This is a genomic window from Mycolicibacterium aichiense (assembly GCF_010726245.1).
GTDB classification, from domain to species: Bacteria; Actinomycetota; Actinomycetes; order Mycobacteriales; family Mycobacteriaceae; genus Mycobacterium; species Mycobacterium aichiense.
This window is the reverse complement of sequence record NZ_AP022561.1, coordinates 1,370,172-1,484,079: the sequence shown is the minus strand read 5'-3', so window position 1 is coordinate 1,484,079 and position 113,908 is coordinate 1,370,172. Positions and strand designations below refer to the sequence as shown.

Genomic DNA, 113,908 nt, shown 5'->3' with positions numbered 1-113,908 from the left:
ACCCGGGCGATGTGCGCCGAATTCACCGACGCGGTGGGTCTCTATCCCGGCAACAAGGTCGCGCTGCTGGGTATCGAGGTCGGCTCGACGACAGCGATCGTCAACAAGCCCGACCATGTCGAGGTGGACTTCACCGTGCCCGCGGACCTGGTCCTGCCTGCCGATGTCGGCGCGGTCACCTACTCGCAATCCATCGTCACCGATCGCCACGTCGAGCTGACCAAGCCCTACACCGGCGGTCCCAAGTTCACCGGTCCGGGCTGCATCAAACTCAAGTCCACCAAGACGCCGATCAGCGTCAGCGAAACGTTCTCCGCCATCGGCAGTCTCACCGATGCGATCCTGGGATCCCAACCGGGCCAGGATCCGTCCAATGCCCCCGGCGTGCAGGCGATCAACGACAGTCTCAGCGCGGCAAGTAATTCACTGCAGGGCACCGGGCCCGGGATCAACAAGACAATGCGCAACCTGCGCACCATGCTCGCCGACCCGTACAAGGCCGATGCCGACTACCGTCAGCTATTCGAGAACGGCGAGATTCTCAGCTCCGACTTCCTCAAGAACTGGGACAGCTTCGCCTCGGTGATCCAAACGCTGCCGGTCACCGCCCAATTGATGGAAGGCCTTTCGGACAATTTCGGTGCCGCGATGGCCAATGTGTCCCACCTGCTGCCGACGCTGATCGAGGCGCTCAACCGGTTCGGCCCGCGGTTCTACGACAAGTTCGACAAGCGGTTCGGTGGGCTGCGCGATCTGTTGAACCGGCACATCCCGGCGATCACCGCGATGATCAACTCCTGGCCGCAGTTCAGCAATTGGCTCGCCGACATCTACGAGCCGGCGTGGGGCACCCACAACGTCACCTACATCCCGCCGCAGGTGTCGATCGCCCCGACGCAGGCCGGCGCCATCTGCCAAGGCCTCACGGAGCGCAACATTCCCGGCGCCGCGGCGGCGTGCGCGTCGGGCACCCCGACCGACCCGGTGACGCTCGGCCTCACCAATCTCGTTCTGGGGGCGGCGCTGCCATGACCCGACCCTCGCTGCGCGCGTTCTGCGCATTGATGTTCACCCTCGCCGTCGGTCTCACTGCGGCCTGTTCGCTGGATCCGACCCGGCTGCCGGTGCCGGGCGCCTACAGTCCGCGGCACTCCTACGACGTCAACATCGAGTTCGCCAGCGTGCTCAATCTGCCGGCACGGGCCAAAGTGGACTCCGGCGGCGTGCAGGTCGGCGTGCTCGACAGCGTCCGGCTCGAGGGGACCACGGCGGTCACCACCGTCGAAATAGCCGGTGACACCAGGCTTCCCGTCGCGACCCGCGCTGAGCTTCGTCAGGCCACCCCGCTCGGCGACATCTACATCGCCCTGTTGCCGCCGGAAGACAAGTCCGGGCCGGTCCTGCGTGACGGCGACACCATTCCGCTGCGCAACACCTCACCGGCCGACAACGTCGAGGACCTCCTGCGGTCGATGTCGAACCTCGTAGCCGGTGGCGCGATCGGCACACTGCAGACCACCGTGGTCAACGTCAACAAAGCGTTCCCGCAAGATCCGCACGAGCTCACCCGCATGCAGCACACGGTCGCCGGGGTGCTCAACGACCTCGCCACCAATCAGGACACCATCGACTCGATGCTCGACGGCATGGAGAACATCACCTCCGGCTTCGCCGCCAACACCCAGGTGTTCAACCGGCTGGTCACCGAAGGCCCGGCGAAACTCCAAGGGCTCTCGGCGGTCACGATGGCCATCCTCAATGTCGTCGGCGCATCGAAGGACGTCGGCAAGCTCGGCGGCGATCTGATCAATCCCATCGCCGGTGATCTCATGCAGATCCTGTCCTACATCACGCCGATGATCCACACGATGGCCACGGTGGACACCACGATCCCGGTGATCGCCGACAAGTTCGTGGCACTGTTGCGCTACAAGCTGCTCGGGTGGTTCCGCGATGGCGGCCCGAAGTACACCATCACCGAACTGCACGCGCCCACCGGGCGCGAAGGGGTGGATCCCGCCGACAAGGCCAACCAGGCCGTCGAGGCGATGCAGACGATGGGGCTGGTGCCATGAAGTTCAGTGCGCGCACCACGCTGGTGATCCTGGTGGTGATGACTCTGGCCGGCGCGGCCTACATGTCGTTCGGCGTGCTCGACATGGGCCCGACCAAACAGGTCACGCGACTCACGTTGCTGCTCAACTCTTCCGGTGGCTTGATGCCCACCTCGGAAGTGACGATGCGCGGTATCAAGGTCGGCCGGGTAACCGCTATTCAGACCACCGCAACCGGACTTGCTGTCTCGATGGACGTCGACCGCAAATACCAGGTCCCTGCCGACAGCGCCATCAGCGTGGAGAACCTGTCGGCGGCCGGTGAACAGTACATCGACTTCCGCCCCACAGTGATCGCGCCGCCCTACTTCGCCGACGGCGCGGTGATCCCGCCAGACCGGGTCGCCCCGATCGTGACCGCCAGCGACCTGCTCACCAGGGCCAATGTTCTTTTCACGGCACTGAACCTCGACCAGATCCACAGCATCATCAACGACATGTCCGCGGCGTTCAAGGGCAACGACGAGACCATCGACTCGCTGGCCGTCACTGCCGGGTTGACCGCGAAGGTCATCCGTGACGACAAGGAACTGTTGAACACGTTGTTCAGCAATGTGTCGACGTTCACCACCAACCTCGGCGATATTCATGCCGGCGAAATCATCAGCGAGACAGGCAAACTACTGCCGAAATCGGTGCCTGCCTTCTTGCAGCTGGTCCACCAGATCGAGATCCTGTCACACACCGGCATCGGTGTGATCGGCCCGCAGGACCCGGCTGGGATCCTGGTCGCCAAGTTCGGCGAATGGCTCGACATGCTCGCCGGCCCGCTGGGTACTTTCGCCACCATCCTGCAGCCCGCGATGGCACCATTACACGACATCAAGATTGACGCCGGGCACTGGCTGGACTTCTGGGAATCGACGTTCAACGACACCGGCGGCGTTCGGGTGCAGCTCAACGTACCCGAGTGGCACCAATGACCAACAGCGAGGACAGCTCTGACATGACCGATACACCTGTCGGCGAGGACGACAAGGTCGACGACGCCGTGAGCGAGCCTCCCGAGGCGGAGGAGTCCTCGGCCGGGCCGCGGAAGGGGTCGCGGGGCCGCAGCTTCTGGGTGGCGATCGTGTTGGCGGTGCTGCTTGTCGGGGGCGGCGCGTTCGGTTTCGTCAAGTACCGCGAGGTGAACGGCGAACTCGCCCAGGCACGTCAGGCGCAGGCCGATCGTGAGGCCGCCGCGCAGCTGGCCCGCGACTACGCGATGAAGTCGCTCACCTACAGCTTCGAAGACCCGGACGCGTTCTTCCGCTCGGTCGAAGACGGTGTGTCACAGCAACTCAAGGACAAGTACGTCAACGCCACAGACCTGCTCAAAGCGGTCATGCTGCAGGCACAGGTCAGCTCCACCGGCGAAGTGCTGGCCACCGACCCGGTTCTCACCCCGGACGGATCGTACGAGGTGGTGGTGTCGGCCCATCAGACGACCCGCAATCTGCAGAACCCGACCCCCAAGGTGTCGATCATCCTGTTGCGGGTCACCGTCACCAAGGTCGGAAACGGCTGGCAGGTCACCGATATCGGACCGAAAACCGGAACCAAGGCACCTGAGGAGCAACAGCTTCCGGGTGCTGCGCCCCCTCCCCCCGCGCCACCGGCCGGCCCTGCACCGGCCGCTCCGGCCCCGGCGAAACCGGCCCCGGCACCGCGTCCGTGAAACGACTGTCGCTCCTGGCCGCCGTCGTGACGGTGGCGGCCGCGAGCGTCGTGTCTCCGCACGCAGCCGCGGACACGTCATTGCCGCCGTGTCCGCAGTCGAACCCGGTGATCACGCCGTCGGGCACGTCTCCGCAAGTCGATTGTGCCTTGCACTCAGGCGATCTCGATTTCGCCGTGAACTACTGGCGGGTGCCGGAGCTGCCGAAGCCCGGGGCGGTCAAAGTCACCGTCACCGACCCGTCGGGCGCAGTCGTGCAGACGATCGACGAACTCCTGGAGCCGTCCACCCCGGGCGGTGTCGGGCTGCAGGACATCGACGGCGACGGGCGTGCGGAACTGATCATCCCGATCTCGCGGAATCTGCTCAACGGCGGCAATCCGAACACCCGGTTCGCGGTGTGGCGCGCCCACGACGACAGCCGGCATTACGAGCGCACCCAGATGGTCGGGCAGGCTGTGTATCCCAGCGGGAACGGCTATCTGGTCAGCAATGGCGGCGGTCCGGCCAGTCGGGACCTGACCTTCTACCTGCCGACCGGCGCCGGTTACACGCTCGTGGTGGTGTTGACCATCGAAGTGCTGGAAGCCGAGCCGGCCACCAATCGGGTGTTGACGGTCAACTGCCGCGCCCACCAGGAGGACGGCCTGCACGCGGTCGATATGAGCATCCGCCAGGCTGAGGACTACTTCTGCAATTCACCTGCCGCCAAAGCGATTTGGCCGGACGCCGAGCGCGTCCAGATCAAGCGCTGGGGTGTGTTCGGTAACTGAGCGCTATCGATTGGTCCACACGGTGATATCGCGGGCCGCTCGACGGTCGGTCGGAGGCAGCGGCTCGGCATCGTCCAACGGGAGTCCGACACGGATCAGGGCTTGCGGATACGTCGCACCGTCGAACACCTCGCATGCCAGCGCAAGTCGGCTTTTGGTGTCGTTCAACGGCTCGGTCAGCGGGCAGCTCGCGAAACCCATCGCGGTGGCCGTCAGCGTCACGAGGCTGAGCGCTTCCCCGGCTCGCAAGCGCATGTCGTCATCATCGCGGCGAGTGCCCAGGACCAGGAGCACTGCGCCATCGGGTGTTTCTCCGGACTGCTCGGCGGCCGTTGGGTACCGAAGCTCGACGGTGCCGTCGCCGATCCGAGTCCACCGCGACGTCGGGACAACCCGCACATCCACATCCAGCCGCCTGGCCCGGATGTACAGCAACTCCAGCGTGCCGGGCGCTATCGGCCGAGAGCCGTATGGGCGGCGGTCGGCGCGGCGCCGCGGTATGGCCGAGGCCAGCTCGCGCCACCCACCCTGAGGCGGCTGCTCGACCACTTCCAGGATCGCCAGATGGCTGGTGTCTGCACGGTCGGGGAACCGCCGGACACTCGGGTGCCAGCCCGCGGCGGCCATCGCGACGACGCAGTGGTCGAGAACCGCCCCGCAGCCGAGGAGGACGTCGCGCCGGTCCGCCGGGGCGTCACCGGCCCGCCGACTCCAGTCCGCGTACAGGTGGACGGCCTCGCTGTCGACCTGCCAGCGCCACGGCTGCAGGTTGCGCAGGGACGGGGCGCGGGCAGCGACGTCCAGCACTGTTTCCAGCGTCGCCGCGTCGGGCAAGGAGCTCACCTGCCGTGTCACCTCCGTCCATCGCGTCGTTCCCGATTATCCTCGGGGCCAAGGCTAGGGCGCGCACCAGTGGCGGACTGCGACCAGTAGGTCCCGGGCCTTGGCCAGATCGCTCGCGAGCCGCTCCGGGGTGGCCGGCCGGTACGGGTCGCCGTTGTCGACCTGCGACGCCACCATGTTGGACCGGATCCGCAGATCGATACCCGGCGGACTGGTCAGGTTGTGCAGCGGGCTCAGCGGCGCGCGAACCTGGGCTGCGACCCACGGCGGCGTCCCCGTCGGTGCGATCTCGTTGAATACCGCTTCCAGCTGGTCTGCCGCGGGCAGCAACAGGGCGCAGTCGTTGTCGCCGGCCGCCGCCGTTGGCGCACCGATCAGGCCGATCAGCACCGTTGTGGCCAGGAGCGGCACACCGAACATTCCTGCACGCATCGGCTCCACCTTCGCATCACGGCTGCGCTCCCGGGATGACTTTACGAATCGCCGTGCGTTCTCCGCAGTCGAAGGGTAATTCCCGAACCGATCAGGAGAGCAAACATGAGTGTGGACAACATTTCCCGAGCCGGCGAGCTGGTTCCGTCGCGCTACGCGGTGCCGGTCGGTGATATCGAGGTGCTGGTGATCAGCGACGGGGTGCTGCCGATTACCGCGTCGACGCTGGCGACCACGACGCCCCCGGCCGAACTGGCGGGTTGGCTGGACGACCAGTTCCTACCCCGCGACGTCGTCGACTGGCCGCTCAACGTCGTAGTGGTGCGTACCGGTGACCGAACGATTCTCGTCGACGCCGGTCTCGGGGTGGAGTTCCCAGACTTTCCGCGGGCCGGGCAGACGGTTGCGCGCCTCGAGGCCGCCGGCATCGACCCCGGCGCAGTGACCGACGTCGTGCTCACCCACCTGCACATGGACCACATCGGCGGACTGCTCACCGAAGGTCTCAAGGCGCGGCTTCGCTCGGACCTGCAGGTGCACGTGGCCAGCCGGGAGGCAGAGTTCTGGGAGAAGCCCGACTTCACCCACACCGTCATGCCGCAACCGATCCCGGATGTGCTGCGCAGGACCGCAACCCGGTTCCTGAACGACTACCGCGGGCAACTGCGGCCGTTCGAGACGGAATACGAAGTGGCGCCGGGCGTGCTCGTCACTCGCACCGGCGGTCACACTCCCGGGCACAGCGTCGTTCGGTTGGAGTCCCGCGGTGAACGGCTGACATTCGCCGGCGACGCGGTGTTCGCACCCGGCTTCGACAATCCGGAGTGGCAGAACGGCTTTGAGCACGATCCGGAGGAAGCCGCCCGCGTCCGGGTGAATCTGCTGCGTGAGGTCGCCGCGACCGGTGAGGCGCTGGTGGCCACTCACCTGCCATTCCCGTCGGTCTGCCATGTGGCGACCGCCGGCGATGTGTTCCGCTGTGTGCCTGCCGTCTGGGACTACTGACGCGTCGCTTACCCGTCCCGCAGCATCAGGGCCGCAAGCGATCCCGCGATGCCGGCCAGCACCAGGATGGTGACCGCGACCGCCGTCCACCCGTACTCATCAAAGGCCACACCGCCCAGCCAGCCGACGGCGCTGGAGCCGCCGTAGTAGAACAGGTTGTAGAGCGACGACGCCTGGGCTTTGCCGACGGGTGCGGCCTGCCCGGTCCACCCCGCGGCGGTGGAATGCGCACCAAAGAACCCGGCCGTGGCCACCACCAACCCGATCAGGATCGCGATCACGTTGGCACTCAACGTGATCGCGACTCCTGTCATCATGATCGCGACCGAGACGAGCAGCACCCGCCTGCGCCCGAAGCGGGCTGCCTCGGCACCGGCGCGCGACGACGCCCACGTTCCGGCCAGGTACGCCAGGAATACCAGGCTCACCACCGACGCAGGCAGTCCGAACGGCGCGGCCGTCAACCGGTAGCCGAGGAAGTTGTAGAGGGCCACGAACCCGCCCATCAACAGAAAGCCCTGTGCGAACAGCACGAGCTGACGCGGTGTGCGCAGGTTCACGGCGAGCCGGTGCGCGAGACTGCCCTCAGGATTGGTGCCGCGGTGCGACGCCGGAGTGAAACCCCGCGGCTCGGGGGCCAATTTGACGAACCCCATCGCCGCCATCCCGCAGATGACCGCGACGGTGAAGACCCCCATGCGCCAACCGGCGAACTCGGCCACCGGGCTCGACACCAAACGTCCGAGCAGACCGCCGATCGTCGTTCCGGCCACGAACGTGCCGGCGGCGCGGGCGGCATGCGCACGGTCGACTTCTTCGGTCAGGTAGGCCACCGCGATTGCCGGCACCCCGCCGACCAACAGTCCCTCGAGGAACCGCCCTGCCATCAGCAGCCCGAACGTCGGGGCGAAGGGCACCAGCATCCCGACCAGCGTGGCACCGGAAACGGACACCGTGATGGCCTTGACCCTGCCGATCCGGTCGGCCAGCGCCGACCAGGGGATCACGCCGATCGCCAAACCGACGGTGGACGCCGAAATGAGAAGTGCGGCATGGGCAGCACCGACGCCGAGGTCCGCGGAGATCAGGGGCAGGACGGCCTGCGGCGAGTACAGCTGCGCGAATGTGGCCACGCCCGCGCAGAACAGCGCCGCCAGCAGTCGCGTGTAGGCGGTCGAGCCTCGGGTGTGCCCCGTCCAGGCGCGTTCCAGGGATTGGTCAATGGTCACTGAGTGCACGGTAGGAACACGCTACTGATGTGTCCAATGCATGATCTGTTCATTACTCATGCTCCAGGCGCATGACGCCAGGTGGGCGACCCCTATGGGCTCAGCCGTCGGCGAGGAAATCTACAAAGCGCTCGCTGGGCGGCGCGAGCGGACGGCTTCGCGCCCAGGCCAATCCGACCTCGCGTTTGGCCCGGCTGTTCGACAAGGGCACATGGACCACCCTCGCCTCGGTACCGTCCCGCGGCACCGGCACCACCGCCACTCCGAACCCCGCCGCGACCAAGCCCTCCATCGTTGGGATCTCGGAGGCCTCGAACACGATCTGTGGATCGATGCCGGCCTCGACCCACAGCTCATCGGTCAACTGCCGCAACCCGAACGGTTTCTCGAGCGCGACGAACGGTTCGTCGGCCGCCACCGACAGGCTGACCCGGCTGCGCATCGCGAGCCGGTGCCCCACAGGAACGGCCAAACACAGTCGCTCGACATAGAGACGGCGCCAGGAGAAGTCCGCCGGGTCCGGCCGGGGTGAGGTGATGGCGATGTCGGACCCGCCGTCGAGAATGCTGCGGGCAATCTCGTGCGCGGCACCCTGAAAAAGGTCGAATTGGACCTTCGGCGCGGTCTCTCGGAAGCGCCGAAGCTGTTCGGGCACATACCAGTTGGCCAGTGAATGCAGGAACGCCAGACGCACCCGGCCGGTGTCGGGATCCCGCAGGGCCGCAATGCGATCCAGAGCCGCCTGCACTTCGGCCAGACTGCGGCGGGCATGCTCGAGCATGATTCGCCCATACTCGTTGAGGTGCAGTCGACGACCGACCCGGTCGAACAGCGGGACACCCGCGTCCTGCTCGAGTCTGCTCAGCGCGCGCGACAGCGTAGGTTGACTGACCCCCAGTTCGGCCGCGGCCTCGGTGACATGTTCGGTCTCGGCCAGCACCACGAACCACTGCAGTTCCTCGAGATGCACGTGAACGACCCTAGGCCGAGCCGACACCGCTCAACAGGGCATCCACCAGAGCCCCGTACCGGCCCGCCGCGTCGTCGCTGCGCACCGGGCTGCTCATGACCTGCAGAAGCAGGGTGCCCATCAGTGCGTTGGCGATGGCGTCGGGGTCGACGTCGGGGCGCACGGCACCGCTGTCCACCGCGCGGCGCACCCTGTCCACGAGCCCGCTGCGCTGCGGAACGCTGAGTTGTTCGTACAGCGCTTCGGTATCACCGGAATTCGCGGCGGCCGCAGCGACGAGCGCACGGATCAGCTTGGCGTTGGCGGGTTCTGCGATGAACTCGCCGTGCTCGATCAGCCAACACTGGAGGTCCGCGCCGAGATCACCGGTGTCGGGCACGTCGAACGAACCGCCACGGCCGTAGGCGTCCAGTACCGCCTCGGCGACCAGCGGCGCCTTCGACGCCCACCGCCGGTAAAGCGTCTTCTTGCCGACCTGCGCGCGCGCCGCGACGCCGTCCATCGAGAGATCGGCGTAGCTGGACTCCATCAGCACCTCGCGCACGGCACCGAGGATCGCCGCGTGCAGCGATGCGTCTCGAGGCCGGCCGGGCGGTTGCGACATGTCGCGAGCTTAACTTCGCCGATTTCCGACAGTCGTGCACCACGGTGCGGTACCTTTCCGACTATTACGACACGTTTCGTGTCGTAATAGTGCAGACCAGTCGCACCCGAGGAGTGCCCGCCGACATGAGCTCACCCGCATTGTCAGTGCCCGCCGATTTCGCCGAGGTGTCGCCGAGCTGGATGACGGACGCCCTGGCCGCCCACTACCCCGGTGCCACGGTCAGCGACGTCGCGATAGACCTTCGCGACGACGGCACCAATCGTCGTGCGCGCCTTCGGTTGTGCTACTCCGAGGGCACGGGACCGACAACCGTCTTCGTCAAGGCCGCCGACCCGGACCACAAGGAGCTCATCCGGATGACCAGCGGCATGTTCCATGAGCCGCGGCTGTTCAGCTCGGGCGTCGCACTCCCGCTGGAGCATCCCGTCGTCTACGCCGCACTCATCGACGAAGATGCCTACGACTTCTGCCTCGTCATGGAGGACCTCACCGCGCGGGGTGCCGATCCCCGGGATTCCCTGCGGCCGCTGACGTTCGAGGAGGCCCGCTCCGGGATGCGCGGGCTCGGGCGCCTGCACGGACGGTACTGGGGAGACCGCGTGCTGCAGGAACCGGCCCTGGGCTGGCTGGAGCCCTTCGAGCCGTTCGACGGGTTGCAGTACGCGCCGCTGCCGAGCGCGCTGGAACAGCTCGACGACAGCACTCCACCCGAGGTGCTGTCGCTGTCGATCGACCAGCTGGTCGAAGGGGTGTGGAAGCCCTACATCCGGACGTTGACCACCTCGCCGCAGACGCTGCTGCACGGCGATCCGCACATCGGCAACACCTACGTCACGCCCGACGGTGAGGTCGGGTTCCTGGACTGGCAGGTCGCCCGTCGCGGCAACTGGTCACTGGATGTCGGGTACTTCCTGCAGGGCGCGCTGACCGTCGAGGACCGGCGCGAGCACGAGCGGGCGCTGCTGGAGGAATACCGCGACGCGCTCGGCCTGCCCGCCGACGAACTGCCCACCTCGGCCGAGGTGTGGCTGCGCTACCGAGCGTCGGTCGCACATGGACTGGCGCTGTGGCTGGCGACAGCCAGCAGCGGCGGCGGGCTCTGGCAGCGCCTCGAAGTTGCCGTCGCCCTGGCCCAGCGCTACGCCAATGCCTATGGCGATCTGGATACTCCGTCGGCGATCGCGGAGATCGCCTCGTAACGTAGTGCGCCACTCAGGACAACGTGACGCGCTCCACCCGGCCCTTGGTGTCCTTGGTCGTGGTGGTGTCGCGGCACTCGCCGAACAGTTCGATGTCGCGGTTAGGGTTGCTGACATTCTGCGGCCCGAAGACGGCCACGACGTTGCCCTTGCTCAACGCGGTGCCGTGGGTGTGGAACTCGGGATCGGACGTCCACCCGGTGTTGCGGAGTTGCTGGACCATCTGGGCGATCTCGGTGTCGGACGCCGCGAATGACGCGGCGGGTGGATAGGCGATGCGCATCTGCCCGCGAAAAGGCGGGTCGCCCTGGTCATTACACGACGCGTGCCAAAACGCCGCCTCGACGACATTGATGTTCAATGTCGTGACGATGTCGTGCGCGGCATCCATGACCTGAGCTTTGGACTGCTCGGGGGTCAGCGGGTTGGAGACTCGGTCAGCATCGGATTGCATGATTCCACATCCTGATAGTGCGGCGGCGACCATCACAGTCACTGCGAGCGGGATTCTCTTGCGCGGCAAGATCACTGGGTTCCGTCCTAGTGGTAGTGGCCTGATGTCGGGGCACGAAACAGTTCGGGATCCGACGGCAGCACACCGATGTCGGTGAGGATGTTGTCGCTGCGATGCGGTGCGGTCATACCGTCGAGGGCAAGGGCGTCGCCGTGGCCGGACACGATGTCGGCCATGCTGAACAAGGACTCGGTGCCACGCTGGAAGTAGTGGCTGTGGTCGTTGATGGTCCAGCCGGGCACTTCGGCTTTGAAGCGCGTCGAGCCGAACCCGTCCACAGCGGGGTCGGTGCCCAGCGCCAGATTCACTCCGGTACCCGGGATGTGCACCTGAGGAAGACCGCCGAGCTGGGTCACCGGGTCGGTCGAGGCGGCGCCGACGAAAACATGCCCACCCGGGGCGAGGTGAAAGTCGGCGGCACTCTTGGCCATATCGGTACCCGGTGAACCGATGAGGATGGCGTCGTTGGTGTGCATTCCGTAGCCCGCTGCGGCGTCGGCCACCGTCGTCGAGCCGTAGGAGTGCCCCATGACGGTCATGTGCGACGGGCCTGGACCGTGAGTGACGTTCAGGCCGTTGACATCCGCGGCGAGCAGCGCGCCGCCCTGGTGCGCCAGCGAGGTCTGTGCGACTTGCGGATCGGTCAGGCTGTTCGGCGCGTCGTAACCCATCCAGGCGACCACGGACGCCGATCGGCTGGGGTCGGCTTTCACGGCTTCGTTGTACAGGTTGGTGGCATCGCTGGCGCTGAGCCAGCCCTCGGTGACGCTGTGACTGGTGCCCGGCACCACCACCGTGGTGTTGGCGGCCTTGTCGGGGTTGCCGATCGCGATCGCCGCGCGGCCCTGACCATCGAACTTCGTCGGCTGATACACCTGAAGGAATGTCTGGGCGCCGGTTGCCAGCTGATCGTCTTCGAGTGCCTGTTCGACTTTGACCGCGTTGGTGTAGCGCGTGACGTCGTCCGGGGTGCAGCCGTAGCGGAATGGGTCGTTGATCACGTCTTGGGCAGAGACCCCGTGCCGGCTGGCGGCTTCCTCGATGTTCTCGATGTCAGTCCGCATGGCAGTCTGGTTCGCCACGTCACGGGCCTCGACGGGAATCCCGTTGAGGTTGCCCATATACGGTGGGTTGTCCCGCAATTCGGCCTGCTGCTGTTCGGGCGTCAGCGAGTCCCACCACTTCTTGACGTCCTCGGGTGGGGTCGACTCCGGCGGTGGCGGCGGGGTGGGCTGCGCGTCCGGGATCGGCAGCGTGCCGTCCGCCATGTTGATCGCCGCGGCCAGTTCGGCGTCAACACCGTTGGCTTCGGCCAGGATTGCGTTCAGCCGGCTCTGGCAGTCAGCGATCTTCGACGCCAGATCCGCGGCCGTGCCCTTGAAGCCCGGACCCTTCACCACCGAGTTGGTGGCAGGGTCGACGTCGAGCCCTTCGCCTCTTGCATCGTCCTTGAGCTCGCGCAGTTCGATCTTCACCTTCTCGATGTCCTGTGCGGCCTTCTGCGCGGCTTGGGCCACCGCAAGCGCTTCGCGGGCATGGGCATCCAGGTCTACCCGCGTCTTGTGTATCGCATCGCGGGCGGCGTCCGCGGACACCCCGCCCCAGGACTCAAACGCCGGCAGCTGTTCGGAGGCGCGCGCCGCGTCGGTCGAGGCTCCGCTGCGCGCGGACGCTGCGTGAAAAACTTCCCGGACGGCTTCGGGATCCCATCGCTCGATGTCTGCGACGCTAAGCGTCACGCGCCTGACCGTTCGGCCGATAGACGTCGGCGAGTTCCTCGGCGTCGCGCTGATCCATCGCAGCGAACGTCATACCACTGACCCGCAGGCCTTCGGCATGCTCGTACAAGCGCGTAGTCAGGGTCGTCGTCACCGTGGACCAGGTGGCAGCTTTCGCCGCCAGGGCGGACTGCGATTGCCCCACCCAGCTGAACAGTGACGACTCGATGGTCTGATCCGCCTGGGTGTGGGTGGCGAACACGTTCTGCGAATGCTGATCCAACACTCCGCCCGAAGTGACCAGCGACTCCGGATCGACCTTCAGCGGCTCGGCCATGGCCCGCCTCCTCGCCCCGTGCAGCAAACTGTCCGAACGGCCAACTTACCACCAAGCAAGCATCGAGCGTGTTCACCCGGCTATATCGCGCAGGCCCTCCGGGGGATCCGTAGCAGCACCGAATGAGCGCAAAAAATGACCAAAGCACGACGACGTCCGGACGATGCGAAAACTGCGCGCCATCTGCGATCACGGCAATTATCATCAAGGGGGTCAGTAACAAGTTCTAGGTCGAGTTTGACATTTATTTCATCAGGGGCAGTGCACATGTCGGGGCGGCACGATGATCGACGGGATGAGTCCCGCCGCCGGAGCGACGCGCGTCCGCCCCAAGCCGGCGACCTGTCCCGGATCGGATGGGTGAGATACTTTTTCGCCGACGACCGCTGGGAGTGGTCCGACGAGGTGGCCCGCATGCATGGCTACGAGCCCGGCACCGTCACCCCGACCACCGAATTGGTGCTCTCCCACAAGCATCCGGACGACCGCGACGAACTGAGCGAGCTGCTGCAGCGCATACGCCGCACCCGTGAGCCGTTCAGCACCCGACACCGTATCCGCGACAAGCACGGACGAATCCACCACGTCGTCGTGGTGGGCAACCAGCTGCGCGACGACGCCGGCGAGATCATCGGCAGTGACGGCTTCTACATCGACATGTCCGGCGACCTCCGCAGCGCTCAGGAGCAGGTGAGCAACGAGGTCGAGGACATCGCCGCCCGTCGCTCGCCCATCGATCAGGCCAAAGGGATGCTGATGATGGTCTACAGCATCAGTGCCGATGCGGCCTTCGACCTACTGCGCTGGCGCTCGCAAGAGACCAATGTGAAGCTGCGCGACCTCGCTCAACAGGTCACTACCGATTTTCAGAGCGTGCCTCACGACGGCGCCATGCCTGCCAGGTCGGTGTACGACGAACTGCTGATGACCGCGCATCTGCGCGTCGGCGGCATCGACTAGCGCAGGCTGTCAGACCGGCAGCAGGTCGTAGGGCGGCGCGCCGACACCGCTGACCATCAGTTGACCGGACGGGACTCGCTCGACGAGTTTCACTGCGACGCTTCGGCTTCCGATGACCAGCTGGGCGGGAGCGCCCGCTGTCACGGCGTCGGGAGCGCCGTATGCGAGACCCTGCCAGTGGTAGCGCCCGTCGATCGGGTTGAGGTGCCCGGCGAGGCGCACCCGGACGGGACAGCGCACGCCGTCCACCTCCAGTTCGGCCTCGCCGTCGAAAATACCGCTGTCGTCGGCCGTCACAGGAAGTTGCTCCGCGTCCACATGCGCCGGCTGATCCGGTTCATCAGCCCGATCTCCTCCAGAAACGCCGCCAGCGGCGCGAATCCGGTTCGCGTGGTGTCGTGGAAATACGGATTGGCGCGGGCCTGCCGTCGGCCTTCATGCCCGTCGAGCCCGACACGGCGGTACACGGCGCGGTTGGTGAACAGGTAGCGGTAGAACGGGCCGCCGGCGCCGTGGATCGTGGCGAGCAGGAAGCGGTTTCGCCGCTTCATGGTCGGGACGTCTCGGCGGGCGCCGTCGCGGGCGAACTGAATGTGGCGCGCTTCCTCGGTGACGTGAATTCGCATGACCCGGCGGACAATTGGCTGGATGTCCGGATCGTCGAGGATCTCCCGCTGCAGTGCGTCGAAGATCTCCTCCCCTACCAGCGCGGCGATCCACAGCACGGTCTTCTGGAACACCAGCGGCAGCAGGTTGATGGTCATCCGCTGGATCCGGCTGGGCTGGAACGGTTTACCGTGGACGGCCGCGATGGCCCGGCCGAACATGACCATGTGGCGGGTCTCGTCGCCGAGTTCGGTGAGCGAGTAGTGGGTGGACGCTGCGGTGACATCGGCGTGCATGAGGCCGCGCAGCAGCGCCTGGTTGAGGATGTTCTCGAACCACACGCCGGCCGAGAGCAGGTTGATGAACTCCTGCCGGGACAGCTCGATCTGCTGTTCGCGGCTCATCTCCTGCCACATCTGGGTGCCGTAGAGCGACACCATGCGGGGCGGGAGAAAGAACGTGTCGGGCACGACGGGGCTGTCCCAGTCGATGTCGACGACGGGGGCGTAGGACTTGCGGGCCGAGCCGTTGAGCAGCCGGGCGGAGAACTCCTCTCGACTCGGTGGCGGTGCCGTCCTGGTCGAAGCAGCCATGTCGAGCCTCCTACATCGCGGTTGAGCCGGTGAGACCGAAGATACATTCTTGGTTTGTTTGTATCAATAGCGTGTGAGCAGGCCTTACACTGCAGCAATGAAGTACAGCGGCCTGCTCGCCAAAGCGGTGCAGCGTTTCGGGTCGCCGACGGTGGAAGGCAACGCCGAAAAGATCCTGGACGCGGCTTTGCGGCAGTTCGAACTGTTCGGAATTCGGCGGTCCACGGTGGAAGACATCACCAAGCGTTCCGGGCTGGCGCGGGTGACGCTGTACCGGACGTTCGCGAACAAGGACGCGATCGTCGAGGCGGTGCTGCTGCGGGAACTCGAGCGGTTCCTGTCCGAGTTGGCGGCCGAGGCCGGCGGTTACGACGAGGCCGAAGACAAGCTGGTCGAGGGATTCGTCTTCACGCTGAACACCATGCGGGGGCACGCACTACTGCAGCGCCTGCTCGCCACCGAGCCGGAGACGGTGTTGCCGTTCCTGACCACCGAGGGCGACAGCGTCGTGCGGACGGCATCGTCATTCCTGGCTCATCAGCTCGCCGTCGCGCTACCTGACGACACACGCACGCAACTCGAGCTCCTCGAAGTCGCCGAGGTGACCGTTCGGGTCATCGTGTCGTTCGTGCTGACGCCGTCGCAGAACGTCGCCCTCGGTGACGACGACGCTCTGCGCTCGTTCGCGCGGCGGTATCTGGTACCGCCGCTGCTCGGGTTGGCGGGTGAGCGGTAGCCAGCGCCCGTCGCCGGGTTACCGTACCGGCGCGACTGCCGAGGCCATCACGTCGACGGCGCGTTCCCACACCCGATGCAGACCGACCGCCTCGCCCAGTGCGGTCGTGAAGGACCTGTCGACCGAATCGGCGGTCAGTACGCCGGCAGAACCGAGATCGATTCCGGCCGCAGTCAGGGCGTCGGCGCCGTCACCCCAGGCCGCCACCGCCTTGCAGTGCCGAAATGCCTCCTGCAGCAACAGAACCAGCTTGATGTCGTGGGCGGGCTTCGTTCCGGCGGCGACGACGACAGCATCGAACTCGATCGACCTCGCGGTCAGCAAGGTTCGTTCGACCACCACGCTGCGACGCCCGGACTTGAGCACACCGCCCAGCGGCGCGGTCACCAGCGGGGTCGCGCCCAGACGTTGAATCGCTGCCGCCAGCTTGGCGACACCGGCCAAGTCGGAGTCGGCTCCGGCGATGATGGCGATCTTGCGGCCGTCGATCGGACCCGGCGTGTCGATCACCTGCGATAGCGCCGGTGATTCGACAACATCTTGCGGCGGTGTGCCTTTCGGCGCGGGCAGACCGAGGCCGATCGCCACCTGCTTGCACAGGTCGGTGTCGACGTTGGCCAGCACCTCGAGCTGCCGCTCTTTGATCGCCTGCTCGTAGCACTTGCCGAGTTCGAAGGTGAACGCCTCGATGATGTGCAGCTGCTCGATGTAGGTCAAGCTGCGGTAGAACATCGCCGCCTGACTGAAGTGGTCGTCGAACGACGCCGGCGCAGCGCGCACCGTCGGACCATCGACCTGCCGGGGCGTCTGCACGTATCCGCCTTCGGCGTCGGCGACCAGAGGCTCTCCGCCGTCGATGCTGTTGGGGCGGTACGGCGCCTGTCCGGTGTGAATTGCCGTCTGGTGCATGCCATCACGGAGCATGTCGTTCACCGGACAATGCGGCCGGTTGATCGGCAGCTGCGAGAAATTGGGTCCACCTAGACGGGTCAGTTGGGTGTCGAGGTAGGAGAACAGACGCGCCTGCATCAGCGGGTCGTTGGTCGGCTCGATACCGGGCACGAGGTTGCCGGTGTGGAAAGCCACCTGTTCGGTCTCGGCGAAGTAGTTCGTCGGATTCCGGTTGAGGGTCATCTTGCCGATGAGTTGCACCGGCACCATCTCCTCGGGCACGAGCTTGGTCGGGTCGAGCAGGTCGATGCCCGCAAAGCTGTCGGTGCCGTCATCGGGCATGACCTGGATACCGAGCTCGTACTCCAGGTAGGCGCCGGCCTCGATGCCGTCGGCCATGTCGCGGCGGTGGAAGTCGGGGTCGAATCCGGCTGCGAGTTGCGCCTCTTCCCACACCAGTGAGTGCACCCCGGCCACGGGCTTCCAGTGGAACTTCACCAGGCTGGTCCCGCCTTTGCGATTGACCAGGCGGAAGGTGTGGACGCCGAACCCCTCCATGGTCCGGAATGAGCGCGGGATGCCGCGATCGCTCATGTTCCAGAAGACGTGGTGGGTGGCCTCGGTGTGCAGCGACGCGAAGTCCCAGAACGTGTCGTGAGCCGACTGCGCCTGGGGAATCTCGCGGTCCGGGTGGGGTTTTGCCGCGTGAATGATGTCGGGGAACTTGATGCCGTCCTGGATGAAGAACACCGGCATGTTGTTGCCGACGAGGTCGAAATTGCCCTCGTCGGTGTAGAACTTGACCGCGAAGCCGCGGGTGTCACGCACCGTGTCGGCCGATCCACGCGAACCCAACACGGTCGAGAAGCGACAGAACACGTCGGTCTTCTTGCCCTTGCTCCCGAGGAAGCCGGCCTTGGTGACCGATCGGGCGACGCCATAGGACTCGAAGACGCCGTGGGCTGCGGCGCCGCGAGCGTGCACGACGCGCTCGGGAATGCGCTCATGATCGAAATGGGTGATCTTCTCCCGCAAGTGGAAGTCTTCGAGCAGCGACGGACCCCGGGGGCCGGCCTTGAGCGAGTGGTCGGTGTCGGGCAGTCGCAGGCCTTGCGCAGTGGTCAGGTATTTCCCCGACTGGGCCCGCGCGTCGAGATCACCCGCTTCACCGGTGGTGTTGCCGGTCGGGCTCGTCGGCTTGGGGGCGGTTTGATCAGGCTTGCGGCGGGGCGGCATGGGTTCTCCTGGGTGGTGACGAGGGCTGGACTGGCCGTGATAGGCGAGTAGTACCCGGGCTGCGGCGACATACACGGTCAACCGGCACCGGGTTTGATCGGCGACCAAATCGATTGGCCCCGCCACCGCACACGGCGATGACGGGGACAATCGTCAAACGGGAAACCTGTTGGGATTAGCCGTCGTTGTGGTGGCGGCTACCGGACTTGGCCAGGCCGCGGCTCACCATGTAGCCGATGCTCAGCAGCACGACCAGGAACCATGCCCGATCGGCGCGGAATCGTGCGATTGGCCACGCGGATGCCCAGCGGAGACGCGATGATCGCTCTCGCAGAGTTGCTTGGCTTGGATGATGTCCGGTATGGAGCGAAGGCTCACGGCATATCGGGGAAGACCGCTCCGGACGTACGTTGATGCCAAACTGCTTCAGTACCAACGGCGCTAACAGTACTTGCGAATAGGGCGATCGCCTAATCGCGCTGAATTACTCACCATAATCTGTTGTTCTACAGCGATTTTCGATCTCTCGGGCCACTTAGAGGCCTGTTTCATAACGGCCGCTCTTTACTACAGACATTGATTCACGGAGCGATTCGATCAAGGTGGACTAGCTCGGAGACTCGGTGGCGGCATTCTCGTCGGCCTGCTCAGTGCCGGCGGGGTGATCGGTATCGCGGGGATCGACGATGTCCGATCGGTTGTCCCGGTCCGGACCCAGGTCGGATTCACTAATATCTCTGGATTTGGTCGTCATATCGGCCCTTTCCTGCTCGATTGCAGCAGCCGTACCCGGCTATGACATAGACAAACGTCTTTGTAAGAAGCAAAGTTTCGCTGATGACCCGGTCACAGTGGCGGTACTCAGGAGCTGCAGGGGGTAGTCGGTAATTGCGGCGCGTATCGCGCCAACACAATGACGTCAACGCCGAAAGGGCGAATTTCTATGGCTTTCAACGACACCACCACACTGGTGGCCCAACTGCGCACTGTGCTTGATCTGACGAACACCGAAATCCAGGTCGCGGAGACCCGGGTGGCGCAGTCCCGTACTGAAGCTGTGCGCACCGAGCTGACGCAGAATGCGGAAAACGGCCGCGACCGGGCCGAAGCCATCGAGGCTGCGATCCGCGAACTCGGTGGGCTGCCGGATGTCGTCGGCCCGTTGCTGGGGCGTGCTGCCGCCGCGGTCAAGGCGCTGACCGAGCAGGCGCAGCCGTTCGGCGAGGCGCTGTTGGGCGATCTCGCGCTGGAGCACCAACTGCTCGACCGGTCGCGCTACATCAAGGCACTCGCGGTCGCGTTGGGCAAGTCCGACATCGAGAAGCTGGCCGATCGCCTCATGACGGCGCATTCGGCAACTGTCGAGTGGTTGACCACGGTGCTGGCTGAAGATGCGCTCGGCGGGCCGGCCGCGCTGCGCCGCACACCGGTGCAGGTCGCCACTGGCGTGGCAGTAAAGATGGTGAGTGCGCCGATGCAGTGGTCAGCGCGCGGAGTCGATCGCGCGGTGGACACTGTGCGTGCGGCTCCCCCGGCGCTCGGCGAGCTGTTGAGCCGCGGTGCCCATGCAGGCGACGTCGCCGCCAAGGCACTGTCCGCATCACGCGATGCAGCGCTGGCCACAGCGGAGCGAGTGACCCGCCGTGAGGGTGCGGGCCAGGCCGCCGATGCTTTGCATTCGATGCGAACCGCCGCCGGTGTGCTCGAGGTTGCCGAGCTGCCGATCGCCGACTACGACACGCTGAACGTCTCTGACGCGGTGGCGGAGATCAAGGAGCTCACCACTCCGTCCGACGTCCGCGCGATCCTGGCCTACGAGGAGGCGCACAAGGACCGTCACGGTGTCGTGTCCGCCGCTCAGACCCGAGTAGCCGCGATCGCCCAAGAGGTCGTCGGCATCAACTGAGCGACCCCCGAATCCAATGTCCCCGCGGTAAGCAGCACCGCGGGGACATTTTTGTCGCCCCCTGGGGGGCTCAATGTCGTATTGACCACCGCGGGTGAGGAATTGGTCGGTAATGTCGAGGACGTACTCGTGGCCAGCGGCTTCGGCCAGCGCGATGGTTTGGACACACGCACAGCCGGGAAGGATCAGAGCATGAATCCACTACGTCGTCGCGCGACGGTCGCCGCCGTCGCCAGTGTTTGCATCGCCGCAGCAGCGCCGCTGAGTGTGGGCATCAGTGCTGCCGAACCGTTGAACTGTGTGAACGGGCAGTTTTGGGACCCGATCACGAATACCTGCCAGACGCCCCGCCAAGCGGAGAACTGCGCGCCGGGTCAGTACTGGAATGCCCTGTCCAACGTCTGCCGTCCGCTCGGTCAGCTATAGCCTCTGCCCGGCTCAGCCGGGAAGCTGAGTCAGCCAGTCTGAATCCTCGTCGACCGGCTGGCCGTTGATGACAACGAGCGGAACTCCTGGCTCAGGAAATTGGTGTAGGACATCAAGATTGTTGTTCGCGATCACGTGCGGGTCGAAACCGATGGGCAAACCGACTCGAATGAGGTCTTGGGCAAGTTGAGGCGCGCCGACCTGGTTGGCGATATCAGCCAGCTGGTCGTTGCTCAGGTCGGTGTCCCCACCTTCTTTCGGCTGGGTGCCCTTGGCGTAGATCGCTTCAATGAAGCGCCACGCAACGTCGCTCGATCGTGATTGATCGGCCACCACGTACGCGGCGTAGATCGCGCGGATATCGTAGGTGCCGCTGGCCGAGTACTTGTCGAGGAAGCTCACGAACCGCACGTTGACGCGCAGCGCGCCACTGTCGATGCGCTTGCTGATCTGCTCGCCATGAGTCCGCACGAACTTGCCGCTGAACGGGCACAGCGGATCGACATAAAGGTCGATCTGACCTAGTGCGTCCGGGTCGCCGATCGACAGCGCATCGCCTGCCGGTGCCGCCTCCGCCGCCTGCGCGACTCCGGTCGGTGCGGCGACGAGCAGCGACACCAGCAGGGCCAGGACCGCGCCGAGGGCTCGGAGCGGCCGGTTTCCAGGTCGTGCGTCCATGTGACCATCATGCCGTCACGCGCGCCACCTCGGCCTCGCTATTATCTCGCCGGCACCAATTGTCGTCGCGTCGAACGGATTCACCATGACTGAACGTGTAGAGCAGCTGGAGTTCCAGGCCGAGGCCCGCCAGTTGCTGGATCTGATGATCCACTCCGTGTACTCCAACAAGGACTCATTCCTGCGGGAGTTGATCTCGAACGCCTCCGACGCACTGGACAAGCTGCGCCTGGAGGCGTTCCGGAACAAGGACCTCGACGTCGACACCTCCGATTTGCACATCGAGATCGACATCGACAAGGCCGCGCGGACGCTGACGATCCGCGACAACGGGATCGGGATGACCCGAGACGAGGTGGTGGGCCTGATCGGCACCCTGGCCAAGTCCGGCACCGCAGAACTGCGCCAGCAACTCAAGGACGCCCAGAATGCTGCCGCCTCGGAGGAGCTGATCGGCCAGTTCGGGATCGGCTTCTACTCGTCGTTCATGGTGGCGGACACCGTCACCCTGCTCACCCGCAAGGCGGGCGAGAGCTCGGCGACCCGTTGGGAGTCCAGCGGCGAGGGAACGTACACCGTGGCCGACGTCGACGATGCGCCGCAGGGCACCGCGGTCACCTTGCACCTCAAGCCCGAAGACACCGAGGACGAGCTGCACGACTACACCTCGGAATGGAAGATCCGGTCACTGGTCAAGCAGTACTCGGACTTCATCTCCTGGCCCATCCGGATGCAGGTCGAGCGCCGCAGCCCGGCCACCGAGGAGGGCGGCGAGGAGCAGGTCACCATCGAGACCGAGACAGTCAACTCGATGAAAGCGTTGTGGACTCGCCCGAAAGACGAAGTCTCCCAGGAGGAATACACCGAGTTCTACAAGCACATTGCGCACGCCTGGGACGACCCGCTGGAGGTCATCCCGATGAAGGCGGAAGGCACCTTCGAGTACCAGGCGTTGTTGTTCATCCCGTCGCATGCGCCGTTCGATCTGTTCCAGCAGGACGCGCGGGTGGGTGTGCAGCTGTACGTGCGGCGGGTGTTCATCATGGCCGACTGCGAGGAGCTGCTGCCGCCGTACTTGCGCTTCGTCAAGGGTGTCGTCGACGCGGCGGACATGTCGCTCAATGTTTCTCGCGAGATTCTCCAGCAGGATCGACAGATCAAGGCGATCCGCCGACGGCTCACCAAGCGGGTGCTGTCGACGATTGCCGAAATGCAGAAAGAGCGGCCGGCGGAGTACCGCACGTTCTGGGTGCAGTTCGGCAGAGTCCTCAAGGAAGGCTTGCTGTCCGACGCCGACAATAAGGACACGCTGCTGGCGGTGTCGTCGTTCGCCTCGACGCACAGCGACGAGGAACCCACCACGCTGGCCGAGTATGTCGAACGCATGAAGGACGGTCAGGAACAGATCTTCTACGCCACCGGCGAATCCCGTCAGCAGCTGCTGAATTCACCGCACCTCGAGGCGTTCAAAGCCAAGGGTTATGAGGTGCTGCTGCTCACCGACCCGGTCGACGAAGTCTGGGTGGACATGGTGCCCGAATTCGACGGCAAGCCACTGCAGTCGGTCGCCAAGGGCGAGGTGGACCTGTCCGCCGAGGAGGAGACCAGTGAGGCCGAGCGTTCGCAGCTGGAGCAGGAGTTCGCCGGTCTGCTCGAGTGGCTGAAAGACACCCTCTCTGACCACGTGAAAGAGGTGCGGCTGTCGAGCCGGCTCACTGAGTCGCCGGCGTGTCTGATCACCGACAGTTTCGGTATCACGCCTGCGCTCGCGCGCATGTTGCAGGCCTCTGGGCAGGCAGTTCCCACCGAAAAACGCATCCTGGAGCTCAACCCGAGCCATCGACTGGTGGTGGGTTTACGCGATGCGTTCGCCGGCCGTGGCGGCGGTTCCGAGCTGACCGAGACGGCTGAACTGCTCTACGGCACAGCGCTTCTGGCTGAAGGCGGCACGCTCGACGATCCGGCGAAGTTTGCCGGGCTGCTGGCGGAGCGGTTGGCGCGGACCATCTGAGGGTGTTGCGCGACGGTCACCGCCGTGCAGTCCGGAGGGCCAGCGCAGCTACCGTGCGACGTAGACCGTGTTGGTGGAGTATCCGCCCGTCACCGGGTTGGGGAATCGGATGACGGATGCCTCGGACTGGCTGAACACTTCGGCGAGAACAGCCTCGAACTGCGCGTCGGGTGGATCATCGGACCACAGCGCGAAGACCCCGCCGGGATGCAGGTGCCCGACCAGCTTCTGCAACCCCGCGGGCGTGTAGAACGCGGAGTGGCTCGGGTGCAGGACGTGTCGCGGAGTGTGGTCGATATCGAGGAGCACGGCGTGAAATCGCCGGCCCGGTGCCTGCGGATCGAAACCGGCTTCGCTGTCGGCCATGGCGAAGAAGTCGCCCCGCTGCAGGCACACCCGCGGATCCGATACCAGCTCGGCCGTGTTCGGAAGCAAGCCGCGCTGATGCCATCCGATGACCTCTTCGAGTGCCTCCACCACGACGAGCGAACGAATGCGGGGATCCTCCATCGCCGTCTGTGCGGTGTAGCCAAGGCCCAATCCCCCGACGACGACATCGAGGTCGCCCTCCACCGCCTCGGCCAGGCCGAGGCGCGCGAGCGCTACCTCCGCTGCAGTGAACAGGCTCGACATCAGAAACTCGTCGCCGAGTTTGACCTCGTACACACCGACATTCAGGGACGGCTCGATCCGTCTGCGCAGGCTGACTACCCCCATGGGGGTCTCGGACCAGTCGAGTTCCTCGAAACGTGCACTCATGACGCACCACCGGCCCGCCCGCAATATCGCTCACCGAGAGCATCTCGGCGAACTCAGCCTACAGACAACCAGCGGATCGGCAGCAGCCGCAGTCCCGCTACTGCTGCGGAGCCTGCTGAATGATGGCCGACTTAGAGACGTTGCTGCTCTTCAACTTTCCGGAGGAACACGGCAAGGACCCCACCAGCGACTGCGCGAAAAAAAGCTCTCCCCCGCAGGGCTTTCTCGATTGAGTCGAGACGGTTCTCTTCTCGCAGCTTCCCCTCTGCCGGGTGCCATCGGCCGATCCGTTCGGCCGCCACGACATCGGATGGCGTAAGCGGTCACTGCGCACTAACGACCATCGGAAACCGAAGATCATCGCGCGCTAGAGTGCCCGGAAAGCATGGGGAGATCGCCGTCAGAGTCGGCGGATAGCTTGGCGGGTTGGACATTTCGATCTGCAGCCGGTAGCCATCAGGGCCGTAGCCGAACTGGTTTGGCTTGTTGAAGCCGTCGCGCTCGAACACGTACCAACCCCAGCTTCGCCACGTGTCACCGACTTTGGTGATCAAGGTCTTCGGGTCCATGTCGCCGGGCACCTTGATGTCCCCAATCACCAGCAAGTGCACGGGAACATTTTTCGGATCCTTGGGTTCGTCCTCACACCATGCGGTGTGCCCTGAGCCCGGTTGGCCCTTGGTATCGAGAACGGTTCCCGCCGGCAGGACCGCCAGTGTTCGCTTGAGATAGCCGAGGACGGCGTCCTGAGCTTCCTGTTGACTCTGTGGCACAACCTCTTTCAGTGACCACCCCGGCGGGGGTGGTGGCGCTGATGTCATCGGCGGACCTCCTATATCGATTGCGCCAGTCGGTACGGGCGGGCCAAGCGATTTGCCACACCCTGCGACGAGAACGCTTGCAACGCAGAGCGCTGCGACAACTTGCCACACGGGAATCAATCGCGACGTCATCGGCTGCACAGGTTTCCTATCCATTCGGCACAATCTGCGGTGGCGGCTGACCGGCGATGATCGCTCCCATGTTGCGGAGCGCCACGTTCCCAGGATCCCAATAACTGCTGTGGGCCTCGACCGAGGGCAGGTTGAGGATTTCTGGGCCGGTGGCAGGACCTGGAGCAGCTGCAATCTCGACCGCCCCGAAGCCATCCCATGTCGGGTTTGGCCCCAATGCTGCACCTGCGACGAGGTGGATGATGTCGTGCTGGGCGCGTGCCGCATACACGTTGCCGCCCGGATCAAGACTGAGGTCGTGGGCGTTCCCCACCAGCATGCCCGGACTGCCAACGGCAATGACGTTCTCGGCCGCGAGGTGATGCCCATCAGCACCGGCCGCCCCCACAAGCGTTGAGCCGTAACTGTGGCCGACGACGGTATCGAGTGACGCCGGGCCAACATGAGAAGCCTGGTTGCCGGCCATAAAGCTGTCGAGCGCTGCGGCGCCATTACGTGCGTACGCATCGTCCGCCGCCTGGCCAAGGTCCATCGGCCGGTCGTAGCCCATCCACGTCATGACCGCTAGGTTGCCCTCGAGTGACTTGTCCGCCGCGAGTGCCGCTCGGTACATCGCTTCAGATTTGTTGGTGGCTCCCTGGAATGCGGTGAGATCCTGCCCGGTGCCAGGGACCAGTGTCGCGGTGTTCGAGGCATGGTCGGGATCACCCATCGCGACGACAGCATGGCCTTGATCGTCGATCACGCCGAGGAGACGCGGGATTCCGTCGTCGCGCGAGAGTGTGGAGCCAACGGACTTGAAGCCATCGAGCGCATGATTTGCGTTATTCCACTTCTCTTTCCAGTCTTGCCACTGGCGATAGATACGCATGTCACCTTTGGGATTGGGCACTTGGCCCGCCGCCCAACTCGGGTGGTCGCGGGCCAGCTGATCGATCTGGGCTTGCGCATTCTGCTGCAGCTCCGGAAGGTGCAGCTGGTTGTAGTGGTTCTTTCCACCACCATTCGCGTCATCCGCCCACGGCATCCCAGGGTGGTTGCCGATGTTGTGGTCTCGGCTGTACAACCAGTCCCTTTCCTCTGCGGTCAGCTTCGACCACAGATCGTGGAACTCTTTCGGGTCCTCCGGCAAGGGCTTGTTGAGCGCGTCTTGAATTTCCGGCCGATTGTCGTGGGGTGTCGCCGGGATAGGTGTCTTGCCGCCAGCCATGTTGATGGCGTTAGCCAGTGCTATATCGACCGTATTCGCTTCGGCCACAATCTTGTCCAGCCGCGGTTGCAGCTGCATCTGCTTGAGCTCCGCTTCCATCGGGTTGCGGATCTTCGGGCCGGGCAGCACCGTGCCCGACATCGGATCGATCTCCATGCCAAGCGATTCGGCGTCGGCTTTCAGCGTTGCAAGCTCTGATTTGATGCGCTCGATTTCGTCCGCCGCGCTGCGGGCCGCGTTGGCGACTGCCAACGCTTCGTTTCCGGCAGCGTCCAAGTCCTTGCGCGTTTGACCGATCGCTTCCTTGGCTGCTTCGGCAGCTTGACCACCCCAGGTCTCGAACGCCGGGAGCGTTGCCAACCCGTCCGCGGCATCCTGCGCCGCCTGCGCACGACTACTCGCGGCATGGAACACCTCCCGCACATCGCCGGCATTCCATCGCTCGATGTCCTGGACGGTGAGAGTCACGGCAACTCAGAGGTCCGTCTGGCTGGCAATCACGTTCGCGGCCTGCGCTGGCTGTTCCAACTTCTGGCTATGGCGCTGCTCCATCTCGCCGAACCCCAGAGCACTGGTGTGGAGTGCTTGGGCATGGTCGCTCAGACGGGTCAGCAGCGCACTGGTCGAGGCCAGCCACTGTTCGGAGAGTGCGCTCATGGCCAGCGCGGAGGCACCCTGCCAGCCAGCCCGGGCAGAGTCGATCCGGCTGGCTGCTGCCGCATGCTTCGCGGCCACGTCCTCGCCGTGGCCGGCGATCTGCGTGCCCGAGGTCGCTAACGATTCGATATTGACCCGAAGCGACATCTCATCTCCCTCCAGACCTGCTGACTTATGGATACCAGCAAAGCCGGGAAGGGCGCCAGTGACCCTTCGACTGATGATTGGGGATCGGGACCCAGCCTCTCGCAGTCATCGCACGATATGTCATCGATCGTCCGCGAGGTCGGAGGCGCGGGAGCGCTTCTGGCCGTTCAGCTCGGAGGTGCCGTTGACCGCGCCCGGCGAAGCCGACGACATCTTCGAGCCGTCGTCAGACACCGACAGTGTGCGTGCGAGTGCCGCCCAAGGAAGGCAGCAATGTCTGCGGCGCAGCGGCGCTATCGAGCCCGCTGCAAGAGGCGATAACGCCGATGCGCCAACTGGCCACTGAACAGCGGGAGCTCGGCTTCTCGCCTCTGATGATCGAGGCGGGACCCTGGACCCCACCTGGGACTACCAACCCACCGGAGCGCCCAAAGGCCCCAAACGGAAAAGCCCTGAACCCAAAACAGGCTCAGAGCTATTCCGATGTCTTGCAACATCACATTGGTAGCGGGCACAGGATTCGAACGTGCGACCTCTGGGTTATGAGCTGTCGTCTCAATAGTTTGCTAGGTCCGTTAAGTCTCATTTATGCAGGTAAATGGCTATTGACATTTCGAGCCGTTCCAGGGCGGCTCATTCATTTCGGCCCGTTTCGGAGGGTTTTGTTCCCAAATTTGTTCCCAAATCGGACGTCTTTGCGTTTGCGTGTTAGCTGGCGAGCCCTGGCAAGGTGGTGCGGCGACGGCAAACGCGCCCCATTCTTCGCTGCCGGGCGCGGCTGTCCCAGTACGGCGCTCCCCGGCTGCCCGTGGTGACAGAACTTTGTCATCGTATCGGCTCGCGTCCCGCAACTACGGCGCCACGACCACCGCCTGATTCCTGACAGAAACAGATCTACTTGGGGTGATCCCTAATTGAGGAATGCATACATCTGCCCGCGATCGAGAGTGTTTAGAACACGGATGCGAAACGCCGAACGAGTGTTCGCGGAGGGGCTCCTATGCTGCTCTAAGCAATGTGACGAGCGCGCGATTGTCGGAATCATGAGCAGACCCGCGGCGTCAGACTTGTATGCGAGCAATCGATGAGATCGACCGAATCTGGCATTACTCATCGCGGTGTGCTGGTCGGTCAGGCGGCACAACTACGTTGATTGACCAGTTGCACGGTGAGCGGCTTTCGGAGTCAACAGCAAACGAGTCATTGAGTGCGCAGTTCGCCCAACTACAGATTGGGTGGCCATGGATACCTGTTTTTTTCACAGACCGACTGGAGACGAAGGTAGTCTGGGCGATCTTCCCAATCCTCCGGGAGGGGGACTGGGACCAAAGCCAATGCGTCGATGAGTCGCGTAGGGGTGGTTTTATCGAGGCCGAGCTGACGGACAATGAGGCCCTGATAAATAGTCATTAGGCTGCGCCACACCGGCTTTGCCTTCTCCGCCTCATCGGCAGCATCCCGATAGATCCGCATTCCCTGATCGATGTCGCCATTAGCCAAGTGCGCCAGCCCAAGGGTTGCGTTCAGTACGAAGTCACGTTCGGCTTGTTCCGGAGCAGCTTCAATAATCTCAATCGCTTCCCTGGCACGCCCACCCATCGCTAGCACATAGGCCGAGTGATTAATGATTGAGTGCTGGCCCGGGAAATGCTCAAGCGCGTACTCCGCTATGGCAATTGCCTTGGGCCAATCCCCCTGGAAAATTCCAATTGCGGTCATCGCAGCAGAGGCTGCCATGGGATTGTCGGATTCCAGGTTAAACCATTCCTCGGCGGCAATAGCGGCGGCACCGTTGTCGCCCTCTAACGCCGCAATCTGGTGCCGAAGGTAAGCGAGCCGAGCTGGCGAGGTGCTGTCTTCAATCTCAGACAAAGTTCTACGAAGCACGGAGGCGTCACGGCGCCGTCCGGCAACTTCAGCGAAGTTCACTGCCACGATGTCGTTGCCTGGGAATCGCAAAACCAAGGCCTCTAACTGCTCCGCAGCCTGTGCGTGGTTCAGGCGGCCGTGCATGTGTTTAATGCGAACTAGATTAGACCGCACTCGACCTTCGGTGGCCTCATCGCCTTCGCGTTCAGCCTCATCGCCGGCTGACGCCAACTTGGTGATCGCTTTGGTCCACTCGCCCCTAAGAAGCAACGCCCGCCCTTGGATTTCCAGGAATCTCGCATCTGGAACTACTTTCCGATCTTCAAGCAGTGAAATCTCATGCTTGAGACGATCAACGTCACTCGAATCGAGAAGAAGATCAAGATAGAACAGGGAGGCATCTTTCCTGCCAGGCGCAGAGCGTGTTGCCCGCAGAGCGATGCGGCACGCCTTCTTCGTCGCACCAACACCCCACAAGGAAATAGCCAAATTGAGCAGAGAGTCGGTGTCATTAGGTTCGTCACGAAGTGCTCGCCGCAGTTCACCTATAGCCTTGGGAAACTCTCCAGACGAGGCGTATACATAGCCGCGAAACGCTCTCACCGCCCAGTTGTCATAGGGGGCGAGCGTACTCAGTGCCTCCTCAGGCTTATCTAGTGCGGCCGCGACAGAAGCGAAAGTTAGGCAGAGAGAGGGCGGTACGGGAGCACGTCGCAGTGCCTCATATGCCGACTCAGCGTGGCCGTACCGAGTGAGGATCTCGGTGGCGATACGGACGGATGATGGGTCCACCCAAGCAGCAGCGCAGCCTTCCTCCGTCCTGAAACCCAACTCGAGTGCTTCACGTGCAGCGCTCAGGGCCTCCTCATCGTTGCCAAGCGCTGCGTGAGACTGCGCTAAAGCTGCAAGCGTGTTCGAGCTACGCACCAGATCAACGCGTCGCAGCGCGCGTTCATGGGCACGTGTGGCATCGGCAAGCAGTTTCGCTGCCAGGCTCTTTCGCGTCGTCGTTGGCTGACGTTTGTCGGCTACAGCGGCCAAATCGGGAACGGACACGTCGCCGGGGCGCACAGGATTGGCCTTCCCTGTGACTGCCTCATCCTTGGGACGCACCGCTTCACCAGCTCCGAGAACAGTCATGATGCGTTCATATTCCTTGCCTTACGTGAGTACTTCCATCTACGTCTGTCAACCGTGAGATTGCCGATCAAAATGTCGGCCCTTCTCAGTAACCAATGCAGACCGTCGTCCGGATCTTTCGGAGGTTTACCCATAATCTTGGGCAAGCGTTCCGAGGGAACCGGATCACAAAGTTGTCTAATCAGCTGCACCGCTTCCCGCCGGATCTGCGTTGGAATTTGCAGTGCCACGTGCTCGATGGCGCGGTGGTATTTAGGCCTGAGTGCCGAAAGGTCGCGACGGAAATTGATCCGGTGATCCTGCACGCCCTGCATCTGCGCGGCCTGCCACGAACCAATAGCGATGGCTGTCATCCCATGGCCGGTCGCCAGCTCAACAAGAAGCGAGCCGACGCCGTACAGATCCGCGCATCGGAAGTCCTGTTCGGTGAAACCTCCTTGGCACCAGAGGTACTCAGGGGGTGCGAACTGATTGTCTCCACGCCCAAAGTAGTAATCACCTGGGGGCAGTGATGGCGGCAGGCTGAAGTCTTTGGATCGACCTAGATCGGCGATCCTCACTTCCGTTTTGCCTCCTTTGCCAAGCATCAACAGGCAGTTGCTTAACTTGAGATCTCGGTGTGCAACCTTGCTGAGGTGCATCTGGTGAACACCCATGATTGCGCCTCGCCAGTGATGCAGCCGATCCACCCAGGGCAGGGCGGCGAAGGTGACCGGATTGGCGATCAGTTCATCCACCGAGCCAGACGCTAGAGCCATCACGTGATATTTCAGGGCTAACGGCACTTTTATGCCACGGAGGTCGACCTCGACGTTTTCGCTGCCGGAGTCCAACAGGTTTATCACATGTGAGCGCCTTGCCAGTTTCGCTAGAAGGTCGCCCTCTCCGTCGAACTCGGCGGCATCTTGCGCGTTATGGTTCGGGTCAAGGACTTTGATGGCACAAGGGGCACTCGTTGCCAGATTTGTTGCTTCGAATACCATTCCGAAACCGCCCTTGCTTAGGTACGGCCCGATTTGATATCCGCCGAGCTCTAGACCGACGAGCGCGGGCGCCCAGTTACTCACCGCTGGCTGACGACGCGGGTCCATAGCGTCGACGAAGTTCAGTGATGGCCTCAGGGTTACTCAAGATGATCTCCACAACGTCGGCTGGAACTTCGCCGCGCGCAATGCTTATGACGTCTGCGGGTACGCCGTAGTAGCTCGCGAGCTTGTCCGAGATCTCAGGACCCATCCCTCGCTGCCCTCGTTCCAGCCGAGACAGCTGCGACGGTGCAACTCCAATATCGGCCGCCGCACTTCGCAACGAACGCCCTTCGCGACGACGAAGGTCGCGCAGAAGATTCGCGGTGCTGGGTGTGGACGGCATATAGCGAGCTTACGTACTGTTGCCAGATCTGGCAACAAATTTCCTAAGGTGTTGCCACATCTGGCAACACCTTACACACTCCTCGACCTGGGTAATTGGGGCGTTCGCGGGATGTTCAGCCGCTGGCGCGGCCGATCACGACTCGATGCGCGGCGGTGCTCATGTCGCGGCCTGGGCTTATTCAAATCCGCCCGATTACCAAGCGGGGACTACTCGCAATCCTCCGCAGCATAGACGCATCTTGGGCGATCGTGAGGCTGAATGTGCGCTGGCTGACGCCTACAGATAGCGCGTCTCTTGACCGATGGACCTCGGCTTAAGCCCCTTAATCCTCAGGAAGTGGCGGCGGCCCATTTTGCAGTCCGTGGCGGAATGCCCAAGCGCAGACGTGATGTGCGACGTTCACTCGCGCGCTCGTCGTTCGGGATCGTGCAGGGGGCGTGTGTTCCACTGCCCACTTGCCGCTCAGCGTGCCATCGCGTTGATCAACCCCGAATCACGGGGCATCACCTACCGTTCAGTGTCGGACGTTGTTGGGGCACAGAAGGTGTCGATCTGCGGATCCGACGCACCTTCCATCCCGCTCCTTCGACACGCACGCCAATTGCACGTGTTACGCGCTGAGCTTGCCGCCGGCGGTCGACATCAGGGTTCGTTCGGCTCCAGACAAATCGATTGGCGCCGCGGGGTGAAATGGCCACCATCGGCGGCGTGTCAAGCCGCGAGAGGATCGGAGGAGGTACGCACATCTACTAGAGCAGAAGCGCCGCGCCACGATCGACGCGGTCGGTAGAGACGAAGTCGCGGATCAGCGGGAGTGAAGGCAACATCGACGTTTGTTCACGAGCGACGGCAACACTCTGTTGTTCTGGTCGAAGTTGCACCCAGGTCGTAGCCGGCGATCCTTCCGGCAGACCATTCCCAATGCACTGCGCGAGCTGAATCGTCTCAAGTTTGGCTCTTCAGCTTGCAGCGTCTTCCTCGGCGATGAAACTGATGTCCGATGAAAGCTAGCGCTTTGCTTGCCTGACCAACCTTCTGTAGCAAACCCTCGGCACTTCTCTCCACGTCCTGAACTCCGGAACGCTCGGATGCCAGATCTGCTGACAGCAATACCCTCATCAGCTCCGGCGTACTCCGGATGACATCGTGAGCCTCGATCTTCAGCGCGATTTCCGACTCCACCAAGTCAGCTTCGGCTTCTCTCTTGCGAGCCTCGGCTGCCTGGATGCGAGCCTCAGCCTCGGCTATCCGGCTCTGAAATACCTGGGATCGTGCTGCTTCAACTGCGCTACTGAGTTCGACGACGGCCTTATCTGCCTCCGTGTGTCGCAGTCGAGCACCCGAGATCCGCTGCCACAAGCTGATCATTCGATTCACTACCAGAATCGCGCTACCGGTCCCTCCGAAGGCGGCGAACGCAAGACCAATCGGGTCCTCGGCGAACCCGAGGATTATCTCAACGGGTGAGCGATACGTCACGCGCGCTACGCGAATTTGCCGGGATAGACGCAGCGCCTCGGCCACGGCTTGCGCGGCGAGTGGTGGAGAGTGACCGCCGAATAGTCCAGCGAGTTCCAAGGTCAGCTCGCCTGCGCGCGGTGTTTCCTCAGACGCGCCTCGAGATCCTGCTGGTAGAGCCTTTTGACGGTCGATGACCTCGAGCACGGCACTCACAAACAGCAGGCTGTCGAGGTTGTGGAACTGAGCACCAAAAGTTCCAGGCGTAGGACGTGTCTGGAAGTCCCGCATCGTCACCTGTACCCGGCCAAAGCCGGTGTTTACAGCGGCGGACGTGGTTGTCATTCATTGACCCTTTACGTACCTGTGAATGTTCCGGGCAGTAAATCAGACTTAAGCGCGCCGATCAGTGATCTCGACGATGGGCACGCTAGCGCCTGCCGACGGGCACCACCAACTGCGCAGAACGCGTTGCGCGCCGTGACTCATATATCCAATACCAATTTGTCGCATGCGGCGAATGGCCTGCATGCCATCGAGGCAACACGTTTGACGCGGTCCCGCCGCCAGCTTGCACGGAAACACCGTGCACGGTAACTCCCATGGTTGGTTGGACTGCCTGCTCGACGCGACGCATGTGAAGGCGTGGACGAAATTCATACCAACCGGCGCAGGGATATCCGCGTGAAGCTCGTCGGGCAGCAGGGGATGCCCGCTCTTACGGGGCAATGCTGCATGGCCTTCGGTCCAACCGTGCACTATGAGCGAATGACAACGACGGAGCCCGACTTGGACCCTCGTCCGCTCATCGGGGCGCTCACACACTCCCCGGTGCAAGTCGGGTCACCGGAACGCTGGACGATGTATGTATCGCATTACGACGGACATGTGCGAAGGCTTGTGGTGTTCATCCACGGGTTCATCGGGCAAACAGTGAAAACCTGGCTCGATTTTCCTAGCATCGATCCGACGCGCCCCGAGAATGTCTGGTGGCTTGAATCCGACCTGCTCTTCGCTGGATACGAGTCCACGAAAGACACAATTACGGGTGTGGCTCACCGGGTTAGAGAACATCTCGAAGAGTTCTATCCCAATCCTGCTCGCCAGCTGCTTGTAGTCAACGGACACCAAGCGAGGGCGGACGTCGCCTCCCGCTACGACGATCTAGTTCTGGTAGGCCATTCCCTTGGTGGTGTCATCCTCCGCCGGGCGCTTAGCGATGCTGCGCAAGTCTGGGTGGACGAAGGCCGGCCGCCTTCGCGCCCCATCTTGCTCGACGCCCGAAACTGCATGTTCAGCCCAGCCAGTGCAGGATTTCGCGCAGGCGGATTTCTCGGATTGTTGCGGGCAGTGCCGTTGTGGAGTGGCATTGAGATGGTCCTCAGGCGGTCGTCCGCGTACACCGATCTGCAACCTGGTTCGGTGGTACTAGATGAGATCAAGCGTCGCACAATAAGTTTCGCCCCTAATCAGGACCCGGACTTCGCGGCCCTCAGGGCCAATATCGCGTGGGCCAGCCCCGACAACGTGGTCTACTCAGAACGGTACGAGACGGACTTTGTCGACCAGTCATGGGATAACACCGATCACCAATCGGTCTGCAAGCCACGCGCAGTGCTGTACAACCGTCCGTGGGCCTTCGTGCGAACAGGAGGCGACGGTTAAATGGACGTCTCTGACATACTCCGTTTTCGGTTGGCTACGTTTCAGCGCAACTTCGTTGACGATCTGATTCCGCTTGATCTCCTCCGCTCGCAGACTGCAAACGGCGCGATCGGTGAAGCTATCAACGGCGTGGCCGCAACGATGACGGCTGTATACGACTGGTCGCGAATGGGCCTCGAAGCCCCTGCACGGCGGCAGCCGTACGAGTTCCTTGGTTGGCGCCTTCAACACAGACTCCTACGCTTCGCCGACGACGTTCGTCTCTTGCGTCTTGGGATGGTGCAGGGTTACTACCCTCCAAATTCCGGGGAGGTAGTCGCAGAAACCATCCTTCGAAGCAGCTTTGGCTTGTTCGATCTCGAACCGTTGGTCTCGCAGATCTTCACTTTCGCGATGCGCTGGGACGAAGACACCGATCTTAGGTCAGTCCCCGGCGCCGTCCGATCTACACTGCCGGAAGTCTTCGTCGACGTCCTCGCCGCAGCGTGGCAGGATTCGGCCCACAAGGCGTTTTCCGATTGTGTGGAGCTACTGCTATTCGCCGGATCGAAACGCTGGGACGAACGAAGCGGGCGGCTTGCCGACCTGTCACGTAGGTTGGCCGACAACCCCTCGCTGTCGCTGACGCCCAACGAAGCTGACGATCTGGAGTGGGGTCTCTCCGGAGCCGAACCGATATTCGATGACTCAGGCGAAGACATCCAGTGGTCGATCACGTGTCAAGCTGCTCGTGCATCGGTCGCTGCGGAGAGCGGCAGCAGGGCTGAGAATCTAGCCCAGATCCGGGGCGACATCGCCCACGCAGCGAGACTTATCACCACCGATGAACGGGTTGCGGCAGACCGTCGACTGGAACAAGCGCTAGGTAGCACCCTGCGGTTCCGTCGTCAATGAATCGGTGTCGTGGCCCTTTTGAGTGCCCTCATAGGTGTTCGGATTCCCTGCTGCCTCCGAGGGTAAGTGTCGCAGGTGATGTCGGCGGATCGGCTCGACGCAAGGCCCCCCCCCGCAGCCGATGTACTACTACATCGAATTGCCGTGGCGATCTGCCGATGCCGTAGCGAACCGTGCGAGATGGTGCGAGATCGTGCTCATTGCCGCGAATTAGATTCGCAGTTAGTCGGTCTGGTCAAGGTGCGGCGGTGCCATGCCGCGCTTGCGGAGAAACTCGTCGAACATCTCTGTACTGATGTGTGCACGCTTGTCGACAGTCGAGGGTGCGTGTGGATCAGGAGGGCCGCCTTCGACGTTGGCACATTCGACGATCCGGGTTATCTCGGAGCTGAAGAGCTCCAACCAATTCTGATTGCGGCTCGGATCGTGCCATGGATGGTATACGGCGGGTAGCGCTGGTACGAGTTCACTGAGCACGCGAGTGTCTCCCGGCCTGATCGTCGTCCATTTTGATACGTCGGCCCATCGCTCATCTGTAAGACTCGTTTCGCCTGGGTAAATCAACTCCCAAGCGAACGGCGGAAAATAGACCGAAGCAACCGCGTTGATTCCAACGGGCGCGCCAGAGGCATCGCGACGTAGCTGAGGGCCGACAATTGGGAATCCGGCGATAGGACCCGCTACCCGCGCGGTTACGCCCCGTGCCAGGGCGAGAAAGAGCCGCACCCCTGGTGGCATCTCCACTGGGGTTGCGCCAAATAGCTGGCGTGGCCAGTCTGGCCAATTACGGTGGACGACCGGTCCAGTTGCGCACATACCCAACAGGATTGATCGCACTACAGCGCCCGGGTCGAAGGTTATCGAAGGCATCGAGATCATCGGTGGGACGTACATTTGCCGTGATTTGATCCATAACGGCTGCAGCTGTCTGGCGAAATCGCCGTATGAATTATCGAACTGGCCAGCTTGGCTGTTGCAGTCTCCGCATAGGCCATAAAGGTGGATGCCGCCGGGGTCTTGGCGACCCGAGTCGACCTCGTTACCGTTCACGACGAGCCTGTAACGCTTAACAAGCATCTCGTTGCCGGCGCAACGGGGAGGGATATGCGATTGGGTCATACGCTTCTTGATCCCACAGATTCCGCACGGTTTTTTGGTGCGGCGACGGTCGACCAAGCCCAGAACTTGGGGGCCTTTACCCCCTCGTTTTGACTTGGATGACATCTGGGTTTCCGGGTTCACACACACCAAGGACGATATGTCGTTAGTCCGACAGCGCGATTTTTTTGGCCGTAGCGACAAGCCCGAGGCTCCGTGTGACCGTTGCCGGGCCGAGCTGCACACGTCGGCTGGGGGCTTGCGCATTGTGTTGCCGAAGTGGATTTGTCGAACCTGCCGGAGGGTCCCTGGCGCGGAGACGCGGACCCACTTGGCGACGCCCTAGAACTAACTTGATACCGGTTAAGAAAGCTCTCCCAGCGACCCCGAGAAGCCATCGTCGGGTTTGGCGGGAATATCGGCGAAGTCATCGCATAGGCGCCGGGAGCGGCAGCGGACGGACGCCGTGTCGTCATCGGCTGGGGAGCCTTTGGTGCCCCGCCCTGACCGAATGCCGGGTCTAGAGCTCGACCCCGTCGTCGAGTGTCGTTTGCCCACTCTGGCTCTTCCCGCGTTGGACCTCGCTTGTGTCTCCCGAGCGCCTGCGTTGCCAGTCCTGTAGCGCAAACCTGCGGTCAGAGGTCTGCCGAAGCCGTCGAGACTGCAGCGCAGAAACGTGGCCGAGACCCACCGAGTCGCCAGGCGCCTCCGCTGCTATGTCATGCGCAGTGCGGGCTTGATCTCTGTCGTTGGCAACGATTCGGCGAACGAGTTGAGCGGCATGTCGACTCGGGTCACGGGACGCATTGTCGGGCACCGGTTGCGAGTAGGGACCTGCCTTCTGGTCAGTGCCGAGCTGCTCGGTGAAATATGCAGTGTTCGCGTCGCGTCCTCGACTTATCGCGACGTAAAACACTGCGCGGGTGATGTTTTCACTTAGCACGGCGTGGGTGGTGTCGGCAGTGGCGCCTTGTGCAGAGTGGACAGTGACGGCATACCCGTGGGTGATGTGCTCGCGTAAGTAGTCGCCAGTGAAGACAGTGCAAGCGCCGTCGCTGACGCGGCGGGCGGCGATTCGCTGACCGTCAGGGTCGATCGCGTAGACGCGCCAACGGTTTCCGTTACGCACTGGGTCGGCATGCTTCGTCGTGTCCGTGGCATCGAAGACGCCGATTGTTGGGTCGTTGCGGCGGCTGATGACCAGGTCGTCAACCGCGATCTGATGCCCCCGTGCAGCGGCCACGGCTAGTGCGTTCGGGTCAATGGTCTCGATGTGGATGCGTTGGTTCACGGCGTCGGCCATCTCCTTGGTATCGCAGATCAAGAGGCTGTCTTTGCCCGCCGCGATGTCGCATCGGTATGCAGTCAAAGCAGCACTGGCCATAGCGACTTCATCTCCGGCATGGAGACGATGGTTCTTGCGATACCACTCGATCGCGCGGCGCAGTGGGTCCGGGCCGCCGTCGCGCAGTGCGAGTGAGGCGCTCCGTTCCTCGGGGTCGCGCATCCGCCACACTTCGGACAATTTCTGCGTCCACGGCAGGTCGGTGCACAGTTGGGCGAACATGCCGCCGCGGGCCTTGACTGGAGCGAGCTGATGCTGGTCACCGACCAGGACCGTCTTGACTCCGGTGGTCGTGGTGGCGATAAGCAGGCGGCGTAGATCGTCGGTGCCGACCATGCCTGCTTCATCGACGATAACGAGATCCCTCGGGCTCAGAATTAGGCGTTGACTGTCGATGTCGCGAACAGCTTTGGCGATGGTGTAGCCCGTGTCTCCGGCGCCTTCGCGGACCGCGACATCGACTGCGTTGCCTGTCGGCGCCAACACCAGGACCCGGCTACCGCGGCCGCGATGCGCCATCGCGACCAGAGCCCGCATAGACGTGGTCTTCCCGGCTCCGGCAGGCGCGCTCAGTGGTTGCACCAACCACGGTGAAACCGCGATATTCACCACCGCACGTTGCTGATCCGGCGATAACCCGTCAATGTCGTCAGGCAGACCCGACAGAATTGACCGCGGATCGTGTGCGTCGACGAGATCGAGCACCGCGGCTTCCTCGGCCAAAATCAGATCTAGAGTGAACCGCTCATGGCCCTCCCTTTGATGCGCTTCGCGTGGGGCAGTCAGTCGCACTGCAATCTCATCGACGGCTTCCTCGACCAGCTCGCGTGGCGAGCGTGCGGTATCGACAGGAAGTTGGGCGCCGATAACCTCGACAAGGTCGGCGCGGGTGAACGCGGCCTTCTCGATCGTGGCAGCAGCATCGGCGATCCGGTGCCGATCGAACCGCGGTCCGCTCGCTGCCATGCGGTTGCGGCGGGCCCGACGGTGCGCCGCGCCATCGATGCCAAGGCCGCGCTCGTCGGTGCGCCAGCCGGCCCGCAATTCCGTCCAACCGAGTTGTTCAGGCTTCGTTGGACGAGTGGCCTTTTGAGCCGCCGCAAGCTGCGATGAGGTCGGCTCGCGGCTCTCGTTCACCGCAAGATTTCCGGCTGCCCACTCACGCAATTGCGATGAGCGTTGCGACCATGCGGTGATGCTGCTCGGGTCGATGCCGGCGACTTCGGCCATGCCCGTTGACGGGTCGACGGGCAGCCATTCGTAGCCCATTGATCGGTGTAGTTCGCGGCGCAGCGTGGCCTGATAGATGACACCGGCGGCCTTGGCTTCGTGATACAGCGACGTGCCATCGATCGACACCAATCGACCGTCGCCGCGGGCTTGGCGGTTGGGCACGATGACGTGAGTGTGCAGGTGCGGATCACCCGCCCGGGAGGTCTCGTGCTGGTAGGCGATCGCCACCAAGCCGGGGAGTCGAACGAGGTCTTTCTCCCCCGTCGCCGGGTTGTGCACGCGGGTGTATCCGGCATGAGTCGCAAGATATTCCATGGCCTCGGAGATGGCGGTCGCGTGGGCGTCAGCGATCGCTTTATCCGTCACGTCGTCGGCGCGGATTGCGCGGATCAATGACACCGACTTCGGTGCACAGAACGTCAGATCGAAGCCGTGCACGCTCCCGTTGCGGAACCCGCGACCGGATGCGCCGTTGGGCGCTTTACCGCCGACGAGCCAGTTCTTGACGACGTCGGGATCGGCCTCGCCGCCTACCCGTTCCAGATCCGATAAGCCGACGAGTTCGGCCGCGCGGCGAGCGTCGCCGGCGCACAACCAGACTGGGGTGCGGGTGTCGTGTTCGGTGTAGTACTCCCCCAGCCCACCGCTGGCCTTCTGGGCGTCGACGGCCGCGCGGGCGGTGTCGTTGTAGTAGTTGATCGACCAGGCCGACAGCTTGGCAATCGCCAACATGTTGATCACCGCCTGGCCCGAGATCGCCCGGCGCGCAGTGCCGCCGGGCGTCGAACGCAACGTTCGCTACCGCCAATCTCGCACACGCTTGTGCAAATGTGCCATAGGAAGATCAAGTGAGTTTCTTTGACTTGCTCTGTCAGACAACCTGTTTGGAGGCACAGCGGTAACAGGCGGACTGTGCTGAGATCGTTGAGACTATACGGATGTGGTGGTGTTGTTGACGATGGCAGTCGTGGGGGTGCGTGAGGTGGTTCCGCGGCGTCGAACGTCAGCGCACCCGGATGGCGCTAGTCGCGTCGAGCGATTGCAGGGAATTGGCCGAAACCGGTACGAGACCATCGCGTCGAGCTAAGCCTTCGACCGAGCGAGGGCCCACGTGGCGCGCGGAGTGTGCGCGTTACGTTGGAGGCGGCGACCGGCGACGCATCACTGTGCGGTGCGAAGTACGGCCCGACGCCCGCGCGTACGGGAACCGACGAGCGGCCAGGCGGCGGTCGGCGACGTCGCCATCGTCACCGACAGCCCGGCGGCGCCGTAGCACTCCAGCAGAACTCGACGCACCCACAGGATGCGTCGATAGAGGGCCCCTCAACCATCGTCCATCTCCGTTGCAATTGGTGATTGAGCAGATCCGTTATCGGTTTCGCAATGGGTGCCTCGAAGCCGACCGAAAAGGAGCCGGCGCGAGTTCACGCGAGTCGCTTCAAAACCTGTTGCACAGAGTTCCATTGCGTCTCAGGCGAAATTGCACCATGTCGTGAAATGCAAATCGGTTTCATTTGACCGTCGCATAGCGGTGCCGAGCACATTTAGCTGTCAGTTATGCCGGTGACTGCTAGGTCCACTTCACCCCACGGCACGTGGCGCTCCTCAACTCGGCAGGACCAGCCCCGCGACCGTCGACCGCGGCCCGTCACCAACTCGCGCGACATCCACAGTTGCCAGGGTTATTGGTCAATCGATCGACATGGCGAGAGGTGGTGAATTACATTGGAAGATAACGTGTTCAACGATCTACCCCTGCTGCTCGCGGTACCGCACGCGGCGAAGCTTCTGGGGATCAGTCGAGCTGCGGCCTATCGGCTCGTCGCTTCCGGCGAGCTGCCGGTTCGTCGGCTCGGCGGGCGCATCTACTTGGTGACGGCGGGTCTACGGGACGTGGTGGCTTGATGAAGGGTTCGGTGTATCGGCGGGGCGCGAAGTGGTACTACAAGTTTCGGCTGCCACAGCGAGATCCCTCGACCGGCCAGTTCCCGTGGGTGACCAAGGGTGGCTACGACACCGAGCGTGACGCGTGGGAGGCCTGCCGCGAGGCAATGCGCGATGCCGACCGCAATCGGATCGTGCGGCCGTCGCAACAGACAGTCGGCGACTTCGTCACCGACTGGCTGACGGCGGTGCAACCGGCGCTTGACGCCTCCACGTGGCGCAGCTGGAGCGACTATGCCCGGTGGTACGTCATCCCCCACATCGGCGGTGAACGACTTCAGTCGCTCAATGAGCCGGTGCTGCTGCAGTTTTACGCGATGCTGCTGGCCAAGGGCCGGGTGAAACCGAACAACGACGCGGTGATGTACACCCATTGGGCGAAACTGATCGCCAGCGGCAAGCCGCCACCGACGCCCCGCGAGCTGTCCACGGCGTGCGGCACTTCGATCCACGCCGCGCGTGACGCCGTCCGACGCTACAAGGCGGGCCTGACTCCCCGGACCCTCACGCAAGGCCTCGCCCCCAAGACGGTCCGCAACATTCATTCGTTCCTGCACCGGGCACTCGCCGATGCCGTCGCCTGGAAATACATCTCCGAGAACCCGGCGAGCAACGTCAAGCCGCCCCGCAACCCACGAACCCGCCGGCACGTGTGGAAACCCTAGGAGATTCGGACCTTCCTGGCCTCGGTGCGGGAGGACCGCTTCGCTGCAATGTTCCTCTTGGAATTGACCACCGGGATCCGGCGGGGGCAGATCTGCGGACTCAAATGGTCGGCGGTCGATCTGGATGCCGGAAAGGTGACCGTGCACGACAACCGGGTGGTTGTCGGTGGCCAGGTCGTCGAGAAGGCAGGGGGCAAGACCCGCAACGCCGACCAGACCATCTCCATCGACAAGACGACGGTGGGTGCCCTGCGGCAGTGGCGCGCCCAACAGGACACCGAGCGGGAGTTCTTCGGCGCCGCCTACCACCCGGGTGACTTCGTGTTCACCTACCCCGACGGCCGTCCTCCACATCCGGATTCGATCCGCCAGCGCTTCGAACGTTTGACGGCCAGGGCTGGGTTGTCCCGCATCACGTTTCACGGTTTGCGCCACACCTACGCCACCGGCGCGCTGCGGGCCGGGGTAAGTCCGAAGATCGTCAGCGGGCGCATCGGTCACGCGAACATCGGCTTCTTCCTGGAGACCTACGCCCACGTGCTCGACAACGACGACAGCGAAGCGGCTGAGCAAGCCGCCGCCTTCCTGCTCGGTGACAGCTGGACCGGCAGCGACGATGCGCCGGCGAATCTCCCTCCGCACGATATAACGTAGAGGTTATACTGGTGTCGAAGCGTTGGGACGTGATCCTGCTCGACGAGGTCGAACAGTGGTTCTTCTCGCTCGACAGGGAGACGATGGCGGCGGTCACCGGTGCCATCGACCTGTTGGAGCTGGAGGGGCCGACACTGGGTCGGCCGGTCGTCGACAAGGTGAACGGCTCGAAGTTTCACAGCATGAAGGAGCTGCGCCCCGCCGGCACCAGCATCCGCGTCCTGTTCATCTTCGACCCGGCCCGGCAGGCGATCCTGCTCCTGGACGGCGACAAGGCAGGCGACTGGAAGCGCTGGTACGACAGGAACATTCCGATCGCGGATGCACGTTTCGAGAGCTGGCTGGCGACCGAGCACGGAGGGCAATGACCATGGCGCGCAACTGGCGGGACATCCGCGCGGACGCGATCGCGCAGGGTGCCTTGGATGCCGAGCGGGCCGGTGCGGCGCGTGAGGAGATGCGTGAGGCCGTCCAGGCGCACCGCCTGGCCGAGATCCGCAAGGCGCTGGGTCACACCCGCCAGGCAGACGTTGCAGCTCTCATGGGCGTCTCTCAGGCCCGCGTCTCCAAGCTGGAGAGCGGCGACCTGTCGCACACCGAGTTGGGCACGCTTCAGGCGTACGTCGCCGCGCTCGGTGGACAGCTTCGGATCGTGGCCGAATTCGGTGACGACACCGTCGAACTCACCGCCTGACTCAGGGAGCGGCTGGGATAAATCGATCTGGCTACGCCGGGTATTGCGGGATATTGACTGCGTTCAGCCGGACTCTGACGATCCGCATCCATGTCGAATCGTAGGCAGAAGCATTCAGCGTATTTCGCGATAATTGTTATCTCGGGGGGTCGAGTGGCAACCTCGCGTTCTCACGATGCCCGCACTACTTCCGGGCACCCATTTCGCCTTTCCTGTGGTCGTTGCGCACGAGACGACCGATTGATGCTGGCAGGCAGACGTCTCTACGCGCGCAGGCTCGGGCACCGAAACACGTTCGCGCGCGAAATCCCTGCTCGCTGAGGGCTGCTCACGTCTTTGGCTTGCGGAGCAGACCTGAGACCCCAGCGAGGAAAAGCGCGGCCAGTGCCCACAATGCGAGCTTGACGGCGGTCAATTCGATAACCAGCCAGGGTGCGTTGGGAGCAATCTTCCAGTCGGTGTTCTTGCCAGCGGCCGGCGGAAGCACTGTGTTGATTGCGAACGTTAGGGGCTGTAAGCACGGGTAGTCTGAGTGCTCGTCGCAGGCTGTCTGCGCCGTGACCGGCTTCGGCGGCGATGTGCTGGGGTGCGCAATTTGTCTTGCTGCTGCGGCCCGGTCGGTTTCGACGATGTGGGCCTCGCCCATCCACACCATGCCGGTGGCGGCGCCGACAAGAATGACCATGCTAACAATGGCCAACAACGGGTAGTAGCCGTAGCCGGCAACACAGCAGTAGAGCGCTCGCACCATCCGCGTCAACAGCGGAGATTGTCCCGTCACCTTGTTTTCGGCGGCAATTCGCAGTCTGCGCGCGCCAGCGGGGTCGCCGTTGCGCTCGTAGACATCGGCCAACGTGTACCACGGCTGGACGGCGATCGACGGGTTCCTGCGGCGCAGCCATGAAGTCCATCGGACCAACCGACAGGGATGCTTGACGGTCGGATCAAGCCAGCCGCGGGCAGTTTTCCAGTTGCCGCGGAGCGGCCCTCGGAGGTCGTCGATCTCCCAGCCGGTCGCTGTCAACGGAGATGGAGGCGGCCGGTATGCGCCGCCGACGTCGCAGTCGGCTTCAAGGTCGTCAATCCTGGCTCGGTTCAGGCACACTCCTCCGTCGAAAATCGCGGGGGTGAGTACCAAATGCGCAATGGTGGCTGACTCTAGGTCCAACGTCCACTCTTGGTCGTTGTCCAACATGCGCCCTTGGTCGCTGTCCATCGTCTGCTCGCGACCGCTACCTAGAGCAGCACCGCTGAGATCTAGTCGAATACCAACAACCAGGTTGTTCGCGCGGAAAGTACCTGTAATTTCGCACGGCAGAGATTTTTTCGCATACCCCTCGCCACCCAGCACGCTGCCAACCACATGCATACTGTCGAAGTCGATTGCGTATGGTTGCGGGTCCGCCTCGGCGCCATCATTCTTAAGAACCGCACCCTCGAGGTTCAAATCTCCGCCAATACGAGCGCCGCGGGCACGGACCGCACCGATAACTCTGAAACGGGATAGCGGCTCTTCAGCGTCTTCGCGCCTGCAAGCAAAAAAGTCGCCGCCGACCTGCGCGTCATCTAGTTGAAGGGCGCATTGCGTAGGGTTTTCATCTGTGGGCGGGCAAACGAGCGTCGCGCCGGACATGTCCAGGTCCCGCCCGATCGTGATGCCGCGGGCCGAGACCTCGCCGTGGACGGTAAACGGCTTCCTCTCGGCGTTTGCCTGATCGGTTGGCGTCTGATTGGCAGCCGTCGCATCGTGCTCTGTCGTGTTCTCCTCGAATCCAGCGAGCAGATTGCCGGCGATGCTGGCGCCGTCGAGCCAGAGAGCTCGACCGTAGTCGCCTTCCTTGTCACCAAGCTTGGTGAGCTGGGCGCTGCAGAGGTAGATGTCCCGGCCAACGCTGATACCCAAAGCGCGTACCGTGCCCTCTGCGGTGAAATTCCCCTCTGCGAATATGTGCCGGCCGATCTGTGCGTTGTCGAGCGTCAACGCGTCGCCAAGCGCGTTCTTCAACTCGGCCCCGTGAAGATTGAGATCGCCGCCGATCGATACCCGAAGCGCACGAACCTCGCCCACGGCGTCCAAGGGTTTCAGGTCGACACCATCGGAATCCTTATCGACGCTGGCGCATAAGTCGCCGCCGATCTTCGCGCCATCAAGGATCAAAACGCCTAGTTCAACTGGATCCCGGAGGACTGCCCCACCGAGGCTAAGTTGGTCGCCGATCGAGACACCGGTCGCCGAGACGGCGCCGCTCGTCTTGATGCCGGCGAAGACGCTTAGGGCGATCCGAGCATCGTTAAGAACTAGGGCGTATTGGTCGAAGTCGCTGAGACTAGGCGGGAGTGTCACCTTTGCGCCAGTGAGCTTGAGGTAGCCACCGACACTCGATCCCACCGCGCTGACTGTGCCGGTGGCTTCAAATCCCTTTTCAGCGAACAAATCGGTGCCGATACGCGCGTAGTCGAGGGTGAGGGCTGCACAACGGGTAGCGGTCTCAGTTGGGGTGTTGAAGACGTCACCACAGCCCGGTTCGCACTCGCTGGGCGGGTTGACAACTACGACACAGCTGGATTCGCACTCGCTGATAGATTCGCACTCACTGAGCAAGTTTGCCACCTGGCCGTGACGCCGGCTTGGCCTGAATTGGGGCTTGATCTGGGCGCCAGTCATATTGAGTTGACCACCGACAGTTGCACCAACGCCGCGGACTTCACCATATGCGCGGAAGCCTCGCCCGGCAATTACATCGCCGTCGATCTCCGCTCCATCGAAAATCATTGCACACAGACCGGATTCAACCGCGCGGAAATTCTTGAGGTCGGCAGGGGCTGCCAGTACCGCAGTGGTCATTGTGAGATGGCCGCCGATCTTCGCGCCGTCAAGCCGGATGGTTCCGGACGACGAGAAACAGCGAGTGACTTTTCCATCCGCGCCAACACTGCCTTTGACGAGAGCGCTTCCGGTGATTTTTGAGTTATGGAGGTCGAGGGCAACCTTGTCGGGGTGATAGAGGTGTGCCCCAGACAAATCGAGTCGCCCTTTGATAACGACCCCTGGGGCGTGAATCCCCCCGTTGACGTTTACCTTGGTGAGAGTCAGTTCACGGAGTTCGGCGTAGCGCGCGGTGAAACCGCCCTCCAGCACGCACTCAGAAAAGTGCAGGCGGTGGTCAAATCTCAAATAGTCGAGGTCGAGGGGTTCCGCGAACATCGCGGCCCGGATTTCGATGCCGCGGCGCGGAAAGCGAATGTCTGGATCCGTCATCACCGCGCGCACTGCCGCTGCGGGCATCACCCCCCCATCCGGCCACTTGTCAGGCTCACCGAGGTTGGAGTGCTTTCCGGGCGCAAGGTCAAGCGGCGCTCCAGCGGTGACGCAGTTCTTCAGCTTGTCAGTCCACCCGTCGACGTCATCAGGAAGTGTCACAACGACGACCAATCTTGCCCAATAGCGGCCACGCCAAACCCACAACGAGCGGGACGGATCCGCTCATCGCCAGGCCCTCGCAGGTGCGCGCCCTCGACCCATACTTACGCTTCTTGCCGTCGCCGTTCGAACCGGCCCATTCGTCGCTTTGGACCCGCGCCGCGTCCCAGACGCCCGCCGACGTTGCACAGTCACCATTTCGTTCCCCGGAGCCTGAGATTCAAATTGACTTGCTCGACAAATTAGACAGCGGATGCGCCGCCAACGAACGCGTCTTCACAGGAATTATCAGGACACTCACAGTAATCCCGATTACTCAGGAAAATGGCTCTACAACCATGGTCGTGATTTGCTCAAGCTTGCAATGAGTTTCACCGCCGAGCGCGCCCATGGACGGCACGGTTCGATTTGGACCTCGGCCATGTTGCCCTCTGGGATCATTGCTCGTTGGCCGGTCGGTTGTCGCCGTCCGGTCCACCGCGCAAAGGGATTCGCGCGATGACCTTCTGGATATAAAGCGCATCTGCCCCGGCGCACGGTCACGTCCCCGCACTGGCAACCGCCAGCAGTCGAAAGCCGCGCATCGTCGCCGAATCGGTGACGACGCCGTCGCACTGACCGCCTGAGCAAACACCCGACCCGCAGCCCCAGGCCCGAGTTCAACGCGTGCTGACCGCCCTTTTGGACGCTCCGAGCCCGTAGTTAGACAGCCTTATGTTCCCAAATATGTTCCCAAATGGCATGAAAATGGCCCCCGGAGAATCTCCGGGGGCCATTTCCGCTGGTAGCGGGGACAGGATTCGAACCTGCGACCTCTGGGTTATGAGCCCAGCGAGCTACCGAGCTGCTCCACCCCGCGTCGGTGAACGCAACGTTACCCAACGTCGACCAGTGCTTCCAAATCGAGTGCTCAGAGGCATATTCGTTGCCCTGGGAACGATGTCGGGCGCGGCCGCGGCAGCCGTCTCACGAACCCCCAGCACGTCGTCACGAGTTCGTCACACGCCCCCGGTATTCACTTGCGTCCCAGACCAGAAATCGACAGGCTCGACAGAGATGAAACGAAAACACGCCACCCGCTTCGCCGCGGCCACGATGATCACCGCGGCCACCCTCGGGCTCACCAGCTGCGACAACGAATCCGGCCTGGACACAAGCAAACCCGCCGCATCGATTCCCGCACTGCCCGGCGTGAGCGCCACCACCACGACCACGAAGACCAAGCCCGCCTCCGCGCCCGTCGACTACACCCGCCTGCTGCTGCAGGCCCGCGACATCTCCGCCACCGGCGACGCCTACGTCGACCAGCCGCCGACCGCCAACCCCGACAGCCGGCCCGGCGCCGAGGTGCTGTTCGTCAATGAGGAGCAGACCAAGGCCGTCAGCATCCTGCTCGTCGCTCTCGACAACCCCGCCGACGGCCCGTCTGCCCTCGCCGAGGCGCAGGCCGGCCTCAAGAAGGCCGTCACCCCGGGCCCGCCGCAGTCCTCCATCGTCGGCACGGGCGGCACCGTCGTCGCGGGCAACTCCCCCGACGGCACGAAGTCAGTGAGCGTCCTGCTGTTCACCGAAGGCTCCACCCTGGCCCGCATCGAGTTCGATGGCCTGCCCGGCCAGCCCGCCGGGGCCGACTTCGTCACCAACGTCGGCCAGAAGCAGGCCATCGCCCTGCGCGTCGGCCTGCCCACGCCCTAGCGGCGCGCAGGCACCGGCACCCGCATCAGATCCTCGGCCACCACTAGCTCGCCGGAGAACACCCCAGCGGCCTCCTCGGCATACCGCGCAGCGGCGTCTACGTAGCGCTGTGAGAAGTGCGTCAGCACCAGTGTGCGCACCCCGCACTCCGACGCCACTGCGGCCGCCTGGCGCGCCGTCAGGTGCCCGTACCAGTGCGCCAGATCCTCGTCCTCGGTCAGGAACGTCGCTTCGATCACCAACATGTCGGCGCCGTCGGCGAGCGCGTACACCCCGTCGCAGAGCCGGGTGTCCATCACGAACGCGAACCGCTGTCCGGGCCGCGGCTCGCTGACGTCGGCCACAGCTACCACCCGGTCGCCCACCCGCAGCGTTCCGGCGCGTTCCAGTTCACTCACGGCCGGTCCGCTGATCCCGAAGTGGGACAACAACTCCGGGATGAAGCGCCGACCGTCCGGTTCAACCAGCCGGTATCCGAACACGTCGGTCGAGTGCTCCAACGCAGCAGCTTCGAGTACACCGAACGGGCCGGTCGCAACCACACCCGCAACCGAAACCGGCTCCTCCCGCACCTCCACGCGGTCGTAGAACACCGAGGCGTGCCGCAACCGCTCGAAGTACTCGCCACCCGAGGCCGGGAAGTGCGCAACCAGAGGGTGATTCACCTGATCGAGTGACGCCCGCTGGATGATGCCGGGCACCCCGAGACAGTGATCGCCGTGAAAATGCGTGAGGCACAACCGGTTCACCGCACTAACCGACACCCCGGCCAGCATCATCTGCCGCTGGGTGCCCTCGCCGGGATCGAAGAGGATGCCCTCGTCGTCCCAGCGCAGTAGGTAGCCGTTGTGGTTGCGGTAGCGGGTCGGCACCTGACTGGCGGTGCCGAGCACAACCAACTCACGCATACCGCGCCGTCGCTATTTAGCCGACTCGTACTTCTTCATCGCGTCGTCGAGGCGTTGCAGCGCATCACCGTAATCGGCGAAGTTGCCGTTCTTCTGGGCCTCCTGCACCGCGCCCAGCGCCGTCTCGACGTCGGTCAGCGCGGCAGACTTGGCCGGGGACAACGTCGTCGGGACACCCGGCGTGGCCGGCACCCCCGCCACCGGCGTCGGCACCTCAGGCGCACTGCCCGGCACCGGAGCGGGTGCCGCAGGCGGGCGAGAGCCCGGTGGCTGACCACCCGGCGGCGGGGTCGCCGGCGCGGGACCAGTGGCCGTCGCGCCCGCGCCGGCACCGAAGATGCCGTCGAGCGCGGTACTGACCGTCGGGCCGTAGCCGACCTTGTCGTTGTACATCATCGCCACGCGGATCAACCGTGGATAGGACGACGCGGCATCACTGGAGCCCGGCGAGGCGTACACCGGTGACACATAGATCAAGCCGCCCTGCCCGACCGGCAGGGTCAGCAGATTGCCCCACCGTATTCGGTTCTGGTTGTCGCGGCCGATCACACCGAGGTCTTGGCTGACCGCGGTGTCGGTGCTGATGGCGTTGAACGCCAGCTTCGGACCGTTGACCTGACCTGGGATGGTCAACACCGTGATCCGGCCGTAGGTGTCCGGATCGGAGCTGGCACTGATGTAGGCGGCCAGGAAGTCGCGCCGGAACCGGTTCATCGCACTGGTCAGCTGGAACGACGACGAATCGGTATTGCGGGCAAGATCTTTGGCCACGATGTAATACGGCGGCTGGTAGCTGCTGGCCGTCGGGTTGGGATCCAGCGGCACGTCCCAGAAATCCGAGGTGGAGAAGAACGTCACCGGATCGTCGACGTGATACTTGGCCAGCAACATGCGCTGAACCTTGAACAGATCCTCCGGATAGCGAAGGTGCGCAGCCAGATCCGGCGTGATGTCACTCTTCGGCTTGACCGTGCCCGGGAACACCGCCATCCACGCCTTCAGGACCGGATCGCTCTCGTCCTGGGCGTAGAGGGTCACGGTGCCGTCGTAGGCGTCGACGGTGGCCTTGACCGAGTTACGGATGTAGGACACCTGCTTGTCCGGAGCCAACCGGTTGACCGCCACCTCATTGGAGTCCGCGGTGGCCGACGACAGCGACGTCAACTCCGAGTACGGATAGTTGTCCAGGGTGGTGTAGCCGTCGATGACCCACACCATCCGCTTGTTGACGATGGCGGGATACACCGTGCTGTCGGTGGTCAGCCACGGCGCCACCGCCTCCACCCGCTGAGCGGGGTCGCGGTTGAACAGGATCTTGCTGTTGCTGCCGATCACGTTGGAGAACAAGAAGTTCCGCTCGGCGAACTTGGCGGCGAACACGCTGCGCGCCAGCCAGTTGCCGATCGGTACGCCACCGGCGCCGGTGTAGGTGTAGTTCTTGGTGTCGGTGTTGGTCTCGTAGTCGTACTCGCGGTCGGCGCCGTTCTTACCCACGATCGCGTAGTCGGCCGCGGTGTTGGAGATGACCGGACCGAAGTAGACGCGCGGCTGATCCAGCGGTGCCGGGCCGGGCGAGACGACATTGCCGTTGGCGCCGACGACGCTGGCCAGGAACTCCGGATAGCCGCCATTCTGGTTGGGGTCGTTGGCGATTCCGCGCACCGTGTTGGCGGGCGAGGCGATGAAGCCGTTGCCGTGGGTGTAGACGGTGTGGCGGTTGATCCAGTCCCGCTGGTTGTCCTGCAGCCGGTCCGGGTTCAGTTCGCGGGCGGCGACCACGTAGTCACGCAGCTCCCCGTCCGGGCTCTTGTAGCGGTCGATCGACAGCTGGTCGGGGAAGTAGTAGAAGTTCTTGCCCTGCTGGAACTGGGTGAACGCCGGGCTGATGATTGTGGGGTCCAGCACCCGGATGTTCGAGGTGGTCGCCCGGTCGGAAGCCACCTGCTGCGCAGTCGTCGGTGCGGTGCCGCTGTAATCGCGGTAGGTGACATGGTCACCGGTCAGGCCGTACGCCTGCCTTGTCGCGGCGATACTGCGACTGATGTATTCGCTTTCCTTCTGCGCGGCATTGGGTTTGACGCTGATCTGCTCCACGACCAGCGGCCAGCCCGCGCCGACGATCAGCGAGCTCAGCAGCAACAGCACCAAACCGATCGCGGGGATTCGCAGATCGCGCAGCACAAGTGCGGAGAACACCGCGGCCGCGCAGATCAGGGCGATCGCCAGCAGGATGAGCTTGGCCGGCAGCACGGCGTTGATGTCGGTGTAGCCGGCACCGGTGAACGGCTTACCGCCGCGGGTGTGGCTGAGCAGTTCATAGCGGTCGAACCAGTAGGCGACGGCCTTGAGCAACACCAGCGTCCCGATCAGGGCCACAAGTTGAATGCGGGCCGGGCGGCTCAGCACGCCGCTGCGGCCGGCCAACCGGATACCGCCGAAGATGTAGTGACCGATCAGGTTCGCCAGGAACGCCAGGAACAGCGCGACGAACAGGTACGACAGCACCAGCCGGTAGAACGGCAGATCGAAGGCGTAGAACCCGAGGTCCTTGCCGAACTGCGGGTCGGTGATGCCGAAGTCACCACCGTGCAGGAACAGCTGCACCCGTGCCCAATAGCTCTGGGCCACCGCCCCGGACAGCACACCGATGACCGTGGGCACCCCGATGCCGAACAGCCGGAGCCGGGCCATCACCGCGGTCCGGTAGCGCGCCACCGGATCATTCGGTCCGACCGTTGGCACGAACACCGGCCGGGTGCGGTAGGCCAACGCCAGTCCGGCGAAGACGATCGCACCGACCGCCAGGGCGGCCACCAGGAACACCACCAGGCGGGTGACCAGCACGGTGGAGAACACCGAGCGGTAGCCCAGCTCGCCGAACCACAGCCAGTCCACGTAGGTGTCGACCAATCGTGGCCCCACCAACAACAGCGCGACGACCGTGAGCGCAATACCGATCAGAATCCGGCTGCGCCGAGTCAGCTTCGGCATCCTGGCGCCGGGCCGCATACTCACCTGTCAGGCTCCTGAGTTTTGTCGGGCGGCCGCGCCGCGCCGAGGCAGCAGTACGGCCACAACTCTACGCATCCGGGCAGCGGTGCGGTCCTGCAGCAATGCGCTAACAGCTGGGCGGACGCCCGCCGGAGGTCAGCGTGTGCAGCGAATCGACGGCGGTGCTCAACGTGTCGACCTTCACCAACTCCATGTTGTCGTCGCGCATGGACTTGGCCTCGTCGCAGTTTTCGGCAGGCACCAGGAACACACTCGCCCCGGCCTCCTGAGCGGCCAGCATCTTGTGGGTGATGCCGCCGATCGGGCCCACCTTGCCGTCCGCGCTGATCGTTCCGGTGCCGGCGATGAACTTCGATCCGTTCAGATCGCCGGTGGTCAGCTTGTCGATGACGGCGAGGCTGAACATCAAGCCGGCCGACGGGCCGCCGATGTTGGCCAGGTTGAAGTCGATCTTGAACGGTGCCCACGGCGCGTCGAGCACCGCCACCCCGAGATAGCCGTAGTCGCGATCTTGGTTGTTTCCCAAAGTGATTCGCGCGACGCCCGGCGGACCGTTCTTGCGGCGGTAGTCGATGGCGATTTCCTGGCCCGGCTTGGTGGCCTTCAACAGCGTGGTGAACTCCGCGAGATTCGCTACCGGCTTACCGTCGACGGCGTCGATCGCGTCGCCGTCCTGCAGCTTGCCCGCCGACGGCCCCGGATCGTTGACCTTCTCCACCCGCACCGCCGAGGGGTATTTCAGGTACCCCAGCGCCGCGTACTCCGCGCTGTCCTCGGACCGCTTGAAGTCGGCGTCCTGATCCTTCTCGACGTCTTCGCGCGACTTGTCCGGTGGGAACACCAGATCGCGCGGAACCAGCTGTTCGCGACCCGACACCCACAAGGTCAGGGCCTGCCCCAGCGTCAGCCCGTCGCGCTGGGCGACGGTGGTCATGTTGAGGTGACCCGACGTGGGATGCGTTTCGGTGCCGTCGATGGCCACCACCGGCTTGCCGTCGACCTCGCCGAGCGTGTCGAACGTCGGGCCCGGGCCCAGCGACACATAGGGCACCGTCACGACCGCCAGCAGCACGCCGAAGACGACGATCGGCACGAGCGCCGTCAGCAGCGTCAGAATCCGCCTGTTCACGCCGCCAAGACTAGATGCGGCGGGCAGGAGCGAAGCGACCCGGGGAAATAGCCGAAGCCCCCGGCCGCCCCGGTTCACTGACAGCGGATCGCCTCCTTCCGCACCCTCGGCCCAGCATGAGTACGGTTGAGGCATGCCTGACCAGCCCTTCGGCTTCTCCGCGGGAGACGACCCCGACCGCGACAAGCCGAAAAAGGACCCGAACCCCGGCCCCGGTGACCCGTTCGGCTTCGCCGGCGGCGACTTCAACATGGCCGACCTCGGTCAGATCTTCACCAAGCTCGGCCAGATGTTCAGCGGCGCCGGCAACCCGATGGCCGGCGGTTCGGGACCGGTCAACTACGACGTGGCCCGCCAGCTGGCGTCGAGCTCGATCGGCTTCGTCGCTCCCATCCCGTCCGCCACCAGCACCGCCGTCGCCGACGCCGTGCACCTGGCCGACACCTGGCTCGACGGGGCGACCGCGCTGCCCGCCGGGGCGACCAAGGCCGTCGCCTGGACCCCCAACGAGTGGGTCGACGGCACGCTGGACCGCTGGAAGCGTTTGTGCGACCCGATGGCCGAACAGATCTCGTCGGTGTGGGCGCAGTCGCTGCCCGAGGAAGCCAAGGCCATGGCCGGTCCCCTGATGGCGATGATGACCCAGATGGGCGGCATGGCGTTCGGCTCGCAGCTGGGCCAGGCGCTCGGGAAGTTGTCGCGCGAGGTGTTGACGTCGACCGACATCGGCCTGCCGCTGGGACCGACCGGCGTGGCCGCCCTGATGCCGGAGGCCATCGAGACGCTGTCCGAGGGCCTCGAGCAGCCGCGCAGCGAGATCATGACGTTCCTGGCCGCCCGCGAGGCGGCTCATCACCGGCTGTTCAGCCATGTGCCGTGGCTCTCCAGCCAGCTGCTCAACGCCGTCGAGGCCTACGCCAAGGGCATGAAGATCGACATGAGCGGCCTCGAGGAGCTCGCGCAGGGCATCAACCCGGCCGCGCTGACCGACCCGGCCGCCATGGAACAGCTGCTCAGCCAGGGCATGTTCGAACCGAAGGCGACCCCGGAGCAGACCGCGGCGCTCGAGCGGCTCGAGACCCTGCTGGCGCTGATCGAGGGCTGGGTGCAGACCGTGGTGACCGCCGCACTCGGCGAACGCATTCCCGGCACTGCGGCGCTCTCGGAGATGCTGCGACGCCGCCGGGCCACCGCCGGGCCGGCGGAACAGACCTTCGCGACCCTGGTCGGGCTGGAACTGCGGCCCCGCAAGATGCGGGAGGCCGCCGCACTGTGGGAGCGGCTCACCGACGCCGTCGGCATCGACGCGCGCGACGCCGTGTGGCAGCACCCGGATCTGCTGCCCAGCTCGGCCGACCTCGACGAGCCGGCCGGTTTCATCGACCGGATCATCGGCGGCGACACCAGCGGCCTGGACATCGACGCCGCGATCGAGGAATTCCAGAAGGCCACGGAGTCCGGGGAGGACGACAAAAAGCCGGAGTCCGGGGAGGACGACAAAAAGCCGGAGTCCGAGAAGGACGACAAAGACGGGCCTGTGGATAGCTGAGCCGCGCTGCACCCTCCTGGTGCCACAGTCGGCAGGTGCTCTACGCGCTCGACCCGGCGATGCCGGTGCTGTTGCGTCCCGACGATGCGGTGCAGGTCGGCTGGGATCCCCGCCGCGCCGTGCTGGTTCGCCCGCCTGAGGGAGTGACGCCGGCCGCGCTGGCCAGTCTGCTGCGCGGCATGCAGGTTCCACTCGGCAAGACCGAACTGCGGCGACTGGCCGCCACCCACGGGCTGGCCGAGAGCCTCGACCAACTGTTGGATGCACTCGAAACCAGCGGCGTCGTCCGCGGCCGGGCCCGCCCCACCGCCGCGCGCGCGTTGTCGATCCGGGTGCACGGCAGCGGCCCGCTGGCTGAGCTTCTCGTCGAAGCGCTGCGCTGCTCCGGGGCGCGGATCGCCCAGACCAGCCACACCGGCGCCGCGCTGTCGACGGCCCGCGCCGACATGGTCGTACTGACCGACTACCTGGTGGCCGATCCCCGGCTGGTGCGCGACCTACACACCATCGGCGTCCCGCACCTGCCGGTACGGGTGCGCGACGGCGCCGGGCTGGTCGGCCCGCTGGTGATTCCGGGGGTGACGAGCTGCCTGGGCTGTGCCGACCTGCACCGGACCGACCGGGACGGCGCCTGGCCCGCAGTGGCCGCACAGCTACGGGACGTGATCGGGACAGCCGACCGTCCGACCGTTCTAGCAACCGCCGCCGTCGCGCTCGGGCAGTTGCAGCGCATCATCACCGCGGTGCGCGGACAGGAAGCGGCCGGCGCTCCCCCGACGACCCTGAACACCACCCTGCAGGTCGATGTGAGTAACAACACGATCACGGCTCGCCGCTGGTCACGGCATCCACGCTGTGAATGCTGACATCCATGGTTGCCAGGAGACCGCCGTCAGGGATGATGGTCTGGTGGCAGACATCAAGCGAGGCCGCGCGGCCCGCAACGTCAAGCTGGCGACCATCCCGGTCGGCTTCGCCGGCAGGGCGGCGCTGGGCTTGGGCAAACGATTGACCGGCAAGTCGAAAGACGAGGTCCAGGCCGAGCTGTTGGAAAAGGCTGCCAACCAGTTGTTCACCGTGCTCGGTGAGCTCAAGGGCGGAGCCATGAAGGTCGGCCAGGCGCTGTCGGTGATGGAAGCCGCCATCCCCCCGGAGTTCGGCGAGCCGTACCGCGAGGCGCTGACCAAGCTGCAGAAGGATGCTCCGCCGCTACCCGCGGCGAAGGTGCATCGCGTGCTCGACGGCCAGCTCGGCACCAAGTGGCGGGAGCGCTTCCAGTCATTCGATGACACCCCGGTCGCGTCGGCCAGCATCGGCCAGGTGCACAAGGGGGTGTGGTCGGACGGTCGCGAAGTGGCGGTCAAGATCCAGTACCCCGGTGCCGACGAAGCACTGCGCGCCGACCTGAAGACCATGCAACGACTGGTCAGTGTGTTCAAGCAGCTCGCTCCGGGCGCCGACGTCGAGGGCGTGGTCGACGAACTCATCGAACGCACCGAGATGGAGCTGGACTACCGGCTCGAGGCCGACAACCAGCGCGCCTTCGCGAAGGCCTATCAGGGCCATCCGCATTTCGTTGTGCCGCACGTGGTCGCCAGCTCGCCGAAGGTGATGATCTCCGAGTGGATCGACGGCATCCCGATGGCGCAGATCATCAGGGATGGCACACCCGACGAGCGAGACCTGTGTGGCACAAGGCTTATCGAGCTGACCTTCGACGCACCGGCACGGCTCGGCATGATCCACGGCGACGCGCATCCCGGAAACTTCATGATGCTGCCGGACGGCCGGATGGGCGTCATCGACTTCGGCGCGGTCGGCCCGCTGCCGGATGGACTGCCCGTCGAGATCGGTCAGATCATCTGTCTGGCCCGCGACAAGAAGTACGACGAACTGCTGCCCGCGATGGAACGCGTCGGCTTCATCCAGAAGGGCGAGCAGGTCTCGGTCCGCGAGATCGACGACATGCTGCGTCAGTACGTCGAGCCCATCGAGGTCGACGTCTTTCACTACACCCGCCGGTGGCTGCAGAAGATGGCAGCGGCGAACATGAACGTCTCGGCCGAGCAGATCAGGACCGCCCGGGCAATGGATCTGCCTGCCAAACTGGCAATTCCACTACGGGTGATCGCGTCGACCGTCGCGATCTCGTGTCAGCTCGACGCCCACGTGCCGACTCGCGAGCTGGCGGCGAAGTTCGTGCCAGGATTCGTCGAGCCCGAGCCGGCGCACTAGCCGGCTCGGGCCCGACCTCGCTAGGCCGCGATCACGTCCTTGCGCGGACGCCCCCGTGGCCGCTTGCGCTCCACGATGCTGCCGCGTTCGATGATCTCGCCGCCCCAAACTCCCCACGGCTCACCGCGGTCCAGTGCGGCGGCAAGGCACTGCCGCCGGATCGGACAGTCCCCGCAGAGCACCTTCGCGCGCTCCAGTTCCATGGGACTCTCGGCGAACCACAGGTCGGGATTCCCGTCGTGGCACGGCAACACCGGCAGCTTCTCCTGGCGGACTGTCGATGCCGACATGTCTCGCTCACCTGCTTCCTGGTCGAATGGCTGTATCTCTTTCAGGGGATCCGGGCCAGGAATCGGGTGAAAACCAGAAAGGCCACGGATCCTTTGACTTCGGGTCCGTGGCCAGTGGCTGTGTCTGGGAGCTTTCCTAGATGAAGCTCCTGTCCACGGACGCGATCGTCGGGGCGGCGTTGACGCGACGCTTACGCTGCGCCGAAATAGCGGCGGCCGCGCCGGCGGCGTGGGCAGCGAAAGCATGATGCGCGGGCATCGCCATGACGGCACGGAAGGACCACGCACGACGCGCAACTGCGGCTACGCCATAATTCGTAGTGCTGCTGATCATCGTCGGTCCCTCCTTCCTCACGCCGCCCTGTAGCCATCGATCGGCACAGGATTCGTTTTAGAGGCTAATCCCTAACACCGTTTCGCTACAAGCGATTTTCTGACCTGCGGTTTTAGCCCTGTTGACCTTCCCGGCCGGGCAACCGCCGAAGCCGTCGGGCTGACCCGCTCAGCAGCCGCAACGCCGGTGCTGAGAAACTAATTCCCATGGCACAGATAACCCTGCGTGGAAACCCGATCAACACCGTTGGAGACCTGCCCGCCGTCGGCGATCAGGCCCCTGCCTTCACCTTGACCGGCACGGACCTCGGCGACCTGGACAGCAGCCAGTTCGACGGAAAAGCGTTGGTCCTCAACATCTTCCCTTCGGTCGACACCCCGGTGTGCGCCACCAGCGTGCGGACCTTCAACGAACGCGCGGCAGCTACCGGCGCGCCGGTGGTCAACATCTCCAAGGATCTGCCGTTCGCGCTGAAGCGATTCTGTGGCGCCGAGGGCATCGAGAACGCTGTGGCCGCATCCGCATTCCGCAGCAGCTTCGGTGAGGACTTCGGCATCACGATCACCGACGGACCGATGGCGGGCCTGCTGGGCCGCGCGGTCGTGGTCGTCGGCGCCGACGGCAAGGTGGCCTACACCGAGCTCGTCCCCGAAATCGGTCAGGAACCCGACTACGACGCGGCGGTCGCTGCGCTGGGCTGATTCAGCACCCCCCTCTTTCCCTCGTAATCCGCGATACCGCTGACTGCATGCGGTATCGCGGATTACGTGCTTTTGCACCTGCTCCGTAAATCTCACGAAGGGAGTCCTTAGCGGCGTAGCCTCGGGCACTTAGCACATCAATGCGGCTTAAAACCGAACGAAAAGGTGCCCGAAGATGAACAAAAAGCGAACTATTCTGGCTCACGTGGTGGTCTGCGCCGCGATGGCGTCTGTGAGCGGCCTGCCGATCGCCTCTGCCTCGCCCGACTGGACGCCCGCCGACGGCGAATCAGGGGCAGTGACCGGCGCCGGCGGCAGACCGTCACTCGGCGTCGGAGGCACATCGAGTTACACCGGCGGATCGACGTCGAACAGCTTCTGCGGCGACCCGTCGACCTATACCGGTCAACCCACCACCCCCATCTGCACCGGCGCATCGGTCGGGGTCGGAGGCCCATCGAGCTACACCGGCGGATCCACCGCCAACAACCCGCAAAATACGGCCAGCCTGGGAGTTGGCGACGTCAACAGCTACACCGGTCAAGGCACCTCCGGCAACACCCTCAACGGCACCAACACGACTACGCGGACGATCAATTACGGTCCGGGATAACGCAACACGCGCGACGGCCACCGTCGCGCATACATATGTCTTCACTATGAGTCCCGTGACCTGGGCGAACTCCGCAGCCATCCTGGAGACATGGAACTCCTAGCCCGAAATGACCTCAACCACAGTCCGATTCGGCGCCGGCGAAACATTCTGGCCGCCGGCTCCCTGATGCTGTTCGCAGCGATCGCAGTGACCGGGACCCCCGTGGCAGCCGCCGACGCACATGCCGGGGGCGAATCGGGCGCTGTAACCGGCGCAGGGTTCGGACCCAGCGCCGGTGTCGGCGGCCCGTCGAGCTACACCGGCGGTTCGACGTCGAACAACCTGTGCCACCAGCACTGCACCGGAGCCAGCGTCGGAGTGGGCGGCCCGTCCAGCTACACCGGCGGCAGCACCGCCAACAATTATCCGGGCGGCACCGCATCCCAGGGCGTCGGTGACGTCAGCAGCTACACCGGCCAGGGCACCTCCGGCGCACCGCAGAACGGCACCAACGCCACCACCAGGACCGGTAACTACGGCCCCGGCCACTGACCTACTGGCGGGCGCGCACCAGCTCGAGCACGTCGGGTCCGAACTGCTCGAGCTTGCGCGCCCCGATGCCGGGGATCGCCACCAGCGCCGCATCATCGGCGGGCAGCGACTCGGCGATCGCGATCAGCGTGTTGTCGGTGAAGACAACGTAGGCGGGCACTTTCAGCTCCTTGGCGACCCGCAGCCGCCAGTCTTTGAGCTGGCCCAGGAGTTCGTCGTCGATGTCGACCGAGCAGGTTTCGCACCGCCGCAGCATGATTGACGGCGCCGAACTCAGTACCGCGTTGCAGACCCGGCAGCGCGGTGTCGCGCCCTTCTGCTTGCGCGGCCGGGTCGGCGTCGGTTCCGCCTGGGTCTGCGGAGCGATGCCGTTGAGGAACCGGGACGGACGCCGGCCCTGCCTGCCACCGGGGGTCCGGGCGAGCGCCCAGCTGAGCTCCAAATGCATTCGGGCGCGGGTGATTCCGACGTAGAGCAGGCGACGCTCCTCCTCGACAGCCTCACTGTCGGGTCCGTGCGCCAGCGCATGTGAGATCGGCAGCGTGCCGTCGGCAAGTCCGACCAGGAATACCGCGTCCCACTCCAAACCCTTGGCGGCGTGCAGCGAGGCCAGCGTCACGCCCTGCACCACCGGTGGATGCCGGGCGTCGGCGCGCACCCTGAGCTCGGCCACCAGCGCAGGCAGGTCCAACTGCGGGCGGGCGGCGACCTCGTCGTCGACCAGGTCGGCCAGCGCGGTCAGTGCCTCCCAGCGCTCCCTGGCCTTGGTGCCGGCCGGCGGTTCGTCCGTCAGGCCGAGAGGTTCGAGGATGTGGCGCACCACTTCCGGCAGCGGGCCCTCCTCGCCGACGGAGCGTTCGGCCGCGCGCTGCAGCGCCAGCAGTGACTGCCTGATCTCCTGGCGGCTGAAGAAGCCCTCACCGCCGCGCACCTGGAACGGGATACCCGCCTCGGTGAGCGCCTCCTCATACGCCTCGGATTGCGCGTTGATGCGATACAGCACCGCGATTTCGGCTGCGGGCGTTCCGGATTCGACCAGACGCTTGATCGACCGCGCGACAGACGCGGCCTCGGCGACCTCGTCGGGATGCTCGTGGAACGTCGGCGACGGGCCGGGCTCGCGCTGACCGATCAGGTGCAGCTTGCTGCCCGCCACCCGCCCGCGCGCCGCCGCGATCACCCGGTTGGCCAGCGACACCACCTGTGGCGTGGAGCGGTAGTCGCGTTCGAGGCGCACCACCGTCGCGTCGGGGAACTGGCGGGAGAAATCGAGCAGATAGCGCGGCGAGGCACCGGTGAACGAGTAGATGGTCTGGTTCGCGTCGCCAACGACGGTCAGGTCGTCGCGATTGCCCAGCCATGCGTCGAGCACCCGCTGCTGCAGCGGCGTGACGTCCTGGTACTCGTCGACGACGAAGCAGCGGTAGCGGTCCCGGAACTCAGCGGCCACCGCGGCGTCGTTCTCGATCGCGCCTGCGGTGTGCAGCAGCAGGTCGTCGAAATCCAGCAGCGCGATGCCGTCGCGGTTGGCTTTGAGCTTCTCGTAGCCGGCGTAGACGGTCGCGACCTTCGCGGCGTCCAGCGGGATGTCACGCTGGATCTTGGCCACCGCGGCGGCATATCCCTCGGGGCTGATCAATGAGGCCTTGGCCCATTCGATTTCGCCGGCCAGGTCACGGACATCGTCGGTACTGACCTGCAAGCGGGCCCGGCTGGCGGCTTGGGCGACGACGGAGAACTTGGTGTCCAGCAGCTGCCAGCCGGTGTCACCGACCACCCGCGGCCAGAAGTACCGCAGCTGACGCAGCGCGGCGGCATGGAACGTCAGCGCCTGCACCGATCCGACCGGGGCGCCCATGTTCTGCGCGTCCATGGCGCGCAATCGGGAGCGCATCTCCCCCGCGGCGCGCGAGGTGAACGTCACCGCCAGTACCTGGCCGGCGGCGACGTGACCGTTGGCGACCAGGTGCGCGATGCGGTGGGTGATCGTGCGGGTCTTACCGGTACCGGCACCGGCCAGCACACACAACGGCCCCCGGGCGGCCAGCACGGCCTCGCGCTGTTCGTCGTCGAGGCCGGTCAGATGGTCGACGGTCACCGGCATGCGCTCCATCTTGGCAGGGGGTGGGGACATTGCACGTTTTGCGCTGACGATAGGTTCGAGCCCATGAGTGGCAACGATCCCCAGCTCACCATGTACTCCACCGTGTGGTGCGGCTACTGCAAGCGCCTGAAGACCGCGCTGAAATCGGCGGGCATCGCGTTCACCGAAGTCGACATCGAGCACGACCCGGACGCCGCCAAGTTCGTGATGTCGGTCAACAACGGCAACCAGACCGTCCCGACGCTGAAGTTCGCCGACGGTTCAGCACTGACCAACCCCAGCCTCAAAGACGTTCAGGCCAAGCTGGCGTCGTAGTCCTATTCCTGGGCCGCCCAGGATTCGATGATCTCGCGGGCGATCGAAATCGAGCCGGGCAGCAGCAGTTTCGACGACGAGTCGCTGCTCCAGTCGCCGTGCTCGAGCGCCTCGCGGACCTCGGCGCGAGTGAACCAGGCAGCCTCGGCGATCTCGCCGTCGTGGAAGACGAACTCCTGCTCGGGATCGCCGATGGCGTGGAACCCCACCATCAGTGACCGCGGGAACGGCCACGGCTGACTGCCCAGGTACTCGACGTCGCGCACCGACAGGCCGATCTCCTCGTTGACCTCGCGCACCACGCAGCTCTCGAACGACTCCCCCGCCTCGACGAATCCGGCGAGCAGCGAGAACAGCCGCTGCGGCCACACTGTCTGGCGGGCCAGCACCGCCCGGTCATGACCGTCGTGAATCAACACGATGATCGCCGGGTCGATGCGGGGGAACTCTTCGTGGCCGGTGAGCGGATTCAGCCGCGACCAGCCCGCCTTGACCAGTTTGGTCGGCGACCCGTCCACCGCGCTGTATCGGGCGTGCTCGTGCCAGTTCAGCAGGGCCAGCGCGGACGCCAGGAGCTGCGCGCTGACGTCGTCGATCTGCTGACCGCCACGGCGCAGATCCGACACTTCACCCTCGCCGTGCTCGGGGGCCTCCAGCGCGGCGCGCACCGCCCACACGTGCCGGCCGTCTTCGAGGCGGCCCAGAAACACCGCATCCGCCGGCGGTGTGTCGGCATGCTTGGCCGCCGCCGTCAGTGACACCCGGCCGTCGGCGACCATCACCTGGTTGCGGTGGTCGACGCGCAGCAGAGCGGCATCGGCCCAGCCGGCGATGGCGGCGTCGACATCGGTACGCAGATGGTCGGCACGGTCGGCGCCCACCCGGGAGAGCAGCGGAACGTTACGCAGTCGGAAAGCCACGTGGTCAGTCTTCTCCGGTGGCGCGGACGTAGAGCAACCGGTCGGTGGTTTCCAGGGCGTCGACATTCGGATCGTCGACGCGCAGCAGCTTCCCGTCGCGCACCACACCGAGCACGATGTCGGGCAGGTGGCGCGGTGAGCCGCCGACCTCCTTGTGCTCGACCTCGCGCTCGGCGATCGCGAAGCCGGCGTCCGGGGTCAGCAGGTCCTCGATCATCTCGACGACGCTGGGCGTGGTGGTGGCGATGCCGAGCAACCGGCCTGCGGTCTCCGAGGACACCACCACCGAATCGGCGCCGGACTGGCGCAGCAGATGCTGGTTCTCGGCTTCCCGCACCGCGGCGATGATCTTGGCTTTCGGGGCCAATTCGCGCGCGGTCAGCGTGACCAGCACCGCGGTCGGATCGCTGTTGGTGGCCACGATGATCGAATTGGCGTGCTGGGCGCCGGCCAGCCGAAGCACGTCGGACTTGTTGGCGTCGCCGCGCACGGTGACCAGTCCGGCGGCGTTGGCCCGGTCCAGCGACGTCTGGTCGGTGTCGACGACGACGATGTCGGCGGGGGCGACACCGTCACCGATCATCGCGGCCACCGCCGTTCTGCCCTTCGTCCCGTAGCCGATGACGACGGTGTGGTTGCGCACGCTGTTCCTCCAACGCTGGATCTTGAGAGCCTGCCGCGACGCCGTGGTCAGGGTTTCGACGGTGGTACCGACCAAGACGATCAGGAATGCCACCCGAAGCGGGGTGATGACCAAGACGTTCACCAGGCGCGCGGTCTCGGTGTACGGGGTGATGTCGCCGTAGCCGGTGGTCGACAGCGACACCGTGGCGTAGTACAGGCAGTCCAGGAAGGTCAGCGGCCCGTCGCGGACGTCGCGGTAGCCGTCCCGGTCGAGGTAGACGATGAAGACCGCCAGGAACAGCGCGGTCAGGGCGTAGATCAACCGGCGGGCGATGCGGCGACCCGGACTGACGAACTTCTCCGGGATGTGCAGGTAGTCGACGAGTGCGCTGTCGGGCTTGGCTGCCAGGTTCTCGTCGATCGCCTCGAGCCTGCGCCGCAACCTACCCTTGGCCACGCGACTCCGTCATCGTCTGCAACGTCGTCGTCTGCAACCCAGCCGCCTTGGTTGCCAACCCTCTCGTCTTGAGCGCCACCACTCCAGCATTATGTACCTATGCCGACGACGACTACTGAACTCGAACCTTCACGCAGCCCCAGCCAGCTGCCCGCCTACCGCGCCGCGCTGATGCTGATCGGCATCGGCGTCGGGCATTTCGTGGCCCCCAAGCCCTTCGATGAGATCGTGCCCGCGGAGCTGCCGGGTGACGCCCGGTTCTACACCTACGCCTCCGGGGTGGCCGAGGTCGGCATCGGGACCATGCTGCTGGTGCCGCGGACTCGTCGCGCTGCCGCACTGTTCGCGATCGCCTTGTACCTCGCGGTGTTCCCGGCCAACGTCAACATGTGCCGGCTGTGGAAGGACAAGCCATTGCCGATGAAGCTGGTGGCGCTGGCCCGGTTGCCGCTGCAGATTCCGATGATCACCCAGGCGCTGGCCATCAGGCGCAACGCTCCCCGCTACTAACTCCGGCAAGCAGAGCCACCAATTCCTCTGGGCCGGAAAGGTTTTCCGGCGCCACGGTGACCCCTGCACGCACGTAGTGGAACGCTGCCCGGACGTGCGCCTCCGGGCAGTTTCTGATCGCCGCCCACGCCAGGCGGTAGACCGCGAGCTGGACGGCCGCGTGCCTCTTGGCGTCCTCGTCGCCCGGCGGTTCACCGGTCTTCCAGTCCACGACCGTCATTCCGCCATCGGGATCGGCGAACACCGCGTCGATGCGTCCGCGCACCACGGTGTCGCCGATCGCCATTTCGAACGGCACCTCCACGTCGACCGGAGTGCGCGCCGCCCATTGCGACTTCGTGAATGCGTCCTGCAGAACGGCCAGCTCCGCGGTCTCGGTGGCCGCGCCGTCGACGGCGCCGGGCAGGTCGTCGAGGTCGAAGAGTCGCTCGGCGCCGTAGAAGCGCTGCACCCATTCGTGGAATGCGGTGCCCAGGATCGCGTGCGGGTCCGGCCGCGACGGCAGCCTGCGGGTCAGCCTGCGCAGCGCCGCCGGATCACGGTCGAGTTCCACCAGTGCGCTGACCGACAGCTGCCCGGGCAGCTGCACCGGCGGCGGCGCGGCGATCCGCGCCCGTTCGGCCAGCAGCGCGTCGACGTCGGCGGCCCAGTTCTCCGGGTCCTCGACGCTGTCCGGGATCGCACCGGCCAGCGCCGACCGGACCAGCGCGGCGCCCTCTTCGATGTCGGCTCGGGTGCGGCCCAGTGGGTCGGCGGGCCAGACCGCTTCACGGACGCTGTCGCGCAACGGGTTTCGTTCGCCGTCGGCGGGATCCGGGGCCCACTGTTCGACCACGCCGCACGGTTGGCCCGCCACATCGGCGGCGTCGATGATGTCCTTGATCTCACGCAGGAAATCCGACGGCCCGCGCGGCGTGCTCTCCGTGGAACCCCAGTGGTGCCCGGACAGCAGCAGGGTGTCCTCGGCTCGCGTGATCGCGACGTAGAGCAGTCGGCGTTCCTCATCGAGGCGGCGCTGCTCGAGCTGCTTCTTGTGCGCCATGATGCTGTCGGACAATGCTTTTCGATCGGTGACGCGTTCGGTGTCCAGCACCGGCACACCGTGCAGACCGGCGGCGGCCCGATCACCGCGCAGCAGCGGCGGCAGGTCAGCCGGGTCGGACAGCCAGGTGCGCTTGGATGCGGTGGACGGAAACACCCGCGCGGACAGGTGCGGGACCGCCACCACCTGCCATTCGAGTCCCTTGGCGGCGTGCACGGTCAGCACCTGGACGCGCCCGGTGGCCACGCTGACCTCAGCGGGCGCCAGACCGTTCTCCACGACCGCGGCCGCATCGAGGTAGGTCAGCAACCCGTTGATGCATGCGCCGGGCCGGGCCGCGTAATCGGCGACCACGTCGGCGAACCGGTCGAGGTGCTCGGCACCGGCCCAGCCCGCCGCGACAGGCCTGGCGGCCCGCACCTCAACGTCGACACCGAGGACGCGCCGCACCTCCCCGACGAGTTCGGTGACCGGGTGGCCCAATAGTGTTCGCAGTCGGGCTAATTCACCGGCGAGCTCGGTGATGCGACGGTGCCCCTCCGGCGAGTACCCCGCAGCCGGGCCCGGGTCGGCCAGCGCGTCGGCCAGGCTGGCGGTGTCGGCATCGGGGGCGGCGGAGGCGATGATCTCCTCGGCGGTGACGGCCGCCTGCCGAGACCCGTCGATGGCCATGGCGCGCCGCCACAGTGCGGCGAGGTCGGCGGCGCCGAGCTGCCAGCGCGGACCTGTCAGCACCCGCATCGCCGCCCCGCCGGCAGCCGGATCGGCGACCAGCCGCACCATCGCCGCCACATCGGCGACCTCCGGGATCGACAGCAGCCCGGCCAGACCGACGACTTCGACGGGCACACCGCGGGCGCTGAGCGCCCCGGCGATCGGTCCGGCGTCGGCGTTGCGCCGTACCAGCACCGCGGCGGTCGGCGGCTCACTGTTGTCCGCCGCCGCGTCGGCGTAACGCGCCGCGATGTGGTCGGCGACCCACTCTCGCTCGCTGGCCACGTCGGTGAGCAGCGCGCAGCGCACCGTGCCCGCCTCGGCGCCGGGGCGGGCCCGCAGTGCTTGGACCGCGACCGAGCGGCGGCGGGCTTCGGCGGAGATCTCGTTGGCGATGTGCAGCGTGGTCGGTGGGTTGCGCCAGCTGGTCCGCAGTTCGAGTGTGGGCGCCGGCGAGCCGTCGGCCTGCGGGAAATCGGTGGTGAACCGCGGCAGGTTGGTCGCCGAGGCGCCGCGCCACCCGTAGATCGACTGGATGGGATCGCCGACGGCGGTCAAGGCCAAACCTTCGTCGGCACCGGCCCCGAACAGCGACGACAGCGCGATGCGCTGAGCATGGCCGGTGTCCTGGTATTCGTCGAGCAGCACTACGCGGTAGCGGCCGCGAAGCTGCTCCCCCACCTGCGGGCAGGTCGAAGCCAGCCGCGCTGCAGCCGACATCTGCGAGCCGAAGTCCATCACCTTGTCGGCGCGCATCCGCGCGTGCAGCGCGTCGATCAGCGGCACCAGTGCGGTGCGTTCGGTTTGGGTGGCCAGCATGCTCAGCAGGAACTGGCTCGGGCCGCGATCGCGTTGGTACCGCCCGGCAGGCAGGTGATGCACCAGCCGGTCGAGTTCGAGGTGAGTGTCCATCAGCTGCTCGGTGTCGACCAGATGCTCGGCCAGTTCACCGGACAGCTTGAGGACCATCGCGGTGACACCGGCCGGGTCTTTCGCGGTGTCCAACGGCCCCGGATAGCCGCTGACCACCTCGAAAGCCAGCTGCCACAACTCGGTTTCGCTCAGCAGCCGGGCGTCGGGTTCCACCGGAAGCAGGGGCCCGTACTCGCGCAGCAGCGCACCGGCGAAGGCATGGTAGGTGCTCACCGTCGGCGCTCCCTGTGACGCGGCGCCACCGAGGTGACCCGCCAGGCGGGCCAGCCGGGACCGCACCCGGCGCAGCAGCTGCCCGGCCGCCTTGCGGGTGAAGGTCAGGCCGAGCACCTGACCGGGGTCGGCGAATCCGTTGGCCACCAGCCACACCACCCGCGCGGCCATGGTCTCGGTCTTGCCCGCACCGGCACCGGCGATGACGACGAGCGGACCCGGCGGCGCCGCGATGACTGCGGCCTGTTCGTCGGTCGGCGTCGGAAGACCAAGGGCCTGAGCGAGTTCGACGGGGCTGTAGGTCATTGCTGCTCCGTTCGAGGTGCGGTGTGCGCGGGGCAGGACGGGCGCATCGGACAGTGTGCGCAGCCGTCGTTGACCCGGGCGACGAACTGCGGTCCGGCCGTGGCGGCCGCGGCCTGTCGTACGGTCTGGCGCCACTGCGCTGTGCTGTCTGCGGTGAGCGCGGACTGTTCGCGTTCGGTGGCCCCCGATGCACTCGGTTTGGCGACGTAGACCAGCCTGCCGCCGCCGGGAGAGTCGCCGTCGGCCAGCGCACCCTCGGCGATGGCCAGCTGGTACAGCCCGAGTTGGGCGTGCCGCTGCGCGTCGTCCTTCGTGACCGGGCTCTTCCCGGTCTTGACGTCGACGATCACCAGCCGGCCCTCCGCATCGCGCTCGAGCCGGTCCACCCGCCCGCGCACCCGCACCCCCGGTTGACCTTCGCCGGGCTCGGCGATCACACCGTCGACGGCGACCTCGGTGCCGATCTCGGTCAGCTCGTGGCGGGTCGCCGAACGCCACGCCACGAATGCCTCGAGCATGGCCCGGTGCCGATCCAGCTCGTTGTCGGCGTACCACGTCGAGTCGAAGGGGATTGTTTTCCAGAGCTTTTCCAGCTCCACCACGAGCTGCTCCGCGCTGGTCGCCGAGTCGGCGATCAAGGCGTGCACCACCGACCCCAAGGTCGAACGCAGGTCACGGCGTTCGACGCCGCCGTGCCGTTCGGCCAGCCAGCGCAGCGGGCAGTCGGTCAGCGTCTGCACGATCGAGGGGCTCAGGGCGACGGTGTGCTGATCACCGCTCCACAGCGGTTCCACAGTGCTGACCGGCGTCATGCCGTACCACTGCGCCGGGTCCGCACCGGCGACACCGTCTGCGGCCAGCCGTGCCAATTGCTGTGCGGCGGTGGCACGTTCACCGTCGGTGACCGTGCCCGCGGGCGCGCACACCACCGCCCGCAGCCGGCCGACGACGGCTGCCGGCGCCAGCACCGGCGGGGCGACGACCGGTTGGGCGGGCCGAACGTCATCGGCGGATACGTAGGCTTCAAGCTCGGCGACGAACGGCGAGGGTAGCGCCGCATCGTCACCGGCATCACTGTCGACGGCGGTGATCAGCAGCCCCCGCCGGGCGCGGCCCATCGCGGCGATGAGCAGCCTGCGCTCCTCGGCCAGCAGTGGGGCCCGCGCCGACACGTCGTCTCCGAGGCCGTCGAGGACATCCAGGAGCCGCTGCGTGCCCAGTACGCCTCCGCGGGGTGTGGTGTTGGGCCACAGGCCGTCCTGCACTCCGGCGATCACCACGAGGTCCCAGTCACGATCCAGCGCCGCATGCGGACTCAACACCGCGACCGTCTCCGAACCCGTACGCCCGTCGACGCTGACCGGCGGAAGCTGCAGGCCCGCAACATGATCCACGAGCCCACGCAGCGACGCCCCGGTGGTGCGGGTGACGTAGTCGTCGGCGATGTCGAACAATGCGGTGATCGCATGCAGGTTGCGCTCGGCAAGCGCACCGTCGGTTCCGCCGCGCTCGGCCGCTGACAGCCAGCGGCGCTGCAACCCGCTGCGCTCCCACGCCTGCCACAGGGTGTAGCGCGGGTCGCGGTGACCGCGATGTCCGCGGGCCGCCGCCGCCAGCACCGCACGCACCCGGTTCACCGGGCGGGCCAGCGTTGCCGGCAGATCTACCGGGCCGCTGGTGAGTGCCGCGACCAGTTGCTCGCCGAAGTCGCCGTCGCCGCCGCGGCGCAGCGCCCGGCGCAACTGGCGCAGAGTCACCGGGTCCACCCGGCCGATCGGGCCGGTCAGCAGTGCCACCGCCTGCTCGCCGGTCAGACCGTCCGCGGTCGCCGCCAGCACACCCAGCAGTGCTTGTGCCGCAGGCTGTTCGGCGACGGGTCCGGCCAGCTGCGCCGCATCGACCGGAACACCGGCACCGGCCAGCGCACGCGGCAGCGCCGCGGCCGCCGACGGCGACCGGACGATGACGGCGAGCTGCGACCACGGCACCCCGTCGACCAGATGCGCGTGGCGGAGCGTATCGGCGATCAGTGCCGCCTCGGCGTGCGCCGAACCGGCGATGCGCACGCTCACCGATCCGTCGTCACCGGCCTGGCTGGCGTTGCCGTCCAGCACGCGCCACGCACTGTTGCCCGGCAGCCCGGCGGCGATCCCGCTGATCGCGCGGGCCACCGCGGGCGAGCACCGGTGCGAACGGCCGAGTTCGACCACCGGGGTGTCGGCCGCCGTCAGCACGGCCGGATCGGCACCTCTGAAGCCGAAGACCGCCTGATTCGGGTCCCCGGCAAGCAGAGTCAGCTCCGCGCCTGCCGCCAACACCCGAACCAGCCGCGCGGCCTGCGGGTCGAGGTGCTGGGCATCGTCGATGAGCAGCAAGCGAATTCGGGACCGCTCGGCCGCCAGGAGTTCCGGATCGGATGCCAACGCCTCCAAGGCCGCCCCGACCAGTTCCGCCGCGCCGAGCGCAGGCACCGTGGCCTGCGGTGCGGCTGTGCCCACAGCCGCACGCAGCAGCATCACCTGTTCGTACTGCTGGGCGAAGCGACCCGCCGCCGCCCACTCTGGCCGCCCGGACAATCGGCCGAGTCGCTGCAAGTGCTGCGGATCCACACCGCGCTCGGCGCAGCGGGCCAACAGATCCCGAAGCTCGTTGGCAAATCCGCCGGTGGTCAGCGCGGGGCGAAGGACCTGCGGCCACCGCGACGCCGACACGTCGCCATCCTCGAGATCACCGGCCAGCAATTCGCGGATGATGCCGTCCTGCTCAGCCCCGGTGACCAGCCGCGGAGGCGGGTCACCGGCGCGGGCAGCGGCCTGCCGCAGGACCGCGAAGGCGTAACTGTGCACCGACCGGACCAGTGGCTCCCGCACCACCGCGCGGCACGGCTCGGCGGACCGGGCCGCGAGCAGGCGGGCGGTCAGCGCGCTGCGGGTAGCGGCCGCCAATCGGCCCGAACCCGTCAGCAGCAGAACAGATTCCGGCTCGGTGCCGGCCGTGATGTGTGCCGCGGCCGCTGCCACCAGCAGGCTGGTCTTACCGGTGCCCGGACCGCCGACGATACGAACCGTGCCACGCAAATCCGGGCGCAGCACATCGGCAGGTTCGGTCGCCCGGGCCAGCAGTGCGGTGGTCATGCGGAGAATGTCACCACGCACCACCGACAAGTTTTGCCAAGTGGCAGCATGAGGTGCGTGACCCACGATCTTCACGTGCACCGCTTCGGACCGCCCGGCCCGATCCGGATCCTGGCCATCCACGGTCTGACCGGCCACGGCCGGCGCTGGCGAGCGCTCTCGGAGAACCACCTTCCGGAATACGCCATGGCCGCACCCGATCTGATCGGGCATGGCCGGTCGTCGTGGTCGGCCCCGTGGACCATCGACGCCAATGTCGCGGCGCTGGCGAACCTGGTGCACAACGACGCCGACGGCCCGGTGCTGGTGGTCGGCCACTCCTTCGGCGGTGCGATCGCGTTGAATCTCGCGGCGGCATACCCGGACCTGGTGTCCGGGTTGGTGCTGCTGGATCCCGCGATCGGCCTGGACGGCCAGTGGATGCGCGAGATCGCCGACTCGATGTTGTCGTCCCCGGACTACCCCGACCGCGACGAGGCCCGCACCGAGAAGTTCAGCGGCTCATGGGCCGACGTGGACCCGGCCGAACTCGACGAGGACCTCGACGAGCACCTCGTCGCACTGCCGAATGGCCGCGTCGGCTGGCGAATCTGTGTGCCCGCGATGATGTCGTATTGGAGTGAGCTCGCCCGCGATATCGCGCTGCCGCGCACCGGGACTCCGACGACGCTGGTCCGCGCGCAGTGGACGGATCCGCCCTACGTCAGCGCCGAATTGCTCGACGCACTGTCCGACCGGCTCGGCGACGATTTCACCCTCGTCGACTTCGATTGCCAGCACATGGTGCCGCACGCCAAACCTGAGGAGACCGCGAAGGTCATCCGGGATCTGCTGGAGCCGTAGCGATGGCCCCGATCACCGATGCTCACGTCGAGCGGGTGCGTGAGCTGGTCGCGTCCATCCCGGCCGGCCGGGTCGCCACCTACGGTGACATCGCCTCGGCGGCACAGCTTTCCAGCCCGCGCATCGTCGGCTGGATCATGCGTACCGACTCCTCGGACCTGCCGTGGCATCGGGTGATCACCGCGTCCGGTCGCCCGGCCGCACATTTGGTGACCCGCCAACTCGAGCTGCTGCGGGCCGAGGGTGTGCTGGCCGACGACGGCCGGGTGAATCTGGCCCACGCCCGCCACGAGTTCTAGAGCACCAGACCCTCTGGGGTTACACCTGGCTCGTCCGGAGTTCGATATCACCGGTGATATCACGTTGCGGAACAGAGCTATGTCTGCGCGGACCGGCCGGCGCTGATAGAGACGTCAGACTCACTTAGAGCACCAACCGGATCAACGCGGCCGTACGGGCCAACCCGGGGAACGCGGCCGCCGTCGAGCGTGGATGCAGTGCATGCACGGCGAGCCGGAACATCAACGCGCGCAACAACATCTGCGGCCACTCCGGCAACGCGTCCCACCGCTCGATCAGACCGTCGTCGGCCTCACCCCAGGCCAGTGCGTCGACCACGACCACTCCGGCCGCCCACGACGCCGGCCGCCAGTACGGGGTGATGTCGGTGATGCCCGGTGCCGCCGTTCCGGCGAACAACACGGTGCCGTACAGGTCACCGTGCACCAATTGGTTGGGACTCTTGGTGGGCTTACGCAACACGGCCAGCTGATTGATCAACTCCACCGACCGCTCGCCGTCCGCGGACCCGGGCGCCACCAGCGCGCCGGGCGGCAGCGAATGCAGCGGGCGTTCCTCCCACGCAGCCCGGTCGGCTGCGATGAACACGTCGACGTCACTCCACGGAGCCACCGGCGCCTGGGTCAGGAATCTCGGCCGTTCGAGTTTGGCGGTGGCCTCGTGCAGCCGCACCCCGGCCGAGACGACCTCGTCGTGGCGGGGCTCGGGGCTACCGGCGACGAATGTGTCCGCCCGCCAACCCGAGACCACGTAGCGTCCGTCGGTCGACCGCACCGGCCGCGCCAGCCGGACCCCGTCGACGAACAGCGTCTCGCGTGCTTTCGCCGACCAGGCGGCCCTGGCATGGTCGGCGATCACCGACAACACCACCTCGCCGCACTTGAAGCCGCCTTCCCAGCCCGCGCCCAGCGGTTCGGGATCGTGGCCCTTGAGACCGAACGCGGCCAGTACATGCTCAGGCGGGCGCTCGTCACTCACCCCGTCAGCCACCCCGACAGCCTAAATTGTCGCAACGCAAAGTAGTCGTCAGTAGAGCACCATGTCGGGATCGATTTGCTTCGCCCATGCCACGATGCCGCCCTGCAGGTGCATCGCATCGGCGAAACCGGCTTTCTTCACCACCGCCAGCACCTCTGCGGAGCGAACCCCGGTCTTGCAGTACAGCACCGGTGTGCGGTCGTGTGGCAACCTCGACAGGCCCTCGCCGGACTCGATCGCCGACTTCGGGATGAGCTCGGCGCCGGTGATGTGATTGATCTCCCACTCGACCGGCTCGCGGACGTCGATCAACGCCAGGTTCTTTCCGGAATCGAGCAACTCACGGAGTTCGAGGGGGGTGACGGCGGAACCCTGCGCGGCATCGACCGCGGCGTCGGACACCACGCCGCAGAACGATTCGTAGTCGATCAGTTCGGTGATCTTCGGAGTCTCCGGATCCTTGCGGATGGCGATCGTGCGATACGTCATGGCCAGCGCGTCGTACATCATCAGCCGGCCCAGCAGGGTCTCCCCGATGCCGGTGATGAGCTTGATGGCCTCGGTGCCCATGATCGAGGCGATCGACGCGCACAGGATGCCCAGGACGCCGCCCTCGGCGCACGACGGCACCAGGCCCGGCGGTGGCGGCTCGGGATAGAGGTCGCGGTAGTTCAGGCCGCGCTCGTTGCCGGCCTCGTCGGACGGGGCGTCCTCCCAGAACACCGAGACCTGGCCCTCGAAGCGGTAGATCGAACCCCACACGTACGGCTTGTGCGCCAGCACCGAGGCGTCGTTCACCAGATAGCGGGTGGCGAAGTTGTCGGTGCCGTCGAGGATCAGGTCGTACTGCTCGAACAGCTGCACCGCGTTGTCGGGGGCCAGCCGCTGTTCGTGCAGGCGGACGGTCACCAGCGGGTTGACCTCGAGGATGGACTCGCGCGCGCTCTCGGCTTTGGAGCGGCCGATATCGGACTGGCCGTGGATGATCTGGCGCTGCAAGTTGGACTCATCGACCACGTCGAACTCGACGATGCCGATCGTGCCGACACCGGCGGCCGCCAGATATAGCAGCGTCGGCGATCCCAGCCCGCCCGCGCCGATCACCAGCACCTTGGCGTTCTTCAAGCGCTTCTGACCGTCGACACCGAGATCGGGGATGATCAGGTGTCGGCTGTACCGCGCGACCTCGTCGCGAGTGAGCTCGGCGGCTGGCTCGACCAGCGGCGGCAACGAGGACACCGGCACTCCTAGGATCGGCTCGGTTTGGCTTACGCCCGACCGACGTTCACCATCCATCTCAACAGCTGGCCAGAGCAACGGCAAACAGCGGTGGAGGCTTCCCGACTATGCGATCGGATACGGCCAGGGGTTGAACCGGCAGGTCTTGCCGTCGGCCTTGACGTACTCCGGGTCGAAGCGCGACGCGTCGTCGTCGGAGGTCGAGAAGGTCTGCTGCATCATCACCGGCGCCAGGCCCCCACTGTCGGAGCAGGGCTCGTGGTGTTGGTAGCCGATCGCGTGGCCGACCTCATGGTTGATCAGGTATTGCCGGTAGGAGCCGATGTCGCCCTGGAACGGCACCGCGCCGCGCACCCACCGCGACTCGTTGATGAAGACCCGGGGCTGCGCGTCAGGCCCGTAAGCCGGGTTGTAGCAGGACGACTCCAGCGGGATTTCGTAGCCGCAGCCTTCCCGCACCGTCATCGGCGACGTCAGCGACACCCGGAAGTCGGGCTTGACGTCGGGGGCGTCGACGCGCTGAAAAGCGAACTGCGGATTGTGAATCCAGCTCTTGGGATTGCCGAGGGTCTCGGTGACCATCCGGGCGAATCCTTCGTCACCGCCGAACGACGCGGTGTCGACGCCGTCTTCGACCTCCACGGTGTAGGTGAATGTCTTGGCGGTTCCGTCACCGACCTTCGGCGTTGTGCCCGGGACAATGTGCCAGGTCTTGGCACCGGCCTCGGTGAATGCCCCACCCTCCGGCAGGATCCCGGTCGGCAGGTTGGCGTCGAACTCGGTGAGCCCGCGCGGTGGCGCGCCGATGATCGCCGTTCCGCTCGACCCGATCGTCGGCGGGCCTTGCACCGGCCCCTGGGCGGTGGTGTGCACCGCGGGCGCCGCGGTGCCGGTGATCGTTTGATAGAGCACGACTCCGGTGACCACCACCAGAACCGGCAGTGCATACGCGCGCCAGCCGTAGGCGGAGATGAACCGGCCCAACCAGCTCTGCTTACGCCATTGGCGGTGCTGATCCCGGTTGGATCTGGCCCGGCCCGATTCCCCCGCCAACGGGTCGCGCAACGCGCGCAGCGGCTCCCGCCACTCGTCGCGCAGCACCGGCACACGACCGCCGCCGCGGTGCCCCGGGTCGTAGGTCACCGACCCAGGATGGCACAACAGCCGAACACGGGAGTTCCGGCGCGCCCGTGCCCGCCGGACGCAGCTACGGGCGAGTAACCCCAGCCGGGTAGTAATGTCGACCCGACGGGCCGGCAGCGCGGGGGCATGGCGACCGGCCACAGAACCAGATTGAGGACTCGATGAGCGAACTCGCCGACACGGCCGAGCGGAAGTCCGCTCGAACAGCCAGTGGCGACCGTCCCGCCGCCAGCGCCCCGCGGCGCGGAAGCCGCCTGCCGCGCGACGAGCGGCGTGGCCAGCTACTGATCGCCGCCAGCGAGGTCTTCGTCGACCGCGGCTACCACGCCGCCGGAATGGACGAGATCGCCGACCGCGCAGGTGTCAGCAAACCCGTTCTGTACCAACATTTTTCGAGCAAACTCGAGCTCTATCTGGCCGTCCTGAACCGGCACGTCGAGAACCTGGTGTCCGGGGTCCGGCAGGCCCTGCGGACCACCACCGACAACCGCCAGCGACTGCGCGCCGCGGTACAGGCCTTCTTCGATTTCATCGAGCACGACGGCCAGGGCTACCGGCTGATCTTCGAGAACGACTACGTCACCGAGCCGCAGGTCGCCTCGCAGGTCAAGGTGGCCACCGAAGCCTGCACCGACGCGGTGTTCGACTTGATCAGCCGCGACTCCGGGCTGGATCCGCATCGCGCCCGGATGATCGCGGTGGGCCTGGTGGCGATCAGCGTCGACTGCGCCCGGTACTGGCTGGATGCCGACCGCCCGGTCTCCAAGGAGACCGCGGTCGACGGGACGGTGCAGTTCGCCTGGGGCGGACTGTCACACGTCCCGCTGACGCGTTCCTAGCGGCTACGCGCCGGCTGCACCGCCGGCACCGATCCCGAATCCGACCCGCCGTACGTCGGCGACACCGATCTCGACATAGCTGATCTTGGCGGTCTGCACCAGGAAGCGGCGGCCCTTGTCGTCGCTCAGGCTCAGAACATCCGGGCCGTCCTTGGCGAACGCCGAGGTCACCAGCTCTTCGACCTCAGCGGGCGTCTGGGAGCTGGCGAACACGAGCTCACGCGGACTGTCCGTGACACCGATCTTGACCTCCACGCTGGCCCCTTCTCTCTCGTCTGCGTCGTGTGCGCATCTACCCCAGGAAGGCTAGTGGACGCCCCGAAACAAAGACGTTCCGCGGTCGCGGCCAGCCGTTCGCGGTTAGCGAATAGGGCGTCAAGCTGCGATAACAGCATGGCAACGGACAGGCGCGCCGCGCCGTGGCGACGCGCGTGCGTCCATAACCTTTTCCCGTGAGCGACAACAAGCGCCGGCAGCGGCTGGTTCAGTGGCCCCGCGTGGCGCTGACCGTCGGCGGCGTCCTGGTCGCCGCCACCGCGACGACGTTCGTGGTGCGGACCGGGGACGCCGCCAGCACGATCGCGGATTCGAGCACCACCCCCACCCGCACCGTGGTGGCCATTCCCGGTCCCCGGACCTCGACGCCGGCACCGGCGCCGGTCACCGTCACCGTTCCCGGCTTGCCGGTGGAGACGCCCGTCATGGTCACGCCGCCCAGCCCGGCCGCCGCGCCGATGGCCCAGGCGATGGTCGATCCCGCCGAGATCGTCTACACCGTGGCGGGCAATCAGCGGCCCGACGATCCGGTGACGATCACCTACGCCGACGAGGTGGGCGCCCTGCGGACCGTGGAGAACGTCTCACTCCCCTGGCGGCTGACCGTCGTCCCGACCGTGCCCGTCAACTACGTGACCGCCAGCAGCAACGGAAGTCAGCTGAACTGCTGGATCACCGACGCGCGCGGGGCGACCGTGGCCGCCGCGACCGACAACACCATCTCGGCGACCTGTAACCGTTAGGTCAGGCCGAGCTCGCCCATCCGCTCGGCATGCGTGCGCTGCAGCCGGTCGAAGAAATCGGCGACCTGCCCGAGACCACCCGGACCGGCCAGCACCAGGTCGACCAGTTCGTCGCGCTCGGCCAGCACATACTGCGCCTGGGTGATTGCTTCCCCGAGCAGTCGGCGCGACCACAACGCCAACCGGCTGCGCTGGCGTCCGCTGCTGGTCACGGCCTTGCGGACTTCGGCAACCACGAACTGCGAGTGCCCGGTCTCGGAGAGAACCCCGCGCACCACCGCGGCCACCTCGTCGGGCAGCACGTCGGCGATCTCGAGGTAGAAATCCGCTGCCATCGCGTCACCGACATACGTCTTGACCAGCGCCTCGAGCCAGGTGCTCGGCGTCGTCAGCCGGTGGTAGTTCTCCAGCGCCGAGGCATACCGCGTCATTGCCGGGACGACGTCGACACCGCGCGCCTCCAGCGCCTCGCGCAGCATCTCGTAGTGGGCCATCTCGGCGGCGGCCATGCTCGCCATGTTGATTCGGCCGCGCAGGTCCGGAGCCATCCGGGCCTCCTCGGTGAGCCGATAGAAGGCGGCGACCTCGCCGTAAGCCAGCAGCGCGAACAACTCGTTGACGCCGGGGTGGTCGGCGGTGATCCGCGCCGGTGATTCCGAGGCGGGCTGGGGGGCCGTCATGGCCGTCACTGTAGTCCCGGCCGCAGCGTCGATCAGTGCCGGAGAGCGCGACCAGCTATGATGGGGTCTGACGAACGCCGTGAGGCGTGGTCAAGGAAATGTGCGTGCATGCAGTGGGCCCGCTCCCTCAGTGCAGGGCCCGGCGAATCGGGGCATCGAATCGATGGCACCGACTCCATTGTCGAAGTCAGAACTCGTGCGCGCGTGACATCGCATTCGAGGACCGACTACGGAAGGCGCTACGCCACCACATGACCCCACTGACAATTCATCCCCAAATCTCATTCGCCCAGCTCGGAGTCCGTGACGAGATCGTCCGGGCACTGTCCGAAGAAGGCAAGGAATTCGCCTTCGCCATCCAGGAGCAGACCCTGCCGATGGCCTTGGCGGGCGACGATCTGATCGGCCAGGCCCGCACCGGCATGGGCAAGACCCTCGCCTTCGGCGTGCCGCTGCTGCACCGCATCACCACCGACACCACCCGGCCGCTGACCGGTACCCCGCGCGCGCTGGTCGTGGTGCCGACCCGGGAGCTGTGTCTGCAGGTCCACGGCGACCTCGTCGCCGCATCGAAGTACCTGAAGGCGGATGAGTCGCGGAAGCTGACCGTCACCGCCATCTACGGCGGCCGCCCGTACGAACCGCAGATCGAGGCGCTCCAGAAGGGCGTCGACGTCGTCGTCGGCACCCCGGGCCGGTTGCTCGACCTCGCCCAGCAGGGCCACCTGCAGCTCGGCGGTCTGTCGGTCCTGGTCCTCGACGAGGCCGACGAAATGCTGGACCTGGGCTTCCTGCCGGACATCGAGCGGATCCTCAAGCAGATCCCGACCGAGCGGCAGGCCATGCTGTTCTCGGCGACCATGCCGGACCCGATCATCACGCTGGCTCGCACGTTCATGAACCAGCCCACCCACATCCGCGCCGAGGGTGTGCAGGGTGCCGCGACTCACGACACCACCGAACAGTTCGTCTACCGCGCCCACGCGCTGGACAAGGTCGAGATGGTCAGCCGCATCCTGCAGGCGCAGGGCCGCGGCGCGACGATGATCTTCACCCGCACCAAGCGGACCGCACAGAAGGTGTCCGACGAGCTGGCCGAGCGCGGGTTCAAGGTCGGCGCCGTACACGGCGACCTGGGCCAGATCGCCCGCGAGAAGGCGCTCAAGTCGTTCCGCAGCGGCGACATCGACGTGCTGGTCGCTACCGATGTCGCAGCGCGCGGCATCGATATCGACGACATCACGCACGTGATCAACTACCAGATTCCCGAGGACGAGCAGGCCTACGTGCACCGCATCGGGCGCACCGGCCGGGCCGGCAAGACCGGCATCGCCATCACCCTGGTGGACTGGGATGAGCTGGAGCGCTGGTCGATGATCGACAAGGCCCTCAAGCTGGACTGCCCGGACCCCTCGGAGACCTATTCCAACTCTCCGCATCTCTACGAAGAACTGAACATCCCCACCGATGCCGGCGGCACGGTCGGCGCTGCGCGTAAGTCGCAGGGCGCCAAGTCGCAGGGCGCGAAAGCGCAGGACGGTACCCGGATCAGTTCCGCCGACTCCGACCGGCAACGGCCCAGCCGCAACCGCTCTCGCCGGCGCACCCGCGGCGGCGAGGGAGCCACTGGACACGCGGCCACGCAGGCCGACGCCCCCGCAGACGGCGACAAGCCGGCCGAGGGCGGCGACGACAGCCCGGCCCGCAAGCGCCGTCGCCGGCGTCGTCCGCGCAACGCCGCCGAGGCCCCCGCAACCGCAGGCTGACGACCGCTATCGTCGCCTAGATGGTCAGACCCGAGCGCCGCACCAAGGGCGATCTCGTCGCCGCGGCGACGATCGCGCTTGTCGTGGCCGTCATCGCCACGCTGTTTTGGTGGAACAGCTCTGCGCGGGCCACGGTCAGCCGGCCCGCCAGCTCACCGGCGCCCAACCCGGTCCCGGCGCGGGTCGTTCCCGACACGCTGCAGCAGTTGTGGACCGCGAGCAGCCCACGCACGCTGAGCCCGATCGTCGTCGGCGGCACCGTGGTGACCGGCGACGGGCGGACCGTCGACGGGCATGACCCGCAGAGCGGTCAGATCCGGTGGACGTTCGCCCGTGATACGAACCTGTGCGGGGTGTCCTACGTCTACGACCTCGCCGTCGCGGTGTATCCGGATGCGCGTGGCTGCGGACAGGTCAGCAGCATCAACGGTGGCACGGGCCGCCGCGGGCCGACCCGCACCGCCTACGCCGACAAGCAGGTGGTGCTGAGCTCCAACGGCAGCGCCGTGCTGTCCGCCGGTGCCACCCGGCTGGAACTGTGGCGCTCGGATCTGGTGCGCATGCTGTCCTACGGCGAGATCGATGCCCGGGTCAAACCGGTCAACCAGGGCATCGGTGCCGGCTGCACCCTGATGTCGGCGGCGGCCAGTGACGAGGCCGTGTCGGTGATGGAAGCCTGCCGCGACCAGAAGGACCTGCGCCTGACACTGCTCAAGCCGGCGAAGGAAGAAGACGAGCCCGACACCAAGAACGTGCCGCTGCCCGGCGTCGGCGCCGATTCCGAGGCCCGCGTGCTTGCGGTGTCGGGCACCACCACCGCGGTGTACCTGCCGTCCCCGCAACCCCAGATCGCCGTGTACGACGACACCGGCACCAAGATCGCCAGCACGTTGTTGAAAAAGGCTCCGGTGCTTGCCAATCCGGCCCAGGCCGTCACCCGCGCCGGCGATTTGTACACCTGGTGGACCGGCGACAGCGTGGAAGTGTTCGACGCGCGGCTGTCCTATCGCTACACCATCGAGGCATCGGCTGCGGTGGCCCCGCTGGGCCCGGGGACGATGATGGCGGGCCGGCTGCTCATCCCGCTGACCAACGGCATCGGGGTGTACGACCCGGGCAGCGGCGCCAGCGAGCGGATCATCGCCGTCACCCACCCGGCCGGCACGGGACCGGTGGTGCCCGCCGTCACCGGCTCGTCGGTGATCGAGCAGCGCGGTGGCGTGCTGGCCGTGTTCGGGCCGAAGCCCTAAACCTCAGGAGTGAAGGTCGGCAGCGCTTTGCCGGACTTCCAATACTTCAGCAGCGCGGCCGCCAGATCACGATATGCCATGCCGCCCTTGCTCTTTCGGCCCGCCAGCACCGATGAACCGGACGCGCTTGCCTCGGCGAAGCGGACCGTGCGCGGGATCGGCGGCGCCAGCACCGGCAGGTCGTAGCGGTCGGCGACATCGAGCAGCACGTCGCGACTGTGCGTGGTGCGCGAGTCGTACAGCGTGGGCAACGCACCCAACATCTTCAGGTTCGGATTGGTGATCTGCTGTACATCGTCGACGGTCCGCAGGAACTGCCCCACCCCGCGATGTGCCAGCGTCTCGCACTGCAGCGGCACGATCACCTCGTCGGCCGCGGTCAGCCCGTTGAGGGTGAGCACACCCAGCGACGGTGGACAGTCGATGATCACCACGTCGAATTGGTCGAGCTTGTCCAGCGCGCGCTTGAGGGCGTACTCACGTCCGGCGCGCATCAGCAGCATGGCTTCCGCACCGGCAAGGTCGATGTTGGCCGGCAGCAGCGTCATGCCTTCGGCCGTCTCCACCAGCGCCGCGTTGGGCTCGACATCGCCGAGCAGCACCTCGTGCACCGACACCGGCAACTTGTCCGGATCGGTGCCCAGCGAAAACGTCAGGCACCCCTGCGGGTCCAGGTCGACGAGCAAGACACGCTTGCCCGCATCGGTGAAAGCCGCCCCAAGAGACGCGACCGTGGTTGTCTTGGCCACCCCACCCTTCTGGTTGGCCACCGCCAATACTCGGGTCACACCGACCATCCTTGCAGGTTCGCCGCCGTTACGTCCCGGCTGCCACGGCGCGCCTGGTCATCGGGCAGAATCAATGATCGTGAGTGTCGGTACGCATCGGTTGGTCCTGCTGAGGCACGGCGAGACCGAATGGTCCAAGAGCGGCCAGCACACCAGCACCACCGACCTCGATCTCACCGAGCACGGGCGCGAGCAGGCCAAACTGGCCGCGCACACGATCGAGCACCTCGGCCTGGACAACCCGCTGGTGGTCAGCAGCCCTCGCCAGCGCGCCCTGGCGACCGCCGAGCTGGCCGGGCTGACGGTGGACGACGTGTCGCCGCTGCTGTCGGAGTGGAATTACGGCGACTACGAGGGCCTGACGACCCACCAGATCCGCACCGACACCCCGGGCTGGCTGCTGTGGACCTACGGCTGCCCCGGTGGTGAGAGCGTCGACCAGGTCAGCATGCGTGCCGACCAAGCGGTGTCCTACGCGCTGGAGCGGATGGTCGACCGCGACGTGGTGTTCGTCGGACACGGGCACTTCTCCCGCTCGGTGGTGACGCGTTGGGTGGAGCAGCCGCTGCGTGAGGGTGCGCGCTACGGGTTCGGTGCGGCCTCTGTTGCGGTGTGCGGATTCGAGTACGGCCTGCGACAGCTCTCGGCGCTGGGCTTGACCAGCCACCGCGAGCCGGTCACCGGGACGTGATGACCCTTCCGTCCTTTGTGCTGAGCGGCCCCGCCGGGACAGTCGTCGCCGAGGGGATCCGGACGGGGTACGACGACGTCGCGGCAGCGGCGGCCGCGCTGGCCGACGGGTCGGCAGACGTGGTGGTCGGCGCGCTGCCGTTCGACATCCGGAGCAGGGCGGCGCTGATGACGCCGATGACGGTGACGTTCGGCGACGCCCTTCCGTCCTGGTCCACAGCACCACTACCCGCGGTGCGGATCGAGGCGATGGTGCCGGCGCCGGCGGAGCATCGCGCCCGAATCCGCGCCGCGCTGGATCGCCTGAGCGCGCCCGAAAGTGCTTTGCAGAAGGTCGTTTTGGCGCGGGCACTGCGCCTCGTCGCCGACGGTCCACTCGACGCACGAGCGATCCTGGACCGGCTGGTGGCCGCCGACCCCGAAGCATGCGCCTACCTGGCCGACCTGTCCGTGGCGGGTGGTGACCACACCGGTACGGCGCTGGTGGGGGCCAGCCCCGAACTGCTGGTCGCCCGCTCCGGTGAGGTGGTGACCTGCCAGCCGTTCGCCGGGTCCGCTCCGCGATCGCCCGATCCGCAGGCCGACGCGGCCAACGGTGCCGCACTGTCCGAGTCCGGCAAGAACCGCCACGAACACCAGCTGGTCGTCGACACGATGCGCGCCGCGCTCGAACCGCTGTGCGTCGACCTGGAGATCGCGCCGCAACCGCAACTGAGCCGCACCGCCGCGCTGTGGCATCTGTCCACCCCGATCCGCGGCCGGTTGCGTGATACCGCAACCACCGCAATCGATTTGGCGCTGGCACTACATCCCACCCCGGCGGTGGGCGGGGTGCCCACTGCAGCGGCGGTCGATCTGATCGCGCAGCTCGAAGGTGACCGCGGCTTCTACGCAGGGGCGGTGGGCTGGTGCGACGCTCGCGGTGACGGCCGGTGGGTGGTGGCGATCCGCGGCGCGCAACTGTCCGCCGACCGGTGGGGGGCGCTCGCCCAGGCCGGCGGCGGCATCGTCGCCGAATCCGACGCCGATGACGAAGTCGCAGAGACCACAACGAAATTCAGAACCATACTGTCAGCCCTGGGAGTTCAGAAATGACCGAAGTCCGGATGGCCCGTCCCGGCGACGAGCCGGAGATCGTCGCGATGATCCGTGAACTCGCCGAGTTCGAGCACGCTCTGGATCAGTGCACGGTGACCGAAAGTCAGATCACCGCAGCGCTTTTCGGCGACAAACCGGTCGGATCGTGTCACCTGGTCGAGATCGACGGCGAGGCCGCCGCGGTAGCCCTGTGGTTCCGGACGTTCTCCACCTGGGACGGCGTCGCCGGCATCTACCTGGAAGACCTGTTCGTGCGCGACAAATTTCGCCGCCGTGGCTTGGCCCGCACGCTGCTCGCGACGCTGGCCAAGGAGTGTGTCGACAACGGGTACACCCGCCTGGCGTGGGAAGTGCTGGACTGGAACGTCAACGCGATCGCGCTCTACGACGCCGTCGGCGGCAAGCAGATGTCGGAGTGGATCAACTACCGGGTCAGCGGCCCTGAGCTCGACGCGCTGGCCGCTGAGGCCTAGTCCGTCGACTGGGAGGCCCAACGCAGCGCCGGCGGGCTGAACAGCAGCGCCAGCACCGCGATAGCCACCCCACCCATCGCGACCGCGTAGATCGGCTGGTGCGCGGCCACGATGTACCAGGCCACCGGCAGCAGCAGCAGGTTGGCGAACACCGCGATGCCCCGGCCCCAACGCCGTCCGGTGACCAGCCCCCAGCCGGCAGCCGCGACCGCCCCGCCCATCACCGCAAACCAGCCTGCCGTGCCGTACCCGTTGACGATGTGCTGGTCAGCGCCCGCCAAGGCGCGCACCACCAGCACCACGGCCACGACGACCGCCACCACACCTTCGGCGGCCGCCACGAAGCCGGCGTAGCGGACCACGGGCGGGACAACGGATTCGGTCACCCTCGTAAGGTAGCCGGTCACACCGCGCCCACTTGGGCCGTGCGGCCTATGACGATTCCGGGCGCGCGGCGCGAGACCAGCCCAGCGGGCTGAGCCTGCGGTAGGGGTCGGTCTCCCGAAGGCTGAGAAGGTCGTCCAGGATCTGCTCCAGCGCGGTCTTGGTACGGCGCTTCACCTCGTCAGCCCAGCCCGAGGCGTCGATCCCCACCGGGATGGTGGTGTCTATCGGTGTGCCGAACCGTAGGTACATCCGCTCCGGCCGGGGAATGAGGGTCGGCCCTATTCCGCGCATCAACGGCATCGCCATATCTTGTCTGCCGCCGAAGCGACCGCTCACGGCCTGGCTGAACCGACCCCACGCGCTGTCCCGTGTCGTCAGACTCCGGTACACGTCGTCTCCGCCGACGAGTCCCACCGGGACGATGGGATATCCGTTCTCCACCGCGATCCGCGCAAATCCCGACCGCCCCTGCCAGCGCAGGGTGTATTCCTCGCCCTTGAACTTCGGGATCTCCCGACCGCCCCCGGGGAACACCAGGATGGTCTGGTCGTGGCGCATGAGTTCACGCGCGGTTTCCGGCGCTCCGACCACGCCGCCGAATGCCGCCAGCAGGTCGCCGGGCAGACCACGCATCTGGCCGAACTGACGGTCGGCCAACGGCCGCACCCGCACCCCGATCTCCCGGCGCACCGCGTACGGGATCAGGAGGGCCTCAGCGCCGCCCTGAGTGTGGTTGCCCACCAACAGAAATCGGCCGTCAGCGGGCAGGTTGTCCAGCCCGTCGACGTAGGGGCGCCACAGGTCGACCACCGGCTGGATGCCGTCGGCGACGGCCCCGAGTACGTGCTTGATGGCGCGGACCCGTGGCGGGTGGTTCATGACAGCGGTCACGTCGACCGTTGCTTCGCTGCTCTCGGCGACCATCTCGCCCACTCCCATCGTCCAGACGAACTAGTTCGTTCTTTATACTCGATCTTCATGAGAAGCACCTCAGAGCTGCGCGAGGAGATCCTGGCCGCTGCTCGCAGCGAGTTCGCCCGGCATGGTTTCGCCGGCGCCCGCATCGACCGCATCGCGACGGCGGCCAGCGCCAGCAAGGAACGCCTCTACGCCCACTTCGGCGACAAGGAGACGCTGTTCCGCGAGGTGCTCGCCACCAACGTCGCGGAGTTCTTCCAGGCGGTCCGGATGCTGCCCGACAATGTCCCGGAGTTCGTCGGCGGGATGTTCGACTTGAGCGTGCGCCGGCCCGAACACCACCGGATGGTGTCGTGGGCCCACCTCGAGGGGCTGACGCTGGAGCCGCCCAGCGCTGACGGGCTGCCCCTGCCCCAACTGGCGCTCGCCGCGATCGAGGAGGCTCAGACCACGGGTCACGTCGACGCGTCGTGGGATCCCACCGACCTGATCGTCGTCCTGTTGGGGATCGCGTTGGCGTGGGCGCACTGGCCCGATCCCGCGGCCGACACCACGTCGGCGGAGGCACTGGCCGGTCGACGCGCCGCGGCGGTCGAGGCGGCGGCCCGCGTCATCGCCCCTAGCGCCGGAACACCACCCACCGCATCGCGCAGTACATGAAGACCCCCTCGCACGCTCCCGCCGCCATCCGGGCCAGGTGGTACTCCACACCGAGAGCCCGCAACGCGGTGGAGACGCCGAGGATGAACGCCAGATAGTTGATCACCACCACGACGACGTAGACACCCACCTGCGGTCCCACGGCTGCGTGCGACCGGAAATTCACCACCCGGTTGAGCACGTAACTGGCCGCGAAGGCGCACACGTAGGCCACCGTCACCGCGGCCCCGAACGTCACGTGCAGCACCCCGTGCAGCAGCGTGAGCACCAGCAGGTCGAGCGCGAAGGTGCCGGAGTTGATCACCACGAAGCCCAGAAAGGTCGGCGGCACAACCGAATTCAGCCCAAACGGCAAGCGCGCGACCGCCGCCTCGCAGGCCCGGTGAAACCAGCCGACGGCGCTGACCGAACCCGGCTCCGACCCCACGACCACGTCGCGAGCATGCCACCGGCAGCTGTCCGCTTCGTGATGAGCAGACAAACACTTCGAACAGCCCTTCGGCACCCGTCTAGGCTCATGGCTCGTGCGTGCCGTCCTGATCGTCAACCCGAACGCCACTTCCACCACCGCGGCCGGCCGTGACCTCCTGGCCCACGCGCTGGAGAGCCGGGTGGACCTGTCCGTCGTCCACACCGACCACCGCGGCCACGCCATCGAGATCGCCGAAGCAGCCCGCAACGACGGCACCGACGTGATCATCGTCCACGGCGGCGACGGGACGGTGAATGAAGTGGTCAACGGGCTGCTGGGCCGGCCTGGACGGCCGTTGCCGGAGTCGATGCCCGCAGTGGCGGTGGTGCCGGGCGGCTCGGCCAACGTGTTCGCCCGCGCGCTCGGGATCAGCCCGGACCCGATCGTGGCCACCAATCAGCTCGTCGACCTGCTCAGTGCGCGCCGCAACGGCGCAGCCTGGCGCGAGATCGGGCTGATGGACTGCGGCGAGCGCTGGGCGGTGTTCACCGCAGGCATGGGGGTGGACGGTGACGTGGTGGCGGCCGTCGAGGCGCAGCGCGCCAAGGGCCGCAAGGTCACCCCGGGCCGCTACATCCGCGTCGCGGTCCGCGAGATGCTGGCCAGCGCGCGCAACGAGCCGCTGCTCACCCTCGAACTACCCGGCCAGCCTCCGCGAAGCGGCGTCTACTTCGCATTCATCTCGAACTCCAGCCCGTGGACGTACGCCAACACCAGGCCGGTGTGGACCAACCCGGACACCACGTTCGAGACCGGCCTTGGCGTTTTCGCGATCACCAGCATGAACGTCTGGCGGAACCTCATGCTGGTGCGCCGGATGCTGTCGAAGAAGCCGGTGATCAAGGCCAAGCACCTGATCCGCTACGACGACGTGGCGTGGGTGCGGGTCACCGCCGACGAGCCCGTCGCCAGCCAGATCGACGGAGATTTTCTGGGGTTGCGCGCGGAAATGACGTTCCGCGTCGTTCCGGGAGCCCTCTGCGTCGTCGCTCCGCCCGCAACAAACGGCCCTGACCAGCAGTAATGGGATTGCGCCGAAGGATTCAGGGCGCAGATGAGTTGAGTGTAGTACAAACGGGTAGAGGGTTCGGTAACCCACCCCCAGCCAGACCTTGTAGTGACATTGCCCACGTGTTAACTGAGTTCTATTGACATCCGTCGAGGACGTGAAACGATCGGATGCAACAACACAGAAACATTTGTGTGCACCGCATTAACAGCCGAAGAAAAAGTGAGTGCGCTTCGTCGCGCACATAGTAAGGAGTAGCGACAAATGGATTGGCGCCATAAGGCGGTCTGCCGTGACGAGGATCCGGAACTGTTCTTCCCCGTGGGGAACAGTGGCCCGGCGCTCGCCCAGATCGCTGACGCGAAGCTCGTCTGCAACCGTTGTCCCGTGACGACGGAGTGCCTGAGCTGGGCTTTGGAATCCGGCCAGGATGCCGGCGTCTGGGGCGGTATGAGCGAGGACGAGCGCCGTGCGCTCAAGCGGCGCAATGCCCGCACCCGCGCACGCAGCACCGTCTAGCCCGCCCTTTCGACAATTTTGACATCGCGGTCCCGGCAAATGCCGGGGCCGCGATTTCTATTTGCAAATGTCGTGTCGGTCACATTTGCTATTGGGGAAGTCGAGCACTCGAACGCCGGCCGAGTGGTACCCGCAACACAACATCGGTCCCACCGCCGGGAACGTCGTGCATTCCCAGCGAGCCGTCGAGCTCCGCGGTGACCAGCGTTCGCACGATCTGCAGACCCAGCCGGTCGGACTTCTCCAGCGAGAACCCTTGGGGAAGCCCGCGCCCGTCATCGTGCACGACGACGTCCAGCCACCGCGCCGAACGCTCCGCCCGAATCGTCACGCAGCCGCCCTTGGCCGTCGACTCGAAGGCATGCTCGATGGCGTTCTGCACCAACTCGGTCACCACCATCACCAGGGCGGTGGCCCGGTCGGCGTCGAGCACCCCCAATGCCCCGTCCCGGTTGATCCGGATCGGGGTGTCGACCCGGGCGACGTCGTTCATGATCGGCAGGATCCGGTCGATGACCTCGTCGAGGTTGACCTCCTCGTCCACCGACATCGACAGCGCCTCGTGGACCTGGGCGATGGACGCGACCCGTCGAACCGACTCCATCAGGGCCTCGCGGGCCTCCTCGTTACTGGTCCGCCGGGACTGCAGGCGCAGCAGCGCGGCGACGGTCTGCAGGTTGTTCTTCACCCGGTGGTGGATCTCGCGGATGGTCGCGTCCTTGGACAGCAGAGCGCGATCGCGGCGCTTGACCTCGGTGACATCCCGGATGAGCACCGCAGCCCCCGCAGCGGCGCCGTGAACCACCAGTGGCAGCGTGCGCAGCAGCACCGCTGCTCCCCCGGCATCGACCTCGAGCCGCATGCTCGACCCGCCGGACAATGAGTCGCGGACGTGTTCGGCCAACTCCTGGGCCTCGAACGGGTCGGAGATCAGCGGCCGGGTGATGACCACCAGGTTGTGGCCCTCCAGCTCGGCGGCCAGCCCCATCCGGTGATAGGCCGACAGCGCGTTGGGGCTGGCGTAGACGACGACGCCGTCGACGTCGAGGCGGATGAAGCCGTCGCCGACACGTGGGCTCGATCGGGACAGCGCCAGATCGCCCACGTTGGGAAAGGTGCCCTCCGACAGCATGTGCAGCAGGTTGCCCGCACAGTCCAGGTAGGCCCGCTCCAGCGGCGAGGAGGTGCGCCGCTCGGCCAGGGCGGTCTGGTGCGTCAGCACGGCGACGACCTGATTGCTGTAGCGCACCGGGACCGCTTCGACGTTGATCCCTGGTTCGCGCAGCTCCAGATCGCTGTCGCCGCGCCCGATCGCTCCCGAGGTGAAGGCCGAGGTCACCAGCGGCAGATCGCCGTCGGCGACCACGGAGCCGACGGCGTCGCGGATCAGGACCGTCGGGGCGGTGTTGGGCCGGCATTGAGCCACGCAGACCAGCGCACCGTCATCGCGGCGCACCCACATCAGATAGTCGGCGAACGAGAGGTCCGCCAGCAGCTGCCACTCGCCGACCACCGCATGCAGGTGATCCACCGCGCTGCCCGGCAACATGGTGTGCTCGGCGAGCAGGTCACCGAGGGTGGACACCGGAGTTAGTCGATCACGGCAATGAGGTCGCCGGCCTGGATGACGTCGCCCACAGACACGCTGACCTCGGTGATGGTGCCGCCCACTTCGGCGAGTACCGGGATCTCCATCTTCATGGACTCCAGAAGCACCAGGGTGTCTCCCGCGCCGATCTGGTCACCCTTGCTGACCACTACCTCGAGCACACTGGCCACGATCTCGGCGCGAACATCCTCGGCCATCTTCACCTCACTCTTGGTACCGCTCGTCTCTCAATGCCGCTCTATCGAACCACAACACCGGGTGGTCAGAGGTTCGACTGCGCCGTGAGACACTTTATTCAGGGCTCACCCATGCAGAGCAAAATCACTGGAGGTACATCATGGCCAAGCGTGGTCGTAAGAAGCGTGACCGCAAGCACAGCAAAGCCAACCACGGCAAGCGGCCCAACGCCTGATCCACACTCAGGCTAGTCATAAAAGGCCCGGCATCATGCCGGGCCTTTTATGTGTTCGCGCGTCAGCCGCGCCGGATGATCGTGGTCTGGCTGATCTGTAGCCGCACCTTCTCCAGCAGGTGCTGGGGCGCCTTCTCCCCGCTGCACCGCGACGCGACCAGTTTCTTGATCCGCTCCTCGACGCCGTAATGGCGCAGGCACGTCGGGCACTCTTCGAGATGATGACGCAGGCGGTCTCGGGTCTCGTTGGTGCATTCACCGTCGAGCAACGTCCAGACCTCGGCGATCACCGCAGCGCACTCGGGGTGCTCGGGGTCGACCGGGCCGATAGGCGGGCGCCACTCGGCGTCGTTACCCGATACCTGATCGTCGGTCATGACGACACCTCCTCTGGAGCATCCTCCACCTGTCCCCTGGCGAAGCCACGTTCCTTCGCCACGTCGGCCAGCAGGCCACGTAGCTGGCGCCTGCCTCGGTGAAGCCGGGACATCACCGTCCCGATCGGGGTATCCATGATCTCGGCGATCTCCTTATACGGGAAGCCCTCGACGTCCGCGTAGTACACCGCCATCCGAAACTCCTCCGGCAGCGCCTGCAGAGCTTCTTTGATCTCGGTGTCGGGCAGCAGTTCGAGTGCCTCGACCTCAGCCGAACGCAGACCCGTTGAGGTGTGCTCGGCGTTGGCCGCCAACTGCCAGTCGGTGATCTCCTCGGTCGGATACTCAGCCGGCTGGCGCTGCTTCTTGCGGTAACTGTTGATATACGTGTTCGTCAGAATCCGGTACAGCCACGCTTTGAGGTTCGTCCCCTCGCGGAACGAGCGGAAGCCGGCGTAGGCCTTGACCATGGTCTCCTGCAATAGGTCTTCGGCGTCGGCCGGGTTGCGCGTCATGCGCAGCGCACCGCCGTAGAGCTGGTCCAGCAGCGGAATCGCGTCACGCTCGAAGCGTGCCGTCAACTCCGCATCGGACTCTTCGCGCTGGGGAGCCTCGATGTCTATGTCGGTCATTGTGGGTGACACAGTCCCTTCTGCCGCTGCGCCCGTGACGAGCTCCAGTAGCGGTATCGGACGGATGAAAAGTGCGGGTGCCTGCTCATCGGCCATTACGACTGCAGCTGACACCGGACTTCTCTCCTTCCAATCCTAAGGCTGTGACCAACATCTTTTCGGTCGCGGGCCTCGAGAGCTGCGACCAATGTCCACAACAGGATTTCTCGCCACGCTATTTCCCATGGTTATTCTGTGCCCCGTGAGTCGTGCGGCCACCCCGGCGATCGCCGCGCTGATCGCGGCCGAGGCACCCCATGAGGTGCTGCGTTACCACCATGACCCGCGCTCGGATTCCTACGGCGGCGAGGCGGTCGCCGCTCTGGCAGGCGATTCGCTCGTGCCCGAGCAGATCTTCAAAACGCTGGTGATCGCCTCGGGTTCGGCGCTGGCGGTGGCGGTCTTACCGGTGCCGTGGAAGCTGTCGCTGAAGGCGGCGGCCGCCGCGCTGGGCCTCACGAAGGTGGCGATGGCCGACCGCGCCGCCGCCGAACGCGCCACCGGTTACGTGCTCGGCGGCATCTCGCCGCTCGGACAACGCAAGCGACTGCCGACGGTGGTCGACGCGTCGGCGCTCGGTTATGACCGGGTGCTGTGCAGTGCGGGCAAGCGGGGCTGGGATGTCGGTCTGGCACCACAGGATCTGATTCGACTGACCGAGGCGGTGACCGCCGACATCCGCGCCGTCTAGGGTGACGGAATGTCCTTCTCCGGCAAGACCATGTTCATCTCGGGAGCCAGCCGCGGCATCGGCCTGGCCATCGCCAAGCGCGTCGCCGCCGACGGCGCCAATATCGCGCTGGTGGCCAAGACCACCGAGCCGCATCCCAAGCTGCCCGGCACCATCTACACCGCCGCCAAGGAGATCGAAGAGGCCGGCGGCCAGGCTCTGCCGATCGTCGGCGACGTCCGTGACGGCGACTCGGTGGCCGCCGCCGTGGCCAAGGCGGTCGAACAGTTCGGTGCCATCGACATCTGTGTCAACAACGCCTCGGCCATCAACCTCGGCTCCATCGAGGAGGTGCCGCTCAAGCGGTTCGACCTGATGAACGGCATTCAGGTGCGCGGCACCTACGCCGTCTCGCAGGCCTGCATCCCACACATGAAGGGCCGGGAGAACCCGCACATCCTCACCCTCTCCCCGCCGATCCGGCTGGAATCCCAGTGGCTCAAGCCGACGCCTTACATGATGGCGAAGTTCGGAATGACGTTGTGCGCGTTGGGAATCGCCGAAGAGATGCGCGACGCCGGTATCGCGTCCAACACGCTGTGGCCGCGTACCATGGTCGCCACCGCGGCCGTGCAGAACCTGCTCGGCGGTGACGAGGCGATGGCCCGCTCCCGCAAGCCCGAGGTGTATGCCGACGCCGCTTACGCTGTGCTCAGCATGCCGGCCCGCGACTACACCGGACAGACGCTGCTGTGCGAGGACGTGCTGGTGGACTCCGGCGTCAGCGACCTGTCGGTATACGACTGCATCCCGGGATCGGAGCTGGGAGTGGACCTGTGGGTCGACACCCCCAACCCGCCCGGTTACCGCAACCCCTAGGCGCCGAGCACCTGGACGACGGTGTTGCGGCCCGTTTCCTTGGCTCGGTACATCGCCTCGTCCGCGCGCGCCGTCGCGGTGGTGGCAGTTTCACCGGGAACGGCGAGGGTGGCGCCAATGCTCAAGCTGGCGTGGATGATTCCGCCCGGGTGGTAAATCGGTTCAGCCGCGCGATGCCGGATCGATTCCGCGATTTCGATGACGGCATCGAGGTCGCGGACCGCGGGCAACAGGACGAGGATCTCGTCGCCACCGGTTCGCCCGACCGTGTCGCCCTGACGCACGCAGTCACGGATGCGGGTCGCCAGGGCCGCGAGCACGGTGTCCCCGACCGCGTGCCCCCACTGGTCGTTGATGCGCTTGAAACCGTCGACGTCGCAGAACAGCACACCCAGGCAGCCGCCGTCGGAGGCCAGGGCGGCCAGCGCTGATTCGAGACGGGCGATCGCCTCGGCCCGGTTGACCAACCCGGTGAGTTCGTCGAACCGGGCCAGCCGCTCGAGCCGGCGCTCGAACTCGACCTGGTCATCGACGACGCGCAGGGCCGCGATCACGCCGTCGGTCTCCCCGTCGCCGCCCACGTATGGTTTCGAGCGACAGTCGACCCAGTGGTGTCCGCCGTCGGCGCGCATGATCCGGAACCGTTCGACGGCGGGTTCCGCGGCGCCGGTGGGCTGTCGTCCCACGCTGACCAAACCCACATCGTCGGCGTGGATGTGGCGATCGAAGTCCGATCCGATCCACGATCTGTCGCCGAAAGTCGTTCGGACCGAAGGTGAAGCCCACACGACCTGGGTACCTCGCAGATGGATGACGGCGTCCACGGCGTTCTCGGCGAGGATCCGGTAGCGCGCTTCGGCGTCCTCGCGTTCGCGGATCAGCAGTGCCCTGTCGATCAGCAGGCGCTGTTCACGCTGGCTCAGGTAGAACACCGCGACGCCGATCACCGCGGCGCCCGCCGAGATCGACAGCGGCCACACCGCACCCTCCTCGACCCCGAATGCGAGGAACGCCAATCGGGACAGCCCGACGACGAGCGGCAAGGCGACAAACAACGCAGCCATCCGGACCAGTCCCAGACCATCGGGGCGCGCCAGTAGCCACGCCACGGGATTGGCGTCGACGCGCCCGGCGAAGGTCGCGGCGATCAGCAGCAGCAAGCTGACTGCGGTCGCAATTCCCATCCCGGTTGACGGCGTCGTCTCGATGACGGAGAGCGCGTGGAACGTGTAGACCACCGTCACCAGGAACGGCATGATCGCCGCGGACACCAGGCACACCGTTCGCACCGATCTGACCGCCCGATGGTCCAGGCGCATCAGCGCGACCGCGATCCCGAGCAAGAGGACCGTCACCGCCGTCTGGACGGCCGGGCGACCCGGATATGGCCGCTGCATGGCCGCGACGCCGCCGGGGAACCACAGCCTGTCCACCCCGAAGGCCAGGCCGGTTGCGTATTCGGCGATGAATACCGTCGCGATCGCCGCACAGGCCATGGCCAACGCGCGCGCGACCCAAACCCGCCCGGGGGTGGCACGGCCGGACTGCAACAGGATTGCCACACCCAGAGTGGCCATCACCAGCGCGCCCCAGGGCGTCATCTGCGGCCACGACCGAAAGACTCTGGTCAACCGCTCGGTACCGGTCGCCCAGCCGAGCCAGTCCGCAGCGGTGACCACAAAGACCACCGCCAGGGCCGTGCGGCCGGCTCGACGCACCAAAGTTTCGAGCTGCGCGTCGAGTTCGGTCTCGGCCATCGGATCCCCCGTACAACGGTGTACCGGCATTGTGCCGTACCCGGGTGTCACGGCGACGCGCGTTCACCGGGCATTACGTCGGCAAACGCAGGTGACTTAAGTCAATGCCGTGAGTGCCCGCGCGCTGCTAGTTCTTCGGGCGGAGCCCGCGCTGCTAGTTCTTCGGACGAAGTCCACGCTGCTAGTTCTTCGGGCGGAGCCCGAACCGGCGCACACCGTTGCCCGCGAAGGCCCGCATCGCCGCCAACGCGATCCGGCCCTGCCGCCGCGATGACGAGTACCAGACCAGCTCGGACTTCTGCGTGGGAATTCGCGGAGCCGTGATCGCCTGCTGGCGGCAGAACTTGATCAGCCCGCTGGGGCCGCCGGCCCGGTAGCCGATACCGGAGTCCTTCCAGCCGCCCATCGGAAGCGACGGGCAGAAAACGTTGGTCAGGGCGTCGTTGATGTTGACCGCGCCGCACTCCAGGCGCCGGGCCACCCGCTCACCGCGTTCGATGTCGCCGGTCCACACCGTGGCCGACAACCCGTACTTGGAGTCGTTGGCCAACCGGATGGCCTCCTCCTCGTCGGCGACCTTCACCACCGGCAGCGTCGGGCCGAAGGTCTCCTCGGCAATGCAGGACATGGTCGGGGTGACTTCGGCAAGCACGGTCGGCTGGTAGAACGTGCCGACCCCGGTGGGCTTGCCGCCGGTCAGCACCCGAGCGCCGGCGGCGACGGCGTCCTTGACGTGACCGTCGACGATATCGCGTTGGGCCGCGGTGGCCATCGCGCCGGTGTCGTACTTGAAGCCCGAATCTTCTTGCCCCTGAGCGAGATTGCGGACATTCGCGGTGAGCTTGCCGATGAACTCGTCGTACACCGGAGCCTCGACGTACACCCGCTCCACCGAGATGCACACCTGCCCGGAGTTGAACATCCCGCCCCAGGCGATGCCGTTGGCGGCGCGATCGATGTCGGCGTCGGCCAGCACGATCGCCGGATCCTTGCCGCCGAGTTCCAGACTGAACGGGATCAGCCGCTCGGCACAGGCCACCGCGACCTTGCGGCCGGTGGCGGTCGATCCGGTGAAGTGCACGTAATCGGCATTGTTGATCACCGCGGCGCCGGTCTCGCCGTAGCCGGTCGCGAGGCTGAGCACCGGCGGCGCGCCGACCTCGGTCCAGCCCCGGGCGAACTCGACGGCCGAAAGTGGGGTCACCTCAGACGGTTTCAGCAACACCGCCGCACCCGCGGCGAGCGCGGGCACCACGTCGAGGGCCAGCATCGCCAGCGGGAAGTTCCACGGCTCGATGATCCCGACCACCTGGTACGGGCGGTAGCGGGTGGTGAGCTTCTTGATCTTGTACAGCGGGCTGTGCGGCTTGGGGTGGGCATCGGCCAGGAACGCCTCGGCGTTGCCGGCCCAGTACTTGATCGAGTCGGCGATCGCCACCGGCTCGAGGCTGGCGTCGTTGCGCGACTTGCCCGACTCCGACATCAACACCTCGGTGAGGTGATCGGCGTTGTCGAGGATCCAGTCCTGCCACTTGAACATCCACGTCTTGCGTCCGCGCGGGCCGATCTCTTCCCACTCGGTTTGGAACAACCGCAGCTCTCGGGCCTTCGCGGCGACGGCGTCCGGACCGTCGACCGGCACGGAACCGGCGACGCGGCCGTCGGCCGGGTTGTGCACGGTGATCGTGGCCTTGTCGGCTTTGGGCTCGACGGCGGTCATGGCCGCTCCTCTCGCTGGTCAGGTCTTGGCTGTGAGCCTAACCGGCACCGCGTCGCTAGAACAGGCCAACCGGTTGGTTGTGTGGATCGGCCGGCTCGATGAGCTCCGGACCGTTGTTGCGGACGCTGTTCACCAGGGTGGAGACCTCGCGCAGATCGATACCGGCGATGTCGGGCGGTGCCGACAACAGGTCGGCGTCGGCAGGCTGATCGGGGTTCAGCCAGCGGTCCCAGTCCGCCTCGTCGAGCACCAGCGGCATCCGGTCGTGGATCTCGGCAAGCTCCCCCACGGCGTCGGTGGTGATGATCGTGCACGTCAACAGCGGCGACGCCTCGGCCGAATCGTCGCCGGCTCGCCATACCGACCACAGTCCCGCCATGAACAGTGGCTCGCCGTCCGCACGGAACATGAAGTACGGCGTCTTGCGCGCCTTCTTTCCTGCCGGGGCGTCCGGATTGGGCTTCCACTCGTAGTAGCCGTCCATCGGGACCAGGCAACGCTTGCTCTTCGCCGACGCGCGGAACGCCGGCGAACTGGTGACCTTTTCAGCGCGGGCGTTGATCAGCAGTGGGCCCTTGTTGTCGGGTGTTCCGTCGGCGGTCGCCTTCACCCACGGCGGCACCAGACCCCAGCGCATCAACCGGACCCGACGGGTCGGGGTGTCGTCCGGATCGTCGTGCCTGCTGACCACCGTGGCGACGGTGGCGGTGGGCGCGACGTTGTAGTTGGGCCCGCGCGCCTCCTTCGCCGCCTCGGTGGCTTCGTCGATGGCGTGGATCTTCTCGGCCAGCAGTGCCGGGTCGGTGGTCACCGCGAATCGTCCGCACATGACTCCATGGTGGCGCACGATCCCGACAGGGCAGGATGTATGCCGTGAGCACCGAGTTGTGGGCAGCGCCGTCAACGTCGTCGCCGGTGCATGCGCGCGTCACCGTGCCCGGCTCGAAATCGCAGACCAACCGCACCCTGGTCCTCGCGGCGCTGGCCGCCGCTCAGGGCCAGGGCGACTCCACGATCAGCGGCGCACTACGCAGCCGGGACACCGATCTGATGATCGGGGCCATCGCGGCCCTCGGTATCGACGTGTCCGGCGCAGGCGCCGAGCTGGCGGTCGGCGGGACGCTCGACCCGGGCACGCGCGCGCGAATCGACTGCGGATTGGCCGGTACCGTCTTGCGGTTCGTGCCGCCGCTGGCCGCGCTGAGTACCGCGGTCGTGGAATTCGACGGTGACGAACAAGCCAGAACGCGGCCCATCGCTCCCCTGCTGGACGCGCTGCGGGGACTCGGCGTCGACATCGACGGCAGCGGTCTGCCGTTCGAGGTCCACGGCCGCGGCGCAGTCACAGGCGGCACGGTGCACATCGACGCGTCGAGCTCGTCGCAGTTCGTCTCGGGCCTGCTGTTGTCCGGGGCAGCCTTCACCGAGGGCCTGACCGTCGTGCACACCGGCACATCGGTGCCCTCGGCTCCGCACATCGCGATGACGGTGGCGATGCTGCGCGAGGCCGGCGTCGACGTCGACGACGCCACCATCAACGAGTGGCGGGTGGCGCCGGGGCCGATCGCGGCCCGGCACTGGGACGTCGAACCGGACCTGTCCAACTCGGTCCCGTTCTTGGCGGCGGGTGTGGTGACCGGCGGAGCGGTGGGAATCACCGGCTGGCCGTCGGCCAGCGTCCAACCCGCCGAGACCATCCTGAGCATCCTCAAGCTTCTGGGATCGGCTGTGCACCAGTCAGATTCGCATCTGGAGGTGCGAGGGCCCGAATCCTACGGCGGCTTCGAGGTGGACCTGCACGACGTCGGTGAGCTGGCCCCCGCGGTGGCGGCACTGGCCGCTCTGGCCGAACCGGGCTCGGTGTCGCGACTGACCGGCATCGCCCATCTGCGCGGCCACGAGACCGACCGGTTGGCAGCGCTGAGCGCCGAGATCAGCGGGCTCGGCGGCACCTGCACCGAGACCGACGACGGCCTGGTGATCACCGCGACACCGCTGCACGGGGGCACCTGGCGTTCGTATGCCGATCACCGAATGGCGATGGCCGGGGCCATCATCGGGCTGCGGGTGCCCGGTGTCGAGGTCGAGGACATCGGGACGACCGCCAAGACGCTGCCGGAATTCGCGGCACTGTGGACCGAGATGGTGGGGGTCGGTTGAGCCCACGCGAGTACGACGAGTCCGACGTCAAGATCCGGTCGGGCCGTGGCTCGCGTCCGCGCACCAAGACTCGCCCCGAGCACGCCGACGCCGAGGCGGGGATGGTGGTCACCGTCGACCGCGGCCGGTGGGGCTGCGTCCTGGGCGATGATCCGCACCGCCATGTCACCGCGATGCGGGCCCGGGAACTGGGCCGCACCCCGATCGTCGTCGGCGACCAGGTCGATGTCGTCGGCGATCTGAGCGGGCGGCCGGACACGCTGGCCCGGATCGTGCGTCGGGGTGAACGACGAACTGTGTTGCGCCGCACCGCCGATGACACCGATCCGACCGAGCGGGTGGTGGTCGCCAACGCCGACCAGTTGCTGATGGTGGTGGCTCTGGCCGATCCCCCGCCGCGCACCGGCCTGGTGGACCGGGCGCTGATCGCGGCGTACGCCGGCGGGCTGCGGCCGATTCTGTGCCTGACCAAGACCGATCTGATGCCGGCCGAATCGTTCGCCGAGCAGTTCGCCGATCTGGACCTCACCGTGCTGACCGCGGGCCGCGACGACCCGATCGACGACGTCGAGAACCTCCTGGCAGGCAAGGTCACCGTCCTGCTCGGCCACTCCGGGGTCGGAAAGTCCACGTTGGTGAATCGTCTTGTTCCGCAGGCATTTCGAGCCACCGGCGAGGTATCCGGGGTCGGCAAGGGCAAACACACCTCGACGCAGTCGGTGGCGCTGCCGCTGCCGGGAGGCGGCTGGGTGGTCGACACCCCGGGCATCAGATCGTTCGGGCTGGCCCACATCGAGCCCGACGACGTGCTGAAGGCGTTCTCGGATCTGGCTGAGGCGATCGAGGACTGCCCCCGCGGGTGCGGCCACCTGGGCCCGCCGGCCGATCCGGAATGCGCCCTGGACGCGCTCACCGGGGCTCCCGCACGACGGGTCGCCGCAGCCCGACGACTGCTGTCCGCGTTGTCAGACGGCGCGGCGTACTGATAATTGTTTGCAACACCAACTGAGAGGGCACGCCGCACAGATGAGCACCGTTCCGAATCTGACACTCAACGACGGCACCACGATTCCGCAGCTGGGTTTCGGTGTCTTCCAAATCAAGCCCGATGAGACCGCGTCCGCGGTGCGAACCGCGCTCGAAATCGGCTATCGCCACATCGACACCGCCGAGATGTACCAGAACGAAAAGGGTGTCGGGCAGGGCGTCCGGGACTTCGGCATCGACCGCGGCGAGGTGTACATCACCAGCAAGCTCAACAACGGCTATCACAAGCCCGACGACGCGCGGCGCGCGTTCGACGGCACGATCGAGGCACTGGGCTTCGACTACGTCGACCTGTTCCTGATCCACTGGCCGCTGCCGGGACTCTACGACGGCGACTTCGTCTCCACGTGGAAGGTGTTGGAAGAGTTCAAGAACGACGGCCGGGCCCGCAGCATCGGCGTCTCCAACTTCCAGATCCACCATCTGGAGACCCTGGCCCGCGACACCGAGACGGTGCCCGCCGTCAACCAGATCGAGGTGCACCCGTACTTCGCCAACGACGAACTGCGCGCGTACGGCACCGACCACACCATCCTCACCGAGGCCTGGTCACCGATCGCCCAGGGCGCGGTGCTCGGCGATCCGGTGATCGGCAAGATCGCCGAGCGCCTCGGCAAGAGCCCCGCCCAGGTGACGCTGCGCTGGCATATCGAGCGCGGCGACATCGTCTTCCCGAAATCCGTTACCCCCGAGCGGATCAAGGAGAACCTGGAGATCTTCGACTTCGAGCTGAGCGACGACGACATCGACGCCATCACCGCCCTCGACAAGGGTGAGGCCGGCCGGCAGGGTCCGAACCCGGACGACTTCAACTGGATCCCGGACTAGACGCTCAGTCCCGGCCGGCGAACTTCGACAGCTACCAGCCACGCAGGGCGTCTCGGTTGCCGGACAGCGCGCCGAGGATCAGATCGTCGGCACAATTTATTGTTCCGCGCATGCCACGGCGCGCTCACGGGCTCATCGTGCCCCGCGAGCGCGCCGGCTGACTAGGCAGCTTTCGCTGCGCGCTTGACGCGTCGCTTCTGACGAGCAGTGGCGATCGCGGTCTTGAGACCGCGCTTGCGTCCGGTGGCCGGATCGACACCGGCATAACCCGGTTCGAGTTCGGCGAACATCCGCTCACTGCGGGTTTCGGGTGCATCGTCGGCGGTGGCGCGCAGGTACTTGTCCGGCAGCGACAGCTTGGCGATCGTGCGCCAGGTCTTGGCGTACTGCACCAGGAACGGCCCGGTTGTGTAGGGCAGGTCGTACTTGTCGCAGATCTGGCGCACCCGGATCGAAATCTCGCGATACCGGTTGCTGGGCAGGTCAGGGAACAGGTGGTGCTCGATCTGGTACGACAGGTTGCCGCTCATGAAGTCCATGGCACGACTGCCCTCGATATTGGCGCTGCCCAGCATCTGACGCAGATACCACTGACCCTTGCTCTCACCGACCATGTCGGTTTTGGTGAATTTCTCTGCGCCATCAGGAAAGTGGCCGCAGAAGATTATCGCGTTGGCCCACACATTGCGGATCACGTTGGCCACGGCGTTCGCGGTGAGTGTCGAGCGGTAGGTGGCGCGCGGCGACAGCGACGTGATCGCCGGGTAGGCGACGTAGTCCTTGAGCAGTTGTCGCCCGGCCTTGGCGCCGAACTCGCGCACCCGGATCAGGGTGGCCTTGCGATCGTCGCGGCCCTTGGAGATCTTGCCGAGCTCCAGGTGCTGCAGTCCGACTCCCCATTCGAAGCCGATCGCCAGCAGGGTGTTGAACAGCAGGTTGCCGTATAGGTTGAACGGCTTCCACTTCGCGTCCCTGGTCACCCGGATCACGCCGTAACCGACATCGTCGTCCATGCCGAGGATGTTGGTGTACTTGTGGTGCATGAAGTTGTGGGTGAACCGCCAGTGCTTGGACGCGCCGCTCATGTCCCACTCCCACGACGAGGAGTGAATCTCGGGATCGTTCATCCAGTCCCACTGGCCGTGCATGACGTTGTGGCCGATCTCCATGTTCTCGATGATCTTGGCCACGCCGAGGGTGACGGTGCCCGCCCACCAGGCCGATCGTTTGGAGCTCGCAGCCAGCATCAACCGCCCGGCGACCTCGAGACCGCGTTGAGCGGCGATGGTGCGGCGGATATAGCGCGCATCCCGCGCGCCCAGGGAATCCTCGATGTCGCGGCGGACGGCGTCGAGCTCGACCGCCAAACTCTCGATGTCCGCGTCAGTCAGATGCGTAAACGCCTCTACATCGGTAATAGCCATTAGTCACGCCTCCCTTCTTGTTCCTACGCTACCGTAACCTACGTACCCGTAGGTTACTAGTCAGTAAACCTCAGACGTCGACCACACAGTCACCCGAAGCGGCCGAAATACACGTCTGGATCCGGGTGCCCGGCTCGTGCTCCACACCCGTGCGCAAGTCGCGCACATGGCCCTCCACCAGAGGGACCACACACGACTGGCAGATGCCCATCCGGCAGCCGAACGGCATCCGCAACCCGGCCTGCTCGCCGGCTTCCATCAAAGACGTCGCCGCGTCCACCGACACGGACTTGCCACTACGGCCGAACGTCACGGTGCCACCCTCACCATGGGTAGCCGTCCGAGACGCCGCGAACCGCTCCAGATGCAAGCGATCACCGACGCCGGCGGCCTGCCACGTCTTCTCGGCCTCGGTGAGCATCCCCTCCGGACCGCAGGCCCACGTCTGGCGCTCTCGCCAGTCCGGGACCACATCATCGAGCCGGCCCAGGTCCAGCCGCCCCTCGGTGCGGGTGGTACGGACGGTCAGCCGGTATCCGTCGTGCTCGCGGGCCAGCGCTGCGAGCTCACCGGCGAACATCACGTCGGATTCGGTTGGGGCCGAATGAATATGGACGATATGTCCCGGCGCGCCGATCTGATCGCGGCGCTCCAGCGTCCGCAGCATCGACATGACCGGGGTGATTCCGGAGCCGCCCGTCAAGAACAACACCGATGCCGGAGCCGGGTCGGGCATCACGAAGTTGCCCTGCGGCGCCGCCAGGCGCACGATCGTGCCGGGAGTGACCCCGCCGACCAAGTGGGTCGACAAGAAGCCCTCCGGCATCGCCTTCACGGTGATCGTGATGGTGCGCGAGCGACCGGCGCCGTCGGCGTGCGGGCTCGACGTCAGCGAATACGACCGCCACCGCCAGCGGCCGTCCACCAGCAGGCCGATGCCGATGTACTGGCCGGCCTGGTAATCGAAGGTGAACCCCCACCCCGGTTTGATCACCAGGGTCGCCGAATCCTCGGTCTCCCGCCGGACCTCGACCACCCGGCCGCGCAGTTCCCGCGCCGACCACAGCGGGTTGGCCAGCTTCAGATAATCATCGGGCAGCAGGGGCGTGGTGATCCGCCCGAACAGCGCCCGCACCGCGTCGATCGCGGGATTGCGTCCCTCACCGGCCACCTTCGGTCGCACGGTATCGACCACGTTCGCACTGATCTTGACCTGGTTCTTCGCCATTGCGCACCTCCTTCGCCGTCAAACCTACGGTACCGTAACTTACGGTTCCGTATCCAGGCGTCAGAGCAATTCGAGCAGGAACGGCAGCTCCTGGGTCCCGTACCAGGCCAGGGGATGGTCCGCAGCGTCGCCGACGACGAATTCGGCATCCTCGTCGCCCAGATCGGCGTCGTCGATCACCGCGATCGCAGCCTTCACCGCCGGCTCGGCTCCGGAATTGTCGACATAGGCCGCAACCACCTGATCCAGGTTCACCCTGCCGCTGACCCGCACCACCGCATCGTCGAGATCGGGTCGCGGGGTCGCATCCGCGTCGGCGATCAGAACCGCGCGGCGCAGCGGCAACTCTGCGTCGGCGCGTTCGGATTCGGCGGCCAGCAGCCGCAGCGACGCCAGCGCGGCCTCCCCGATCGCGACCTCGGCCAGCTCCTCGTCGTCGCCCTCGGCGTAGGACTCCCGCAACGTCGGCGTCACGGCGAACGCCGTCCCGCTCAACGGCTGCAACGACCCGTCGGCGACCAGCTGTTGCAGCATGGCCAAAGTGGCTGGGATATAGACCCGCATCCCGGCAGATTATCCGCTGCAGTCAGGCGCCGTTCTCGCTGTCCCCGAGCAGGGTGGAGACGTGGTCGTCCACGTACGTCGTCAACTCCCGCGCGGGCCGGTGATAGTTGCCCAGCATCGGGCGTTTGGGCAGTTCCACGCTGGGCTGGTCGACCTGCTCATAGTCGATGCTCGCCAGTAGATGGGCCATCATGTTCAGGCGCGCGTGCTTCTTGTCGTCGGACTCCACCACGAACCACGGACTTGCCGGGATGTCGGTGTGGACCATCATCTCGTCCTTGGCGCGCGAGTAGTCCTCCCAGCGATAGATGGACTCGAGGTCCATCGGGCTGAGCTTCCAGCGGCGCAACGGATCGTTGCGGCGGGACTTGAACCGGCGCAGCTGCTCGTCGTCGGATACCGAGAACCAGTACTTGCGCAGGATGACCCCGTCGTCGATCAGCATCTGCTCGAAGATCGGGCACTGCCGCAGAAACAGCGTGTGCTCCTGCGGCGTGCAGAATCCCATCACCTTCTCGACACCGGCACGGTTGTACCAGGATCGGTCGAACAGCACGATCTCACCGCGGGCGGGCAGGTGCTCGATGTAGCGCTGGAAGTACCACTGGCCGCGCTCACGTTCGGTCGGCGCGGGCAGCGCCGCGATCCGTGCGACTCGCGGGCTCAGATACTCGGTGATCCGCTTGATCGTGCCGCCCTTGCCCGCCGCGTCCCGACCCTCGAACACGACGACGACCCGCTCGCCGGTGGCCTTGACCCACTCCTGCAGTTTCACCAATTCGGTTTGTAACCTGAACAATTCGGCTTCATAAATGTCTTTGGGGATCTTGCGGTTGCGCTTCTTGACGGAGACATCACCGTCGGAGTTGGCCTTACCCATCGCCGAATCCTACGTCTGCCGAGCAGCTTCGAGCAGTTCCTCGAGAGATTCGGCCAACAGCGTCGGCAACACGTCGACATCGCTCATGGCATCGCGGTCGGCGTGGATGCCGAAATAGAGCATGCCGCAATACGACGTGACGCCGATGGCCAGCACCTGGTTGTGCAACAACGGCGGCACCGCGTAGGTCTCCAGCAGCTTCGCCCCCGCCACGTACATCTGCGACTGCGGCCCAGGGACATTGGTGATCAACAGGTTGAACTGGCGGGCCGAGAACTGGGTGGCGACCCGGGTGCCCATGGCATGCAGGGTCGGCGGCGCGAAGCCGGACAGCGTCAGGATCGTGCGGGCATCGACCAGACTGGCTGCCGCCGAATGCGACTCGGTGGTGTGGGCGATCTGGGACAGCCGTACCACCGCGTTGCCCTCGCCCACCGGAAGGTCGACCAGGAACGGGGCGACCTCGCTGATGGCCTGGCCCGGACCGGACGATTCCAGAACCGCCTCGGGGTACACCGACGTCGGCACCATGGCCCGCACAGTGGAGCTGGTGGTGACCGGTTCGCCGCGCGAGAGCAGCCAGTTGCGCAAGGCGCCCGCGATGACCGCCAGGACCACGTCGTTCACGTCGCAGTCGTAGCGCGAACGCACCAGCCGGTAGTCCGCGAGGGAACCGACGGCCACGGTAAAGCGCCGATTGCGCGACACCTTGGTGTTCAGGGGACTACTCGGCGCGGTGCCGCGGGCCACGGTGCGCGCCACGTCGGTCAGCCGCCGCGCCAGATCGGCCACTTCCCCGCTGTTGCGGGCCAGGTCGCCGACAGCGGAGGTGACCGCCTGCATCTGCATCCGGGGCCGGGCCAGCCACTCCCCGACCGCGCCGAGCAGCAGCTGGCCGTTGGTGGGTTCGCGGCCCGGGATCCAGATGTCCTCGCCGAACGTCGGCGGCTTCTGGGTGCGGTCGGCGATGACGTGCCCGATCTCCAGCGCTGCCATCCCATTCACCAGCGCCTGATGCGATTTCGTGTAGATGGCCAGCCGGTTCTTGGACAGCCCCTCGATCAAATACATCTCCCACAGCGGCCGGGACCGATCCAGTGGGCGGGACCCCAACCTGGCGATGAGCTCGTGCAGCTGCGAGTCGCTTCCCGGCGACGGCAGCGCCGAGCGCCGGACGTGATAGGTGATGTCGAAGTCCGGGTCGTCGACCCAGACCGGACGCGCCAGCCCGAAGGTGACCTCGCGGACCTTCTGCCGATAGCGCCGGATCTGCGGCAGCCGGCGTTCGACGGTCTCCAGCAGGGTGTCGTAGCTCAACCCGGCGCGCGGCTTGCGCACGATCGCCAGGGAGCCGACGTACATCGGGGTGGAGGTGTTCTCCAGGTGATAGAACGAGGCGTCCGACGCTGACAGTCGAGTCACCATCGTTGGACATTCCCCTCATCGACAATCCCCGCCCGTCCCGACACGGTAACCGCCAACCCCGGGTCAGCGCATCGCGGGTGCACACACCAACGACAGAACTGTGCCATCATGTCGCCATCGGTTCGCCCCTCTCCGGCAGCCGGTCACCCGTTGACCGATTTCGGAGAGTGCCCATGTCCTGTGTCGTTCCCGTCGTCGACTACGAACCGCCGGTGTTGCACAGCGCACCCGAGCGGGTCCACCTACTGGGCGCACGGCCTCTCGGACCGTCGCCCCGCCCCGCGCCGCAGCCGGTCGCGTCTGCCCCGATGCGTGCGGCGGGCGGATTCGCCGACGCCGCGCTGAGACGGGTCCTCGAAGTGATCGACCGGCGGCGTTCCCTGGCCCAGCTGCGACCATTGCTGGCCGCCGGGCTGGTGGAGTCGCTGCTGCCGGCCGTCAAGCGGCACGAGGGCGACGGCGCCGCGCGCTTGCGGCGGCTACGGGTGCAGCCGGTCGGGACCGATGGCGCGGCAGCCGAAGTGGCGGCCACCTACAGCCGGGACGGCCGCACCCACGCCATCGCCTGCCGCGTCGAACAGGTGATGACGCCGACCGGGGTGCGTTGGCAGGTTGTAGCCCTGCACATCGGCTGACCGGGGTGGCTTCTTAACCGCGGTTAACCCCGACGCAGCCTGCTGCTGCTCTTGGACTGCTTGCGCGCCGCCTCGCGTCGCTCCTTGCGGGTGGTGCCCGCAGTCGCGGCCTGCTTGCCGCCGCCGTTGCGCTTGACCTCCGCCGAGCCGTCCTCGGCGGGACCGCTGTAGGTCAGCTGCCGAGAGTCTTCGTCGTCGATTCCCTTGGCACGCAAGGCCGGTGCCGGCTCCTGCTGCTGGCCGCCCAGATCCGCCAGACCCTGCGGGGTATCGACCGGAGCGACCGCAGGCGACGGCGTTGCCTCCACCTGGACGTTGAACAGGAACCCGACCGACTCCTCCTTCAAGCCGTCCAGCATGCCGACGAACATGTCGTAGCCCTCGCGCTGGTACTCGACCAGCGGATCGCGCTGCGCCATCGCCCGCAGGCCGATGCCTTCCTTGAGGTAGTCCATCTCGTAGAGGTGCTCGCGCCACTTGCGGTCGATCACATTGAGCAGCACGTTGCGCTCCAGCTGGCGCATGGCGCCCTCACCGGCGAGGCCCTCGATCTCGGCTTCCCGTCGCGCGTAAGCCTTTTCAGCGTCCTTGATCAGCGCGTCGAGCAGCTCTTCGCGAGTCAGCTCACCGGGCTCACCGACGGCGTCGTTGTCGAGCAGGTCGTGGTGGTCGATGCCGACCGGGTAGAGCTGCTTGAGCGCGGTCCACAGCTGCTCGAGGTCCCAGTCCTCGGCGTAGCCCTCGGCGGTGGCGCCGTTGACGTAGGCGGTGATGACGTCGACCAGCATGTCGTGGGCCTGCTCCTGCAGGTTCTCCCCCTCGAGGATCCGGCGGCGCTCGGCGTAGATGACCTTGCGCTGCTGGTTCATCACCTCGTCGTACTTGAGGACGTTCTTGCGGATCTCGAAGTTCTGCTGCTCGACCTGGGTCTGCGCGCTCTTGATCGCGCGGGTCACCATCTTGGCCTCGATCGGCACATCGTCGGGCAGGTTGAGCCGCGTCAGCAGGCTTTCCAACGTCGCGCCATTGAATCGCCGCATGAGCTCGTCACCCAGCGACAGGTAGAAGCGGGACTCACCCGGGTCGCCCTGACGACCGGAACGGCCACGAAGCTGGTTGTCGATACGCCGCGACTCGTGGCGCTCGGTGCCCAGCACGTAGAGGCCACCCACCTCGATGACGTGCTCAGCCTCTTCGGCTGCCTGCGCCTTGACCTTGGGCAGTTCCTCCTGCCAGGCGGCCTCGTACTCGTCGGGCGTCTCGACGGGATCCAGGCCCCGCTCGCGCAGCCGGGTGTCGACGAGGAAGTCGACGTTGCCGCCGAGCACGACGTCGGTACCACGGCCGGCCATGTTGGTGGCCACCGTGATCGCGCCGCGGCGGCCGGCCTCGGCGATGATGCCGGCCTCCTGCTCGTGGAACTTGGCGTTGAGCACGTTGTGCGGGACGCGGCGCTTCTGGAACTGGCGCGACAGGTACTCCGAGCGCTCGACGCTGGTGGTACCGATCAGGACCGGCTGGCCCTTCTCGTAGCGCTCGACGACGTCATCGACGACGGCGATGTACTTGGCTTCCTCGGTCTTGTAGATCAGGTCGGTCTGGTCTTTGCGGACCATCGGCCGGTTCGTCGGGATCGGAACCACGCCGAGCTTGTAGATCTCGTGCAGCTCGGCGGCCTCGGTCTCGGCGGTGCCGGTCATGCCGGCGAGCTTGTCGTAGAGCCGGAAGTAGTTCTGCAGCGTGATCGTGGCCAGCGTCTGGTTCTCGGCCTTGATCTCGACGTTTTCCTTGGCCTCGATGGCCTGGTGCATGCCCTCGTTGTAACGCCGGCCGATCAGCACGCGGCCGGTGAACTCGTCGACGATCAGCACTTCGCCGTTGCGGACGATGTATTCCTTGTCGCGCTCGAAGAGCTCCTTCGCCTTCAGGGCGTTGTTGAGGTAGCTGACCAGTGGCGAGTTGGCGGCCTCGTAGAGGTTGTCGATGCCGAGCTGATCCTCGACGAACTCGACACCCAGCTCGTGCACACCGATGGTGCGCTTCTTGATGTCGACCTCGTAGTGGGTGTCCTTCTTCATCATCGGAGCCAGGCGGGCGAACTCGCTGTACCAGTGCGAGGCACCGTCGGCGGGACCGGAGATGATCAGCGGGGTACGGGCCTCGTCGATGAGGATGGAGTCGACCTCGTCGACGATCGCGTAGTTGTGGCCGCGTTGCACCATCTCCTCGACCGAATGCGCCATGTTGTCGCGCAGATAGTCGAAGCCGAACTCGTTGTTGGTGCCGTAGGTGATGTCGGCGGCGTAGGCCGCGCGGCGCTCGTCGGGGGTCAGGCCCGAAAGGATGACGCCGACCTCGAGACCCAGGAAGCGGTGCACGCGGCCCATCCACTCGCTGTCGCGCTTGGCCAGGTAGTCGTTCACGGTGACGACGTGCACGCCATCGCCGCCCAGGGCGTTGAGGTAGGCGGGCAGCACACAGGTCAGGGTCTTGCCCTCACCGGTCTTCATCTCCGCGACGTTGCCGAAGTGCAGCGCCGCGCCGCCCATCACCTGGACGTCGAAGTGGCGCTGCTGCAGCACCCGCCAGGCCGCCTCGCGAGCGACGGCGAAAGCCTCGGGGAGCAGGTCATCGAGGCTTTCGCCGTCAGCAACGCGCTTCTTGAATTCGTCGGTCTTGGCCCGCAGCTCGCCGTCCGACAGCTTCTCTACGTCGTCGGACAAGGTGTTGACGTAGTCAGCCACCCCCTTGAGGCGCTTGACCATGCGACCTTCACCAAGGCGCAGCAACTTCGACAGCACGTTTTCCCCTGAACATATATAGGAGGGGCCCCCTGTGAATCGGAGGCTTAAGCGACCTCCATCCTAGGTGACGCGCTGGTCGGACCCGGGCAGCGGCGATCAGCCCAGCCGGATCAACCCGTAGTCGTAGGCGTGCCGGCGATAGACCACCGACGGCCGATCGGTCTCCTTGTCCTGGAACAGGAAGAAATCGTGGCCGACGAGTTCCATCTCGTAGAGCGCGTCGTCGACCGTCATCGGCTTGGCCGGATGCTCCTTGGTCCGCACGATGCGACCCGGTTCATGGTCGTCGAGCACCTGCTCCTGGGCGGTGGATTGTTCGGGGGTGAACGCCGCGGCCGCATCGATCAGCGGGGTCACCGCGGTGGCCTCGTGCAGCGATACCGGGGTCTTGTCGCCATAGTGAACCTTGCGGCGGTCCTTGGTGCGCCGCAGGCGGTTCTCGAGTTTGTGAACGGCAGCCTCGAAGGCGCCATAGAAACTCTCCGCGCAGGCCTCCCCACGGACGACCGGGCCGCGACCGCGCGCGGTGATCTCGACGTGCTGACAGTTCTTTCGCTGGCGGCGGTTGCGTTCGTGCTCGAGCTCGACGTCGAAGCGGTAGATCGAGCGGTCGAACCGCTCCAGTCGAGCGAGCTTCTGTGCGACATAGACGCGGTAGTGATCGGGGATCTCGACGTTGCGTCCGCACACCTGAACTTCGGCGTTGGCGGATTCGGCAAGGTCTTCATCGTCGGCGAGTAGTTGACCGGTGTTCGCGGAATCGATTGACATGCTTGACAACTCGTTTCTGTTACGGGTTGCACGCACTCTGGCGTGCCGGCCTGTCGTGGGATGCTGCGCCGACAGGATTGGCACGAAACTCACCCGCCGGCGCTAGGGGTCGAGGAACCTCACCTCCTACCGTCACTCGGCGAAGCGGCGGGCCTGTGGACTAGACCGCCCCCGTGATGTGTTCACGGTGTGTTGGCCCCGACGGTAGTCGTTGTTCACGCCGGTGTGCCACCTTTTTGGCCCACCTGTTTCGAAGTCTTTCGACCCCTGTTACACCGATCGTCGCCCGCCCAGGTCAGGCGTGCGCCAGGGCGAGTACGCCCGTTACATTCACGCCGAATTCGCGGAGAGTGCGCACCGCCTCGCGGGCGGTGGCGCCGGTGGTGACGATGTCGTCCACGAGCAGGACGTCACCTGTCACACGCTTGGCCAGCGCGATCCGGCCGGCCAGGTTGCGCTCACGGTCGGCGACCGTGAGGCCCACGGAGTCGCGGACCATCGCCCGGGTCTTCAGGGCCCGGACGACGGCGATGTTGTGGTTCTGCCGGGTGGCCTCGTTGGCGATGCGTAGGACAGGATCGCCACCCCGGCGGCGAGCGGCCAGGGCGCGCGTGGGCGCAGGGACGATGGTGAACGGCGTGTCGAGGATGCCCCAGGTTTCGAGGTGGTGGATGCCGAGCGCGAGGGCGCGGGCGAAGGGAGCGACGAGGTCGCGACGGCCGTGCTCTTTGAGCGCGACGATGGCCTGCCGCCGGGGGCCCACGTAGCGACCGAGAGCAAAGACAGGCACGCCGGGGTCGATGCGCGGGGTGACGAGATGCGGTTCGTCGGTGTGGACGTTGAGGGTGTTGGCGCAGGCGTCGCACCACTTGGTCGAGGGCGCGCCGCAGCCTCCGCATTCCAGCGGGAGGATGAGGTCGAGCATGGCCTGAGTGTGACGCGTCGAAGCCCAGCAGTCGGAGTACTGTCCACAGGTCATGGCCGGCGCGATGGGTTTCGCCAACGCAAATGGACTTCGGTTCGCCTATCTCGAGGAAGGCTCCGGGCCCCTCGTGCTGATGCTGCACGGCTTTCCCGACACCGCACACACCTGGGACGACTTGCGGCCGCGCGTCGCCGATCGCGGCTACCGGGCCGTGAGCCCGTTCATGCGCGGATATCACCCGACCGAGGTGCCGGACGCTGATGCGTCGCAAGAGACATTGGCTCGTGATGTTCTTGCTTTGATCCCTGCGCTGGGAGCTTCCGAGGCCGTGCTCATCGGGCACGATTGGGGCGCTGCAGCCGCGTACGGCGCGGCGGCGCTGCGGCCGGACCTGGCTTCCAAGCTCATGACTGTTGCGATCCCGCACCCGGCGACGCTGAAGCCTTCACTTCGGAAGCTGTGGGGCGCACGACATTTCGCTGCGTACAAGCTGCCCGGAGCCGCGAAACGGTTCGCCCGCAACGATTTCGCGGCATTGCCTGCGATCTACCGGCGATGGTCGCCGACATGGAATCCTCCCGACTCGGAGTTCGACGCCGTGCGGGAGTGCTTCGCCAGCCCGGGCAGCCTCGACGCAGCCTTCGGCTACTACCGCAAGCTGTCACCGCTACCGTCCGCGTCGCTGAGGGCGCGCATCACGGTGCCGACCGTCGTCTTCGCCGGACTCGACGATCCGGTGGCCGGATTACCGGACTATCGCCGGGCTGCGCGGAAGTTCAAAAGCGAGTACATCATTGAGGAAATCTCCGGCGGGCACTTCATGCACCGGGAACATCCGGAGGTGTTCGCGGAGCGGGTCTTGGCCCACCTTTGAGCGGTCCGTTTTTGTCGGACCCTGATGCCATGACGGAGTCATGTCCTCGACCGCCACGCTCAGCCCGAAGGAGCGCCTCGAGGTGGTGTTCGAGGAGCTGGCGGAGCTGGCCGGCCAGCGTAATGCGATCGACGGCCGGATCGTAAAGCTTGTCGCCGAACTGGATCACGACGGCCTCTGCGGTATGACCGGGGCGCGCTCCGTCGCCGCTGTGGTGGCCTGGAAACTGGGCACCTCAGCCTCCACCGCCAACACCATTTCCGCTGTCGCGCACCGACTTGCAGAGTTTCCCCGATGCACCCAAGGCATGTTGGAAGGCCGCCTGTCGCTGGATCAGGTTGGCGTCATCGCCCAACGCGCCGCCGACGGGTCCGATGAGCACTACGCACAGCTGGCCACGGCCGCGACCGTCAGCCAGCTGCGCACAGCCGTCAAGCTCGAACCGCGCCCCGACAAGGCGCCCCGTCCGGAGCCGCAGCGCAAGGTCACCAAGATGTCGGGGGATGACACGACCACGTGGAAGATCACCCTTCCGAACCGGGAAGCAGCGACCTTCGACGCCGCGCTGCAGTCCCATCACGATGCGCTGATCGCCGACTGGAAACGCGATCACGACGCCAACTCCGCCGACATCGCACCGCCGCTGCCGAACACCACCGATGCGTTCATTAGCCTGATCGAGGCTGGCTGGGACACCGACGTGGCCCGACGCCCGCACGGGCAGCGCACCACCGTGGTGGTCCACGTCGACGTCGACAAGCGCATCGGGGAACTTCATCTGGGTCCCCTGCTCTCCGACGCCGATCGCCACTACCTGACCTGCGATGCCACCTGCGAAGCCTGGTTCGAACGCGACGGCCAACCCGTCGGCGCCGGTCGCACCACCCGCACAATCAACCGGCGGCTCCGCCGGGCCCTTGAACACCGCGACACCACCTGCGCAGTCCCCGGCCGCAGCGCCACCCGAGGCCTCCACGCTCACCACATCCAGCACTGGGAAGACGGCGGCCCCACCGAACTACACAACCTCGTGCTGCTCTGCCCCTACCACCACCGAGCACACCACCACGGCGACATCACCATCAGCGGCCCCGCCCACCAGCTCACGGTCACCGACAGCGACGGCGAACTGCTCACATCTGCCTCACTCGCCCGGCCGCCGAACCACCCACCACCCGTTGTCCCACCGTGTCCCGGACCGACCGGCGAACGCGCCCAATGGAAGTGGTACCAACCCTTCCAACCCAAAGCCCCACCAACGGAAAACTAGGTCGGGTGGGCGGCTAATTACTTCACCAAATACGTGTAGTAGTTTCCCAGGTGCAATAGCGCTTCGTCCGACAAGCCAGGGTGGCGCTCCGCCATTATGGCCTGCACCGCCTTGCCGCCGTTGCTCAGCGTGAGGCCCGTCCAATCCAGGTCTATTTTGATTGTCTCCGTGAGGATTTCGAGGACACGCTCGCACAGCTGCTCGGCTCGGTCGCCAAACACGTCGTCGAACTGCTGCGCATTTTGACCTGGGTAGTTCTTGAGGTAGACGCAGATGGCCGCGCTGAGGTCAGGCTGTTCGAAGTCACCTCGGCGTGCCGCGGTTCCAACCAGGCTTCTGAATGAGCAACTCGTCGTGCTCGCGTCGCCGGCACGACTCGACAAAGTCAAGTGCTGCCTCATGGTCGGCCATGAAGTGTTCGTACTGAGCGGGTGTCAGTCGGTAGCACTCCTCGTAGTCGACTATTTGAGCTGACACTGGAAACGAAGCGTAGTAACCGCCCTCTTCCAAATCGACACCCAAGGAGTAGCGGTTCTCCCGGGAGAAGAAGGTGTCTTCAAATCTGTTGGCTGTCAACGTTAATCTCTAACCTTGCTTACGCGCATCCGATCTGGGTTGATCAAGTGTTGAGCTCTGCCAACGTAACCGCAACGTACGGACCGCTGGGATTGATGACGAGACCGCCATAGCCCTGCTCGCGGGCTATTTCGAGCACCTTCTCTGTCGTGCTCGCCATGACAGCGTCCGACACGTTGTGGACTACCACCTCTGGGGCACTGGTAAAGGCGAAGAGCCCGGGCGACCCGTCCGGCATCACCGTCGCCCGAAATTTCATCTCCCCGGGCTGTGATGTCTCGTCGACTCCAAGAAGTAGAGGGCCGTCCTGCTTGAGCAGATCCAGCACCCTCTGCCGGTCGATCCGTCCAGCATTGAAATCTACTGTGGCGGTCTTGAGTGGTTCGTTGTTGGGATTGCGCAACGCGAAGTCGATTTCCGCCGCCGAGATCGCGC

At 65.9% G+C, this 113,908-nt stretch carries 109 protein-coding genes and 1 tRNA gene (2 of these 110 only partly in view); 50 read left to right on the top strand and 60 right to left on the bottom strand.

Translation table 11 applies throughout. From position 1 onward, the window contains the following. The 5 genes in view from G6N32_RS07160 to G6N32_RS07140 are tightly spaced (at most 23 nt apart) and all read left to right on the top strand, a layout consistent with a single transcriptional unit that may run on beyond the window. A protein-coding gene (locus G6N32_RS07160) for an MlaD family protein (protein ID WP_232077548.1) crosses the window boundary here: on the top strand, nt 1-1,032 show its 3' portion. It extends 147 nt beyond the left edge of the window; only the last 1,032 of its 1,179 coding nucleotides appear in the window; its start codon lies off the left edge, out of view; the stop codon is at nt 1,030-1,032. Further along, nucleotides 1,029-2,075, top strand: coding sequence for an MlaD family protein (locus G6N32_RS07155; RefSeq protein WP_115316601.1), 1,047 nt, complete (start codon nt 1,029-1,031; stop codon nt 2,073-2,075). Before G6N32_RS07160 ends, G6N32_RS07155 begins: the two co-directional genes overlap by 4 nt. Next, nucleotides 2,072-3,037 carry an MlaD family protein gene (locus tag G6N32_RS07150; RefSeq protein WP_115316602.1) on the top strand — a complete coding sequence of 322 codons (966 nt, stop codon included), beginning with the start codon at nt 2,072-2,074 and terminating at the stop codon, nt 3,035-3,037. Before G6N32_RS07155 ends, G6N32_RS07150 begins: the two co-directional genes overlap by 4 nt. 23 nt (nt 3,038-3,060) lie before the next feature. Continuing rightward, nucleotides 3,061-3,774: a hypothetical protein gene (locus tag G6N32_RS07145; protein WP_147291939.1), complete on the top strand. Its 714-nt coding sequence runs from the start codon at nt 3,061-3,063 to the stop codon at nt 3,772-3,774. Next, a complete protein-coding gene (locus G6N32_RS07140) occupies nt 3,771-4,547 on the top strand; it encodes a hypothetical protein (RefSeq protein ID WP_115316604.1) in 777 nt (258 codons plus the stop codon). The genes G6N32_RS07145 and G6N32_RS07140 overlap by 4 nt, the downstream gene beginning before the upstream one ends. A gap of 3 nt (nt 4,548-4,550) precedes the next feature. Here the strand turns inward: G6N32_RS07140 and G6N32_RS07135 are convergent, their stop codons facing one another. Together G6N32_RS07135 and G6N32_RS07130 are read right to left on the bottom strand one after the other, a co-directional pair. Then, a complete protein-coding gene (locus G6N32_RS07135) occupies nt 4,551-5,390 on the bottom strand; it encodes a nitroreductase (RefSeq protein WP_115318763.1) in 840 nt (279 codons plus the stop codon). 54 nt (nt 5,391-5,444) lie between these two features. Beyond that, nucleotides 5,445-5,822, bottom strand: coding sequence for a hypothetical protein (locus G6N32_RS07130; RefSeq protein ID WP_115318764.1), 378 nt, complete (start codon nt 5,820-5,822; stop codon nt 5,445-5,447). Nucleotides 5,823-5,927: 105 nt separating this feature from the next. Between G6N32_RS07130 and G6N32_RS07125 the strand changes: the two genes are divergently transcribed. Then, nucleotides 5,928-6,827 (top strand): MBL fold metallo-hydrolase, encoded by a 900-nt coding sequence (locus G6N32_RS07125; RefSeq protein ID WP_115316605.1) that lies wholly within the window; start codon nt 5,928-5,930, stop codon nt 6,825-6,827. Between the two features lie 8 nt (nt 6,828-6,835). Here G6N32_RS07125 and G6N32_RS07120 read toward each other — a convergent pair whose 3' ends face one another. The 3 genes from G6N32_RS07120 to G6N32_RS07110 form a co-directional block, all read right to left on the bottom strand. Further along, on the bottom strand, nt 6,836-8,056 hold the full coding sequence (locus G6N32_RS07120; protein ID WP_115316606.1) for an MFS transporter: 1,221 nt from the start codon (nt 8,054-8,056) through the stop codon (nt 6,836-6,838). A 100-nt stretch (nt 8,057-8,156) separates the two neighbouring features. Further along, nucleotides 8,157-9,026, bottom strand: coding sequence for a LysR family transcriptional regulator (locus G6N32_RS07115; RefSeq protein ID WP_115316607.1), 870 nt, complete (start codon nt 9,024-9,026; stop codon nt 8,157-8,159). Between the two features lie 10 nt (nt 9,027-9,036). Then, nucleotides 9,037-9,630, bottom strand: a complete 594-nt coding sequence (locus G6N32_RS07110; protein ID WP_115316608.1) for a TetR/AcrR family transcriptional regulator — start codon at nt 9,628-9,630, stop codon at nt 9,037-9,039. A gap of 125 nt (nt 9,631-9,755) precedes the next feature. On the opposite strand from G6N32_RS07110, the gene G6N32_RS07105 reads away from it, so the two are divergent. Further along, nucleotides 9,756-10,832 carry a phosphotransferase gene (locus tag G6N32_RS07105; protein ID WP_115318765.1) on the top strand — a complete coding sequence of 359 codons (1,077 nt, stop codon included), beginning with the start codon at nt 9,756-9,758 and terminating at the stop codon, nt 10,830-10,832. 13 nt (nt 10,833-10,845) lie between these two features. Here G6N32_RS07105 and G6N32_RS07100 read toward each other — a convergent pair whose 3' ends face one another. From G6N32_RS07100 to G6N32_RS07090, 3 genes are all read right to left on the bottom strand, one after another. After that, a complete protein-coding gene (locus G6N32_RS07100; protein WP_115316609.1) occupies nt 10,846-11,286 on the bottom strand; it encodes a lipoprotein LppJ family protein in 441 nt (146 codons plus the stop codon). 86 nt (nt 11,287-11,372) lie between these two features. Beyond that, a complete protein-coding gene (locus G6N32_RS07095) occupies nt 11,373-13,085 on the bottom strand; it encodes an alpha/beta hydrolase (protein ID WP_232077547.1) in 1,713 nt (570 codons plus the stop codon). Then, complete coding sequence (locus G6N32_RS07090; protein WP_115316610.1) at nt 13,075-13,401, bottom strand: WXG100 family type VII secretion target; 327 nt, start codon at nt 13,399-13,401, stop codon at nt 13,075-13,077. Before G6N32_RS07090 ends, G6N32_RS07095 begins: the two co-directional genes overlap by 11 nt. A 267-nt stretch (nt 13,402-13,668) precedes the next feature. Here G6N32_RS07090 and G6N32_RS07085 point away from each other — a divergent pair, with 267 nt between their 5' ends. Then, nucleotides 13,669-14,361 (top strand): PAS and ANTAR domain-containing protein, encoded by a 693-nt coding sequence (locus tag G6N32_RS07085; protein ID WP_115316611.1) that lies wholly within the window; start codon nt 13,669-13,671, stop codon nt 14,359-14,361. 9 nt (nt 14,362-14,370) lie between these two features. On the opposite strand, the gene G6N32_RS07080 is transcribed toward G6N32_RS07085, so the two are convergent. Together G6N32_RS07080 and G6N32_RS07075 are read right to left on the bottom strand one after the other, a co-directional pair. Then, nucleotides 14,371-14,658 carry a DUF4873 domain-containing protein gene (locus tag G6N32_RS07080; RefSeq protein ID WP_115316612.1) on the bottom strand — a complete coding sequence of 96 codons (288 nt, stop codon included), beginning with the start codon at nt 14,656-14,658 and terminating at the stop codon, nt 14,371-14,373. After that, nucleotides 14,655-15,560 carry an AurF N-oxygenase family protein gene (locus G6N32_RS07075; protein ID WP_115316613.1) on the bottom strand — a complete coding sequence of 302 codons (906 nt, stop codon included), beginning with the start codon at nt 15,558-15,560 and terminating at the stop codon, nt 14,655-14,657. The genes G6N32_RS07080 and G6N32_RS07075 overlap by 4 nt, the downstream gene beginning before the upstream one ends. Before the next feature lie 97 nt (nt 15,561-15,657). Here G6N32_RS07075 and G6N32_RS07070 point away from each other — a divergent pair, with 97 nt between their 5' ends. Beyond that, complete coding sequence (locus G6N32_RS07070) at nt 15,658-16,296, top strand: TetR/AcrR family transcriptional regulator (protein WP_115316614.1); 639 nt, start codon at nt 15,658-15,660, stop codon at nt 16,294-16,296. A gap of 18 nt (nt 16,297-16,314) precedes the next feature. Here G6N32_RS07070 and G6N32_RS07065 read toward each other — a convergent pair whose 3' ends face one another. Further along, nucleotides 16,315-18,423, bottom strand: coding sequence for a catalase (locus G6N32_RS07065; protein ID WP_115316615.1), 2,109 nt, complete (start codon nt 18,421-18,423; stop codon nt 16,315-16,317). 607 nt (nt 18,424-19,030) lie between these two features. Then, complete coding sequence (locus G6N32_RS07060) at nt 19,031-19,177, bottom strand: hypothetical protein (protein ID WP_163789171.1); 147 nt, start codon at nt 19,175-19,177, stop codon at nt 19,031-19,033. Nucleotides 19,178-19,366: 189 nt separating this feature from the next. On the opposite strand from G6N32_RS07060, the gene G6N32_RS07055 reads away from it, so the two are divergent. Further along, nucleotides 19,367-20,329, top strand: a complete 963-nt coding sequence (locus tag G6N32_RS07055; RefSeq protein ID WP_115316617.1) for a ferritin-like domain-containing protein — start codon at nt 19,367-19,369, stop codon at nt 20,327-20,329. An 81-nt stretch (nt 20,330-20,410) separates the two neighbouring features. Next, nucleotides 20,411-20,755, top strand: a complete 345-nt coding sequence (locus tag G6N32_RS07050) for a hypothetical protein (protein WP_232077545.1) — start codon at nt 20,411-20,413, stop codon at nt 20,753-20,755. 12 nt (nt 20,756-20,767) lie between these two features. Here G6N32_RS07050 and G6N32_RS07045 read toward each other — a convergent pair whose 3' ends face one another. Next, on the bottom strand, nt 20,768-21,433 hold the full coding sequence (locus tag G6N32_RS07045; RefSeq protein WP_115316618.1) for a DsbA family protein: 666 nt from the start codon (nt 21,431-21,433) through the stop codon (nt 20,768-20,770). 85 nt (nt 21,434-21,518) lie between these two features. Here G6N32_RS07045 and htpG point away from each other — a divergent pair, with 85 nt between their 5' ends. Continuing rightward, nucleotides 21,519-23,444 (top strand): molecular chaperone HtpG, encoded by a 1,926-nt coding sequence (gene htpG / locus G6N32_RS07040; protein WP_115316619.1) that lies wholly within the window; start codon nt 21,519-21,521, stop codon nt 23,442-23,444. 48 nt (nt 23,445-23,492) lie between these two features. Here htpG and G6N32_RS07035 read toward each other — a convergent pair whose 3' ends face one another. The 8 genes from G6N32_RS07035 to G6N32_RS07000 all read right to left on the bottom strand — a co-directional run bounded on the left by G6N32_RS07035 (nt 23,493) and on the right by G6N32_RS07000 (nt 33,356). Further along, nucleotides 23,493-24,203, bottom strand: a complete 711-nt coding sequence (locus G6N32_RS07035) for a polyamine aminopropyltransferase (RefSeq protein WP_115316620.1) — start codon at nt 24,201-24,203, stop codon at nt 23,493-23,495. 323 nt (nt 24,204-24,526) lie between these two features. Next, nucleotides 24,527-24,814, bottom strand: a complete 288-nt coding sequence (locus tag G6N32_RS28755) for a hypothetical protein (RefSeq protein ID WP_232077544.1) — start codon at nt 24,812-24,814, stop codon at nt 24,527-24,529. 358 nt (nt 24,815-25,172) lie between these two features. Beyond that, nucleotides 25,173-26,834 carry an Rv0964c family protein gene (locus tag G6N32_RS07025; RefSeq protein ID WP_115316621.1) on the bottom strand — a complete coding sequence of 554 codons (1,662 nt, stop codon included), beginning with the start codon at nt 26,832-26,834 and terminating at the stop codon, nt 25,173-25,175. A 6-nt stretch (nt 26,835-26,840) separates the two neighbouring features. Next, nucleotides 26,841-27,170 (bottom strand): WXG100 family type VII secretion target, encoded by a 330-nt coding sequence (locus tag G6N32_RS07020; protein ID WP_115316622.1) that lies wholly within the window; start codon nt 27,168-27,170, stop codon nt 26,841-26,843. A 1,224-nt stretch (nt 27,171-28,394) separates the two neighbouring features. Beyond that, nucleotides 28,395-30,179 (bottom strand): tetratricopeptide repeat protein, encoded by a 1,785-nt coding sequence (locus G6N32_RS07015; protein WP_115316623.1) that lies wholly within the window; start codon nt 30,177-30,179, stop codon nt 28,395-28,397. Beyond that, nucleotides 30,176-31,246 carry a protein kinase domain-containing protein gene (locus G6N32_RS07010; RefSeq protein ID WP_163789169.1) on the bottom strand — a complete coding sequence of 357 codons (1,071 nt, stop codon included), beginning with the start codon at nt 31,244-31,246 and terminating at the stop codon, nt 30,176-30,178. Before G6N32_RS07010 ends, G6N32_RS07015 begins: the two co-directional genes overlap by 4 nt. Next, nucleotides 31,239-31,550: a helix-turn-helix domain-containing protein gene (locus tag G6N32_RS29285; protein WP_115316625.1), complete on the bottom strand. Its 312-nt coding sequence runs from the start codon at nt 31,548-31,550 to the stop codon at nt 31,239-31,241. The genes G6N32_RS07010 and G6N32_RS29285 overlap by 8 nt, the downstream gene beginning before the upstream one ends. Nucleotides 31,551-32,498: 948 nt before the next feature. Then, nucleotides 32,499-33,356: a hypothetical protein gene (locus G6N32_RS07000; RefSeq protein WP_147291940.1), complete on the bottom strand. Its 858-nt coding sequence runs from the start codon at nt 33,354-33,356 to the stop codon at nt 32,499-32,501. 300 nt (nt 33,357-33,656) lie between these two features. On the opposite strand from G6N32_RS07000, the gene G6N32_RS06995 reads away from it, so the two are divergent. After that, nucleotides 33,657-34,676 carry a lipase family protein gene (locus G6N32_RS06995; RefSeq protein WP_115316627.1) on the top strand — a complete coding sequence of 340 codons (1,020 nt, stop codon included), beginning with the start codon at nt 33,657-33,659 and terminating at the stop codon, nt 34,674-34,676. Beyond that, the gene (locus G6N32_RS06990; protein ID WP_115316628.1) at nt 34,677-35,570 is read left to right on the top strand and encodes a hypothetical protein; all 894 of its coding nucleotides are present in this window, start codon (nt 34,677-34,679) and stop codon (nt 35,568-35,570) included. 1,618 nt (nt 35,571-37,188) lie between these two features. On the opposite strand, the gene mobF is transcribed toward G6N32_RS06990, so the two are convergent. Then, nucleotides 37,189-39,978, bottom strand: coding sequence for a MobF family relaxase (gene mobF / locus G6N32_RS06985; RefSeq protein ID WP_115318769.1), 2,790 nt, complete (start codon nt 39,976-39,978; stop codon nt 37,189-37,191). Between the two features lie 993 nt (nt 39,979-40,971). Between mobF and G6N32_RS06980 the strand changes: the two genes are divergently transcribed. The 5 genes from G6N32_RS06980 to G6N32_RS06965 are packed head-to-tail and all read left to right on the top strand — an operon-like array spanning nt 40,972 to nt 43,203. Continuing rightward, nucleotides 40,972-41,151: a helix-turn-helix domain-containing protein gene (locus tag G6N32_RS06980; protein WP_232077543.1), complete on the top strand. Its 180-nt coding sequence runs from the start codon at nt 40,972-40,974 to the stop codon at nt 41,149-41,151. Continuing rightward, nucleotides 41,151-41,855, top strand: coding sequence for a hypothetical protein (locus G6N32_RS28750; protein ID WP_232077542.1), 705 nt, complete (start codon nt 41,151-41,153; stop codon nt 41,853-41,855). The genes G6N32_RS06980 and G6N32_RS28750 overlap by 1 nt, the downstream gene beginning before the upstream one ends. 48 nt (nt 41,856-41,903) lie before the next feature. Continuing rightward, nucleotides 41,904-42,509: a tyrosine-type recombinase/integrase gene (locus G6N32_RS28745; protein WP_264028670.1), complete on the top strand. Its 606-nt coding sequence runs from the start codon at nt 41,904-41,906 to the stop codon at nt 42,507-42,509. A 29-nt stretch (nt 42,510-42,538) separates the two neighbouring features. After that, nucleotides 42,539-42,877, top strand: coding sequence for a type II toxin-antitoxin system RelE/ParE family toxin (locus G6N32_RS06970; protein ID WP_115316631.1), 339 nt, complete (start codon nt 42,539-42,541; stop codon nt 42,875-42,877). Continuing rightward, nucleotides 42,874-43,203, top strand: coding sequence for a type II toxin-antitoxin system RelB family anti-toxin (locus G6N32_RS06965; protein ID WP_115316632.1), 330 nt, complete (start codon nt 42,874-42,876; stop codon nt 43,201-43,203). Before G6N32_RS06970 ends, G6N32_RS06965 begins: the two co-directional genes overlap by 4 nt. 328 nt (nt 43,204-43,531) lie before the next feature. Here G6N32_RS06965 and G6N32_RS06960 read toward each other — a convergent pair whose 3' ends face one another. Together G6N32_RS06960 and G6N32_RS06955 are read right to left on the bottom strand one after the other, a co-directional pair. Further along, entirely contained in the window at nt 43,532-46,624 is a 3,093-nt protein-coding gene (locus tag G6N32_RS06960; protein WP_115316633.1) for a hypothetical protein, read from the bottom strand. A gap of 782 nt (nt 46,625-47,406) precedes the next feature. Next, nucleotides 47,407-47,483 (bottom strand) — tRNA-Met (locus G6N32_RS06955). A gap of 197 nt (nt 47,484-47,680) precedes the next feature. On the opposite strand from G6N32_RS06955, the gene G6N32_RS06950 reads away from it, so the two are divergent. Continuing rightward, nucleotides 47,681-48,319 (top strand): hypothetical protein, encoded by a 639-nt coding sequence (locus G6N32_RS06950; protein WP_115316634.1) that lies wholly within the window; start codon nt 47,681-47,683, stop codon nt 48,317-48,319. On the opposite strand, the gene G6N32_RS06945 is transcribed toward G6N32_RS06950, so the two are convergent. The 3 genes from G6N32_RS06945 to G6N32_RS06935 all read right to left on the bottom strand — a co-directional run bounded on the left by G6N32_RS06945 (nt 48,316) and on the right by G6N32_RS06935 (nt 53,368). Then, entirely contained in the window at nt 48,316-49,227 is a 912-nt protein-coding gene (locus G6N32_RS06945; RefSeq protein WP_115316635.1) for a ribonuclease Z, read from the bottom strand. The genes G6N32_RS06950 and G6N32_RS06945 overlap by 4 nt on opposite strands. Before the next feature lie 12 nt (nt 49,228-49,239). Next, nucleotides 49,240-52,242, bottom strand: a complete 3,003-nt coding sequence (locus G6N32_RS06940; RefSeq protein ID WP_115316636.1) for a UPF0182 family protein — start codon at nt 52,240-52,242, stop codon at nt 49,240-49,242. 103 nt (nt 52,243-52,345) lie between these two features. Further along, nucleotides 52,346-53,368, bottom strand: coding sequence for a YlbL family protein (locus G6N32_RS06935; protein ID WP_115316637.1), 1,023 nt, complete (start codon nt 53,366-53,368; stop codon nt 52,346-52,348). 133 nt (nt 53,369-53,501) lie between these two features. On the opposite strand from G6N32_RS06935, the gene G6N32_RS06930 reads away from it, so the two are divergent. From G6N32_RS06930 to G6N32_RS06920, 3 genes are read left to right on the top strand one after another with little or no spacing between them, the layout of a single operon-like run. Further along, complete coding sequence (locus tag G6N32_RS06930) at nt 53,502-54,917, top strand: zinc-dependent metalloprotease (protein ID WP_178059237.1); 1,416 nt, start codon at nt 53,502-53,504, stop codon at nt 54,915-54,917. 59 nt (nt 54,918-54,976) lie between these two features. Next, entirely contained in the window at nt 54,977-55,783 is an 807-nt protein-coding gene (locus tag G6N32_RS06925) for a TOMM precursor leader peptide-binding protein (protein WP_115318770.1), read from the top strand. A 1-nt stretch (nt 55,784) separates the two neighbouring features. After that, the gene (locus tag G6N32_RS06920) at nt 55,785-57,152 is read left to right on the top strand and encodes a macrolide-binding ATPase MABP-1 (RefSeq protein WP_115318771.1); all 1,368 of its coding nucleotides are present in this window, start codon (nt 55,785-55,787) and stop codon (nt 57,150-57,152) included. A gap of 20 nt (nt 57,153-57,172) precedes the next feature. Here the strand turns inward: G6N32_RS06920 and G6N32_RS06915 are convergent, their stop codons facing one another. After that, the gene (locus G6N32_RS06915; RefSeq protein ID WP_115316638.1) at nt 57,173-57,442 is read right to left on the bottom strand and encodes a WhiB family transcriptional regulator; all 270 of its coding nucleotides are present in this window, start codon (nt 57,440-57,442) and stop codon (nt 57,173-57,175) included. A 136-nt stretch (nt 57,443-57,578) separates the two neighbouring features. Beyond that, nucleotides 57,579-57,776 carry a hypothetical protein gene (locus G6N32_RS06910; RefSeq protein ID WP_147291941.1) on the bottom strand — a complete coding sequence of 66 codons (198 nt, stop codon included), beginning with the start codon at nt 57,774-57,776 and terminating at the stop codon, nt 57,579-57,581. Between the two features lie 206 nt (nt 57,777-57,982). On the opposite strand from G6N32_RS06910, the gene tpx reads away from it, so the two are divergent. The 3 genes from tpx (at nt 57,983) to G6N32_RS06895 (ending at nt 59,624) form a co-directional block, all read left to right on the top strand. Beyond that, the gene (gene tpx / locus G6N32_RS06905) at nt 57,983-58,477 is read left to right on the top strand and encodes a thiol peroxidase (RefSeq protein ID WP_115316640.1); all 495 of its coding nucleotides are present in this window, start codon (nt 57,983-57,985) and stop codon (nt 58,475-58,477) included. A gap of 175 nt (nt 58,478-58,652) precedes the next feature. After that, entirely contained in the window at nt 58,653-59,090 is a 438-nt protein-coding gene (locus G6N32_RS06900) for a hypothetical protein (RefSeq protein ID WP_115316641.1), read from the top strand. A 90-nt stretch (nt 59,091-59,180) separates the two neighbouring features. Next, nucleotides 59,181-59,624, top strand: a complete 444-nt coding sequence (locus G6N32_RS06895; RefSeq protein WP_115316642.1) for a hypothetical protein — start codon at nt 59,181-59,183, stop codon at nt 59,622-59,624. Nucleotide 59,625: 1 nt separating this feature from the next. Here the strand turns inward: G6N32_RS06895 and G6N32_RS06890 are convergent, their stop codons facing one another. After that, complete coding sequence (locus G6N32_RS06890; protein WP_115316643.1) at nt 59,626-61,737, bottom strand: ATP-dependent DNA helicase UvrD2; 2,112 nt, start codon at nt 61,735-61,737, stop codon at nt 59,626-59,628. A 54-nt stretch (nt 61,738-61,791) separates the two neighbouring features. Between G6N32_RS06890 and G6N32_RS06885 the strand changes: the two genes are divergently transcribed. After that, nucleotides 61,792-62,043, top strand: coding sequence for a mycoredoxin (locus G6N32_RS06885; RefSeq protein WP_115316644.1), 252 nt, complete (start codon nt 61,792-61,794; stop codon nt 62,041-62,043). Between the two features lie 2 nt (nt 62,044-62,045). Here the strand turns inward: G6N32_RS06885 and nudC are convergent, their stop codons facing one another. Both nudC and G6N32_RS06875 read right to left on the bottom strand, forming a co-directional pair. Next, nucleotides 62,046-62,963 (bottom strand): NAD(+) diphosphatase, encoded by a 918-nt coding sequence (nudC, locus tag G6N32_RS06880; RefSeq protein WP_232077539.1) that lies wholly within the window; start codon nt 62,961-62,963, stop codon nt 62,046-62,048. A gap of 4 nt (nt 62,964-62,967) precedes the next feature. Then, nucleotides 62,968-64,044, bottom strand: a complete 1,077-nt coding sequence (locus G6N32_RS06875) for a potassium channel family protein (protein ID WP_115316646.1) — start codon at nt 64,042-64,044, stop codon at nt 62,968-62,970. A gap of 99 nt (nt 64,045-64,143) precedes the next feature. Here G6N32_RS06875 and G6N32_RS06870 point away from each other — a divergent pair, with 99 nt between their 5' ends. Continuing rightward, the gene (locus tag G6N32_RS06870) at nt 64,144-64,554 is read left to right on the top strand and encodes a DoxX family protein (protein WP_102807412.1); all 411 of its coding nucleotides are present in this window, start codon (nt 64,144-64,146) and stop codon (nt 64,552-64,554) included. Here the strand turns inward: G6N32_RS06870 and G6N32_RS06865 are convergent. Further along, on the bottom strand, nt 64,529-67,762 hold the full coding sequence (locus tag G6N32_RS06865) for an ATP-dependent helicase (RefSeq protein ID WP_115316647.1): 3,234 nt from the start codon (nt 67,760-67,762) through the stop codon (nt 64,529-64,531). The genes G6N32_RS06870 and G6N32_RS06865 overlap by 26 nt on opposite strands. Further along, entirely contained in the window at nt 67,759-70,896 is a 3,138-nt protein-coding gene (locus tag G6N32_RS06860) for an ATP-dependent DNA helicase (protein WP_115316648.1), read from the bottom strand. The genes G6N32_RS06865 and G6N32_RS06860 overlap by 4 nt, the downstream gene beginning before the upstream one ends. A gap of 57 nt (nt 70,897-70,953) precedes the next feature. Here G6N32_RS06860 and G6N32_RS06855 point away from each other — a divergent pair, with 57 nt between their 5' ends. Continuing rightward, nucleotides 70,954-71,739: an alpha/beta fold hydrolase gene (locus tag G6N32_RS06855; RefSeq protein ID WP_170310583.1), complete on the top strand. Its 786-nt coding sequence runs from the start codon at nt 70,954-70,956 to the stop codon at nt 71,737-71,739. A gap of 2 nt (nt 71,740-71,741) precedes the next feature. After that, complete coding sequence (locus tag G6N32_RS06850) at nt 71,742-72,038, top strand: MGMT family protein (RefSeq protein ID WP_115316650.1); 297 nt, start codon at nt 71,742-71,744, stop codon at nt 72,036-72,038. A 124-nt stretch (nt 72,039-72,162) separates the two neighbouring features. Here G6N32_RS06850 and G6N32_RS06845 read toward each other — a convergent pair whose 3' ends face one another. From G6N32_RS06845 to G6N32_RS06835, 3 genes are all read right to left on the bottom strand, one after another. Beyond that, the gene (locus tag G6N32_RS06845) at nt 72,163-73,017 is read right to left on the bottom strand and encodes a TIGR02569 family protein (protein WP_115316651.1); all 855 of its coding nucleotides are present in this window, start codon (nt 73,015-73,017) and stop codon (nt 72,163-72,165) included. 48 nt (nt 73,018-73,065) lie between these two features. After that, the gene (gene moeZ / locus G6N32_RS06840) at nt 73,066-74,256 is read right to left on the bottom strand and encodes an adenylyltransferase/sulfurtransferase MoeZ (protein WP_115318772.1); all 1,191 of its coding nucleotides are present in this window, start codon (nt 74,254-74,256) and stop codon (nt 73,066-73,068) included. A gap of 105 nt (nt 74,257-74,361) precedes the next feature. Beyond that, nucleotides 74,362-75,399, bottom strand: coding sequence for a DUF3152 domain-containing protein (locus G6N32_RS06835; RefSeq protein WP_115316652.1), 1,038 nt, complete (start codon nt 75,397-75,399; stop codon nt 74,362-74,364). Between the two features lie 161 nt (nt 75,400-75,560). On the opposite strand from G6N32_RS06835, the gene G6N32_RS06830 reads away from it, so the two are divergent. Continuing rightward, nucleotides 75,561-76,238 (top strand): HTH-type transcriptional activator FasR, encoded by a 678-nt coding sequence (locus tag G6N32_RS06830; protein WP_115316653.1) that lies wholly within the window; start codon nt 75,561-75,563, stop codon nt 76,236-76,238. A gap of 3 nt (nt 76,239-76,241) precedes the next feature. On the opposite strand, the gene G6N32_RS06825 is transcribed toward G6N32_RS06830, so the two are convergent. After that, nucleotides 76,242-76,493, bottom strand: a complete 252-nt coding sequence (locus G6N32_RS06825; RefSeq protein WP_036340122.1) for a DUF3107 domain-containing protein — start codon at nt 76,491-76,493, stop codon at nt 76,242-76,244. A gap of 197 nt (nt 76,494-76,690) precedes the next feature. Between G6N32_RS06825 and G6N32_RS06820 the strand changes: the two genes are divergently transcribed. Next, nucleotides 76,691-77,257: an MmpS family transport accessory protein gene (locus G6N32_RS06820; RefSeq protein WP_115316654.1), complete on the top strand. Its 567-nt coding sequence runs from the start codon at nt 76,691-76,693 to the stop codon at nt 77,255-77,257. Here G6N32_RS06820 and G6N32_RS06815 read toward each other — a convergent pair. Next, nucleotides 77,254-77,937: a ferritin-like fold-containing protein gene (locus G6N32_RS06815; protein ID WP_115316655.1), complete on the bottom strand. Its 684-nt coding sequence runs from the start codon at nt 77,935-77,937 to the stop codon at nt 77,254-77,256. The genes G6N32_RS06820 and G6N32_RS06815 overlap by 4 nt on opposite strands. 251 nt (nt 77,938-78,188) lie before the next feature. Between G6N32_RS06815 and G6N32_RS06810 the strand changes: the two genes are divergently transcribed. Together G6N32_RS06810 and G6N32_RS06805 are read left to right on the top strand one after the other, a co-directional pair. Further along, nucleotides 78,189-79,703 (top strand): DEAD/DEAH box helicase, encoded by a 1,515-nt coding sequence (locus G6N32_RS06810; protein WP_115316656.1) that lies wholly within the window; start codon nt 78,189-78,191, stop codon nt 79,701-79,703. A gap of 20 nt (nt 79,704-79,723) precedes the next feature. Then, complete coding sequence (locus tag G6N32_RS06805; RefSeq protein ID WP_115316657.1) at nt 79,724-80,953, top strand: Rv3212 family protein; 1,230 nt, start codon at nt 79,724-79,726, stop codon at nt 80,951-80,953. Here the strand turns inward: G6N32_RS06805 and G6N32_RS06800 are convergent. Further along, nucleotides 80,950-81,750 carry a ParA family protein gene (locus tag G6N32_RS06800; protein ID WP_163789167.1) on the bottom strand — a complete coding sequence of 267 codons (801 nt, stop codon included), beginning with the start codon at nt 81,748-81,750 and terminating at the stop codon, nt 80,950-80,952. The genes G6N32_RS06805 and G6N32_RS06800 overlap by 4 nt on opposite strands. 70 nt (nt 81,751-81,820) lie before the next feature. On the opposite strand from G6N32_RS06800, the gene G6N32_RS06795 reads away from it, so the two are divergent. From G6N32_RS06795 to G6N32_RS06785, 3 genes are read left to right on the top strand one after another with little or no spacing between them, the layout of a single operon-like run. After that, entirely contained in the window at nt 81,821-82,432 is a 612-nt protein-coding gene (locus tag G6N32_RS06795; protein WP_115318774.1) for an acid phosphatase, read from the top strand. Further along, nucleotides 82,432-83,526, top strand: a complete 1,095-nt coding sequence (locus tag G6N32_RS06790) for an isochorismate synthase (RefSeq protein ID WP_276047598.1) — start codon at nt 82,432-82,434, stop codon at nt 83,524-83,526. The genes G6N32_RS06795 and G6N32_RS06790 overlap by 1 nt, the downstream gene beginning before the upstream one ends. Beyond that, nucleotides 83,523-84,002, top strand: coding sequence for a GNAT family N-acetyltransferase (locus tag G6N32_RS06785; RefSeq protein ID WP_115316659.1), 480 nt, complete (start codon nt 83,523-83,525; stop codon nt 84,000-84,002). The genes G6N32_RS06790 and G6N32_RS06785 overlap by 4 nt, the downstream gene beginning before the upstream one ends. Here the strand turns inward: G6N32_RS06785 and G6N32_RS06780 are convergent. Both G6N32_RS06780 and G6N32_RS06775 read right to left on the bottom strand, forming a co-directional pair. Continuing rightward, the gene (locus G6N32_RS06780; protein WP_115316660.1) at nt 83,999-84,388 is read right to left on the bottom strand and encodes a hypothetical protein; all 390 of its coding nucleotides are present in this window, start codon (nt 84,386-84,388) and stop codon (nt 83,999-84,001) included. The two genes, G6N32_RS06785 and G6N32_RS06780, sit on opposite strands and share 4 nt — an antisense overlap. A 46-nt stretch (nt 84,389-84,434) precedes the next feature. Continuing rightward, on the bottom strand, nt 84,435-85,268 hold the full coding sequence (locus G6N32_RS06775; protein WP_410432560.1) for a lysophospholipid acyltransferase family protein: 834 nt from the start codon (nt 85,266-85,268) through the stop codon (nt 84,435-84,437). A 99-nt stretch (nt 85,269-85,367) separates the two neighbouring features. Here G6N32_RS06775 and G6N32_RS06770 point away from each other — a divergent pair, with 99 nt between their 5' ends. Next, nucleotides 85,368-85,967, top strand: coding sequence for a TetR/AcrR family transcriptional regulator (locus tag G6N32_RS06770; protein WP_115316661.1), 600 nt, complete (start codon nt 85,368-85,370; stop codon nt 85,965-85,967). Here G6N32_RS06770 and G6N32_RS06765 read toward each other — a convergent pair. Then, the gene (locus G6N32_RS06765; protein WP_115316662.1) at nt 85,927-86,400 is read right to left on the bottom strand and encodes a GtrA family protein; all 474 of its coding nucleotides are present in this window, start codon (nt 86,398-86,400) and stop codon (nt 85,927-85,929) included. The two genes, G6N32_RS06770 and G6N32_RS06765, sit on opposite strands and share 41 nt — an antisense overlap. Before the next feature lie 91 nt (nt 86,401-86,491). Between G6N32_RS06765 and G6N32_RS06760 the strand changes: the two genes are divergently transcribed. Both G6N32_RS06760 and G6N32_RS06755 read left to right on the top strand, forming a co-directional pair. After that, the gene (locus tag G6N32_RS06760; RefSeq protein WP_115316663.1) at nt 86,492-87,463 is read left to right on the top strand and encodes a diacylglycerol/lipid kinase family protein; all 972 of its coding nucleotides are present in this window, start codon (nt 86,492-86,494) and stop codon (nt 87,461-87,463) included. A gap of 249 nt (nt 87,464-87,712) precedes the next feature. Next, on the top strand, nt 87,713-87,967 hold the full coding sequence (locus G6N32_RS06755) for a WhiB family transcriptional regulator (protein ID WP_083121098.1): 255 nt from the start codon (nt 87,713-87,715) through the stop codon (nt 87,965-87,967). Between the two features lie 88 nt (nt 87,968-88,055). Here G6N32_RS06755 and G6N32_RS06750 read toward each other — a convergent pair whose 3' ends face one another. Together G6N32_RS06750 and G6N32_RS06745 are read right to left on the bottom strand one after the other, a co-directional pair. After that, nucleotides 88,056-89,552, bottom strand: a complete 1,497-nt coding sequence (locus G6N32_RS06750; protein WP_115316664.1) for a two-component system sensor histidine kinase PdtaS — start codon at nt 89,550-89,552, stop codon at nt 88,056-88,058. Nucleotides 89,553-89,557: 5 nt separating this feature from the next. Further along, entirely contained in the window at nt 89,558-89,773 is a 216-nt protein-coding gene (locus tag G6N32_RS06745) for a biotin/lipoyl-binding carrier protein (protein WP_036345994.1), read from the bottom strand. Between the two features lie 140 nt (nt 89,774-89,913). Between G6N32_RS06745 and G6N32_RS29280 the strand changes: the two genes are divergently transcribed. Further along, on the top strand, nt 89,914-89,988 hold the full coding sequence (locus G6N32_RS29280; protein ID WP_011728008.1) for a 50S ribosomal protein bL37: 75 nt from the start codon (nt 89,914-89,916) through the stop codon (nt 89,986-89,988). A 62-nt stretch (nt 89,989-90,050) separates the two neighbouring features. Here the strand turns inward: G6N32_RS29280 and rsrA are convergent, their stop codons facing one another. Then, complete coding sequence (gene rsrA, locus G6N32_RS06740; protein WP_115316665.1) at nt 90,051-90,365, bottom strand: mycothiol system anti-sigma-R factor; 315 nt, start codon at nt 90,363-90,365, stop codon at nt 90,051-90,053. After that, nucleotides 90,362-90,997, bottom strand: coding sequence for a sigma-70 family RNA polymerase sigma factor (locus G6N32_RS06735; RefSeq protein ID WP_170310582.1), 636 nt, complete (start codon nt 90,995-90,997; stop codon nt 90,362-90,364). The genes rsrA and G6N32_RS06735 overlap by 4 nt, the downstream gene beginning before the upstream one ends. 241 nt (nt 90,998-91,238) lie before the next feature. On the opposite strand from G6N32_RS06735, the gene G6N32_RS06730 reads away from it, so the two are divergent. Both G6N32_RS06730 and G6N32_RS06725 read left to right on the top strand, forming a co-directional pair. Further along, on the top strand, nt 91,239-91,727 hold the full coding sequence (locus G6N32_RS06730; RefSeq protein ID WP_232077537.1) for an aminoacyl-tRNA deacylase: 489 nt from the start codon (nt 91,239-91,241) through the stop codon (nt 91,725-91,727). 9 nt (nt 91,728-91,736) lie between these two features. Continuing rightward, complete coding sequence (locus G6N32_RS06725; protein WP_115316667.1) at nt 91,737-92,585, top strand: SDR family oxidoreductase; 849 nt, start codon at nt 91,737-91,739, stop codon at nt 92,583-92,585. Here G6N32_RS06725 and G6N32_RS06720 read toward each other — a convergent pair. From G6N32_RS06720 to G6N32_RS06710, 3 genes are all read right to left on the bottom strand, one after another. After that, nucleotides 92,582-94,342: a diguanylate cyclase domain-containing protein gene (locus G6N32_RS06720; protein WP_232077535.1), complete on the bottom strand. Its 1,761-nt coding sequence runs from the start codon at nt 94,340-94,342 to the stop codon at nt 92,582-92,584. The genes G6N32_RS06725 and G6N32_RS06720 overlap by 4 nt on opposite strands. A 181-nt stretch (nt 94,343-94,523) precedes the next feature. Then, nucleotides 94,524-96,062, bottom strand: coding sequence for an aldehyde dehydrogenase family protein (locus G6N32_RS06715; RefSeq protein WP_115316669.1), 1,539 nt, complete (start codon nt 96,060-96,062; stop codon nt 94,524-94,526). Nucleotides 96,063-96,117: 55 nt separating this feature from the next. After that, a complete protein-coding gene (locus G6N32_RS06710; protein WP_115316670.1) occupies nt 96,118-96,891 on the bottom strand; it encodes an SOS response-associated peptidase in 774 nt (257 codons plus the stop codon). 44 nt (nt 96,892-96,935) lie between these two features. On the opposite strand from G6N32_RS06710, the gene aroA reads away from it, so the two are divergent. From aroA to G6N32_RS06695, 3 genes are read left to right on the top strand one after another with little or no spacing between them, the layout of a single operon-like run. Continuing rightward, nucleotides 96,936-98,222, top strand: a complete 1,287-nt coding sequence (aroA, locus tag G6N32_RS06705; protein WP_232077532.1) for a 3-phosphoshikimate 1-carboxyvinyltransferase — start codon at nt 96,936-96,938, stop codon at nt 98,220-98,222. Next, the gene (gene rsgA / locus G6N32_RS06700; RefSeq protein WP_115316672.1) at nt 98,219-99,208 is read left to right on the top strand and encodes a ribosome small subunit-dependent GTPase A; all 990 of its coding nucleotides are present in this window, start codon (nt 98,219-98,221) and stop codon (nt 99,206-99,208) included. The genes aroA and rsgA overlap by 4 nt, the downstream gene beginning before the upstream one ends. Nucleotides 99,209-99,248: 40 nt before the next feature. Beyond that, entirely contained in the window at nt 99,249-100,097 is an 849-nt protein-coding gene (locus tag G6N32_RS06695) for an aldo/keto reductase (RefSeq protein ID WP_115316673.1), read from the top strand. Nucleotides 100,098-100,258: 161 nt separating this feature from the next. On the opposite strand, the gene G6N32_RS06690 is transcribed toward G6N32_RS06695, so the two are convergent. The 5 genes from G6N32_RS06690 to G6N32_RS06670 form a co-directional block, all read right to left on the bottom strand. Continuing rightward, entirely contained in the window at nt 100,259-101,521 is a 1,263-nt protein-coding gene (locus G6N32_RS06690) for a fatty acid desaturase family protein (RefSeq protein ID WP_115316674.1), read from the bottom strand. Nucleotides 101,522-101,591: 70 nt separating this feature from the next. Next, nucleotides 101,592-102,749, bottom strand: a complete 1,158-nt coding sequence (locus tag G6N32_RS06685; protein WP_115316675.1) for a ferredoxin reductase — start codon at nt 102,747-102,749, stop codon at nt 101,592-101,594. A gap of 60 nt (nt 102,750-102,809) precedes the next feature. Then, complete coding sequence (locus tag G6N32_RS06680; RefSeq protein WP_115316676.1) at nt 102,810-103,313, bottom strand: DUF6912 family protein; 504 nt, start codon at nt 103,311-103,313, stop codon at nt 102,810-102,812. Nucleotides 103,314-103,335: 22 nt separating this feature from the next. Further along, nucleotides 103,336-104,193: a polyphosphate kinase 2 gene (gene ppk2, locus G6N32_RS06675; RefSeq protein WP_115316677.1), complete on the bottom strand. Its 858-nt coding sequence runs from the start codon at nt 104,191-104,193 to the stop codon at nt 103,336-103,338. Between the two features lie 9 nt (nt 104,194-104,202). After that, on the bottom strand, nt 104,203-105,618 hold the full coding sequence (locus tag G6N32_RS06670) for a WS/DGAT/MGAT family O-acyltransferase (RefSeq protein ID WP_115316678.1): 1,416 nt from the start codon (nt 105,616-105,618) through the stop codon (nt 104,203-104,205). Nucleotides 105,619-105,791: 173 nt separating this feature from the next. On the opposite strand from G6N32_RS06670, the gene G6N32_RS06665 reads away from it, so the two are divergent. Next, on the top strand, nt 105,792-106,253 hold the full coding sequence (locus G6N32_RS06665) for an Rv3235 family protein (protein WP_115316679.1): 462 nt from the start codon (nt 105,792-105,794) through the stop codon (nt 106,251-106,253). 23 nt (nt 106,254-106,276) lie between these two features. Here the strand turns inward: G6N32_RS06665 and secA are convergent, their stop codons facing one another. The 3 genes from secA to G6N32_RS06650 all read right to left on the bottom strand — a co-directional run bounded on the left by secA (nt 106,277) and on the right by G6N32_RS06650 (nt 110,753). Beyond that, nucleotides 106,277-109,054 carry a preprotein translocase subunit SecA gene (secA, locus tag G6N32_RS06660; protein WP_115316680.1) on the bottom strand — a complete coding sequence of 926 codons (2,778 nt, stop codon included), beginning with the start codon at nt 109,052-109,054 and terminating at the stop codon, nt 106,277-106,279. Between the two features lie 99 nt (nt 109,055-109,153). Then, nucleotides 109,154-109,828, bottom strand: a complete 675-nt coding sequence (gene hpf, locus G6N32_RS06655; RefSeq protein ID WP_163789165.1) for a ribosome hibernation-promoting factor, HPF/YfiA family — start codon at nt 109,826-109,828, stop codon at nt 109,154-109,156. 295 nt (nt 109,829-110,123) lie between these two features. Beyond that, a complete protein-coding gene (locus G6N32_RS06650) occupies nt 110,124-110,753 on the bottom strand; it encodes a ComF family protein (RefSeq protein ID WP_115316681.1) in 630 nt (209 codons plus the stop codon). Between the two features lie 52 nt (nt 110,754-110,805). Here G6N32_RS06650 and G6N32_RS06645 point away from each other — a divergent pair, with 52 nt between their 5' ends. The 3 genes from G6N32_RS06645 (at nt 110,806) to G6N32_RS06635 (ending at nt 113,241) form a co-directional block, all read left to right on the top strand. Next, nucleotides 110,806-111,627 carry an alpha/beta fold hydrolase gene (locus G6N32_RS06645; protein ID WP_115316682.1) on the top strand — a complete coding sequence of 274 codons (822 nt, stop codon included), beginning with the start codon at nt 110,806-110,808 and terminating at the stop codon, nt 111,625-111,627. Between the two features lie 40 nt (nt 111,628-111,667). Beyond that, entirely contained in the window at nt 111,668-112,897 is a 1,230-nt protein-coding gene (locus G6N32_RS06640; protein WP_115316683.1) for an HNH endonuclease signature motif containing protein, read from the top strand. Nucleotides 112,898-112,977: 80 nt separating this feature from the next. Beyond that, a complete protein-coding gene (locus tag G6N32_RS06635) occupies nt 112,978-113,241 on the top strand; it encodes a hypothetical protein (RefSeq protein ID WP_147291942.1) in 264 nt (87 codons plus the stop codon). Here G6N32_RS06635 and G6N32_RS28740 read toward each other — a convergent pair. Together G6N32_RS28740 and G6N32_RS06630 are read right to left on the bottom strand one after the other, a co-directional pair. Beyond that, nucleotides 113,201-113,419, bottom strand: a complete 219-nt coding sequence (locus G6N32_RS28740) for a hypothetical protein (RefSeq protein ID WP_232077715.1) — start codon at nt 113,417-113,419, stop codon at nt 113,201-113,203. The genes G6N32_RS06635 and G6N32_RS28740 overlap by 41 nt on opposite strands. 97 nt (nt 113,420-113,516) lie before the next feature. Continuing rightward, a protein-coding gene (locus G6N32_RS06630) for an SseB family protein (RefSeq protein ID WP_115316686.1) crosses the window boundary here: on the bottom strand, nt 113,517-113,908 show its 3' portion. 364 nt of this gene lie beyond the right edge of the window; 392 of the gene's 756 nt are visible here — the last part of the coding sequence; its start codon lies beyond the right edge, outside the window — the gene reads right to left on this strand; it ends in the stop codon at nt 113,517-113,519.

What these genes read in the sequence shown, in the direction of transcription:
- G6N32_RS06890 (WP_115316643.1), bottom strand. Translation starts at nt 61,737, where the DNA reads ATGGAGCGCATGCCGGTGACCGTCGACCATCTGACCGGCCTCGACGAC.
- G6N32_RS06785 (WP_115316659.1), top strand. Translation starts at nt 83,523, where the DNA reads ATGACCGAAGTCCGGATGGCCCGTCCCGGCGACGAGCCGGAGATCGTC.
- G6N32_RS06900 (WP_115316641.1), top strand. Translation starts at nt 58,653, where the DNA reads ATGAACAAAAAGCGAACTATTCTGGCTCACGTGGTGGTCTGCGCCGCG.
- G6N32_RS06800 (WP_163789167.1), bottom strand. Translation starts at nt 81,750, where the DNA reads ATGGTCGGTGTGACCCGAGTATTGGCGGTGGCCAACCAGAAGGGTGGG.
- rsrA (WP_115316665.1), bottom strand. Translation starts at nt 90,365, where the DNA reads ATGACCGACGATCAGGTATCGGGTAACGACGCCGAGTGGCGCCCGCCT.
- G6N32_RS06710 (WP_115316670.1), bottom strand. Translation starts at nt 96,891, where the DNA reads ATGTGCGGACGATTCGCGGTGACCACCGACCCGGCACTGCTGGCCGAG.
- G6N32_RS07070 (WP_115316614.1), top strand. Translation starts at nt 15,658, where the DNA reads ATGAAGTACAGCGGCCTGCTCGCCAAAGCGGTGCAGCGTTTCGGGTCG.
- G6N32_RS06990 (WP_115316628.1), top strand. Translation starts at nt 34,677, where the DNA reads ATGGACGTCTCTGACATACTCCGTTTTCGGTTGGCTACGTTTCAGCGC.
- G6N32_RS06895 (WP_115316642.1), top strand. Translation starts at nt 59,181, where the DNA reads ATGGAACTCCTAGCCCGAAATGACCTCAACCACAGTCCGATTCGGCGC.
- G6N32_RS07110 (WP_115316608.1), bottom strand. Translation starts at nt 9,630, where the DNA reads ATGTCGCAACCGCCCGGCCGGCCTCGAGACGCATCGCTGCACGCGGCG.
- G6N32_RS07125 (WP_115316605.1), top strand. Translation starts at nt 5,928, where the DNA reads ATGAGTGTGGACAACATTTCCCGAGCCGGCGAGCTGGTTCCGTCGCGC.
- G6N32_RS07015 (WP_115316623.1), bottom strand. Translation starts at nt 30,179, where the DNA reads ATGACTGTTCTCGGAGCTGGTGAAGCGGTGCGTCCCAAGGATGAGGCA.
- G6N32_RS07090 (WP_115316610.1), bottom strand. Translation starts at nt 13,401, where the DNA reads ATGGCCGAGCCGCTGAAGGTCGATCCGGAGTCGCTGGTCACTTCGGGC.
- G6N32_RS06885 (WP_115316644.1), top strand. Translation starts at nt 61,792, where the DNA reads ATGAGTGGCAACGATCCCCAGCTCACCATGTACTCCACCGTGTGGTGC.
- htpG (WP_115316619.1), top strand. Translation starts at nt 21,519, where the DNA reads ATGACTGAACGTGTAGAGCAGCTGGAGTTCCAGGCCGAGGCCCGCCAG.
- G6N32_RS07000 (WP_147291940.1), bottom strand. Translation starts at nt 33,356, where the DNA reads ATGACAACCACGTCCGCCGCTGTAAACACCGGCTTTGGCCGGGTACAG.
- G6N32_RS07060 (WP_163789171.1), bottom strand. Translation starts at nt 19,177, where the DNA reads ATGACGACCAAATCCAGAGATATTAGTGAATCCGACCTGGGTCCGGAC.
- G6N32_RS06930 (WP_178059237.1), top strand. Translation starts at nt 53,502, where the DNA reads ATGCCTGACCAGCCCTTCGGCTTCTCCGCGGGAGACGACCCCGACCGC.
- G6N32_RS07145 (WP_147291939.1), top strand. Translation starts at nt 3,061, where the DNA reads ATGACCGATACACCTGTCGGCGAGGACGACAAGGTCGACGACGCCGTG.
- G6N32_RS06910 (WP_147291941.1), bottom strand. Translation starts at nt 57,776, where the DNA reads ATGATCAGCAGCACTACGAATTATGGCGTAGCCGCAGTTGCGCGTCGT.
- G6N32_RS06645 (WP_115316682.1), top strand. Translation starts at nt 110,806, where the DNA reads ATGGCCGGCGCGATGGGTTTCGCCAACGCAAATGGACTTCGGTTCGCC.
- G6N32_RS07065 (WP_115316615.1), bottom strand. Translation starts at nt 18,423, where the DNA reads ATGCCGCCCCGCCGCAAGCCTGATCAAACCGCCCCCAAGCCGACGAGC.
- G6N32_RS06670 (WP_115316678.1), bottom strand. Translation starts at nt 105,618, where the DNA reads ATGGTGACTCGACTGTCAGCGTCGGACGCCTCGTTCTATCACCTGGAG.
- G6N32_RS29285 (WP_115316625.1), bottom strand. Translation starts at nt 31,550, where the DNA reads ATGCCGTCCACACCCAGCACCGCGAATCTTCTGCGCGACCTTCGTCGT.
- G6N32_RS06915 (WP_115316638.1), bottom strand. Translation starts at nt 57,442, where the DNA reads ATGTCGGCATCGACAGTCCGCCAGGAGAAGCTGCCGGTGTTGCCGTGC.
- G6N32_RS28745 (WP_264028670.1), top strand. Translation starts at nt 41,904, where the DNA reads ATGTTCCTCTTGGAATTGACCACCGGGATCCGGCGGGGGCAGATCTGC.
- G6N32_RS06865 (WP_115316647.1), bottom strand. Translation starts at nt 67,762, where the DNA reads ATGACCTACAGCCCCGTCGAACTCGCTCAGGCCCTTGGTCTTCCGACG.
- G6N32_RS07085 (WP_115316611.1), top strand. Translation starts at nt 13,669, where the DNA reads ATGTCGGGGCGGCACGATGATCGACGGGATGAGTCCCGCCGCCGGAGC.
- G6N32_RS06695 (WP_115316673.1), top strand. Translation starts at nt 99,249, where the DNA reads ATGAGCACCGTTCCGAATCTGACACTCAACGACGGCACCACGATTCCG.
- G6N32_RS06790 (WP_276047598.1), top strand. Translation starts at nt 82,432, where the DNA reads ATGACCCTTCCGTCCTTTGTGCTGAGCGGCCCCGCCGGGACAGTCGTC.
- G6N32_RS06925 (WP_115318770.1), top strand. Translation starts at nt 54,977, where the DNA reads ATGCCGGTGCTGTTGCGTCCCGACGATGCGGTGCAGGTCGGCTGGGAT.
- G6N32_RS06650 (WP_115316681.1), bottom strand. Translation starts at nt 110,753, where the DNA reads ATGCTCGACCTCATCCTCCCGCTGGAATGCGGAGGCTGCGGCGCGCCC.
- G6N32_RS07035 (WP_115316620.1), bottom strand. Translation starts at nt 24,203, where the DNA reads ATGAGTGCACGTTTCGAGGAACTCGACTGGTCCGAGACCCCCATGGGG.
- G6N32_RS06735 (WP_170310582.1), bottom strand. Translation starts at nt 90,997, where the DNA reads ATGACCGACATAGACATCGAGGCTCCCCAGCGCGAAGAGTCCGATGCG.
- G6N32_RS06945 (WP_115316635.1), bottom strand. Translation starts at nt 49,227, where the DNA reads ATGCGTGAGTTGGTTGTGCTCGGCACCGCCAGTCAGGTGCCGACCCGC.
- G6N32_RS06745 (WP_036345994.1), bottom strand. Translation starts at nt 89,773, where the DNA reads ATGGCCGAGGATGTTCGCGCCGAGATCGTGGCCAGTGTGCTCGAGGTA.
- G6N32_RS06640 (WP_115316683.1), top strand. Translation starts at nt 111,668, where the DNA reads ATGTCCTCGACCGCCACGCTCAGCCCGAAGGAGCGCCTCGAGGTGGTG.
- G6N32_RS07105 (WP_115318765.1), top strand. Translation starts at nt 9,756, where the DNA reads ATGAGCTCACCCGCATTGTCAGTGCCCGCCGATTTCGCCGAGGTGTCG.
- G6N32_RS06680 (WP_115316676.1), bottom strand. Translation starts at nt 103,313, where the DNA reads ATGCGGGTCTATATCCCAGCCACTTTGGCCATGCTGCAACAGCTGGTC.
- G6N32_RS06665 (WP_115316679.1), top strand. Translation starts at nt 105,792, where the DNA reads ATGTCCTGTGTCGTTCCCGTCGTCGACTACGAACCGCCGGTGTTGCAC.
- G6N32_RS06950 (WP_115316634.1), top strand. Translation starts at nt 47,681, where the DNA reads ATGAAACGAAAACACGCCACCCGCTTCGCCGCGGCCACGATGATCACC.
- G6N32_RS07155 (WP_115316601.1), top strand. Translation starts at nt 1,029, where the DNA reads ATGACCCGACCCTCGCTGCGCGCGTTCTGCGCATTGATGTTCACCCTC.
- G6N32_RS06685 (WP_115316675.1), bottom strand. Translation starts at nt 102,749, where the DNA reads ATGGCGAAGAACCAGGTCAAGATCAGTGCGAACGTGGTCGATACCGTG.
- ppk2 (WP_115316677.1), bottom strand. Translation starts at nt 104,193, where the DNA reads ATGGGTAAGGCCAACTCCGACGGTGATGTCTCCGTCAAGAAGCGCAAC.
- G6N32_RS07075 (WP_115316613.1), bottom strand. Translation starts at nt 15,560, where the DNA reads ATGGCTGCTTCGACCAGGACGGCACCGCCACCGAGTCGAGAGGAGTTC.
- G6N32_RS06755 (WP_083121098.1), top strand. Translation starts at nt 87,713, where the DNA reads ATGGATTGGCGCCATAAGGCGGTCTGCCGTGACGAGGATCCGGAACTG.
- mobF (WP_115318769.1), bottom strand. Translation starts at nt 39,978, where the DNA reads ATGTTGGCGATTGCCAAGCTGTCGGCCTGGTCGATCAACTACTACAAC.
- G6N32_RS06830 (WP_115316653.1), top strand. Translation starts at nt 75,561, where the DNA reads ATGAGCGAACTCGCCGACACGGCCGAGCGGAAGTCCGCTCGAACAGCC.
- G6N32_RS06690 (WP_115316674.1), bottom strand. Translation starts at nt 101,521, where the DNA reads ATGGCTATTACCGATGTAGAGGCGTTTACGCATCTGACTGACGCGGAC.
- G6N32_RS06775 (WP_410432560.1), bottom strand. Translation starts at nt 85,268, where the DNA reads ATGAACCACCCGCCACGGGTCCGCGCCATCAAGCACGTACTCGGGGCC.
- G6N32_RS07045 (WP_115316618.1), bottom strand. Translation starts at nt 21,433, where the DNA reads ATGGACGCACGACCTGGAAACCGGCCGCTCCGAGCCCTCGGCGCGGTC.
- G6N32_RS28750 (WP_232077542.1), top strand. Translation starts at nt 41,151, where the DNA reads ATGAAGGGTTCGGTGTATCGGCGGGGCGCGAAGTGGTACTACAAGTTT.
- G6N32_RS07100 (WP_115316609.1), bottom strand. Translation starts at nt 11,286, where the DNA reads ATGCAATCCGATGCTGACCGAGTCTCCAACCCGCTGACCCCCGAGCAG.
- G6N32_RS06965 (WP_115316632.1), top strand. Translation starts at nt 42,874, where the DNA reads ATGACCATGGCGCGCAACTGGCGGGACATCCGCGCGGACGCGATCGCG.
- G6N32_RS06870 (WP_102807412.1), top strand. Translation starts at nt 64,144, where the DNA reads ATGCCGACGACGACTACTGAACTCGAACCTTCACGCAGCCCCAGCCAG.
- G6N32_RS06815 (WP_115316655.1), bottom strand. Translation starts at nt 77,937, where the DNA reads ATGACGGCCCCCCAGCCCGCCTCGGAATCACCGGCGCGGATCACCGCC.
- G6N32_RS06725 (WP_115316667.1), top strand. Translation starts at nt 91,737, where the DNA reads ATGTCCTTCTCCGGCAAGACCATGTTCATCTCGGGAGCCAGCCGCGGC.
- G6N32_RS06715 (WP_115316669.1), bottom strand. Translation starts at nt 96,062, where the DNA reads ATGACCGCCGTCGAGCCCAAAGCCGACAAGGCCACGATCACCGTGCAC.
- G6N32_RS06720 (WP_232077535.1), bottom strand. Translation starts at nt 94,342, where the DNA reads ATGGCCGAGACCGAACTCGACGCGCAGCTCGAAACTTTGGTGCGTCGA.
- G6N32_RS07055 (WP_115316617.1), top strand. Translation starts at nt 19,367, where the DNA reads ATGGCTTTCAACGACACCACCACACTGGTGGCCCAACTGCGCACTGTG.
- hpf (WP_163789165.1), bottom strand. Translation starts at nt 109,828, where the DNA reads ATGTCAATCGATTCCGCGAACACCGGTCAACTACTCGCCGACGATGAA.
- G6N32_RS06850 (WP_115316650.1), top strand. Translation starts at nt 71,742, where the DNA reads ATGGCCCCGATCACCGATGCTCACGTCGAGCGGGTGCGTGAGCTGGTC.
- G6N32_RS07020 (WP_115316622.1), bottom strand. Translation starts at nt 27,170, where the DNA reads ATGTCGCTTCGGGTCAATATCGAATCGTTAGCGACCTCGGGCACGCAG.
- G6N32_RS06810 (WP_115316656.1), top strand. Translation starts at nt 78,189, where the DNA reads ATGACCCCACTGACAATTCATCCCCAAATCTCATTCGCCCAGCTCGGA.
- G6N32_RS06860 (WP_115316648.1), bottom strand. Translation starts at nt 70,896, where the DNA reads ATGACCACCGCACTGCTGGCCCGGGCGACCGAACCTGCCGATGTGCTG.
- tpx (WP_115316640.1), top strand. Translation starts at nt 57,983, where the DNA reads ATGGCACAGATAACCCTGCGTGGAAACCCGATCAACACCGTTGGAGAC.
- G6N32_RS07130 (WP_115318764.1), bottom strand. Translation starts at nt 5,822, where the DNA reads ATGCGTGCAGGAATGTTCGGTGTGCCGCTCCTGGCCACAACGGTGCTG.
- G6N32_RS06805 (WP_115316657.1), top strand. Translation starts at nt 79,724, where the DNA reads ATGGTCAGACCCGAGCGCCGCACCAAGGGCGATCTCGTCGCCGCGGCG.
- G6N32_RS06770 (WP_115316661.1), top strand. Translation starts at nt 85,368, where the DNA reads ATGAGAAGCACCTCAGAGCTGCGCGAGGAGATCCTGGCCGCTGCTCGC.
- G6N32_RS07150 (WP_115316602.1), top strand. Translation starts at nt 2,072, where the DNA reads ATGAAGTTCAGTGCGCGCACCACGCTGGTGATCCTGGTGGTGATGACT.